The organism is Gordonia paraffinivorans NBRC 108238 (assembly GCF_000344155.1).
GTDB classification, from domain to species: Bacteria; Actinomycetota; Actinomycetes; order Mycobacteriales; family Mycobacteriaceae; genus Gordonia; species Gordonia paraffinivorans.
The window spans coordinates 1-110,467 of record NZ_BAOQ01000022.1 but is presented as its reverse complement, the minus strand read 5'-3'; the positions used below and the strand labels follow the sequence as shown (position 1 = coordinate 110,467).

Sequence of the window (110,467 nt, the reverse complement as noted above, 5' to 3'; positions counted from 1 at the left end):
TCGGCATCGGCGACGAGCGTCCCGGCGGACGGCGGCCGCTCCGCCGGGTCCTTGGCCAGCCCTCGCGCGATCACCTCGTCGACGGCCGCCCCGAGGCGCGGGGGAGGCGCCGTGAGGTGAGCCGTGATGAGGCGTTCGATCGTGGTCGCCGACGCGAACGGGGGCACGCCGGAGAGACACTCGAACAGCACGCAGCCCAGGGCGTAGATGTCGGCGGGTGCCCCGACCGTGCCCGAGCCGAACCGTTCCGGCGCCATGTAGCCGAACGACCCGATCGCGGTGCCGGTGCTGGTGAGACGGGTGTCCGTATCCGCTTGCGCGAGGCCGAAATCCACCAGGTACGCGAAGTCCCGGTCGTCGACGAGGATGTTGTCGGGCTTCACGTCCCGGTGGCAGAGCCCGCTGCGATGGGCGGCGTCGAGGGCGTCGGCGATCTGCCCGACGATCTTCAGGGCACGCTCGGCGGGCAGCGGCCCGGTGTCGGCGAGCAGGGTGCGCAGGTCCCGACCGTCGACCAGTCGCATGTCGATGAACAGCCGGCCGTCGATCTCGCCCCAGTCGTGGATCGGGATGACATGGGGGTCGTTCAGTTGCGCGGCGACCCTCGATTCGCGCAGGAACCGGTCACGGGCGGCGGGATCGCCGGCGATCGCCGGGCTGAGGAGCTTCAGGGCGACGACCCGGCCCTTGCACGTGTCGGTGGCGCGGTAGACCTCGCCCATCCCGCCGCGGCCGATGAGCTCGTCGATCGAGTAGGGGCCGAGGCGCGTGCCGCTGAGGTCGAAATCTGACACGCCCCTCAATCTAGGTCTTCCTCCGGTGATCGGCGGCGCAACCACGCGACGGCGGTCCCGGGTTCATCCGAACGTGTCACGACCCCGCGCCGATGTGTCGCGCGAGCGGTCCCGGCGGGTACGGGTTCCCGCGAGAATGGGTTATCTGACCAATGGTGGCCTGCGTCACACCCGACCTAGTGTCGGCCCATGACCGATTCATTCGCATACCTGACAGCAGTCGAACTCGCACAACGGATCTCGTCGAGGGAGGTGTCTCCGACCGAGGTCGCCGAAGCCGCGGTGGCCCGCGTCGACGCGGTGAACCCGTCGGTCAACGCGATCATCGACTTCGATCGCGAGCAGGTGCTCGCCGACGCGGCCGCGCTCACCGACCAGGTGGCCAAGGGCGAGCCGCTCGGTCCCTTGCACGGGGTGCCGTTCACCATCAAGGACCTCACCGCGGTCAAGGGCAGGCCCCTGACCTTCGGCATGGTGCCGCTCAAGGACAACATCGCCGAGGCCGACGCGGTCGTGGTGACGCGGCTGAAGGCCGCCGGTGGCCTGTTCCTCGGCAAGACGAACACCCCGGAGAGCGGCTACTACGGCAACACCGACAACCACCTGTTCGGCCCGACGCACAACCCGTGGAAGCCCGGGCACAGCGCAGGCGGCTCGAGCGGTGGTGCCGCGGCCGCAGTGGCCGCCGGTCTCGGTCCGCTCGCCGAGGGCAGCGACGGCGCGGGTTCGGTGCGCATTCCCGCCTCGCTCTGCGGTGTGGTCGGGCTGAAGCCGTCGACCGGCCGTATCCCGCAGACGATCCTCGGCGGCCGCTACTACCACTGGGCCTACCACGGGCCGATCACCCGCACCGTCGAGGACAACGCGCTGATGCTGTCGGTGATGGCCGGTCCGGACTCCGCCGATCCGCTGAGCCTGCCCGCCGCCGACACCGACTGGGTGGCCGAGACGCGCAAGGACGTGAAGGGCTGGAAGATCGCGTGGTCGCCGGACCTGGGATTCGCCGAGGTCGATCCCGAGGTGCTCGCGATCTGCAAACAGGCCGTCGAGGTGTTCGAGGAGCTCGGCGCGACGGTGGAGGAGGCGACACCGGCCTGGGGGAACCCCGAGGAGGCGATGTGGAACGGGATCTGGGTCCCGGGCTTCGCCGCCGAGTACGACATGCTCGAGTGGGATCAGTGGAAGGGACAGGTCGACGACGAGCTCGTCGCGCTGTTGCGGGAGGCCGAGCGCCTGACCGGCGTCGACGTCGGACGTGCCGACGCGTTCCGCGGACAGATGTGGGACACCTTCAACCAGTTCATGGGGGAGTACGACCTGCTCATCACCCCGACCCTGGCGGAGGCGACCTTCCCGCTCGGCCAGTTCGCGCCGGAACGGCTGCAGGGTGAATCGCTGCGCTCGCAGTTGCTCGGCTGGCTGCTGACCTACCCCTTCAACATGATGACGACCCCGGCCATCTCCGTGCCGGCCGGCTTCACCTCGGACGGTCGTCCGGTCGGTCTGCAGATCGCAGGTCGCCTGCACGACGACGCGGCGGTGCTGCGCGCCGCGGCGAACCTCGAGCGCGTGCGTCCGTGGGCGCACGAGGTGCCCTCCCTCTGACGGCCACGGGCGGGGTCGGATGTTCCTGATCATCAGGAGGTTTTCCGAGACTTCCGGCCCCGCCCGCCACTAGGATCTGTCCATGGCGACGATGCTTCTGGAAGGGCTGCTCCCGGCCGTGACCGAGGGTGGTCCGGGCGACCGGATCGACGGCCTGACCCGTTTCGTGACCGGTCGTCTCGACGCCGCCGCCGCTGCCGTGACACGGGTCGATCCCGAGACGCAGCGCCACGTGGTGCTCTCGAGTTCCGGCTACGACGACCGGACGCTGGACTACCTGCTCACCGACTTCGTGCGTCGCGATCCCGGCATGGCGGTCGTGCAGTCTCATCCCGAGCGGGTGCTGACCTGGCGCGACGTCGAGTCGTACCGCTCGTCATACACGGTGAGATCTGTTCTGGCTCCTGCCGGTTTCGACGAGGGCTCCTCGGTCGCCCTGGTCGCGGGCACCGGCGAGGTGGTCGGGGCCATCCACGTGAGCGTGCGGCAGAGCGTCTTCCCGGACTGGCTGCGTGCGCTGCTCGCCGAGGTCCGCGGACTGACCGGCGGCCTCGTCGACCAGATCATGGAACAGCAGCGGATCGCGTTGACGCCGCGCGAACTCGACGTCCTCGCGCTGGTGGCCGACGGGATGTCCAACGCCGACATCGCCCAGCGCCTGTTCATCTCGCGGAGCACGGTCAACCGGCACGTCGAGCACATCCTCGACAAGCTCGGCACCTCCAGCCGGGTGAGCGCCGCCGTGCGTGCGACGCAACTCGGTCTCATCTGACCGGGCCGCAGCCGACCCGGCCGGATCCGCGACGTGCCGATCGACGGACGTTCGGAGCGCTAATGTTGTCCCGGTCCGGATCTCGCCGGGCGATGAGATCGCGAGGAGCACGCACATGCCGACAACGATCCTGCCGAAGGCCGAACTCACCGAGGCGCTCGTGGCCGAGTGGGCGACGATCGCCGAGGTCGCGGCCGGACTGGGCGACGAGCAGTGGTCGGCGCCCTCGGTGCTGCCGGGGTGGACCAACGCCGACGTCGTCGCGCACATCATCGGCACCGAGTCGATGCTCGACGGCCGCGACGTGGCGGCGTCGCCGACCATCAGCGCGCTCGAGCACGTGCGCAACCCGATCGGCGAGCTGAACGAGAAGTGGGTCGAGCACTTCCGCCCGAAGTCGAGGTCCGAGGTGCTGGCCGCACTCGACGAGATCGTCGGGGTGCGCACCGTGGCGCTGAACGCGATGTCGCAGAACGACTTCGAGGCCGAGGCGCTCACCCCCGCGGGCCCCGACACATACGGCCGCTTCATGCGCATTCGCGTCTTCGACTGCTGGATGCACGAGATCGACCTGCGCGATGCCACCGACGGCACGCTGCCGACCGATCCCGTCCCGGCCGCGTGGGCGCTCGACGAGATCACCGCGTCGCTGCCGTTCGTCGTCGGCAAGCGCGCCGGCGCGCCGAAGGGCAGCAAGGTCGTCTTCGACATCACCGGGCTGTCGCCGCGCGTGGTGCGGATCGCCGTCGCCGACCGCGCCGGTCTCGTCGAGGAGTTCGACGGCGGTGACGCGTCGGCCGACGTCCGGTTGCGCATCGACGCGGTCAACCTCGCGCGCTGCGCCGGCGGGCGCCGCGACGCCGATCCGTCGGCAGTGGAGGTCGACGGGGATTCGGCACTCGCACAGGCGATCCTGACGCGGATGAACTACGTCATCTAGTCGCTGATCCGGACCTTCTGGATCAGCAGGTTCTGGTTGGGCGGGCCCGATTGCGCGCCCGGGCGCGACGGGGTGAACCCGTTGGCGAGGATCGTGTCGAGCACCGCGAGTCCGGCGGTGTCCATGGTGCCGACGATCGAGTAGCTGAGCGGCAGGATGGTGTCCTTGGCGAGCATGAAGAACGTGGTCGAGCCGGTGGCGCCGCCGTCGTCGGGCAAATCGAGGATGGCGACGGTGCCGCGCGGGTAGACGACCGTGGGGACGCCCTTCTCGGTGCCGGTCGTGCGCAGGTTCGTCGGCAGCTCGTCGGGACTCGTCCAGCCGGGGTTGGTGCCTTCCTGGCCTGCCGACGAGCCGCAGATCAGGTATTTGTCCGACGCGCGGTGGCACTTGCTGCCGTCGTAGAAACCGGACTCGATGAGCGAGACCATCGCGCCGACGTTGCACGGGGCGTCGGCGCGGTCGAGGGTCATGCCGATCGTGCCCTGCGCGGCGATCGGGACCTCCACGTCGACGGTGCCGGTGTTCGGCTGCGCGGACGCGGGAGGCGGCACCTCCACCCCGCCGACCGCGGACCGGGACGGGTACGTGCACTCCACCGTGCCGGCGGGCATCGCCGTCGACGACGGCGCGGGCGGCCGCGGATCGTCGCCGGAGCCCGACAGCGCCACCACGACGCCCGTCACCGCGAGTGCGATCACCACCACGCCGGCGAGCACGGCGAACACGATGTTGCGATGCGTCTTCGTCCCCGCCGGGGTGGGGGCGGAGCCCCACTGTCCCCCCGGACCGGCGTGGGGTCCGGACAGGTGCGGGGGCACCGACGCATAGGGGTCCGCCTGTGCCGGCGCGGGGTACCGGGGTCCGCCGTGCGAGTGGGCGTGCGGTCCCGAGGTGTTCGGCACGGAGGGGTTGCCCTGCGCCGGATCGTGGCGGGGACCCGAGCCGTGGTGCGGCCCGGAGCCGTACGACGGCCCGGAGCCGTACGACGGCCCGGCCTGGGGACCGGACTGCGATCCGCGGGCGGGCGCGCCGGGCGGTGGCGTGACCGACGGCGGCGGGGTGTACGCCGGGGTGGTCGGGGGCAGGGGCCGGGGGCTGGCCACCCGGGTCTCCGGTGACGCAGGCCGCGGCGCCGGGCCCGCGGCCAGAGCGTCCTTGGCGGCCCGGATGAACTCGCGGGCGGAGTCGTACCGCTGTGCCGGGTCTTTCGCCAGTGCCCGTGCGAAGACCGGGTCGAGCGGGCCGCCGGTCTGTGGCGGCGCCTTGGTGAGGTGCGCCGTCATCAGCCCCTGATCGGTCTTGGCCGGGAACGGGGTCTGTCCGTGGATGCACTCGAACAGCACGCAGGCCAGCGCGTAGTCGTCCGACGACGGCCCGGCCGGCTGGTCGCCGAACCGTTCCGGCGCCATGTAGGCGAGCGTGCCGAGCGCGGTGCCGGTCTGGGTCAGGCGACTGTCGGTGGCGCCCTGCGCGATCCCGAAGTCGACGAGGTAGGCGAAGTCGTCGGCGTCGACCAGGACGTTGTCGGGTTTGATGTCGCGGTGCACCAGGCCGTCGCGGTGCGCGGCGTCGAGCGCGGAGGCCACCTGTCCGAGGATGTCGAGGGCACGCTCGGGGGCGAGCGTCCCGGACTCGAGAACCCTGCGCAGGTCGCGGCCGTCGACGAGTCTCATGTCGATGAACAGGACCCCGTCGATCTCGCCCCAGTCGTGGATCGGGATGACGTGGGGATCGGACAGTCGCGCCGCGGTCTTCGACTCGCGTTCGAAGCGCTCGCGGAAGTCCTTGTCGTGCACCAGGTGCGGAGGAAGCAGCTTCAGCGCGACGCGACGCTCCCGGACGGTGTCGTAGGCCTCGTACACCTCGCCCATGCCGCCGCGGCCCAGCAGTCTGTCGATGCGGTACGGGCCCAGCGTGGTGCCCGCTCTCGACGATGGCTCCGTCACGTGATCCTCGTTCCCTGGCAGCAGTCGACTCTGCAGCCCCCGGCGGCCGTCGTGACCACCCTAACGAGTGGAGTGCGGGGTTCGTGCACCGAGCACGCGGCACGCTCGTGCCCGGAGCGGGAGGACCCTAACGTGCGGCGGAGTCGGAGTCGGTGAGTTCGGGACCGCGCGCGAAGTCGCGGGCCTTGGCGCCGGCGAGGACCTGGGCGGGCAGCGGGTCGCTGAGCAGCGTCCGGACCAGGTGCGACGACGGTTCGAGCGGGGCGTCGCTGCCGACGATCACGATGTTGCCGGTGCGGCGCCCCTTGAACATCGCGGCGTCGGCGATGAGCATCAGGTTCTCGAAGACCGACGCCACGGTGGCCGCCTCGGCACGGGCTCCGGCGAGGTCGCGGCCGTCGCCGCAGTTGGCCAGGTACAGGCCTCCCGGCACCAGGACCTCCTTGACCGCGGCCGTGAACTCGCGGGTCGTGAGATGGGCCGGGGTGCGGTCGCCGCTGAACGCGTCGCGCACCACCACCTCCCGGGTGCCGGGTTGCAGCGAGGTGACCACCTCGCGGGCGTCGCCCACCCGGATGCGCAGCCTGGGGGCGCGGGGGAGGTCGAACCACTCCCGGACGAGCCGGGCGAGCTCGGCGTCGATCTCCACCGCGACCTGCCGCGCGTCGGGATACTCGTGGTCGAGGTAGCGGGCGAGCGCGCACGCCGCGCCGCCGAGATGAAGGACGCGGAGCCGGTCGGACCGGTCGTGGCGTTCGGCGATCACCGCGGCCATCTGTCGCAGGTACTCGAAGTCCAGGACCGTCGGGTCGTCGGGGTCGATGTGCGAGCTGTGCGCGCCGTTCACGGTCAGCAACCAGCCGCCGGCGAAGGGGTCGCGCGCGAGTTCGGCGACACCGGTGTCGATGTCGTACCGCCCGGGGGATGGTTCCGCGGATGACCTGGCCACGGGGGTCAAGTGTGGCACGGCCTCCGCACGGCCACGACGCGCGGTCGATACCATCGCGCGGTGCCCCGAGACAGGAAGCGACCACGAGACGCCGGGCGGCGCCGGACCGGGCGCGCGGTGGTTACCGCCATCGGCCTGGCGGCCGGGTATCTCCTCGACGAGGCGTTCGGCGACCCGTCCCGCGGGCATCCGGTGGCCGGCTTCGGCCGGTTCGCGGGTTTCCTCGAGGATCGGATGTACGCGGACTCCCGCGAGGCCGGTGCGCGTCTCGTCGCCGTCGCAGTGGGATCGGTCGTCGTCGGGTCGGCGACCCTGACCCCGCCTGGGTCGGTCGGCCGGGCCGCGGCCACCGCCGCGGCGACGTGGGTCGCGTTGGGCGGGACCTCGCTGTGCCGGGTAGGGGACGAGGTCGCCGACGCACTCGACGCAGGCGACGTCGACGCGGCCCGCGCTCTGGTCCCGAGCCTCTGCGGGCGGGACCCGAACTCACTCGACGAGGACGGGATCGCGCGCGCGGCCCTCGAATCCATCGCCGAGAACACCTCCGACGCCACCGTCGGCCCGCTCTTCTGGGGCGCCGTCGCAGGCGTTCCCGGGGTCCTCGCCTATCGCGCGGTCAACACGCTCGACGCCATGATCGGCTACCGCAACGAGCGCTATCGCGACTTCGGCTGGGCGGCGGCGCGACTCGACGATCTCGCCAACCACCTGCCCGCGCGACTCGCGGGCGCGGTGATCGTCGCGGCGTCGGGCCGGCCGCGCCGGACGCTCGACGCGTGGCGTCGGGACGCCTCGGCGCACCCGAGCCCCAACGCGGGCGTCGTCGAGGCCTCCTTCGCCGGGGCGCTCGGCGTGCAGCTCGGGGGGCGGACCGTCTACCCGCACGGCGTCGAGATGCGTCCGGCGCTGGGGCGGGGGCCTGCGCCGCGCCCGGCCGATCTGCGTGCCGCGGTCGAGTTGTCGCGGCGGGTGCAGCGGACAACGGCGGCGGTGTGCGTCGCCGGGTGCCTGGCGCGGGCCGTTCTCAGCCGCCGTAGCGCCGGTTGAGCTTGTCGCTCGCCGACTCCTCGCTCGTCGGACCCTGCCCGATCTGGCCCACCTGACGGGTGACCGACGCTCCGGCGGCCGCGCGCAGTTCCTCACGCATGCGGCGCTTGCGTTCGGCCCGGGACTCCGGGGCGCCCTTCGTCGGCGTGGGGGTCCGAACGACGGCGGCGGCCGCGTGGGCCTCGTCGGGCGACTCGGCGGCCGCGGTCTGCTCGGTGGTACCGCCGCTGCGGGGTTCCGAGGACTCCGGTGCGGACGCCTCCGCGGCCCGGCGTCGCGCCTTGATCTCCGCCCAGAGGAAGTAGCCCACGCCCAGCGGCGCCATGATGCCGAAAGCGAGCCACTGCAGCCCGTAGGAGAGGTAGGGGCCGCTGTCGAGGTGGGGCAGTTCGATCTCGCCGAGCGCGCCCGGCTGGTCCTTCGACAACTGCAGGTAGAACTCGTCGAGCTTCGTGCCGGTGGCACCGCCGACCAGGCCCGGGTTGATCGACGGGACGGTGAGCACGCCGTCCTGATCGCCTGCGCCGCGGTCATTGCTGACGCTCTCGGCCGCGCGGATGCGTCCGGCGATCGTCACCTCGCCGGCGGGCGGCGGAGGGATGTCGGGCACCGCGCCCTCGGTGGGACGCACGAAGCCCCGGTTCACCAGGACCACGCGATCGGAACCACTCACCGCGAACGGGGTGAGCACCTCGATGGCCGGGCGCTCCTTGACGTTGCGCAGCCGGACCAGGGCCTGCCGGTCCTCCAGGTAGCGACCGGTCACCGAGACCTCACGCCACTCGGTCTCCGGGTCGAAGGCAGACCCCGGGGCGACGTCGTCGATCGGCGCCGTCTCCAGCGAGGTGGCCGTGCGGATCAGGTCGTTGCGGCGCTCGGTGTCGGTGTTCTTGCCGAGCTGCCACGGCGCGAGGAGCGTGAAGCAGGCCACTGCGAACGCCACGACCACGATCCCGAGGGCGATCCACCCAGGTCGGAGGATTGTTCGCAGTACGTGCACGATGCCCAGGTTACCGATCGCGGGTACGGTGGCTGAAATGCGAGACTTCGTCTGCCTGAACTGTGGCCAGCGCCTCTCTTTCGAGAACAGCCTGTGTCTGAACTGCGACAGCGCGCTGGGATTCTGGCTGGAGTCACGCTCCATCCACGTCCTCGACGACCAGGGGCGCGCCGAGGTCGACGGCGTGCTGCTGGAGCGGTGCACCAACAACAAGGTGGCCCAGTGCAATTGGCTGGTGAAGTGGACCGGCCACCCGGAACTGTGCGAATCGTGCCGGCTCACCCGGACCCGTCCCGCCGACGACGACACCGAGGCACTGGCCGCGTTCGGGCAGGCCGAATCGGCCAAGCGGCGACTGGTGCTCGAACTCGACGAACTCGGCCTGCCCATCGAGAGCCGGGAGGACAACCCGCAGACCGGTCTCGCCTTCGACCTGCTCTCGAGCGCGGAGGACAACGTCATCACCGGGCACGCCAACGGCGTGATCACCCTCGACCTCGCCGAGGGTGACGACGTGCATCGGGAGCAGCTGCGCGTCGACCTCGACGAGCCGTACCGCACGGTCCTAGGGCACTTCCGCCACGAGATCGGTCACTACTACCAGCTCGTCCTCATCACCGACGAGCGGCGGCCGGCCTTCGAGGAGCTCTTCGGCAACCCCGACGACGACTACCAGGCCGCGCACGACCGGCACTACAACGAGGGCGCGCCCGCGGGCTGGCGTCAGAACTACGTCTCGTCCTACGCCACGATGCACCCGGCCGAGGACTTCGCCGAGACGTTCGCCCACTACCTGCACATCCGCGACACCCTCGACACCGCGGCGGCGTTCGCCATGGCCCCGTCCGGCACGACCTACGACAGCGTCCCGCCGGGGGACGTGGGCTTCGACCGCATCATCGGCGAGTGGCTGCCGCTGACGTGGGCGCTGAACCAGATCAACCGGTCGATGGGGCACCAGGACCTCTACCCGTTCGTGCTGCCGCAGCCGGTTCTCGACAAGATCCGGTTTGTGCACAACCTGGTCGCACCCATCGACTGACCAGGACCGGTCGAGCCCGCGGCACCCATCGTCCGGGCCGGCGGGTGCCGAGGTCGTGGGAGGCCGGGGCCGTCGGAGGCCGGGTTCAGTCGATGCCGAGCTGCTCGCGGACCCAGGCCAGCAGGCCGGGAACGGCGCTCTCGATCTGCTCGCGCGTGGCGACGAAGTCGTCCACTCCGCCGTAGTAGGGGTCGAGCAGATCCAGCTCGTCCTCGGAGACCGTCGGATCGAAGGACCGCAAGAGGCGCGTGCGGTCGCCGAGTCGCTTGCGGACGAGTTCGCGGACGTGCCCGGAGTCCGCCGCGACGAACAGGTCGGCGTCGAAATGCTCGGGTCCGAGCACCGCGGCCACGTGCGCGTCGGAGTATCCGCCCGCCACCAGTTCTGTTCGCGCCCGGTTGTCGGCGGGTTCGCCGACGTGATACGCGGCGACGCCGCAACTCGTCACGCGCACCTTTCCGCCGAGCCCGGCGTCGTCGAGTGCCGCCCGGAAGATGTTCTGCGCCATCGGCGACCGGCAGATGTTGCCGGTGCACACGAAACACACGTGTAGTTGTTCAGCCACTGCTACCTCAGATCGCCATGCCGACGCGTCGGGTGTGGTCCCGGTCGTGCCTCACACGCCCAGGATGTCGCGCAATTCGGCGGTGGACGCCACCGACCAGGCGGCGTCGCGTTCCTCCCCGTGCAGAGCGTAGCCCCATCCGACCAGGATCGCCGGGATGCCGAAGGCCCCCGCACCGTGCACGTCGTGGCTCCGGTCGCCGATCATCACGACCGGCGAGGTGACGTGACCGGTGTCCGGATCGACCGGGATGCCCAGTTCAGAAACTGCGTGGGCGATCACGTCGGACTTGTGCCGCCGGGTGTTGTCGTCGCTGGCCCCGGCGATGTACTCGAAGTGGCCGGCGAGTCCGAAATGGTCCAGGATGCGGCGCGCCGTGGTCTGGTTCTTCGACGTCGCGACCGCCATGGTCCGGCCGGCGGCCGAGAGATCGGCCAGGACGGCGTCCATCCCGTCGAACACCGAGTTCTCCAGCCAGCCCACCTCGGTGTAGCGCGCGCGGTAGGCGCGCATCGCCTCCTCGGCGACCTCCGGGGCGAGGCCCAGGGCGTCGAGCGTGTCGATCATCGGCGGTCCGACGACGCCGGCGACGACCTCCGGGTCCGGTTCGGGGGCGCCGACCGCGGCGAGCGCATGCCGGAAGCTGTTGGCGATACCGGCGAAGCTGTCGGTGATGGTGCCGTCGAGGTCGAGCAGCAGAACGGTGTCGGGATGGCGGGGATCCGGCGGCGTCAGCACCCGTCCATGGTGCACGTAAGGTCGATGGTCATGACAGTTGGGTGTGGCGCGGAGCCGGCGTTCGGGGCGTCCGACCTGCAGGCCCCGGACCGGCACGGCGATCGGGACGCGATACCCGGTCTGATCGACTTCGCGGTGAACGTCCGCGGCACGCCGCCCGCCTTCGTCCTCGACGCGGTGCGGGCCGGGATCGGGGATCTGTCGCGCTATCCGTCGGTCGCCGACGAACAGCGCGCGATCGAGGCGATCGCGGCCTCCCACGGCCGTCCCGCCGAACACGTGCTGCTGCTGTCCGGCGCCGCGGACGGATTCGAGATGCTGCCCCGCCTCGGGGTCCGGCATGCGGCCCTGATCCAGCCGTCGTTCACCGAACCGGAGATCTCGCTGCGTGCCGCGGGAGTGCCGATCACGCAGGTGACGCTGGCCGCGCCGTGGTCGCTCGGCGCCGGGACGGGCGACGGCGTGCCGGACGACGCCGACCTCGTCGTCCTGGGCAACCCCACCAACCCGACGTCGGTGCTGCATCCGCGCGCGGCGATCGAGGCGCTGCGCCGGCCCGGCCGCCTCATCGTCGTCGACGAGGCGTTCGCCGACCTGACACTCGGCGCCGACGGCCGTCCGGAGCCGGAGTCGCTCGCCTCGTGCGACTGGCCGGACCTGATCGTGATCCGAAGCGTGACAAAGACGTTCGGCCTGGCCGGATTGCGGGCCGGGTATCTGCTCGCCGCACCCGACGTGCTGGGGCGACTGTCGGCGGGACGACGACCCTGGGCGCTGTCGACGCCGGCGCTGGCCGCGCTGACCGCGTGCCTGGGGGAGCAGGGGCACGCATACTGCGCGGCGCAGGCGCAGACGGTCGCCGCCGAGCGGGCGCTGATGCTCGACGAGCTCGCCCGCGTCGGACTGCGCGTGGCGGCGACACCCGCCGCGCCGTTCGTCCTCGTCGAGGTCCCGCGGGCGACGGAGGTCAAGCGGAGGCTCGTCGAACACGGCTTCGCGGTGCGCGGTTGCGCGAACTTCGTGGGACTCGGCGACGGTCACCTACGGTTGGCTGTGCGTCCCGCAGAACAGGTTCGCGCGCTGACCGCAGCGATCGGACAGGTAACGGAGGAGATGGGGAATGGGTCACTCGCTTGAGCTCGTGACCGTCGGCCTGGTGGCCGACGTCGTCGAACGCGCGTATCCGCCGGCGCTCGCCGAGTCCTGGGACGCCGTCGGCCTCGTCTGCGGCGACCGCCAGGAGCGGGTGGAGCGCGTGCTCACCTGCGTCGACGTCACCGATGCGGTGGTCGACGCGGCGATCGCCGGCCGGGCCGACATGATCGTCGCCCATCACCCGCTGCTGATGCGCGGCGTCACCACGGTGGCCGCCGACACCGCCAAGGGACGCATCGTGCACCGATTGATCCGCAACGGCATCGCGCTGCTCTCCGCCCACACCAACGCCGACCGCGCCCGCCCCGGCGTCTCCGACGCGCTCGCCGACCTCCTCGGCGTGATCGACACCGTGCCCATCGAGCCGAAATCGCTTGCGCCGATCGACAAGTGGGTCGTCATGGTGCCGGAGGGCAATGTCGAGCAGGTCAGCGAGGCGATGTTCGCCGCCGGTGCGGGCGAGGTCGGGGACTACCGCGACTGCATGTGGTCGGTGGTGGGCACCGGGCAGTTCGAGCCGCAGGAGAACGCGTCGCCGGCGATCGGCGACATCGGGATGCGCACCCACGTCGACGAGGCGCGGATCGAGATGGTCGCCGACCGGTCCATCCGCGCGAAGGTCCTGCAGGCGCTGCGCCACGCGCACCCCTACGAGGAGCCGGCGTTCGACGTCCTCGAACTCGCCGATCTCGACAGCGACCTCGGGCTGGGCCGCGTCGGCACACTCGCCGAGCCGATGACGCTGCGCGACTTCACCGCGAAGGCCGCGCGGGTGCTGCGCACCCCGTGGGGCGTGCGCGCCGCCGGCGATCCCGACGCGCTCGTCCGCACGGTCGCGGTGTGCGGCGGTGCCGGCGACTCGCTCCTCGGGCGTGTGCGGGGCCTCGGCGTCGACGTCTACCTGACCGGCGATCTGCGCCACCATCCCGTCGACGAGAGCCTGCGCGTGGGCGGTCCCGCCCTCGTCGACGCCGGACACTGGGCGACCGAGTTCCCGTGGTGCGCGCAGGTCGCGCAACTGCTCGCCGACGAGCTCGGCGTGGAGGTCCAGGTCTTCGGCGAACCGACCGATCCGTTCGTCGTCCACAGCCTCGGGTGATGCGGGAGCGCAGCCGAGAAGACAACAAACCCGCCCGCCGGGACGCGGTGACCACCCGCGTACGGTTAGGGGACTTCAGAGACAGGAGGCCGCAATGAAAGTCGACGCCGGTGTGCAGCGACTGCTGCTCGATCTCGCGGACTCCGATGCCGAGATCAACCGACTCGAGCATCGCCGCAAGAACCTTCCCGAGGACGCCGAGATCGCCGAGATCGGCAAGTCGATCGACGCCGCCCGCGACGACCTGGTGCGCGCGGAGATCTCCGCCGAGGACCTCGGGCGCGAGTACCGCCGCATCGAGTCGGAGGTCAAGGGCATGACCGATCGCGAGGCCAAGGACGCCAAGCTCCTCGCCTCGGGCGGTCTGGCCCCCAAGGCCCTGACGGAGCTGCAGCACGAGCTCAACAGCCTCGGACGCCGCAAGGCGCTCCTCGAGGACGAGATGCTGTCGCTCATGGAGCAGCAGGAGGCCGTGGAGGCCGAGCGCAACCGCGCGTCGGCGACCATCGCGCACCTCGAGGAGAAGCTCGCCGCGCTGAACGAGAGCCGCGAGAAGTCCCTCGCGACCATCGACGAGGATCTGGCGCACGTCCGGGAACGTCGCGAGGGCCAGGCCGCCGAGATCGACCCGGACCTACTGGCGATCTACGAGAAGCAGCGCGCCAACGGCCGAATCGGGGCCGGACTCCTGCGCGCTCGTCGCTGTGGCGCGTGCCGGATGGAGCTCGACCGCGGCACCATCGCGCAGATCAGCGCGGCGTTGTCCGACGAGGTCATCCGGTGCGAGGAGTGCGGCGCGATCCTGGTGCGCACCGCCGAATCCGGGATCTGAGCCTTGACCGCGAACAGCGCGGAGAAGGGCAACGCCGACGCGGCGACCCCGAGCGGTAAGGCACCCAGCTGGCAGGGGCAGCGCAGCGCGCCGACGAGGTTCATCCTGCTCCGTCACGGCCAGACCCCGCTCTCGGTGGAGCGGCGCTACTCCGGGCGCGGCAACCCGGAGCTGACCGAGGAAGGTCTGCGCCAGGCGCGTGCGGCGGCGCAGCGGGTGGCCCGCGAGGACGGCATCTCCGCGATCGTCACCTCGCCGCTGAGCCGGGCGCGCGCGACGGCCGAGGAGGTCGCGGCGCTGACCGGCGTCGACGTCGTCGAACACGCCGGGCTCATCGAGAACGACTTCGGCGAGTGGGAGGGCCTGACCTTCACCGAGGCCGCCGAGAGGCATCCCGACGTCCATCGCCGGTGGCTGTCCGACATCACGGTGCCGGCGCCCGGCGGGGAGAGCTTCGCGCAGGTCGCCGAGCGTGTGGCGGAGACGAAAGCGGATCTGCTGCAACGCTATCCGGGGCAGACGGTCGTGCTCGTCTCGCACGTGACCCCGATCAAGCTGATGCTGCGCGAGGCGCTGGGCGTCGGACCGGAACTGCTGTTCCGGCTCCACCTCGATCTCGCCTCGGTCTCCATCGCCGAGTTCTTCCCCGACGGCGGGTCCGTGGTGAGACTCGTCAACGACGCGCAGCACTGGCGCTGAGCCGCGCACGAGCCGCCGGCCGTCTGCCGTATCCTGAGGACGCGAACGAGTCGGCCGGGCGGCCGCGGTGGGCGGAACGGGCGGCACATGCCGTCACGCCGCGCATCGAGGAAAGTCCGGACTCCACAGAGCAGGGTGGTTGCTAACGGCAACCCGGGGTGACCCGCGGGACAGTGCCACAGAGAACAGACCGCCGGCCGCGAGGCCGGTAAGGGTGAAACGGTGCGGTAAGAGCGCACCAGCGGCGCGGGTGACCGCGTCGGCTAGGTAAACCCCACCCGGAGCAAGGCCGAAGCACGCACCTCGCGGTGCGTGTGCGCGGGCGTCACGAGGGCTGCTCGCCCCAGCCCGCGGGTGGGCCGCTCGAGGTACCCGGCGACGGTGTGCCCAGATGGATGGTCGCCGCCCGCGACGACCGAGAGGTCGCGCGGGTACAGGATCCGGCTTACGTGCCGGCTCGTTCGCCTCCGAGCAGTGTTCTGCGGTCGTCATGCGCCACCCGCGCCGGACCGACCCCTGCCTGTGCGGGCGCGCTAGTGTCGGACCCGTGGCCCGTATCCTCTACGCACCCGACATCGACTTCGCCGGCATCCGCGACCAACTCGGGGTGAACGAGGAGTACGGCGCCGACGCGCTGCACGAGGCCCGCACCGCCGTCGACCGCTTCGCCGACGCCCGCGAGGACCACACCGGCGTCCCCTTCGTCACCATCGACCCGCCGACGTCCCGCGACCTCGACCAGGCGGTGCACATCGCGCGCGACGGGGACGGGTTCGTCATCGACTACGCCATCGCCGACGTCGCCGCGCTCGTCATCCCCGACGGTGCGCTCGACCAGGAGAGCCGGCGCCGCGGATCCACGGTCTACTTCCCGGACGGTTCCGTGCCGCTGCACCCGCGCGAACTGTCCGAGGACGCGGGTTCGCTTCTGCCCGAGCAGGTCCGGCCGTGTGTGCTGTGGACGATCCGGGTGGGCGCCGACGGCGCGGTGAGCGATGTTCGGGTGCGACGGTCACGCATCCGGTCGGTCGCACGTCTCGACTACGCCGGGGTCAGCGCCGACGCCGAGGCAGGACGGCTGCACCCGTCGATCGAGGCGCTGCCCGCCTTCGGCGAACTGCGCCGGCAGGTCGCGCTCGACCGCGGGGCCGTCGAACTCGACCTGCCCGATCAGCAGGTGTCGCACGCCGACGGCGGGTGGCACCTGGAGCTGGAGCCACACACCCCGGCGGAGGTGTGGAACTCGCAACTGTCGCTGCTGACCGGGATCTGCGCGGGCACGATCATGGCGGAGGCGGGAATCGGCCTGCTGCGTACGCTGCCCCCGGCCGAACCGGAGCGCGTCGAGGAGCTGCGCGCCGCGGCGGTCGCGCTCGGTGTCGACTGGCCGGACGGGCTTTCCGTCGGCCATTTCCTGGCGGGTCTGCCGAGCGATCGGCCGAGCACTCTCGCGCTCCAGTCGGCCGCCGGCGGCCTCATGCGCGGCGCCAACTACCTCGCGCTCGACGGCACCGACGAGGCTCGCGCCATCCCGCACGACAAGAAGCAGCACGCCGCCATCGCGGGCCTCTACGCGCACGTGACCGCGCCGCTACGCCGCCTCGGGGATCGCTTCGCCACCGAGGTGTGCCTGGCGGTCACGTCGGGACAGGAGGTCCCCGAGTGGGTCCGGCGGGCCCTGCCGACGCTGCCGAAGATCCTGCGGTCGGCCGACTCGCTGAGCGCGACCGCCGAACGCGCGAGTATCGACCTCGCCGAGGCCGTCATCCTCGGCGATCGGGTTGGGCAGCGGTTCGACGCCGTGGTCATGTCGGCCGCGACCGAACGCAAGCCGGCCCAGATCTTCATCGCCGACCCGCCGGTGATCGCGGGGTGTGAGGGCGAGCTGAGGGCCGGCGACCGGTTGCAGGTGGAACTGGCGACCGCCGACGAGGTCACGCGCACGGTGGCGTTCCGGCCGGTGTGACGGGCTTCGACTCGTCGGCCGGCACCGCATCGTTCCCAATGAGGGAGTCTCCTTCCGCTCTGGTCGATCTCATCGGCGGGAAGGACACACCATCGCGGGAATCGCGATGGCGCCTCAGAGCTTCTTCGCGGCTTTTCGGTATTCGGCGACGGCGCGCTGGGCGTCGGCCTCGAGCCGGGCGTCGAGGCGGCCGACGATGAACATGTCCTCGGCGCCGAGTTCGCCGGCGTCGACGATGGACCGGAGATGCGCGCGGTTGATGCGGATGTCGTTGAAATCGCCGAGCGCGGACTGGATCTTCTTGGCGATCTCGCCGATCTCGCGGTAGCGCCTCTTGTTCAGGGGAGCGGCCGCATCGATGCTGTACCGCAACCGCTTGGCGCGCTTGCGGATCGTGTGCAGCTGCTCGCTCCACTCGTCGGAACCCTCGGTCAGGGTGGCCAGCCGCGCCTGGGCCTTCCGGATGTGCCTGCGGCTCCGGGCGATCGCCTTGTCGACGACGTCGGTGGCCGCGAGGTCGGCGTCGGGACCGGGCGGGGGAGAGGCGATGAGGTTGTCCACGGCGTCGAGCAGTGCGAAGTAGCGATCCGATGCCATCGCCTTGTGCGCCTGGCGGATCGCACGGTCATGGGTGCGGGTCTCGGCGCCCGCCAGTGCGGCACGCAGTTCCGGCGATGCGTTCTCGCCGGCGAGCAGCGACTTGTCGAGTTCGAGCTGCACCTCGGAATCCCGTGCCTCGCCGAGGATCCGGGCCAGCAACTTCAGCTCACTGTTGATGTGCTCGGTGCGCTCGGCGTCGAGCACCGTGGGGAAGCCGGACAGCACCGATCGAAGCCGTCGGCACGCCACGCGCATCTGGTGGACGGCGTCCTCGGCGTCCTCGCGGACCAGGGGGTCGTAGGCGATCAGGCTGTTGCGGTGCAGGGCGATGTCGGTGACGACCAACTCGAGTGCGGTGGGACGCTTGGACAGTCGCGGCTCGTGGACCGTCGGCGTCGAACCGATCGCGCGGGCGAGCTTCGACGCGCTCGACGCCGGACGCGCGCCGGCGGCCCGCAAGGTCTTCTCCGCCGCCTTCAGCAGCTTGCCGTTGCCGCCGGAGAGGAGCTCGAACTCCCACTCGGCCCACTGGTGGGAGTGCCCGCCGGGCAGCAGCGACTGGGCGGTGACCAGGTCCTCGGCCAGTTCGGCGAGGGGCTCGTCGTCGACGCCGAGCAGCCGGGTCACGGTGCGCGTCGTCGAGATCACCGCCACCGGCCGGAGGCTGCGGGTGCGGATGTGCGCGAGGACCGGCGTCAGCAGCGGCTCGGGGACGTCGCCGTCGGCGGGCGCCTCGTCGAAGCCCACCGTGAGTTCACGGCGCGCACCGGGAGTGTCGCTGGGGCGCTTGAGATGCCAGCCGGCGTCGGTGCCGCCGGTGCGGCGCCGCAGGGTGATCCGGTTGCCGGCGAGGTCGAGGTTCTCGGTGTCGAAGTACGTGGCGTCGAGCTCGAACGTCTCCGGCTCGGTCGCCGACACCACCCCGGGCAGCGCACGGAGGTCGGGAGCCGTGTGACCGGGATCCACGTCGAACTTGAGCTCCACCTCGACCTGCTCGGATGCGGCCACTGAGTCCTCCTGACACCGACGTTGCTGCAGCTGATGTCGAGTCTAGTGACGCCGTGCCGTCGGCCCGCCCGTTCGGCGGACCGGTCTGTCGGTCAGCGGTCCGCGAAGCGGTCGGTCGCCTCGATGAGGTGGTGGCGGATGCCGGGCTCGAAGGACGCGTGGCCGGCGTCGTCGACGATGTGCAGCCCGGCGCTCGGCCAGGCGCGGTGCAGATCCCAGGCGCTGCGCATCGGGCACACGACGTCGTATCGGCCCTGGACGATCACACCCGGAATGTGGGCGATCCGGTCGATGTCGCGCAGCAGCTGGCCGTCGTCGAGGAAGCCGTGGTTGACGAAGTAGTGGTTCTCGATGCTCGCGAAGGCCAGATCGAAGCGCGCGGCCTCCTCCGGGTCGGACGGCGCCGACTCGTCGGGGCGGGGGAGCAGGTAGCTGGTGGCCTGTTCCCACCCGGTCCAGGCGCGGGCCGCGGCACGGGCCACGTCCTGATCGTCGGAGGTGAGCAGCCGGTGGTAGGCGGCGACGAGGTCGCCGTCGCGCTCGTCGGCCGGGATCGGTGCGAGATATGACTCCCACACGTCCGGGAAGATGTGGGCGGCGCCGCCGTTGTAGTACCAGTCGATCTCGCTGCGCCGCAGCAGGAAGATGCCGCGCAGCACGAGTTCGGTGACGCGATCGGGATGGGCCTGCGCGTACGCGAGGCCCAGCGTCGACCCCCAGGAGCCGCCGAACACCTGCCAGCGGTCGATCCCGAGGTGGGTTCGCAGGCGCTCCATGTCGGTGATGAGGTGTTGCGTGGTGTTGACCGACAGGTCGGCGCCGTCGGCGATGTGCGGACGCGACCTGCCGCAGCCGCGCTGGTCGAACAGCACGATCCGGTACCTCGCGGGATCGAAGAAGCGCCGCTGCAGTCCCGATGTGCCGCCGCCGGGGCCGCCGTGGACGAACACCACGGGCTTGCCCTCGGGATTGCCGGAGGTCTCCCAGTAGATCTGCTGGCCGTCACCCACGTCGAGGTGACCGGACTCGTAGGGCTCGATCTCCGGATAGAAGTCACGCATGGATCGAGCCTAGGCGCTATGCCGAATCCGTAGAAGTCGTGGGCGCATGGCGTCCACGACTTCTACCGATTGCGGATCAGTAGCTGTGCTCGGGTCCGGGGAAGACGCCGCGCCGGACCTCGTCGGCGTACTGCTCGGCCGCCGAACGCAGTTCGCCGCCCACGTCGGCGAAGCGCTTGACGAACTTCGCGGTCTTGCCGTGGGTGAAGCCGGCCATGTCCTGCCAGACGAGGACCTGGGCGTCGGTCTCGTTGCCGGCGCCGATGCCGACGGTCGGGATGGTGAGCTTGCGGGTGATCTGGCCGGCGAGCTCGGCGGGGACCATCTCCATCACGACGCTGAAGGCGCCGGCCTCCTGCACGGCGATGGCGTCGGCGATGAGCTGGTCGGCGCCGTCGCCGCGGCCCTGCACGCGGAAGCCGCCGAGGCCGTTGACGCTCTGCGGGGTGAAGCCGATGTGCGCCATCACCGGGATGCCGGCGGCGGTCAGGGCCGCGATCTGCGGGGCCACCCGCTCGCCGCCCTCGAGCTTGACCGCGTGCGCGCCGGTCTCCTTGAAGATCTTCACGGCGTTCTCGAGCGCGTGCTGCGGGCCGGCCTCGTAGCTGCCGAAGGGCATGTCGGCGACGACGAGGGCGTTCGGGGCGCCGCGCACGACGGCGCGGATGAGCGGGATCATCTCCTCGACGGTCACCGGGATGGTGGTGTCGTAGCCGAGGACCACGTTGGCGGCGGAGTCGCCGACGAGGAGCACGGGGATGCCGGCCTCGTCGAAGATCCGGGCGGTGGAGTAGTCGTAGGCGGTGAGCATCGACCACTTCTCGCCCTCGGCCTTCATCTGGGCCAGGTGGTGGACGCGGGTCTTGCGACGCTTGGGGGCGTCGGCGGAAGTCGTGGTGGCGGCAGCGCCATAGACCGAGTTTTCGGACATCGTCGTCTCTTTTCTGCCTCGAGTCCCGCGTGGCGGGTACCCGGGTTGAACACGGACAATCGTCATTGTGTCACCGGCGGTTTGCCCTGTAACCGGGTGAGTGATATGCGATTGGTCACACCGGCGGCGGTCGTCTTCGCGCACCGGGCGCGGGAGCTTCGACGATCATGCGGCATCATCGCTGTTCGCGGCCTTCCCAGAAGCACTGTTGCGCCGTCTCAAACTCTGGGACACCGTCGGCAAACGTGCAGGACACGGAGTTGGACTCGTGTGTGTAACACAGATTTAACAGCCGACTTCTAATGTCGGCGTCCATGGATCGCCAAAAGGAATTCGTGCTCCGGACCCTCGAAGAGCGCGACATCCGCTTTGTCCGGCTGTGGTTCACCGACGTCCTCGGCTACTTGAAGTCCGTGGCGATCGCCCCCGCCGAGCTCGAAGGTGCCTTCAGCGAGGGCATCGGGTTCGACGGCTCCGCGATCGAGGGCTTCTCCCGCGTCTCCGAGGCCGACACGGTCGCCAAGCCCGATCCGTCGACCTTCCAGATCCTGCCCTGGACCACCTCTGCCGGCCGTCATCACTCGGCCCGCATGTTCTGCGACATCGCGATGCCCGACGGCACGCCGAGCTGGGCCGACTCCCGGCACGTGCTGCGCCGCCAGCTGAACAAGGCGGCCGACCTCGGCTTCAGCTGCTACGTCCACCCGGAGATCGAGTTCTTCCTCCTCAAGAACGCGCCGCTCGACGGCTCGGTCCCGACCCCGGCCGACACCGGCGGATATTTCGACCAGGCCGTCCACGACGCCGCGCCGAACTTCCGCCGCCACGCGATCGACGCGCTGGAGTCGATGGGCATCTCGGTGGAGTTCTCCCACCACGAGGGTGCGCCGGGCCAGCAGGAGATCGACCTGCGCTACGCCGACGCCCTGTCGATGGCCGACAACGTGATGACCTTCCGCTACCTCATCAAGGAGGTGGCCATCAACGAGGGCGTCTGGGCCACGTTCATGCCCAAGCCCTTCAGCGATCACCCGGGCTCGGCGATGCACACGCACATGAGCCTGTTCGAGGGCGACATCAACGCCTTCCACAACCCCGACGACCCGATGCAGCTGTCGGTGACCGGCAAGAAGTTCATCGCCGGCATCCTGCACCACGCGTCGGAGATCAGCGCGGTCACCAACCAGTGGGTGAACAGCTACAAGCGCCTCATCCACGGCGGGGAGGCCCCGACGGCCGCGACCTGGGGGCGCGCCAACCGGTCGGCTCTCGTCCGGCTGCCGCTGTACACGCCGAACAAGGCGTCGTCGCGCCGCATCGAGGTGCGCAGCCCCGACTCGGCGTGCAACCCGTACCTGACCTTCGCCGTCCTGCTGGCCGCGGGCCTCAAGGGCATCCAGGAGGACTACGAGCTCCCCGACGAGGCCGAGGACGACGTCTGGGCGCTCACCCCGGCCGAGCGCCGGGCGATGGGTTACCAGGAGCTGCCCGACAGCCTCGCCGACGCGCTGACCGTGATGGAGAGCTCCGAGCTGGTCGCCGAGGCCCTCGGCGAGCACGTGTTCGACTACTTCCTGCGCAACAAGTGGGCGGAGTGGACCGACTACCGCGGCCGCGTCACGCCGTACGAGCTGCAGAACTACCTGCCGCTGTAGGGGACCGCCATGACGTCGCCGCTCGTTCAGTCGCTATTTTGAGTCTGTGACAACACGATCGGGACGCAGTGCGATCCCCAGCGCAGGCCGGCTGGGACTGCTCGACAAAGGCGCGCCGCAGAGTCTGGCCGAGCTCGGCTGGAACACCCCCGAGTCCGTCGACGTCCTGTGGGCGCTGTCGCGCTCTCCCGATGCCGATCTCGCCCTCCGCACCCTCGTCCGCCTGCGGGCCGAGGTGGGCGAGGAGTGGGCCGAGATCGACTCGGAACTGCGCTCGAACCGCTCGTTCCGCGGCCGTCTCTTCGGTCTGATCGGATCGTCGGACGCACTCGCCGACCACCTCGTCGCCGAGTCCGCGACGTGGCGGCTGCTGCTCGAGGACACCCTGCCCGATCGCGCCGAGGTGGACCGCCTCATGCTCGAGTCGGTCGGCGCCGAACCCGAGCCGGGCGAGGTCGAGAAGGGCAACCGGGTCTACCGGGCGAAGATCTCCGGGCCCAAGGCCGTCGTCGCGATGCGACTGGCGTACCGCAACCTGATCATGCGGCTCGCCGCCCACGACGTGGCCTCCACCGTCGAGGACGAGCCGGTCCTGTACCTGCCCGAGGTGGGCGGTTATCTTGCCGACCTCGCCGACGCAGCGCTCACCGCGGCGCTCGCGGTGGCGTTCCGGGAGGTGTGCGGCGATGACCCGATCCCGGTGCGGATCGCCGTGATCGCGATGGGCAAATGCGGTGCGCGGGAACTGAACTACGTCAGCGACGTCGACGTCATCTTCGTCAGCGACCCGGCCGACGGGACCTCCGCGCGGATCGCGGGGGAGATGATGCGGGTCGGTTCGCTGGCCTTCTTCGAGGTCGACGCGGCGCTGCGTCCCGAGGGCAAGTCCGGGGCGTTGACCCGGACGCTGGAATCGCACGTCGCCTACTACGAGCGGTGGGCCAAGACCTGGGAGTTCCAGGCGCTGCTCAAGGCCCGTGCGATGACCGGCGACATGGAGCTGGCCAACCAGTACATCGACGCGGTCAAGCCCATGGTGTGGAAGGCCGCCGAGCGCCCCGACTTCGTGCCCGAGGTCCAGAAGATGCGCCGGCGCGTCGAATCGCTGGTGCCCGCGTCCGAGCGGGACCGCAACCTCAAACTGGGGGCGGGAAGCCTGCGCGACGTCGAGTTCGCGGTCCAGCTGCTCCAGATGGTCCACGGCCGCGTCGACGAGAGCCTGCGCGTGATGGCCACCGTCGACGCGCTCGCGGCGCTCACCGCCGGCGGGTACGTCGGGCGTGACGACGGCGCCAACCTGTCCGCGTCGTACCAGTTCCTGCGGCTGCTCGAGCATCGCCTGCAGATGCAGAAGATGAAGCGCACGCACCTGCTGCCACCGCTCGACGACACCGAGGCGCTGCGCTGGCTCGCCCGCGCCGCCCACATCCGCCGCGAGGGCGACCTCGATGCGACCGGCGTGCTGCGCGAGCAGATCAAGCACAACACCCTCCGGGTGCGGCGCCTGCACCAGAAGCTCTTCTACCGTCCCCTGCTCGAGGCGGTCACCCGCTTCAAGGCCGACGAGCTGACGCTGAGCGACGAATCGGCCGAACGGCGGCTGGCCGCACTCGGCTATGCGATGCCCGACCGCGCCCTCAGCCACATCCGCGCGCTGTCCAACGCGCCCGGCCGTCGCGGGCAGATCCAGCTGCTCATCCTGCCGCAGCTGCTCGAACATATCGGCGACACACCGGATCCCGACGCGGGCCTGCTCAACTACCGCCGGCTCTGCGAGGCGCTCGAGGACAAGGACTGGTTCCTGCGCCTGCTGCGCGACGACGGCGTCGTGGCCGAACGGCTCATGAGGGTGCTCGGCACCTCGGAGTACATCGCGAACATGCTGATGCGGTCGCCCGAGGTCATCCACCAGTACTCCGACGGTCCGGACGGGCCGAAGCTGTGCGAGGTGCGGCCGGAGGATGTGGCGAAGGGGCTCATCGCCTCGACGGTTCGCCAGGAGGACATGAAACGCGCTGTCGCCGTTGCGCGTTCGCACCGACGGGCAGAACTGGTCCGGATCGCCTCGGCAGACGTGCTGGGCCTGATGGACGTCCGCGAGGTGTGCAAGGCGCTGTCGAGCGTGTGGGCGGCGGTCCTCAACGCGGCACTGACCGTCGCGATCAACATCTCCGAACGCGAGCGTGGCAAGCCGGCCCCGGCCCGCATCGCGGTCATCGGCATGGGACGCCTCGGCGGCGGAGAACTCGGGTACGGGTCGGACGCCGACGTGCTGTTCGTCTGCCAGCCCGACCACGACGTCGACGAGTCCGCGGCGGTCCGATGGGCGCAGGGCATCGCCGAGACGGTCCGCAGTGCCCTGGGAAGCCCCAGCGCCGACCCGCCGCTGGAGGTCGACACCGGCCTGCGGCCCGAGGGGCGCAACGGCCCGGTGGTGCGGACCCTCGCGTCCTACGCCGCGTACTACGCGCAGTGGGCGCAGCCGTGGGAGGTGCAGGCGCTGCTGCGCGCCCACCAGGTTGCCGGCGACGAGGCGCTCGGCATCGACTTCCTGCACATGATCGACCACGTGCGCTATCCGGCCGGCGGCGTCAGCAACGACGCGGTCAGGGAGATCCGGCGCATCAAGGCGCGTGTCGACGCCGAGCGGCTCCCGCGCGGCGCCGATCCCGCGACCCATACCAAGCTGGGTCGCGGTGGCCTCGCCGACATCGAATGGACCGTGCAGCTGCTGCAGCTGCGCTACGCGCACCGGTACCGCAGCCTGCACAACACCTCGACGCTCGAATCACTCGACGCCATCGGCGCAGCGGAGCTGTTGAGCGAGAACGACGTCGCGCTGCTGAAGGACGCGTGGATCACCGTGACCAAGGCGCGTAACGCGCTCGTCCTGGTCCGGGGCAAGCCCGTCGACCAACTGCCCGGCCCGGGCAAGCTGCTGCGCCAGGTCGCCTATGCGGCGGGGTGGCCGCAGGATCAGGCCACGGAGTTCCTGGAGAACTACCTGCGCGTCACCCGGCGCGCAAAAGCCGTGGTGCAGAAGGTCTTCGGGGCCTGACGTGCCCGCAATCGCGAGCGCGTGAACCGTTGGGGGCGGATGAAGAGACTTCTGTGGGTGTCGACGTACATCGTCGGCCTGGCCATGACGGCCGGTGTGCTGCTGGCGATCTGGCTGCACTTCTATCCGTCCCGCGGCAACGTGGCGCTGTATCTCACCAGCGGGGTGCAGTTCGCGTTGATCCCGGCGTTGACCGCGATCGTCATCTTCGCCGGCCTGCGGCGGTGGGTCATGCTCGCGGTCGCGTTCCTGGCGTCTGCGGCGCTGGTCTACACCCAGGTCCCGCTCCTGGTCCCGGCGGATGCGCCCGACGGTGAGCGGTTCCGCGTGGTGTCGGCGAACCTTCTGTTCGGCGGCGCGGACATCGACGCGCTCGAGCAGATCGTCGCCTCCGCCGATGCCGATCTGGTCTCCCTGCAGGAGGTCACTCCACAAGCGCTGCAACGGATTCGGAACGGAACGATCCCTCGGCAACTGCCCCACGAGTTCGCCGAGCCGGCGGCCTATGCCACCGGGACCGCCTTGTTCAGCAAGGAACCGCTGACCGACACGTCGGTGGTTCCGGACACGGCTCTGCGGAATCTGCAGGCGCGCACCGATCTTCCGGGTGCCCCGGGCACGCAGGTCTTCGCGATGCACCCGGCGGCCCCGTTGTGGAGCAACAAGGACCATTGGTTCCACGACATGGGGGTTCTCGCCGGTCATCTCGCGGCGCTGCTGCAGGGGAGGGTGCTGGCGATCGGCGACTTCAACTCGACGTGGAATCATGCGACGTACCGCAAACTGCTCACCAACGGCCTCGCCGACGGCACGGACCTCGCCGGAGCGGGTTATCTGCCCACCTATCCCACCGACAAGCAGATCGGCAACCATCCGCTGGTGGCGATCGACAGGATCATCGTGCGCGGATTTGTGACCACGTCGATGGATACGCATCACCTCCCGGGTTCCGATCATCGGGCCCTGGTGGTATCACTTGTTGCATCATGAGCATTTCCGAGCGTCTCCGCGAAGCCACTGCCGAAGCACACCGCCAGGCCGAACATTCCCCCTTCATCGAGGACCTGATGTCCGGCCGGCTCGATCGCGGCGAATACGAGCGGCTCGCCGCTCAGCTCTACTTCATCTACGAGGCGCTCGAGGAGGTCGGTGACGCGCTCGCCGACGACCCGGTGGCCGGTGCCGTCATCGACGACAAGTTGCGTCGTCTGCCGAGCCTCGGCGCCGATCTCGCCTCGTTCGGCGTCGACCCGTCGACCGTGACGCCGCTGCCCGCCGTCGAGCGGTACGTGGAGGCGATCCAGGCGACGCGTACCGACCCGGCTCGGTATGTGGCGCACCACTACACCCGGTACCTGGGAGACCTCAGCGGCGGCCAGGTCGTCGCCCACCGCATGCGCGAGCACTACGGCGTGTACGATTCCGGCCTGACCTTCTACAGCTTCGAGGGCATCGACAAGCTCAAGCGGTACAAGGACGACTACCGCGCCCGGCTCGACGCATTGCCGCTCGACGCCGACGCCGTGGACCGGCTCGTGGACGAGGCGCTCGCGGCGTTCGCGCACAACCAGGCGGTCTTCGGCGACCTCGACGGTGCTCGCGCGGCCTGAGCCGCGACGAGCCGTCGAGATCCGTACTCCTAGTTGACCTGAAGCTTCGCGGTGCGGTCGAGGATGACCTCTTGTAGGTCGTCGTGACCCTTCACCAGCTCGATGCGCAGGCGATCGTCGTCGAGCCGGCTCGTGGTGCGGACCACGCGGGGAGTGCCGTCGAGGCGGATGCGATCACCCGGCACAAGGTCTTCCACATAAACGTCTCTGGTCATGTGCCCAAATTACGGGTGATCTGTGTGTACCGGCAGGGTAAGAAGTCCATTCTGTGGAACAGATCACAAGGTTTTTACAATCGAGTCCTCGCTGATCTGAGCGAAGAAACACTGGGTCAAAGGCACCGCAAGGTGCAGCCCGGCAGTGGCAGCCACCAACTCGGATGTACGGGCAGGATGCGGACCAGGGACTGTGCCGCCCGCTCACGAAACACACCATCACCACGCTGACTTCTGAGTCGCCGGCAATTTGCTCGACTCAGCTGGCCTGCGTGAGGGTCCGGTAGATGCCGGGCAAGAGTTCGTCGCGAAGCCTCTTCGCGAGGTCGGGATTGTTGAGGATCTGTGTTGACAGGTCTGAGGAGGAATCCATGGTCCCGATGACGGCATCGACGAATGCGATGTCGATGTCCGGGCTGGCGGAGAACTGGGCCAAGCTGTTGTGCTTCGCCTGCTTTTGAAGATCTTCGTTTTCCTGCAGGCGGTCCTTGATGTGGGTGACGACGTTTCGGACCGACGACTCGGGATGATCGCCCGAGAACAAGTCGTTGATGCGGGAGATCACCTCGTCGAGGGAGACCAACTCGGGGTCACGGACGGTCCCTGTGCCTGCCTCTCGCGCAGGTTCGAGCGGTGTGCCCGTTGAGATGACGCCGTTCTGTGTGGCCTGTGCGTGGTGTCCGATGTAGTCGATCGTGACCGCGGACAAGTCGATCGGAGCTTCCGTCTCCCCTCTGTCGAGCTGGGGAATCAGCATCTTGAGGTAGAGGGCGAGCTTTTCCAGCCATGGGTTCTCGTAGTCGAAGAGCTGGGATAGAAACTCGTACTGACGTACATAGGTTCGCGCGTCCTTGCGAAACATCTGCAGCTCGTCGACCTCGACCGAATCGGAAGCCTTCAGAGCGTCGCGCAACCGTGCGCTGAACCTGTCCGCAGCCGGTTGGATCCAGCTGACCAGGGCGTTATGGCCTTCCTTGGCAACGTAGGCTTTGGCGAATCCGTCGACCTCGCTCTCCTCGTAGATCCCGGCAACGGAGAGTTTGCGTTCGGTGTCGTGGACGATATTGGGATCGCTGATGTCGGACAGCGTGGTGGCCTCGTAGTAAGGAGAGAACGCGTCGACGATATCGGTTGCCTCATTGGCGAAGTCCAGGACGAAGGTCTGGTCCTTCAGCGGAGGGAACGTCCGGTTGAGGCGGGACAGGGTCTGCACCGCTTGGACACCAGCGAGGCGTTTGTCGACGTACATCGCCACGAGTTTGGGCTGGTCGAAACCCGTCTGGAACTTGTTGGCCACGATCATGACCTGGTAGTCGTCGGTGGCGAACGCGTCCCGCAGGTCACGGCCCTTGAGCCCGGGGTTCATGTTGGTCTCGCTGAACGGCTCGGTGGTCCCGGTTTCCGGATCGGTGACTTCTCCGGAGAACGCGACCAGGGCGGCAATGTCGGTGTATCCGTGTTCGCTGATGTACTTGTCGAAGGCGAGTTTGTACCGTACGGCTGCCTTGCGAGAGCTGGTGACCACCATGGCCTTTGCTTGGCCGTTGAGCCGCCAGGCGACATTCCGGCGGAAGTGCTCCACGATGATCTGCACCTTCTGGGAGATGTTCGTGGGGTGCAGCTTGACCCAGTTCATCACAGATTTCACCGCGGCGGTCCGATCGACGAGGTCCTCGTCGCCCCCGTCTGAGGTGACGGCCACGGTGCCGTCGTCGGTGTCGCTGGTGGCGTAGGTCTTGCCGCCGTGGGACAGCCGGAAGGCGGTCTTGTACGGGGTGTAGTTGCGCAGCACGTCGAGGATGAAGCCTTCTTCGATCGCCTGCTGCATCGAGTACAGGTGGAACGGCCGTGGAGTGCCGTCGGGGTCGGGCCGTCCGAAGAGTTCGAGCGTGGTGGCCTTGGGGGTGGCGGTGAAGGCGAAGAAGGAAATGTTCTCGGCTTCGGCGCGGGCCTTGGTCTCGGCAGCGAGGAGATCTTCGGCTGAGACCGTGCCGCCCTCGGCGACAACGTCGAGCTCGGCTTGGGACAGGACCTGCTTGAGCTTGTTCGACGCCCCGCCGGTCTGGGAGGAGTGGGCCTCGTCGGCGATGATCGCGAAACTCCGGCCCTTGAGTGAAGCGCGGTCAGAGATGACGTCGAGGGCGAACGGGAAGGTCTGGATGGTGACGATGATGATGTGGGTGCCCGATTCCAGGGCGTCTGCCAACTCAGCGGACTTCGGCCCGGACAGTCCGTCGATGTGGGCCACCACGCCGGTGGTGCGGTTGATCTGGTGGATCGCTTCCTGCAGCTGAGCGTCGAGCACGGTCCGGTCGGTGACCACGATGACGGAAGAGAACACCTTTTCGTCGTTGTCGTCGTACAACGACGCCAGACGCTGGGCGAGCCAGGAGATCGAGTTGGTCTTCCCGGACCCTGCCGAATGCTGGATCAGATACTTGTGTCCCGGGCCTTCGGTGCGTGCGGCATCGACCAGCTTGGTGACGACGTCCCACTGGTGGTAGCGCGGGAACAGGAGAGTCTCTTTGCGGATCGTTCTGCCGCTGTCCGGATCACGCTTCTCGGTGATCTCCAGATGCATGAACCGGTCGAGGATCTCCAGCCAGGTGTCGCGCTGAAGAATTGTCTCCCACAGATAGGAAGTGGGAGACCCGTTCGGAATCGGAGGGTTGCCGGCGTGGTGACCGTTGCCGCGGTTGAACGGCAGGAACACCGTGTCCTTCCCGGCAAGCCGGGTGGTCATGTGTACTTCTTTGTCTGAGACAGCAAAGTGCACCAGGGCGCGGGTGGCGAACCCGAGCAGCGGCTCGCCCTTGGGTAAGCGGTCCTTCTTGTACTGGGCGATCGCGAGCTCGACCGACTGCGTGAAGTCGGTCTTGAGTTCCGCGGTGGCGACGGGGATGCCGTTGACGAAGAAGACCAGATCGATGGCCTTCCTCGGATTCGACTTCGAGTAGTGGACCTGCCGCATCACACGCAGGCGGACAGCCTGGTACTTCGCAGCGGTGGTGGCGTTCAGTCCGGAGTTGGGCTTGAACTGACACATTGCGAAGTTCGCGTTGAAGTCGCTGAAGCCGCGACGGAGGACCGCGAGCGTGCCACCGTCGGCCTTGAGATTCCCCGAGAGCGTCTTGGCAAGTCGCTGCAGGAGCGAGGCTTTCGCCTTCTCCTGCGCTGCGGGCGGCTCCGAAGGCTTGACCCTCTTTTCCCACTCCTTCGGCTGCGTGTGCTGCAACCACCAGAACACGTCCTCAGGAAACAGAGCGAGATCGCGGTCGTACCCGGCATCATTCGGCGAGTACTCCCAACCATTCGCCGCCAGGTGTTCGCAGATCTCGGTCTCGAAGGCAGACTCGTGGTGCTGGGCCATGGCTACGCAGTCTCCCTGACATCGATCTTGCCTGTCACGGCGTTCGTGATCAGGGCAGAGCGGTACTCGTGGAGCGTTTCGCTCAGTTTCTCGGCTTCTGAAACCAAGATTGTGATTCGCGACAAATGGTCACGGGACTTGAGAACTACCGATTCCTGCGTAGTCAGAGGGGGGGTGGGGATTTTAACGTTCTTAACGACCGAGGTGTTCAGCCGTGAGCGGGTGGCCCCGCGTGCAAGAAGTGCGATCTGGCTGCGGGTCGGTGGAGCGGACAAGAACCAGGCCAAGTAGTCGGGCCGCAATCGATCTGCGCGCGTTCGTATTCGGTAACAATCTGCTTTGACAATGGCTGGACCAATGTCTGGAACTACCGCAGCTCGCCCAAGGGGCATCTTTTCGTCACCCAGGCCGGCGACGACAACATCACCCTCGGTTACTTCGTGTGTCGCAAGCGTGCGAGCGTAGTCGAGTGGAATATATGCATGGTCGTTGTCTCTGAATTCGTTAATGCCGATATTTCCCAATCGGACGACTCGTGCGCCTTCAGGGGAGTAGTGAGACGAAGTCAGTGACGAGCCGAAAGGGCCGTCAGCGATCGACTCGATCACTCGTCGAAGCTGCACCGTCGGGAACGACTCGCTCAGCTGCACAACATCTTGCGCCCATAGCCTATCCGACTCCTCGCGCAGGGTTGCGATGAGCTGCTCCTGCTTGCTGATCAGCGCATCGATTTTGGCGGTCTCGCGGTCGAGGAAGTCGGCGATCAGGTTCTGGGTTCCGAAATCCGGAGCGGGCAACCGCACCTCTTTAAGGTCGCCCTGTGTCATGCTCGGGAGTGCAGTATTGGTGGAGAGTTGGCTAAAAGGGATTGTTGTGCAAGCGTAGTATAAGAATCGCGCGCTTACGTTCGGATATGGTTGTACGCAGAACATCGTGTCGACCGTCCAGAATTCTCCGTTCACTAGGATTGGGCGGTCAATCGTCCCTTTCCGTCCGAGAAGCACGGAAGGTCCGGAGTGGAGTGGCTGGCAAGCTCGGGCAAATTCTCCCCCTGATCCGTAGACGGGGTATGCGCCGTTGTCATCTTGCACCCGACTGTGGTCGGAGCCATTCTTGATTCGAGCGAGTCGTCGAAGCTGTCGCGTTGGGTGCATCTAGGCCCCCACCTCTGTCAGCATGGTCTGGATTTCAGTGACGAGCTTTCGGAGATCTCTCTGAATCTCTTCGAGCGGCCGGGGTGGGGTGTAGCGATAGAAGTGCCGAGTGAAGGGTATTTCGTAGCCGATCTTGGTCTTGTCGTGGTCGATCCAGGCGTCTGGAACGTGGGGGAGGACCTCGCGGGCGAAGTATTCTTCGACGTCCTCGGACAGAGGCACGTTCTCGGTGTCGCGGAGCGAGGGGTCGGGTTCGGGCTTGCCCTTGGTGGTGACGATGTCCGCTTCCGGGTCGTGAACGCCGATGGCGGTCCAGATGCCTTTGACCACCGGTGCGCCCACCTTGGCCATGCCGGCAGTCTTGAGGGCGGCCTTCAGCTCGGTGACGAAGGCGTCACGGTTGGTCCATGAGCGGCCCACCATCGAGTTGAGGGCGTCACGAACGGCGTCTTGGTCGTGCTGGGGGAGCTTGGTAATCGCCTTGGCGGCGAGAACGAGGTCAGCAGTGTCCTCGGTGACGTGGAAGCGCAGCTGGAGGGGCCGTTCGACCGTGATGGTGCGATATCCGAAATCAGAGTTGTCGAACACCTTCGACAGGGCCGGCTCGTCTTCACCGTCATCGTTCCGGAACGCGTCGTAGAGCTCGCAGATCGTGTTTATGTCCTCTGGCCGCAATTCCTTCCGTTTGGAACCGAGGGACTTGCGCATCTTGCCGTACATGTCCACGGCGTTGATGAGCTGAACCTTGCCCTTGCGTTCGGCGGTCTTGGCGTTGTCCAGAATCCAGATGTAGGTGGCGATGCCTGTGTTGTAGAACATGTCGGTCGGTAGAGCGATGATCGCGTCCAGCAGGTCGTTCTCGATGATCCACTTGCGGATGTTGGACTCACCCGAGCCGGCGCCACCGGTGAACAGTGGCGAGCCGTTGAGGACGATCGCCAGGCGTGAGCCCTTGTCGCCGGGCTTCTGGACAGGCCGCATCTTCTTGATGAGATGTAGAAGGAACAGGAGAGAGCCGTCGGATACACGGGGCAGTCCGGGGCCGAATCGTCCCGCGAATCCCCGCTGCTGGTGCTCGTCGGTGACCTGCTTCTGCTGTGCCTTCCACTCCACACCGAACGGCGGGTTGGAGAGCAGGAAGTCGAAGTGTTCGCCGGAGAAGCCGTCATCTACGAGGGTGTCGCCCTCGTAGATGTTGTCCACGCGCTGGCCCTTGATGATCATGTCCGACTTGCACATGGCGTACGAGCGAGGGTTGATCTCCTGGCCGTACAGCACCGGTTTGGCGTCGGGGTTCATCTGAACCAGATGGTCGTAGGCGACCGAGAGCATGCCACCGGTGCCGGCTGCGGGGTCGTAAATGGTGCGCACGATGCCGGGGGTGGTGAGCTCGAGGTCTTTGTCGGCGTACAGCAGGTCAACCATCAAGGAGATGACCTCACGTGGGGTGAAGTGGTCACCTGCCTGTGCGTTGTTGGATTCGGCGAACTTCCGGATGAGCTCTTCGAAGATGTAGCCCATATCGTGTCCGGATACCCGATCAGGGTGTAGGTCGACGTTCGCGAAGTCCTTGACAATCAGGAACAAACGATCTTTCTTGTCCAGGTCGGCGATGAGCTCGGGGAGCTTGTAGCCGTCGAAGACGTCGCGCACATTGGGCGAGAACCCCTCGAGGTAGTCGAGGAGATTGTCGGCGAGGTTCGTGGGGTCGGCGGCGAGCTTGCCGAAATCCCAGACGGAAGTGTTGAAGAACGGCAGACCGAACTTGGCGCGCAGGACCACAAACGGGTCGACCCCGCTCTTCAGCAGCTTCTTGTGCTCCGTCAGTACTTTGTCCTTCGTCGGCGCGAGGATTGCGTCCAGGCGTCGCAGGATGGTGAATGGAAGGATCACATCGCCGTACTGATTGGGCTGGTACGGGCCGCGCAGCTTGTTGGCGATCGACCAGATGAAAGCGGCATTGACGGTGGCCATTACTTGGTGAGTCCTTTGGGAGTTGATCGTTACAGTCAAGGTAATGGGGGAGTCTGACATCGGGCACAACCGGTGTGGGCCAGGTACGCGTTGGCGCCTGCCCACACAGGGAGACGTGGATGTTTACCGCTCGGTGGTGTCGAGGAAGACGCTAAAGCGGACAGCGTCCAGCAGGCTGGAAGAGACAGTCTTGCTTGACTCAACGATCGCCTGCGCTGCTTCTCTGACGCGGTCTACGTCATTCAGCGCTGCAACAATGCGTCGCTGGTCGTCGATCGGGACCAGCGGAACCTCGAGCTCCGTGAGTCTGGCCCGCTGGATCGTGGTGCCGGCGAGGAACCGCGTGTTCCAGGAGCCGCCGAGCATTGCGGCCAGGTAGTGCGGGTCTACGACCTCGGGCTTCCGTACTCGAAGATGCTCGACGACCGGCGACAGGACATGGCCACCACTGTCGTCGACCAGTGCACGGATCCCGCTCTGTGTGAGAACCAGGACGTCCGACGGTTTGGTCAACTCGACGCCTTCGGGGACCCGCGCTGGAGTCTGCGGACTGGGAAGAGTTCGGGAGGTGATTGCGTGTGCACCCACCACGACGGCTTTGAGCTCGTCGCCGCCGTCGTGAGGTGCGCGGTTTCGAATGCGCTGGAGAACGCCCTCGCGGATGAGGTCCCCGATTGATAGGGTGCGCGACGGGGCGTCTGGTCTGAACGAGATCCTCCTAGAGGCTTCGTCCAGGGACTCCGTGGCCTTTCGCATTGTTCTGGTGGCATTGGCGAAGTCGCCGCGCACGTCTTCAGGGGTTCGCTCGTAGGTGGCGAGCCAGCGTTGCGGCAGCAGACTTGCCCCGTCACTGATCAGGTTGTCCACGGAGATCCGAACGTGTGGAACGGATTCCAGTGCGGAAACATCAGATAGCCAGCGTGCGACGTGCTTTTCGGGGGCGTCGTCATCCGACGCATCGATAAGCAACACGTCGGAGTGCTTGCCATTAGGCCTACGAAGCACCCACAGTGCCAACGGGATCGAAGTGTGGGGGACCATTCGGGCGGGCAGGCCAACGACGGTTTCGATGCAGCCCTGACGCAGAAGCTCGGTGCGTATCCGTTCTTCTGCTGCACCGCGGAAGAGCGGACTGTGGGGCGTGATGACGAACGCGCGACCCGTGTCCGTCAGGTGTGCAATGGCGTGCTGAAGCCAGGCGGTTTCGCTGGAGTTCTTCGGTGGCGCGCCAAAGACGAACCTAGGGTCAGTTAGGCGTGTATCGATATCGATGGACAGGCCGAACGGTGGCTCGGCGACTACGACGTCAGCTCGAAGATCTGGGTCAGGGTCGCTGCGCAGGACGTCACAATTCTCCAGATAGAGCGGTACCCCGTGCAGCGTGGAGCGAACCTCGGCGATGGCCAGGGCCTGCATATTTATGTCGTGGCCGATGTAGCAGTCGAACGCACCGGTCTCGGCAAGCTCAACCAGTGCCGTAGCGATCCCGCATGCGGGGTCGTACGCTACGCCGCCGGGATGGTTTGAAGCGACGGAGGCGAGGAGGTTGCTCGTGCGGGACCCAATGAACCCTTGCTCGCCGGCCATCCGTCCGGATTCGCGCGCACTTCGTTCGAGGATGAAGTCGACGACCAACGCCAACTCGGATTCGTCGACCGAATCGACCACCTCCCGGAGTTGGCCGATCCGGTTCGGGTCGGCGTGCGGAGCCGATGTCAGGTTCGACAATTGATGAGTCAGCCACGCCGGGGCGTGTTTTCCCATGACTCGCTCGCTGACGAGGGCGATCGCGATGGTGGCCGTCTGCTCTGGTGTGTACCGGCCGCGAAGGGTGTTGAGCGCGGCCCACACCTTGGCTTCGGTCGGCACTTGGTCGACGGCGTAACCCTGGTTGGCGAGCCAGGTCTTCACATCGGGGAGTGCGTACAGAGGCTTGGTCTTGGTGCCGGCGACCTGCTGCGGGAAGTTCTCGTGTCGGCGACGCCAGTTGCTCACTGCTCCGCGGGACACGCCAGCGAGCTCCGCGATATCACTCGCGGAGACGAGGGCCGGTGAATTGGGGGACGGGCTGTTCATGCTGCACCTTCGGTGTTGTTCTTGCTATTGGAAAAGGTCAGGGTGCGCGAGGCGGCCATCTGCAGCTTCTTGGCCAGCGAGCTTCGATGTGCCACGACGGTGACGCTAACTCCGTGAATCCCGAGTGTGGCCACGGCGTCGGCGAAGATTCCATCTCCGGAGGCGAGGACGACCTCGTCGAATCGGTCGGCAATGTTTTCACCACGCAGGACTTCTAGAAGAGCGTGGTCTGCGCCGTCGATCCCGCTTCCCAGGACATGGCGAGCCGACGACCATATCGGCCAGGTGTTGACGGCACCGGCCTTGCTTACTCCGATGATCACCTGCTCTTGATCGCCGAACCCGATGGCGGCGCTGAGCATTCGGTGCGCCCACTCGGCCTCGGCGAGGGTTCGGATCCCCCCTCCCGAGATGCTCTCGATGTCGATCAGTACGAGGCGCCTTCCTTGCGATCGTCTGCGCGCCGCCTCGTGGCGGACTTTGCGGGCACGAACGCGCACGGGCCGGGAAATCTGTGTACTCGTTGCTGTCATGGCTCCGAGTGTATACGCCGTTTAACTACTGCACAAGTGTTTATCGAATAAACGGTCCGGAAGATAGTGGGCCATGGTTCACGGTCTGTGATGTCGGGTGATCTGCGGGTGTAGCTCGTCCGTGTGCGGGACCCAAGGCAACAGAGTCGTCAGGCGATGGATGTTCCTGTCTACAGTTCTTCCGTCGCGCAAATGGTCTTTCCGGTTCGGCCCGGGGGGCGTCCTTCTTCTGTGGGCGTAGTGCTCGATACGAGCGGCCTCCTGGGCGAAGACAAACAAGTCGGCCCGCTCGGCGATCGGAAGAGTGATCGCGGAGCGGGCCGACTCGTTTGCGGTCTGGAGGCTCTGAATCAGATCAGACGCGACTCAGATCAGCAGTCGTAGTACAGAGCGAACTCGTACGGGTGAGGACGGATCTGGACCGGCTCGATCTCGTTCTCGCGCTTGAGAGCGATCCAGGTCTCGATGAGGTCCTCGGTGAAGACGCCGCCGGCGGTGAGGTACTCGTGGTCCTCCTCGAGGCGGTCGATGACCGCGGCCAGCGAGGTCGGGGCCTGCGGGATGCCCTTGGCCTCCTCCGGCGGGAGCTCGTAGAGGTCCTTGTCGACCGGCTCGTGCGGCTCGATCTTGTTCTTGATGCCGTCCAGGCCGGCCATCATCATGGCGGCGAAGGCCAGGTACGGGTTGCCGGAGCTGTCCGGGCAACGGAACTCGATGCGCTTGGCCTTCGGGTTGTTGCCGGTGATCGGGATGCGGACACAGGCCGAGCGGTTGCGCTGGCTGTAGACCAGGTTGATCGGGGCCTCGTAACCCGGGACCAGACGCTTGTAGGAGTTGATCGTCGGGTTGGTGAACGCCAGCAGCGACGGGGCGTGGTGCAGGATGCCGCCGATGTAGTAGCGGGCGATGTCCGACAGGCCTGCGTAGCCGGCCTCGTCGTGGAACAGCGGCTTGCCGTCCTTCCACAGCGACTGGTGGGCGTGCATGCCCGAGCCGTTGTCACCGAAGAGCGGCTTCGGCATGAAGGTGACCGACTTGCCGTTCTGCCACGCGGTGTTCTTGATGATGTACTTGAACAGCTGGACGTCGTCCGCGGCGTGCAGCAGCGTGTTGAACTTGTAGTTGATCTCGGCCTGGCCGCCGGTGCCGACCTCGTGGTGGCCGCGCTCGAGCTCGAAGCCCGCCTGCTGCAGGTTGGTCGACATCTCGTCGCGCAGGTCGACGTAGTGGTCGTACGGCGCGACCGGGAAGTAGCCACCCTTCGGGCGGACCTTGTAGCCCAGGTTCGGGCTGCCGTCCGGATCGGTCGGCGAGGCGGTGTTCCACCAGCCCGACTCCGACTCGATCTCGTAGAAGGTGCCGTTCATCTCCGAGCCGAAGGACACCGAGTCGAAGATGTAGAACTCGGCCTCGGCGCCGAAGAAGCAGGTGTCGGCGATGCCGGTGGAGGCGAGGTAGTCCTCGGCCTTGCGGGCGACGTTGCGCGGGTCGCGGCTGTAGGCCTCGCGGGTGAACGGATCGTGGACGAAGAAGCTGATGTTCATCGTCTTCGCCTTGCGGAAGGGATCGATCCGCGCGGTGGCCGGGTCGGGCAGCAGCATCATGTCCGACTCGTTGATGGACTGGAAGCCCCGCACCGACGAGCCGTCGAACGCGAGGCCGTCCTCGAACACGCTCTCGTCGAAGGCCGAGGCCGGGATCGAGAAGTGCTGCATGACACCGGGCAGGTCGCAGAAACGGATGTCGACGTACTCGACACCTTCCTTCTTGATGCCCTCGAGTAGTTCTTCTTTACTGCTGTACACCGTGCGGTGACTCCTTCGTGATCGGGTGGTCAGTTCGAGCTGACGCGCCACACACATCCGCCGCCGACAGCAGCGGATCTCAGCGGCAACCGTATGGAGGTGAAGTTGCCCATGCGTCAAGTCCGTGTTTCCCCCGTGTTACACACCGGATGTGCTTCACCACACAGTGGTCCGGACGCGGGAAAAGATACTCGGCGAAACCCACCCTAGCCGTGCTGGAAGGCGTGCGCGGGAGGTCTGGAAAGGCCCGTGACTACGATGGACCCAAAGCACGACGCGGTCGTCGCGGGCCCGGGACCCGGGTCGGGTCGCGAGAGGAGTCATGAGCATGGGACGTGTCACCGGTTCCTGGTTGTCGGGGCCGCAGATCGGTCCCGGCGCCGGCGTCGACAACGAGTACCGGGGCCAGGACCTCGGTCTGCCCGCATCCGGCCCCGGATCGCTGGCCACCGGATGGCCGCGGGTCATGGGCCTGCTCGTCGACTGGCTGATCGCGGGCGGCCTCGCCCTGATCTTCGTCGGCGGGAACCTGCTGTCCTCGAGCCTCGCCGGTGCCCAGCTGATCATCTGGTTCGTGATGGGCGTCTTCGCGGTGACCCTCTTCGGGTTCACCCCGGGCCAGTACGTGATGGGCATGCGCGTCGCCCGCGTCGACTACGGGCCGGAGCGCAACACCGCCGAGGCCACCGGCAAGGAACCGCCGGCCGCGGTCGGCGTCGTGCGCGCGTTCTTCCGGCAGTTGCTGATGGTGTTCCTGGTGCCCGCCCTCATCAACGACTACAACGGCCGCGCGATGCACGACCGCGCCACCGGGACGGCGATCGTCCGAACCCGATAGAGGGCGTGTGACGCCCGTCGCCTGTGGATATGGGTGACAGTGCGGACGCCCGCATGTGATTCGATGGGCGCATGCGGGGGATCTCGGGGCTTTTGCGTGCTTTGCGGTCGGTGTTCTGGGGTGGTCGCCGGTCTGGTCGTGACGCTCGCGGTTCCTCGAACCCTGGACGGCGCGGCGGTGGCGGCCGCTCCCGCCGAGGCGACCGAGGACCCGTATCCGGACGTCGTGCCGCTGGCGACGACGCCGACACCGCGGTGGACGGTGTCGATGTCCGACATCGACGTGCCGGCCGACACGCAGGATACCAAGTCACGGCGTCCCGCGGTCCTCGCGGCGAACACCTCGATCGTCGTCGGCGGCCCGCGGCAGGTCACCGAGACCGCCCTGATGGCATTCGACGCCAAGACCGGGAAGAAGAAGTGGCCGAAGGTGTCGGACTTCCGTGCGGAGGAGTGCGTCTTCAGCCGTGACGGGCGACTGGCGTGCATACGTCGTGGCGCCGACCGGGCGACCTCGGAGATCGGTTTCATCGATGCCGGGTCCGGTCAGGTGACCGGAACCCGGACGATCGCCGGAGGGGAGAATCCCACCGGGCCGGCTCTGGTGTCCGCGGGCAAGGGCTTCCTCGTCACGACCAAGCAGTTCGTCCACAAGGACGCGCATTACGCGCTGACGCTGACGTGGTTCAGTTCCGACGGTTCGCGCACCTGGGAGCACAAGCCCCCGCCGGGGTTCGACGACCCGGCGCTGTCCGAGGCCGGGAACGTGGTCGCCGTACGCGACTTCGGACGTCGAGTGCAGGTGTACGCACTCGACAGCGGTGACCTCGTCTACGACTCCACCGAGGACCTGAAGAACACCCCGAGCAGGATCTCGTCGCCCCTCGTCGAGGTCGCGCCCGTGCGGACCGGTTTCGCCGTGAGCATCCGCGGAGACGCGAAGACCGTCACGGTCTACGACAGCAAGGGCACCAGGCGCGGGGTGATCGAGGGCGTGGTGCTCGCTTTCATGCCGCAGGGTTCGGAAGGAGACCTGATCCCGGTCGAGGGCACCGACGACGACCATCAGCGGACGCTCGGGGTGGCGTCCACCGTCACGTTCGAGGTCGTCGCCGCCACGCCGAGCCGAGACAGCGTGATCCGTGAGCAGATCCTCGGGGAACGGTTCCTCGTCGGTCTCCGGTCCGGTCGCGACGAGGACTGGCTGGACTTCGACACGCAGAGCCCCACCCGGACACGGTCCATCGCGGCGGGACCGACCGTGCTCCTGGCATTCGACGGGACACGCGGCTTCTTCGCCGACCGCGCCGGATCGAACTCCGGCGTCCCGTACCTGTTCGCCTGCGACCTGGCATCGGGCCGTCAGGTGTGGGAGATCGGGAACGCCGGCGGGGAGGAACGCGAGTACGAGTTCGTCGGGCCGTACCTGATGCACACGAGATCAGGCGACGCGGGACAGGCGACGATCAGCAGATTGGGTGCGTAGATGGCCGACAGGCGTAAAGGGATTCTGAGCGGGGTCGCAGCGGTCGCCATCGGGGTGATCGCGGTGACGTGTGCGCTCGTGGTGTCGCTGGTGGTGCCGCAGTCGGTGCATGGCTCGGCGACGCTGCCGGGTCAGTACGCGGCGCTCGCCGGTGAACCGGGCGACGACCCGTCCGTCGAACCGCTGCCCGGCCCGCCCGGCCGGAAATGGGAGGTCACCGCCGACTCGGTCTTCGGTTCGGGATCACAGGTCGGCGACTCTGCGCCGGTGCTGTACCTGATCCCGTTCGACGCGAACGACCGGATGATCGTCGCAGCCGGCCTGCCCGGGCTGGGTGATCCCGCGGCGGTCATCGCGCTCGATCCCGCGAGCGGAAAGCCGTTGTGGCCGGGGGCCTCGGAGTTTCGGGCGAACGGCTGCGCGCTGAGCCGGGACGACAAGCTGGCCTGCGTCCAGACGACGGATGACGACGAGAAGGCCACCGAGGTCGCTTTCCTCGACCCCGGGTCGGGCAAGGTGACCGGCACGGCGTCGGCCGAGTTCGGCAACGGCCGGATCGACCGGGCCGGCGACGGCTTCCTGGTCACCACCGCCGTCTATCAGAAGGACGACGAGGGGCGGACGACCAAGACCGAGACCCTCACCCGGTTCGACTCCGCGGGCGGGAAGCGCTGGTCGCAGACCCTCCCCGTCGACTACTCCCATGCCGCGGTCTCGGAGGCGGGCAACGTGGTCGTGGCCGGCGACGACCGGACCGGTGTCCGTGCCATGTCCCTGCCGACCGGTGAGATTCTCTACGATTCCGCCGACGATCCCGCGACGAAACCGAAGGACGAGACCACGTCGAGCGGCGTGCGGCTCGGCGTGGCCGCCACCGGAACCGGATTCGCGGTCAGCGTCACCGACTATCCGCGGCGCACCCTGAGGCTGTTCAACAGCTACGGGGTCCAGACCGCGGAGCTCAAGGACGTCGCGGTCGCCGACATCTGGCCCGTGGCGACCGAGACCGATCTCATCGCGGTCGAGGGCGAGGACAAGTCCGACAACGACATCGTCGGCGCGGTGTCCTCCGGCCAGAAGAAGCTGCTGTGGTCGGCCGACGCCTACCACGGCCACGACATCGAACTGCTCGGCGGCCGGTACGTCGCGATGCAACGGCTCGCCGACCCGCAGGGGTACGAGTGGACGTTCTTCGACGCCACCACGGGGGAGCCCGGCCCGCCGATCCTGATGAGCATCTACCAGCGGTTCGACGCCTTCGACGGCAACCGCCTGATCTTCGAGGGCGACGCCCGTCGCGATGAACCCGGACCGCCCGCGTTCACCGCCTACGACCCGAAGACCGGCCGACCGGTGTGGCGACTCAAGGAGACCCGCAGCGCCGACGAGGTCAACGTGCGCATCGTCGGGCCGTATCTGTTCGTCCTCGACGCGCGTGAGGGACCGAACCCGGTCGCGAAGATGTCCCGGTTCGCCTGATCGCCCTGACCCCGCGTGCTTTACCGGCATGTGGCACGCGTCCCGGACGCGGCTCACGCCGGCAAGGCCACCAGGAATGCGTGAATCCACCGCCGGATCCGGCGGTGGATTCACGAGGCGGGGTGGACGTGCGTCAGCTGCGACGACGCGCGGTGCGCTGCATGCTGCGCATCTTGGCGTTCGCGGGCAGCGGGCCCTTCGGCATACCGGGGCCGGGGGCCTTGCTGCTGAGGGCGGACAGACGGCCCTCGAGGGTATCCATGCGCTTGCGGTCGATGTTGTTGGGCAACTTGTTGAGGTGCCGCTCGAGCTTCGACAGCGGGACCTGGCCCTCCTCGTTGCCGACGACGACCTCGTAGATCGGGGTGTCGCCGACGACGCGCGCGACCTTCTTCTTCTCCTGCGCGAGAAGCTGCTTGGCGCGGTTCGGGTTGCCCTCGGCGACGAGGATCACACCCGGCTTGCCGATGACGCGGTGCACGGCGTCGAGGTGGGTGGTGCCGACGACCGCCTGCTTCACACGCCACTGGCCGCGCATGTTGCCCAGCGCCCAGCCGGCGGCGCCGGGCTGGCCCTCGGCCTTGGAGTAGACGTTCTTCTGCACGCGGCGTCCGAAGATGATGAACGAGCCGAGGGCGCCGAGCACCACGCCGAGCGGGATCAGCAGCCACGGCGAGCCGATCAGGAATCCGAGCACGACGAAGACGGCCACCATCAGCACGAACACACCCGCCATGTAGGGGATGAGCCGCTTGTCTTCCTTGCGCTGCATCTGGAAGGCCTGCCACAACTGTTGGCGGCGTTCCTTGGATGCCGCCTTGCGGGCCTGCTTCTTCGCGGCCTTCTCTTCTTTGCTGACCGACTGCGCCTTTGCCATAGGGGCCAGTTTACGTCCGACGCCGGAACGTCCCGACGTCGCGGTCGGCCGAGGAGAACGGCCGATCAGCGGCCGAGGCGCGTCATGAGGCTCGACGCCTCCTGGGCGGCAGATCCCTCGGACGCGAGATGCGCCAGGGCAGGGGAGATCTCGCGGCCGTGATGGGCCATCGCCTGCGCGTACAGGCGGCCGGCACGGTAGGACGACCGCACCAGCGGGCCGGCCATCACACCGGCGAACCCGACCTCCTGGGCGAACTCGGAGTGATCGACGAACTCCTCCGGCTTCACCCAGCGCTCGACCGGATGGTGGCGCGGCGACGGGCGCAGGTACTGGGTGATCGTCAGGATGTCGCAGCCGGCCTCGTGCAGGTCGACGATCGCCGACTGGACTTCTTCGGGGGTCTCGCCCATGCCGAGGATGAGGTTCGACTTGGTGACCAGCCCGAAATCGCGAGCCGCGCGGATCACGTCGAGCGACCGCTCGTAGCGGAAGGCAGGACGGATGCGCTTGAAGATGCGGGGCACGGTCTCGAGGTTGTGTGCGAGCACCTCGGGGCGGGCCTCGAACACCTCGGCCAGCAGGTCGGGCTTGGCGTGGAAGTCCGGGATGAGGTTCTCCACGCCGGTGCCCGGATTGAGCTCGTGGATGGCGCGGACGGTCTCGGCGTACAGCCAGGCGCCCTCGTCGGGCAGGTCGTCGCGCGCGACGCCGGTGATCGTCGAGTACCGCAGGCCCATCGCGCGGACGCTCTCGGCGACGCGGCGCGGCTCGTCACGGTCGAGTTCGGCGGGCTTGCCGGTGTCGATCTGGCAGAAGTCGCAGCGCCGGGTGCACTGCTCGCCGCCGATCAGGAACGTCGCCTCGCGGTCTTCCCAGCACTCGTAGATATTGGGGCAGCCGGCCTCTTCGCAGACGGTGTGCAGCCCCTCGCGCTTGACGAGTCCCTTGAGTTCGGTGAACTCGGGGCCCATCGTGGCGCGGGTCTTGATCCAGCTGGGCTTGCGCTCGATCGGCGTCTGCGCGTTGCGCACCTCGAGGCGGAGCAGCTTGCGTCCGTCGGGCGCGGTCGGGGTGGTCTTGTTCGGTGCGTGATCCGAGGCCGGGGGTGTGGCGTCGGCGGCACCGGGTCCGGGGGTGAGTGGGGACGCGGTCACCGCACCGATCCTACGCGCGTGGATGCGGGGTCATCCGAGCGCGGGGAGGGGGTCTCCCGCGGCGCGTCGAGCGCCTCTCGCACCGCCGCCTCCACCGGGTCGAGGAACTCCTCGACCGACAGCGGGCGACCGAGTTCGCGGGCCAGGGAGGTGACGCCGGCGTCGGCGATCCCGCACGGCACGATGGCGTCGAACGCCGACATGTCCGGGTCGATGTTGAGGGCGAAACCGTGCAGCGCGACGCCGCGCGCCACGCGGATGCCGATCTGACCGAGCTTGCGCTCGCCGGCGTCGTCGCTGATCCAGACCCCGGAACGTCCCTCGACGCGGCCGGTGGTGACGCCCGCGCCGGCGCAGACGCCGATCAGGGCCTCTTCGAGTCGACGCACGTACTCGACGACGTCGAGCGGCTCGGCGAGCTTGACGATCGGGTAGCCGACGAGCTGGCCTGGACCGTGCCAGGTGATCCGCCCGCCGCGGTCGACGTCGATGACGGGAGCGCCGTTGGTGGGCCGGTCGGAGTCCTCCGTGCGCTTGCCGGCCGTGTAGATCGACGGGTGCTCGAGGAGGAGCAGCAGATCGTGGTCGAGAGTGCCGTCGGCACGTTCGCCGGCGAGTCGGTGCTGCAGGTCGTAGGTGTCGCGGTAGTCCACGGTGCCGAGGCGCCGCACCTCGATCGGCGCGGCGTCGGCCCGGACGGAACGTCTGGTCATGACGAGGGCTTGGTGATGTAGTCGAGAGCCCGGCGGATGTCGGGGTGCTCGAAGGTGAATCCGTGCTCGGTGAGCACACGCGGCTCGACGCGCTGGGAGAACAGGATCATCTCCTCGGCCATCTCCCCGCCGAAGGTGCGCGCCAGGAACTCGGGCACCCGCATCACGGCCGGGCGGTGCACCGCCTTGCCGAGCGCCTTGCAGAACTCGGCGAACGGCAGGGCGCCGGGGGAGGCGAGGTTGACCGGCCCGGAGATGTCGGAGTCGAGCAGGAACTCGATGGCGCGCACCTCGTCGATCAGGCTGATCCACGAGAAGTACTGTGCGCCACTGCCGATCGGTCCGCCCAGGCCGAGCTTGAACAGCGGGAGCAGCTTGGCGAGCATGCCGCCGGAGGTGCTGAGCACCGGAGCGGTGCGCAGGAGGACGACCCGGGTGTCGTCACCGGCGTTGGCGGTGGCCGCCTTCTCCCAGTCGATGACCAGTTCGGCGAGGAAGCCCGCGCCGGGCGCGTCGGTCTCGACCGCTGCGCGGGTGCCGGTGTCGCCGTAGTAGCCGGTGGCACTGGCGCTGACGAAGGTCGGGATGCCGTGCTCGCGGACCGCCTCGGCCAGCACCTCGGTCGGGGTGATGCGCGAGTCGCGCAACTCCTGCTTGAAGCGCCCCGTCCAGCGGCCGTTGCCGACGCCGACGCCGCCGAGGGAGACGACCGCGTCGACGCCGTCGAGGGTCTCGGGCGGCAGCCCGATCGTCTCGGGATCCCAGCTGAACTCGTCGTCGTCGAGGGCTTCGCGGCGGACCAGACGGATGACCGTGTGGCCCGCCGCGCGCAGCGAGTTGACGAGGGCGTTACCGATGAGGCCCTGTGAGCCGGCGACGGCGATGCGCATCAGCGTGTCCCGAGTCCCTCGCTTCTCCTCGTGTGCTTACAGTCCCAGATCCGCGGCGAACGACGCCTCTTCGAGACGCTTGCGCACCGTGGTCAGGAAGCGGCCCGCGTCGGCGCCGTCGATGAGGCGGTGATCGTAGGTCAGCGGCAGGTATGCCATCGACCGGATGGCGATCGACTCCGAGCCGTCCTCGTCGGTGACGACGACCGGACGCTTGACGACCGCGCCGGTGCCGAGCATCGCCGCCTGCGGCGGGACGAGGATCGGGGTGTCGAACAGCGCGCCCTGGCTGCCGATGTTGGTGATCGTGAACGTGCCGCCGGCCAGCTCGTCGGGCTTGAGGCCGTTGTTGCGGGCGCGATCGGCGATGTCGGCGATCGCACGTGCCAGGCCGGCCACCGACAGGTCGTCGGCGTTGTGGATCACCGGCGACAGGAGCCCCTGCGGGGTGTCGACGGCGATGCCCAGGTGCACCTTCTCGTAGTAGGTGATCTCCTTGGCGTCTTCGTCGATCGACGCGTTGACGTTCGGATGGACCTTCAGCGCCTCGACGACGGCCTTGGCGATGAACGGCAGGAAGGTCAGGTTGACGCCCTCGGTCGCCTTGAAGTGCTCCTTCGCCGCCTTGCGCAGGGCGACGATCTTGGTCAGGTCGACCTCGTGGACCTGCGTGAGCTGAGCGGACTGCTGCAGCGACTCGCGGGTCTTCTTGGCGGTGATGAGGCGGATGCGGTTGGCCTTCTGCGTGGTGCCGCGCAGCTCGGCGAGTTCCGGACGGATCTCCGGCGACGCAGAGGCGGCGGCCGGCGCGGAAGACGCTGCCGCAGCGGGCTTCTCGGCCGGGGCGGCGGCGGGTGCCTTGGCGGCCTCGGCGGCGGCCAGCACGTCCTGCTTGCGGATGCGGCCGCCGACGCCGGTGCCCTTGATGGTGTTCAGGTCGATGTTGTGCTCGGCGGCGAGCTTGCGCACCAGCGGGGTGACGTACGGCGTCGACTCGACGGTCGGCGGGTCGGTCTTCGCCGGGGCCTCGGCCTTCGGCTCCGGCTTGGGCTCGGGCTTGGGTTCCGGCTTCGGCTCTTCCTTGGCCGCGGGCTCCGGTTCGGGCTCGGGGGCCTTCTCGGCCGGCGCGGCGGAGGCGTCGCCGATGACGGCCAGCTTGCCGCCCACCTCGACGACGTCGTCCTCCTGGGCCAGGATCTCCAGCAGGGTGCCGGCGACCGGCGACGGGATCTCGGTGTCGACCTTGTCGGTGGAGACCTCGAGGAGCGGCTCGTCGGCGGCGACCTCGTCGCCGACCTGCTTGAGCCAGTTGGTCACGGTGCCCTCGGTGACGGACTCGCCGAGTTCGGGCATGAGCACCTCGGTGCCCTCGGCCGAACCCGAACCGGTGGCCGCGGTGGGCTTCTCGGCGGGGGCCTCTTCCTCGGTGGAGGGCTCGGCGGCGGCCTCTTCGGGCTCGGGCTCGGGGGCGGCCTCGGTGGGGGCGTCGCCGCCGGCGGAGTCGTCGGAGCCGGACGCGGCCTCGTCGGCGTCGCCGATCAGGGCGAGCTCACCACCGACCTCGACGACGTCGTCCTCCTGGGCGATGATCTTCACCAGCACACCGGAGGTGGGGGCCGGGATCTCCGTGTCGACCTTGTCGGTCGACACCTCCAGCAAGGGCTCGTCGGCCTCGACGGTGTCGCCCTCCTCCTTCAGCCACCGGGTGACTGTCCCCTCGGTGACACTTTCACCAAGGGCGGGCATCTGGACGGAGAAGGCCATCGTTGTGAACTCCTGAACTCGACGTGGTGGTCTGTAGGTCTACGGCCCGTCGGTGTGTGCGCCGGGGGCACAGGGTCTTGGGGAGCGGTCGGGGTAACCGCCGAGATGGGTGGCGGGTCAGCCACTCATCCCCGCGGATCACCCTACCCGCACGGCGGTCGTACGACTCGATTCGGCTCGTACTCGGCGGTAACCATTTCTGGGCGATGCGCTGCCGCGCCCATGCGCCGGCGCGGATCGCGCGCGGCGCATCGGCGGGCGGGGTCAGCCGTTGGCGGCGATGTCCTCGAGGACGGCCGCGATCGTCCGGACCGGAACGCCCGTGCCGCCCTTGGGCGTGTACCCCCACGGGCCGCCGGTGTTGAACGCCGGTCCGGCGATGTCGATGTGGGCCCATTCCACGCCGTCGGCGACGAACTCCTTCAGGAAGATGCCCGCGGCGAGCATCCCGCCCCACCGGTGCGGCGTGACGTTCGCCAGGTCGGCGACGCGCGACTTGAGATCGGCGCGCAGCTCGGCCGGCAGCGGCATCGCCCAGGCGTTCTCGCCGACATCCGCCGACCGGGCGGCGACTCGGTCGCGGAACTCCTCGGTGCCCATCACGCCCGGGGTCCGGGTGCCCAACGCCACCATCTGCGCGCCGGTGAGCGTCGCGGTGTCGATCAGGTAGTCGGGCTCGTCCTCGCAGGCGCGGACGATCGCGTCGGCGAGGATCAGGCGGCCCTCGGCGTCGGTGTTGAGGACCTCGACGGTCGTGCCGCCGTACTGGATGAGGACGTCGCCCGGGCGCTGCGCGGTACCCGACGGCATGTTCTCGGCCATCGGCACGGTCGCGGTGACCGACACGTCCAGGTCGAGGCGCGCGGCCAGGATCGTCGCGGCGATGACCGCGGCGGCACCGCCCATGTCCGAGGTCATCTGGTCCATGTTGGCCGCCGGCTTGATGGAGATGCCGCCGGTGTCGAAGGTGATGCCCTTGCCGACGAGGGCGACCTTCTTCGAGCCCTTCTTGGCGTCGTGGGTGAGCCGCACCAAGCGGGGCAGGCGCGACGAGCCCTTGCCGACGCCGACGATGCCGCCGAAGCCCTTCGCCTCGAGCTCCTTGTCGTCGAGGATCTCCACCGACAGCCCGGCCTTCGACGCCAGCGCGCGGGCACGGGCGGCGAACTCCTCCGGGTAGAGGTGGCTCGGCGGGGTGTTGACGAAGTCGCGGGCGATGGCGACCGAGTCGGCGACGGCGACCGCCCGGTCGAGCTCGGCCTTGGCCTCCTTGGACTTCGACTCGACGATCAGCGTGAAGTGTTGCGGCGGGGTCTTCTTCGGCTTCGACGACTCGGAGCGGAACTCGTCGAAGCGGTAGGCGCCGAGGAACAGGCCCTCGACGGTGGCGCCGAGGTCCACCGACGACAGCGTGGTGGCCGCGGACTCGATGCCGTCGAGTTCGCGGGCGACGATGCCGGCGGCCTGGCGAACCTTCTCGGCGTCGTCGAGGTCGTCGGGCGAGCCGAGGCCGACGGCGACGACGAGGTCCACGGGCAGGGACTCGGGTGCGGGGACCTTCAGGACCTCGCCGTGCGACCCGCTCGCGCCCAGGGCGGTCACGGCCGCGGAGATCGCGGCCGCCTGTGCGTCGTCGAGAAGGCCCTCGCCGATGGCCAGGGTGGGTTCGGCGGAGGCGTCGTCCTTCTTCTCGGTCTTCTCGTCGTCGGCCTCCGGCGGCGAGACCAGGCCGATGACGAGCGCGGTGTCGCCCTTGGCGATCGAGGTGGACAGGTCGAATTCTGGGCCGCGTACGCGGTCGACGGTGTCGTTCTTGCTCACCCGGTCAACTCTGCCACAGCAGACGGTGCCCGTACGGGGACTGCGGGAGGCGGTCCGCAGGTCGCGGGCGCGCCCGTTAGCGTAGAGCCCATGAGCGAACTCCTTGCCGGCCCGATCGCAGACCGTCACGCCGCACTCGGTGCGACCTTCGCCGAATTCGGCGGATGGAACATGCCGGTGTCCTACGCGGGCACCGTCGCCGAACACACCGCCGTCCGCGAGGCGGTGGCGATCTTCGACGTCAGCCACCTCGGCAAGGCGCTGGTCTCCGGTCCCGGTGCCGCGGAGTTCGTGAACTCGACCCTCACCAACGACCTGCGCAAGATCGCCCCCGGCAAGGCGCAGTACACCCTGTGCTGCAACGAGAGCGGCGGGGTCGTCGACGACCTGATCGCCTACCTCGTCGGTGACGACGAGGTCTACCTGGTGCCCAACGCGGCCAACACGGCGACGGTCGTGGCGAAGTTGAAAGAGGTTGCGCCCGAAGGTATCTCGGTGGTCGACCAGCATCGCGAGTTCGCGGTGTTCGCGGTGCAGGGGCCGCGCTCGCCCGAGGTCCTCGCCGGACTCGGCCTGCCCGCCGACATCGAGTACATGGCCTTCGCCGACGCCGAGCTGTCCACCGCCGACGGGCCCAAGCCGGTCCGCGTGTGTCGCACCGGCTACACCGGCGAACGCGGCTACGAGGTCCTGCCCCGGTGGGACGACGCCGGCGCCGTCTTCGACACGCTGTACGAGGCGGTCGCCGCCGCGGGCGGCCAGGCGGCCGGTCTCGGTGCCCGCGACACCCTGCGCACCGAGATGGGATACGCGCTGCACGGGCACGAGCTGAGCCCGGAGATCTCGCCGGTGCAGGCGCGGTCGAGCTGGGCCGTCGGTTGGGACAAGCCGTCGTTCTTCGGGCGCGACGCGCTGCTGGCGGAGAAGGAGAACGGGCCGGCCCGTCGCCTGTACGGACTGAAGGCCGTCGGACGCGGCGTGCCGCGTGCCGGCTGCGCGGTCCGGCTGGGCGACACCGTGATCGGGGAGTGCACGTCGGGGACCTTCTCGCCGACGCTGAAGCAGGGCATCGCGCTCGCGCTCCTCGACACCGCGTCGGGTGTGAAGAAGGGCGACGAGGTCGTGATCGACGTGCGCGGGCGGGATCTGCCGTGCGAGGTGGTCATCCCCCCGTTCGTGCCCTCGCACGTGTAGCGAAAGTCCTTGGGCCGTCCGGAATAGGGCCGGAATGCCCCATGGGCGCGTAAACGCGGTTGTACCCGGCGGTACGATGGACCCCATGACCTTGGAGTTCAAGCGTACCGAGCATCCCCATCCGGTTTCGGAGAACCAGCGTGCGGAAATCCTGGCCGCACCCGGCTTCGGCCGTCACTTCACCGACAACATGGTGATGATCGACTACGCCCACGACAAGGGTTGGTACAACGCGCAGGTACGCCCCTACGGGCCGATCGCGCTGGACCCGTCGGCGATGGTGCTCCACTACGGTCAGGAGATCTTCGAGGGCCTCAAGGCCTACCGTCAGCCCGACGGCTCGATCGCCGCGTTCCGCCCCGAGGCCAACGCCGAGCGTCTGCAGCGCAGCGCCGAGCGTCTCGCGATGCCGCCGCTGCCGACCGAGGACTTCATCGCCTCGCTCAAGGCGCTCCTCGAGGCCGACCACGAGTGGGTCCCGCCGTCAGGCGGCGAGGAGTCGCTCTACCTGCGGCCGTTCATGTTCGCCTCGCAGGCCGGCCTCGGCGTCAACGCTCCGTCGACGGAGTACATCTACGCCGTGATCGCCTCGCCGGCCGGTGCGTACTTCTCCGGCGGCATCAAGCCGGTCAGCGTGTGGCTGTCCACCGAGTACGTGCGGGCGGCCCCGGGCGGCACCGGCTTCGCCAAGTGCGGCGGCAACTACGCCGCGGCCTTCCTCGCGCAGCGCCAGGCCACCGAGCAGGGCTGCGACCAGGTGGTCTGGCTCGACGCGATCGAGCGCCGCTACATCGAGGAGATGGGCGGCATGAACCTGTTCTTCGTGTTCGGCTCCGGCGCCGACGCCCGCCTGGTGACCCCCGAGCTGTCGGGGTCGCTGCTGCCGGGCATCACCCGCGACTCGCTGCTGACGCTGGCCACCGACGCCGGCTTCGCGGTCGAGGAGCGCAAGATCAGCACCGACGAGCTGCGCAAGGGCGTCGCGTCCGGTGACATCACCGAGGTCTTCGCGTGTGGCACCGCCGCCGTGATCACCCCGGTCGGCCGCGTCAAGGGCGTCGACGAGGACTACACGATCAACGACGGAAAGACCGGCGAGGTCACGCAGGCGCTGCGCGACACGCTCACCGGCATCCAGCGCGGCACCTTCGCCGACACCCACGGGTGGATGACGGAGCTCTACCGCCCGTAAGGGAACACTCTCGCGTTCTGGCGTCACGGTCTCACGATCGTGACGCCAGAGCCGTTTTCGGGGAAGGTCGCCCGGCCGGAGGTCAGAGCAGCAGGCCGACGACGGCGATCGCGACGCAGAGCTCGATGGTCGCGCCGAGGACGTCACCGGTGACGCCGCCCATGCGCCGGGCGCAGTGGCGGGTGAAGAGCAGGCCGAATCCGGCGACGGCCGCCAGGACGAGCCAGCCCTGCACCAGCGCGGTCACGTCGGCACCGTCGCCGTCCCAGCCCATCGGCAGCGTCGCGACGGCGAACACCGCGAGCCACACCGGGATCGAGGTCTGCTGCGTGCCCGCGGCGAGGGCGCCGAAGCCGTCGGGGTGAGCCGGACCCAGCGCGCGGCGGGCACCGATGACGGCGCCCAGGCGCCCCAGGGCGACAGCGAAAGCGAGCTCGTACCAACGTGATCCGGCGGCGAGACCGGCGATCCCCGTGGCCTGCACCCCGAGCGTGAGGACCAGCGTGGCGACACCGAACGGTCCGACGGTCCCGCTGCGCATCACCTCGGCGACCCGGTCGGGCGGTCCGTAACAACCCAGTCCGTCGGCGGTGTCGGCGAGACCGTCGAGATGCATGCCGCGGGTGAGCAATGCCAGGGCGGCGACGACCAGCACGCCGATCAGCGCGATCGGCAGACCGGTGTGCCCCAGCCCGTAGGCGATCCCGGCCGCAGCCGCCCCGAGGAGCGCGCCGACGACGGGCAGCGCGGCGAGCACCGCCCCGCCCAGTTCGCGGTCGGGGGTCTCCTCACCGCCGGCGCCCACGGGAACGACGGTCATCCAACCGAGCGCCGTCCGGACGGCCCGCACCGGTGAGATCATCGCCGTGCCGTCCGGTGACTCAGGGGATCTCGACGTCGGCGGGGGAGTCGTCGCGACCGGCGACACCGGCCTCGTCGAAGGTCGCCATCGAGGTCATGATGTCCACCGCTGACTGCACGATCGGCAGCGCCAGGACCGCGCCGCTGCCCTCGCCGAGACGCATGGACATCTCCAGGACGGGTTTCAGGTCGAGATGGTCGAGGGCGATCTGATGGGCCGGCTCCACCGACCGGTGGCCGGCGATCCACCAGCGCGTCGCGCCCGGGGCGAGCGCGTCGGCGACCATCGCCGCGGCCGTGATCACCAGACCGTCGAGGATCACCGGCGTCCGGCGCACCGCCGCCTGCGCGAGGAAGCCCGCGACGGCGGTGAGGTCGGCACCGCCGACCGCCGCGAGCAGGGCCAGCGGATCGTGCACCACCTTGCGGGCGCGCCGCATGCCGTCGCGGATCGCCGCCGTCTTGCGCATCCACCCGTGGTCGTCGACACCCGTTCCGCGGCCGACGATCTCGACGGGCTCCCGCCGGGTCAGGGCGCCGACGAGGACCGTCGCCGGGGTGGTGTTGCCGATGCCCATCTCGCCGGCGATCAGCAGGTCGCTGCCCGAGTCGACGAGACGGTCGGCGATGGCGCGCCCGGCGGCCAGCGCCGCACGGGCCTCGGCGATCGTGATCGCGTCGGTCGTGCGCAGGTCCTCGCTGGAGCGGCGGACCTTGTAGGTCGACAGGTGTGGGGCGGTGTCGGCGTCGACCGACATGTCGACGACCGTCACCGAGGCGCCGGCCCGTGCCGCGAGCACGTTGACCGCGGCGCCGCCGTGCTCGATGTTGGCGACCATCTGCGCGGTGACCTCGGGCGGGAAGGCCGAGACGCCGCCGCGGGCGACGCCGTGGTCACCGGCGAAGACCACGACGGCCGGCTTGACGATCGGCGCCGGCGGGCACTGTCCCTGGCACGCGGCGATCCACACGCCGATCTCCTCGAGACGCCCCAGTGAGCCCGGCGGCTTGGTCAGCGAGTTCTGCCGTTCCCGCGCGGTGAACGCGACCGCCTCGTCGGGCGGCGTGACGGCGGGGAAGATCTCCGCGTCCGTGGGGTCGGGGAGGTCGGAGGCGTCGGCGGCGACCGGGGTGGCCGCGACCCGGGTCCTGGCGGCCGGGGGGCCGGCCGTGCCGGGAGCGGGCGTGGCCGCTATCGCGGTCTCGGGGGCGTTCGCCGGGGCTTCCTCGGCCTGGTTGTTCGATGTCTGGTCGTTCGATGTCCGGTCGTTCGGGGCCTGCTCGGCGGCTGTCGGCGGAACCGGCGACGCGTCGAACTCGCCGCGCGGAAGGTCGAGGACGCGCCCGGCGATCACCAGCGACACCCGGTCGCAGGCCTGCGCGACGGCGGCGTTCAGCGTGCCCAGCAGATCCTGGAAGAGTCGTCCGGCCGGGGTCGACGACACCAGCGACAGGCCGACCTCGGAACTGATGACCACGGTGTCGGCGTTCATGCCGCGCAACGCATCACACAGGTCGGCGATCTCGGGGTCGAGGTCGACGTCACCGGACTCCCACCCGCCGAGCGCATCGACCCGCGCGGTCAGCCAGCTGCCGAGGTCGTCGACGATCACCGGGATGTCGGGGGCGGCGCGGAGCTCGCCGGCGAGGTCGGTGGTCTCGATCGTGATGTGACGATCGTCGCGGCGCTCCCGGTGGGCGGCGATCCGGGCCAGCCACTCGGCGTCGGTCGACGTCCGCGACCCGGTCGCCAGATAGCGGACCTGCCGGTGCGAGCCCAACAGCGACTCGCCGTACGCCGATTTACCCGACCGCACACCACCGAGAACGAGCGTGCGCACAGCGCGACCGGTCATGGATCAGACTTCGTCGCCGTGCGAGACCATCGGCCGCGGGGCCCGCATCTTCCGCAGCTGCATGGCGCGGGTGAACGAGTACCAGCCGAGCTTGAAACCACCGTCTGCGGTGTCCGGGAAGCGTTCGGCCACACGACGATTCACGATCCGGCCGAGGATGATGCCGTCGATCGCCATCAGGACGACGAAGGCCAGGAGCAGCAGGTTGGTGATCGCCGCGAGCTGGGGCACCAGGAACATCAGCACGATCAGCACGATGGCGAACGGCATGAACAGGCCCGCGAAGTTGCGCCGGGAATCGACGATGTCGCGGGCGTAGCGGCGCACGGGACCCTTGTCGCGGGGCATGAGGAAGGCCTCGTCGCCCTCCATCATCCGCTCGCGCTGCTCGAGGCGCTTGGCACGACGCTCGGCGGCCAGCGCCTTCTTCTCCTCCTTGGAGAGGGTCGACTTGAGTTCCTTGCGGCGCGCGCGGGCCTCGGCGCGGGTCGTCGGCGGCGGCGGCACCGGACCGCGGCGACGGTTCTCCGCCTCGCGGCGCTTGGGCGTCGGGCGTCCCTTGCCGGGGGTGTACTTGCTGCCCTTCTTGGTCGTGGAGGTCTCCTCGGCCGACGTGTCGGTCGATTCGTTCTCCTTCGCAAGGGACACCGAGCCGTCGCCGGATTCCGCCGGCGACTCGTCCTTCTTCCATGGCAGCTTCACGACTACGAGACTAGGGGATGCCGATCGCGGTCGAATCGCGTGGTCGTCGCTTTCCGGGGGACGGTCGGCGGACCGATCGCTCACCCTGCCGGGTGCCGGTGGCGCTCCTATACTTCGAGGTCTGAACCGGGGTCGGCGGCGCTTGCCCACCGCGCCCCTCGATCGGCGAGGAGGCCGGGGTGCATGTCCTGATCGCGCCGGATTCCTTCGGCGACACCATGTCCGCGGTGGCGGCCGCGCAGGCGATCGCCCGTGGCTGGGGATCGGCACGACCGTCGGACGTCCTGGTGACCGCGCCGCAGTCCGACGGCGGGCCGGGCTTCGTCGACGTGCTGGCATCGAGGTTCGGCACCGTCGTCACCGAGGACGTGCACGGTCCGCTCGGCGCCGGGGTCACCGCTCGCTGGCTCCACGACGCGGATTCGGCGACCGCCTACGTCGAGTGCGCCCAGGCCTGCGGACTCCACCAGCTCGGCGGCCGGCCCACCCCGCGCACCGCGGTCTCGGCGACCACCCACGGGGTGGGGGAGCTCGTGCGGGCCGCGGTGGCGGCGGGCGCCCGACGCCTCGTGGTGGGCCTCGGCGGCAGCGCGACCACCGACGGCGGTGCCGGCCTCGTGGACGCACTCGGGGGGCCGGAGGCGGCGGCGCGGCTCGTGCGCGACGTCGAGATCGTCGTCGCGTCGGATGTGGAGAACCCGCTGCTGGGCCCGCTCGGCGCCGCGGCGGTGTTCGGTCCGCAGAAGGGTGCCGACCCGGACACCGTCGAACTCCTGGAGAGGCGATTGGCCGAGTGGGCGTCGGTGCTGAGCGGGATCGCGGGCCGCGACATCACCGGCGATGCCGGTGCCGGTGCCGCGGGAGGCCTCGGCGCCGCACTCATCGCCCTCGGCGGGACGCGGGTGTCGGGCGCGACCGTCGTCGCCGAGGCGACCGGGCTGGAGGCCGAGGTCGCGGCGTCGGACCTGGTCGTCACCGGAGAGGGGAAATTCGACTCCCAGACCCTGCGGGGCAAGGTGGTCTCGGCGCTGCACTCGCTGGCGAAGACCGTCGGGGCGGGCGGCGCGGGGGCGACGACCCTGGTGCTGGCCGGGCAGGTGACCCTCACGCCGGAGGAGATCGCCGCGGCAGGCATCGCCGGGGCCCACGCGATCGTCGACGTCGCCGGCTCTGTGGAGGTCGCGATGAAGGATGCGGAGAACCAGCTCGGAAGGCTCGCGGCCGGGGTGGCGGCGTCGATGGGGGACTGACCGGCGCCACGGCGGTCCCGGTTCCTGAGCCGGGAGCGCCGGGACCAGCGGCCCGACGTCGGCAAACCCTGGAGCGAATGGGCGGGAATACCGCGTCGAGGGGTACGGTTGTAGTCACGGGCACAACCGGTCGACCTCCCGGCGAACGGTGCGTGTCTCCTCGCTTCGGGCACCACGCCGAGGCGCTGGGACGAGCCCATCCCGGGACCACACCACAACAGGAGCATCTATGACCGTGCAGAACGAAACGGGTACTGCCACCGGCGTCATCCTCACCGACGCAGCCGCCGCCAAGGCGAAGGCACTGCTCGATCAGGAGGGTCGCGACGACCTGGCACTGCGTATCGCCGTGCAGCCCGGTGGATGTGCCGGCCTGCGCTACCAGCTGTTCTTCGACGACCGCACCCTCGACGGTGACCTCACCGCCGACTTCGGCGGCGTCACGCTGGCCGTCGACCGCATGAGCGCCCCGTACGTGCAGGGCGCGACGATCGACTTCGTCGACACCATCGAGAAGCAGGGTTTCACCATCGACAACCCGAACGCGACGGGCAGCTGCGCCTGCGGCGACTCGTTCAACTGAGTTTCTCCCTCACGACGGCCTCGCGCCGTCGACCGTCAACCGGCCGCGTCCCACCTCGGGACGCGGCCGGTGTCGTCTGGCGGGACCGGTTGGGTAGCGTGGACAGCTGTCCGTCCCACCACCTGAAGGGCTGAGAGCGCCAGTGGCAATCGTTGTATGCGGGTCCATCGCAACCGACCATCTGATGAAGTTCCCCGGGAAGTTCTCCGAGCAGTTCCTCGGGGACCAGCTCGAACACATCTCCCTGAGCTTCCTGGTGGAGGATCTCGTCGTCCGCCGCGGCGGCGTCGGCGGCAACATCTGCTACGCCCTCGGCCAGCTCGGCGGCAAGCCGGTCCTCGTCGGCGCCGTCGGCGCGGACTTCGCCGAATACCGTCAGTGGCTCGAGTCCAACGGCGTCGACTGCCGCGGCGTCCGAGTGTCGGAGACCCAGCACACCGCCCGCTTCATGTGCACCACCGACACGACGATGGCCCAGCTCGCCTCGTTCTACCCGGGTGCGATGAGCGAGAGCCGCGACATCCGGCTCGCCGACGTCATCGCCGAGACCGGCGACCCCGACCTCGTGCTCATCGGCGCCGACGACCCCGACGCGATGATCGGGCACACGCAGGCCTGCCGTGCCGCGGGCATCCCGTTCGCGGCCGACCCCAGCCAGCAGCTCGCCCGTCTCGACGGCGAGCAGGCCCGTGCGCTCATCGAGGGCGCGACCTACCTGTTCACCAACGAATACGAGTGGGGCCTGCTCCGCCAGAAGACCGGGTTGTCCGAGGCCCAGGTCGCCGAACTGGTCGGCACCCGCATCACCACCCTGGGCAAGGACGGCGTCGAGATCGTCGACCGCGAGGGCACCCGGATTCACGTCGGCGTCGTGCCGGAGAAGGAGAAGGTCGACCCGACCGGCGTCGGCGACGGCTTCCGCGCCGGCTTCCTGTCGGCTTTGACGAAGGGACTGTCCTACGAGCGCGCCGCGCAGGTCGGTTCGATGGTCGCGGTGCTGGTTCTCGAGACCGTGTCGACGCAGGACTGGTCGTGGGACCTCGACGAGGCGCTGTCCCGCATCGAGGGCGCCTACGGCGTCGAGGCCGCGGCGGAGATCAAGGCCGCGTTCTGATCCGAACCCACCGAACGGGTGGCATGTGCCCCGGCGTCCGACCGGGGCCCGTGCCACCCGTTTTCCGTCGTCCGCCGGGTGCGACGCCGGTGACCGGCCTGACATTGCCGGGTGGAGCGGCGATGTGCCAACGTGGAGCCAGAGTCCGCCCACCTGGACTCCCGGACGAGGGGTGCCGTACCCGGAACGCGACAAGACGGCCCGAGGAGGTTGTCGTGTCCTGGCTGGTCCTGGTGATCTCCGGTGTTCTCGAAGCGGTGTGGGCCACCGCGCTCGGCAGGTCCGAGGGCTTCACCAAGCTCGTGCCGACGGCGATCTTCTTCGTGGCGCTGGCCGCGAGCATGGGTGGCCTGGCCTACGCGATGCGGGAACTGCCGGTCGGCACCGCATACGCCGTCTGGGTCGGGATCGGTGCGACCCTCACCGTCGTCTACGCCGCGATGACGGGCGAACAGACCCTGTCCGTCGTCAAGGTCCTGTGTCTGGTGATGATCGTCGGCGGGGTGATCGGGCTGAAGCTCGCCCACTGAGTCGCACGAGACGAAACCGCCCCCGGATTCGGTCCTCGGGAGGCCCGCGAACGACGCATCGGCGTCGGCAGGCCTGTGGAGGGCGTCTTCCGGGGGGGTCTCGGCGTGAGGCCGGGCGCTACAGCCGAACCGGGTAGGTGTGGTCGACGATCTGCGGCACGATCGTCCCCTCGACGAAGATGCCGTGCCACAGCATGAAGATCAGGACGGTCCACAGGCGGCGGCTGTTGTCGACCTCGCCCTCGCGGTGCTCCTCGAGCATCTTGATGACCGCGGCCTTGTCGAAGATGTGGTCGGTCTGGCTCTTGGTGATGACGTCGTGCGCCCAGTCGTACATCTCGGTGCCGGCCAGCCAATGCCTGATCGGCACCGGGAAGCCGAGCTTCTTGCGATGCAGCACGTGCGCCGGGACGATCTGCTCGAGCGCCTTGCGCAGCGCGTACTTGGTGGTGCCGTGCGCGATCTTCTCGTCGTGGGGGAGGCGCTCGGCGACCGCGAACACCTCCGGGTCCAGGAACGGCACACGCAACTCGAGGGAGTTGGCCATCGTGATCTTGTCGGCCTTGACCAGGATGTCGCCGCGCAGCCAGGTGAACAGGTCGAGGTGCTGCATGCGCGCCACCGGATCCCAGCCCTCGCTCATCCGGTAGATCGGGGCGGTGACGTCGGTGTGGGTCCACTCCGGCCGGTAGTCGCGCAGGACGGCGCGCAGCCGTGCGTCGTCGAAGCTGCGGGCGTTGCCGTAGTAGCGCTCCTCCAGGGTCAGCGATCCGCGATGCAGCAGGCTCTTTCCGCGGGTGCCCTCCGGGATTCGATCGGAGACCTTGCCGGCCAGGCGGCGCAGGGAGCGGGGGAGACGGTCGAAGGCCGCGAGCGACAGCGGCTCCTTGTAGATGGTGTAGCCGCCGAACAACTCGTCGGCGCCCTCGCCGGACAGCACCACCTTGACGTGCTTGCGGGCCTCGGCCGCGACGAAGTAGAGGGGGACCAGGGCCGGGTCGGCGACGGGGTCGTCGAGGTACCAGACGATCGCCGGCAGGGCCTCGATGAACTCCGACGGGCTGACGACCTTGACGACGTGGCGCGCGCCGATCGCCTCGGCCGACTCCGCCGCGACGTCGATCTCCGAGTACCCCTCGCGCTCGAAGCCGGTGGTGAACGTGATCAGGTCCGGGTTGTGCCGGATCGCCAGGGCGGCGATGGCCGTCGAGTCGATGCCGCCCGACAGGAACGAACCGACGGTCACGTCGGCGCGCATGTGCTTGGCCACCGAGTCGGCCAGCACGTCGGCGATCTCGTCGTACCGCTTCTGCCGCGTCGCGTCGGTGAACGGCTTCACGCCGAACTGCGGGGTGAAGTAGCGCCGCACCGACAGCGGGCTGCCGGGGGTCGCCGTCGCGTGGCACCCGGACTCGAGCCGGCGGATCGACGTGTGGACGGTCTCCGGCTCGGGGACGTACTGCAGCACCGTGTAGTGCTCGATGGCGCGCGGATCGAGCTCCTTGCCGAGCCCGACGCGCTCGATCAGCTCGAGCAGGCTCTTCTTCTCACTGCCGAAGACGAGCCCGCCCGGGCCGGTGGCGACGAACAGCGGCTTGATGCCGAACGGATCGCGCGCCAGGAACAGCGATCGGTTCTCGGTGTCCCAGATGGCGAAGGCGAACATGCCGCGCAACCGCCGGACCGCGTCCGGGCCCCAGTGGTGGAAGGCCGCGACGATGGCCTCGCCGTCGCCCTCGGTGCGGAAGGTCGCGCCCTCGTCGCGGGCGAGTTCCTCGCGGATCTCCAGGTAGTTGTAGATCTCGCCGTTGAAGACCAGGGCGTATCGCTCGGGATTCTCCGGCGGGCCCCACCGCAGGGGCTGGTGGGAGTGCTCGATGTCGATGATCGACAGCCGGTTGAACCCGAAGACGATGTCCTCGTCGTGCCAGGTGCCCGGTTCGTCCGGGCCGCGATGCCGCATGCAGTGCGAGGCCGTCGCCACCGCGTCGACGACCTCGGCGGCCGTCCGGTCGGATGTCAGAAGGCCGAGCAGACCACACACGTTGGCTAGTCCCCAATCTTTTCGCAGGCGAATCGAGTGCCCGGCTCGTCGCCGGGTCGCGTCCGAGTATGCCTGAGCGACCAGCGGGATTCCGATCTGGCGTGCCCTGACACGACCGGATCAAGACCCAATCACGAAAGCTTCCGCCGGTTGGTCTACGCTGCGTAGTACTAGGTGCAAGACTTGGTCGTATGTGTGCGGCCGGTACTTGCCCTGTGCAGGTCATGTGGCATGCACTCACCACGGCGCGAGGGCGCCGGTGAGCGAGCAGGAAGGCGTGAAATTGGCACACGGTGGACGGCCCCGAGCGCGGCGTGTCTCATCTGCGTCGCGGGCGATGAAGCGACTGGGAGTGGTCGCCGCTCTCGGACTCGGCGCTCTGCTGATGTCGGGATGCGACGCCAGTGAGGCGATGCGTTTCGGTTGGCCGGAGGGCATCACGCCCCAGGGCAAGGAGATGGTCGACCTCTGGACCTGGTCGGTCATCGCCGCACTGTTGATGGGCATTCTGGTCTGGGCCCTGATCTTCTGGACCATCACTTTCCATCGGGCGAATGACGCCAAGAAGGGCGTGTTCCCGCGTCAGACCGCGTACAACGTCCCGCTGGAGCTCACCTACACGGCGATCCCGTTCGTGATCATCGCGGTGCTGTTCTACTTCACCGTGATCGTCCAGAACGACGTCGAGGCGAAGAACGACGACTCCAAGGTCGTCGTCGACGTCACCGCATTCCAGTGGAACTGGAAGTTCGGCTACAACAAGGTCATCTTCGACGACGGCACCACCTACAACGGCTTCGAGGCCGACGGCAACCCGTTCCAGCTGCAGGCGCAGCGCGACGGCGAGGTCGAGGCCGAGCCCGAGGTCGAGGGTGAGCACGGCGGCGAGCTGCCCGGTCCCGCCGGCGGTCGCGACGATGACGTCCGCGACTACCTGAAGTTCAACAAGATCGAGACCGTCGGCACCTCGACCGAGATCCCGGTTCTGGTCCTGCCGACCGGCAAGCGCATCGAGTTCGACCTCGCGTCGGGCGACGTGATCCACTCGTTCTGGGTCCCGGAGTTCCTGTACAAGCGCGACGTCCTGCCGTTCCCCAAGGAGAACGCCAGCGACCCGATCTTCCAGATCAGCTCGATCGATCGCACCGGCGCCTTCGTGGGCCGCTGCGCCGAGATGTGCGGCACCTACCACTCGATGATGAACTTCGAGATCCGCGCGGTGTCGCCCGAGGACTTCGAGTCCTACATCCGCTTCCGCCAGGCCAACCCGAAGGCCACCAACGCCGAGGCGCTGCAGGCCATCTGCCAGGTCCCGGGTTCGGTCGTGACGGCTCCGTTCGACACCCGCCGCAAGAGCGACGGCTCGGCGACCGCCACCGGCAACCCGAATGACACGACCCTCCCCAACTGCACCAAGAAGGAGAGCTGACGATGAAGATCGAGGCCCGCATCTTTGAGATGCTCACCGCCTTCTTCGCGCTGGCCGGCGTCGCCTACACCATCTTCACGGTGTTCACCTCCAAGGGCATCGAGTGGGTCGGCGTCGTGGGTCTGTTCTTCGCGGGCGGCCTGACCCTCATCGCCGGCACGTTCTTCCGCTTCGTGTCGCGTCGCGTGGAGATCCGCCCCGAGGACTACGAGGATGCCGAGATCGAGGACGGCGCAGGCGAGCTGGGCTTCTTCAGCCCGCACTCCTGGTGGCCGATCCTGATCGCGCTCGGCGCGGCGATGTTCGCCGTCGGCTTCGCGAGCGCCAACTTCTGGCTCGCGATCTTCGCGGTGGTCGTGATCATGGGCACCGCGGCCGGACTCGTCTTCGAGTACCACGTCGGTCCCGAGAAGCACTGACACACTCTCAGAGCATCAGCGAAAGACGCCCCCACCGTCTCGGTGGGGGCGTCTTTCGTATGCGGGGCCATGGGGGTGGTGTCCGAAACCTCGGGGAGCTGCCCTCCCGGGGCCGAAGAGAGCCTCAGAGGACCTGCGCGGGCCGACAGACGACCAGCTTGCGATAGTCCACGCGTAATCGGGCCTCGGTGAGCGTCTGCTCGACCTCGCCGTCGTGCGACAGCGCGATCGGGCCGTCCACGCTCCGGAAGGCGAACTCGGGGACCTGCATCTCGTGATAGAGCCGCGAGCGCTGCAGCTGCCCGGCGGCCAGCGCGGCGAACAGCCGGACCGTCGACCGATTCCCGCCGGCTTCGAGGTAGCGGACGTCGAGTAGACCGTCGTCGAGTCGGAGACGCCGCGTCGGCACGAATCCGGTCGGCTGGTAGACCGAGTTCCCGAGAAGGAACAGCGAGACCTCGCTCACCCGCCCGTCCACCTCTATCCGGACGCTCGGGTCCTTTCGGAGCACGCGGAAGACCGCGGTGGCGGTCGCCAGGGGACGGCTGATCCGATGACGCAACCGTTCGCGGACCCGGACGAAGTGCGGGTGAGCGCCCGCGCCGGCCGTGTTGAGGATGAGTCGAGAATCGTTGAGCCACACGACGTCGACGCGTGAGCCCGAACCCGAGGCCACCGCCGCGACGGTGTCGGACACCGTCGCACATCCGATGTCGCGCGCGAAGTGGTTGAACGTGCCGGCGGGGAACACCGCGAGCGGAATCCCGGCGCCGATCGCCTCGGCCGCAGCGGAGGCCACGGTGCCGTCGCCGCCGGCGACCCCGAGCACCTCGGCCCTCGACGCCGCGTCGGCCATGACCGCGGGCACGTCGTCGGCGTCCCCGAGCTCGACGATCTCGGCGGCGGGGAGCGCCGCGCGGATCTCGGCCAGGACGCGGCGTCCCTCGCCGTCCGCGGACGCCGGATTCACCACGACGACGAGACCCCGTCCGTCCGGGCGCGCGCCGGTGTCGACGATCCACGGATCGGCAAGCGACAGCGAGGGTTCGGTGATGGGCGGGACGATCCGAGCGCCGATCGTGGCGATCGTGGCACCGATGCCCAGGCCGATGACGACGTCGCCTGGGTAGTGTGCGCCCGTCGCGATGCGGGACAGGCCGACGAGCCCCGCCAGAGCAGACAGGAGTAGCCCGGCGGGCGGGCTCTCGATGGCGACGCCGACCGCGAAAGCCGCTGCGCTGGCGGAGTGTCCGGACGGCAGGGAGTTGGACGTCGGTTGCCGGCGCCCTCGGCGGGGGAGCGGGATCAGCCCCGGAGAAGGCCGCGCACGGCGTCGGATCCGCTTGGCGCCCTGATTGGTCACCAGGCTCGTCACCGCCAGCGACGCCATCCCTCGAGCCGCACCGCGTTGCAGGGACGGTCGACCGGACATCGCGAGGCCGGCGGCGATCGCCATCCAGAGCTTCGAGTGATCGGCGGCCCGGGACAGCACCGGCATGGTCGTGTCGAGCAGCGGGCTGGGCGAGCGGGCGATGCTCTCGTAGATCTCGGCGTCGAGGGCACCGAGGCCCCTGACCATCTGGGAGAGCCCGCGTGCCGGGAGCCGAAACGACGCCGTGTTGCCTGGACCGCGCATGGCGTCCACGGTGCCACAAACGGACGAGGGCGGCGGGCAGACGGTGGGGTAGGGGAGGGGGTGCTCCTCACCGCTGACAACGAACGGGACAGAAAAGAGAACGGGCCGCCGGCACCAGAGGTGCGCGACGGCCCGTTCTCGTGGGTCTCGCTGTCAGTCGAGCGGGTTGCCACCCTTCGCCTGCAGCTCGCGGAGCGCCTTCCGCTCTTCGGCCTCGAGCTCGTGCTCGAATTCGACGTTACGGATCTGTTCGTCCGCAGGGTCGGCGACCATGAGCGAACCCGTGCCCGGGGCGCCGGCGGAGCCGAGCTTGTTCATGCGCTTCGGCAGGGCAGCACCCTCGTAGGGGAGCGGGATCGGGTGTCCGTGGTCGTCGACCGGGCCGAGCGGCTGGTGGACCTCGATGTAGGCACCCTGCGGCAGGCGCTTGATGATGCCGGTCTCGATGCCGTGGGCCAGGACCTCGCGGTCGCTGCGCTGGAGTGCGATCGCCCAGCGGTAGGCGATGAAGTACACCAGCGGCGGCAGCACGATCAGGCCGATGCGGCCGATCCACGTGGTCGCGTTCAGCGAGATGTCGAACTTCAGCGCGATGACGTCGTTCATACAGCTCAGCGTGAGCAGGATGTAGAACGCGAAGGCCATCGCGCCGATCGCCGTACGGACCGGGGTGTCACGCGGACGCTGCAGCAGGTTGTGGTGAGCGTCGTCGCCGGTCAGCTTCTTCTCGATCCACGGGTAGGCGAACATCAGGACGAACATGATCGTGATGATCAGGACGACCCAGTTCGACATCGGGACCGTGTAGTTGCCCAGGTAGAGCTCCCACGCCGGGAACATACGGATCAGACCGTCGGTCCACATCATGTAGATGTCGGGCTGCGAACCCGCCGAGACCTGTGCCGGGTTGTACGGGCCGATGTTCCAGACCGGGTTGATCTGGAAGACGCCGGCCATGATGGCGAGCACACCGGTGACGAACGCGAACATCGCGCCGCCCTTGGCCGCGAAGACCGGCATGATCCGAACGCCGACGACGTTCTTCTCGGTGCGGCCGGGGCCGGGGAACTGGGTGTGCTTCTGGTACCAGACCAGCGCCAGGTGGGCGCCGATCAGGGCCAGGATGATGCCCGGGAACAGCAGGATGTGCAGGACGTACAGGCGCGGGATGATGATGTCGCCGGGGAAGTCGCCGCCGAACAGCGCCCAGTGGATCCAGGTACCGACGACCGGGATGCCGAGGACGATGCCGGACATCGCGGCGCGGACGCCGGTACCCGACAGCAGGTCGTCGGGGAGCGAGTACCCGAAGAAGCCCTCGAACATCGCCAGGATCAGCAGCAGGCAGCCGATGATCCAGTTCGCCTCACGCGGGCGGCGGAACGCACCGGTGAAGAAGATGCGCGCCATGTGGATGATGATCGACGCCGCGAACAGCAGGGCCGCCCAGTGGTGGATCTGGCGGACGAACAGACCGCCGCGCACCTCGAAGGACAGGTCCAGCGTGGTCTCGTAGGCGCGGGTCATCATGACGCCGTTGAGCGGCTGGTAGGCGCCGTCGTAGACCACATGGGTCATCGACGGGTCGAAAAACAGGGTGAGGTAGACACCCGAGATCAGCAGGATGATGAAGCTGTAGAGCGCGACCTCACCGAGCATGAACGACCAGTGGGTGGGGAACACCTTGTTGATCTGGCGTCGCATGCCCGCGGCGAGGTGATACCGCGAGTCAACTTCCTCGGCCTGTGTGCCGAGACGGTCGGCGATGGTCATGACTTACGCTCCCAGAATGCCGGTCCGACGGGCTCGATGAAGTCGCCTGCAGCAACGAGGTAGCCCTCGTTGTTCACCGTGATCGGCAGCTGTGCCAGGGCGCGGGCGGCGGGGCCGAAGATCGGCTTGCCGTACTCGATCGCACTGAACTGCGACTGGTGGCAGGGACACAGGATGATGTTGGTCCGCTGTTCGTACAGCGAGGCCGGGCACCCGAGGTGGCTGCAGACCTTCGTGTAGGCGAAGTAGTCGCCGTAGTTGAAGCTCTCCTGGCCCTTGCGCTTGACGGCGCGGGCCGCATCCTCCGGGCGGAGGCGGATGAGCATGACGGGGTTGCGGACCTCGTGCAGACTCTCCATCAGCTTGTGGCGGGAGTGCTCGGTCTCTCCGAAGCCGTCCGAGCGACGCCACGGGAAGACGGTCTCCATGCCGCCGGCGTCGAGGTCCTCCGGGCGGACCAAGGCGACCTGGTACGGGTTGCCGGTGTCACGACGCAGGTAGACGGTCTCGTTCGGGTCTTCCGGCGAGTTGTAGATCGGCGACCAGCCGGAGTGCCACAGCGGGGCGTCGCCGCGCTTGGCCCACGGGTTCTTGATGAAGCCGCCGATGCCGGCGATGAGGCCGGTGAGGGCGAGAGCGCCCAGACCGAAGCCGGCGGTGCCGAGGAGCATCTTGCGACGGCCGAGGGTCGAGGTGGTCCCCGTGTCCTGCAGCAGCGCGACGATGGTCTTCTTGTCGACCTCGGCCGAGCCGCCGTCGTGGCGGTCCTGCACCGAGATCTCGGCGGGGATCAGCTTCTTGGTGATCAGGATCAGCGCGATGCCGATCGAGAGCACCGAGAGACCGAAGGTCACGCCCAGAAGGGGAGTGTTGACCGTGTACCACCAGTAGTCCGGGTCGTCCGGAAGGGCGAATTCCCAGTGGTTGAAGAGGAAGATGCCCAGGCACGCGAGAGCCGAGACGCCGGCGAGGGCGAACCAGAAGGCGATCTGGCGCTCGGCGCGCTTCTCTGCCTTGGTTCCCTCGACGGGGTACCGCTTGGCCCGGTGAATGATCTCGACACCGTCGAGATTGGTACCGAGCTTGACGAGCTCCTCGGTGCTCATCTGCTCCAGCTCGTCCCTCGACGGGACGTCCTTGCCACTGCCGCTCATGCTCGAGATCCAATCCACATGGCGCCTGCGACGATGGCGACGACGCCGACGAACCACATCACCATGCCCTCGCTGACGGGACCGAAGCCACCGAGGCCGAAACCGCCGCTGGGGTTTGCCTCGGTCACGTACTTGACGTAGGCGATGATGTCTTTCTTCTCATCCGGATTGAGCTGACGGTTCGAGAACTTCGGCATGTTCTGCGGACCGGTCAGCATCGCGGTGTAGATCTGCGCCTCGTCGACGCCGTCGAGGTTCGGTGCGAACTTGCCCGACGACAGGGCGCCGCCACGACCGGTGAAGTTGTGGCAGGACGCGCAGTTGAGGCGGAACAGCTCACTACCGCGGGCGATGCTGTCGCCACGCAGCGAACCCTCGGCGATCTCACCGTTGGCGTCACGCGGGGCACGGGGGCCACCGCCCTCGGCCTGGATGAAGGCGCCGAGCTGGTCGATCTGCTCGGTGGTGAACTTGGCGGGCTTGCGCTGCGCCTGTGCCTCACCACGGGCGGCCGGCATACGGCCGGTCGAGACCTGGAAGTACACGGCTGCGTCGCCGACGCCGAGCAGGGCGGGACCACGATCGGGCACACCCTGGAGGTTCGCGCCGTGGCAGGTGATGCACGAGGTCTCGTAGAGCTTGCGACCATCGTCGATCATGGCGGCGTTGCTCTCGTCGGCCACCGCGACCTGGGGGTCGGGGGTCAGAACCGAGGCGAGCACGCCGGCCATGACCAGACCGGCCAGGAGCAAGATGGTGCCGCTTGCACGTCGACGGAGCTTGCGTCGGGCCTTGGCGCGGCGGGCGTCGGTGCCGCTATCCGACGGTCGCGGTGGAGATGAACTCATCTGTGACTCTCTACTAAGCGGGACGGACTGATTCTTCTAGAGCTGGTTGCGCTGTGCGTTCGACAGGCGAGGTGCGCTCTGCTGCGGGCGTGGCCGCGAGGTGCGCGGGGTTGCCGGCGTCATCGGATGAAGTAGATCGTGACGAACAGTCCGATCCAGACGATGTCGACGAAGTGCCAGTAGTAGGAGACAACGATTGCGGCGGTTGCCTGCGCCGGGGTGAACTTCGAGAGCTTGGTGCGGATGAGCAGGTAGATGAATGCCACGAGACCGCCGATGACGTGCAGGCCGTGGAAGCCGGTCGCCATGTAGAAGACGGAACCGTACGCGCTCGAGCTGAGGGTCGTGCCCTCGTGCACCAGGGCGAAGTACTCGAAGATCTGGCCACCCACGAAGAAGGCACCCATCACGAACGTGATGATGTACCAGCGTCGGAGGCCGAAGACGTCACCCCTCTCGGCGGCGAACACGCCCATCTGGCAGGTGACCGACGACAGGATCAGGACCGTCGTCACCGGGATGGCGAGGGCCAGATTCAAGTGCGTCGGGGGCATCGGCCAGCCGACTGCGGAGTTGGCCCGGGCGACGAAGTACATCGCGAAGAGGCCAGCGAAGAACATGAGCTCACTGGACAGCCACACGATCGTGCCGACGCTGACCATGTTGGGACGGTTCAGCGAATGGACGCGCGAGGTGATGGCTGTTCCTGAGGTACCTACGGCGCTTGTCACAAGTGAAGTATGACGGTTCGTAGTAAGCGGTGACCACCCGGGTCGGAAATTGGGGGCTTATTTCTCTCTCCCCGCAGGTCGGGGGCCTGTCGGATGGGTTCCCGGCGTGTCTCGACGGCCGGTTCGCGGGCTCGGGGCCGGTGGCTACCGTGGGGGTCATGTCGAGTTCGGATGTCTCCGGTCCACGGGATCTCAACGGGCGGGTGGTCCGTCAGGGGCGCCTGGCCCGCCTGACGGCGAGGTTACGGGGCGGTTCGTCGTCGAAGCCGCTGGAACTGGCGGACGAGGTGGTCGTCGTCGCCGAATCCGACGACGACGCGGTCGCCAGTTCCACCGCGCTCGAGGGGTCGGACTGGCGGGCCGACGACGAGGTGATCCTCCGGCACGACCTCGAGCTGCCCTCGAACCGGGTGCAGGAGGCCGCGGAACTGGCGTCGCTCGACGGCTACGTGCGGATCCACGACGACAGGTGGGGGCCGCTGCCGGACGCGGCTGTCGCCGGACACGAGATGCTCGTGCTGGCGCGGGTGCAGACGCTCGACGCCCTGCATCTGTCCCAGGAGCGCTCCCGGATGGCCAGCCTCGGGTCCCGCCACGGCGGCATCGCGCGGCGGTGGGCCGTCCTTCAGCGTCCCGCGGGCTGATCGGGCATTAGGCTCAATGCCTGTGAACACCGCACAGCCCGCCTTCACCTGGCCGCAGATCCTCGGCAAGATCACCGACCGCATCGACCTGACCGCCGAGGAGGCGGGCTGGGCGATGAACGAGATCATGACCGACAGCGCGACCGGCGCCCAGATCGCCGCATTCGGCGTCGGGGTCAAGATGAAGGGCGCCGCGCCGACCGAGCTGGTGGGCCTCGCGCAGACGATGCTGGAACATGCGACGCTGGTCGACGTGTCGCGGCCCGCCGTGGACGTGGTCGGGACCGGCGGCGACCGTTCCCACACGGTCAACATCTCGACGATGACCTCGATCGTCATCGCCGCCGCCGGCATCCCGGTGGTCAAGCACGGCAATCGCGCCGCGTCGTCGAAGAGCGGCGGGGCCGACGTCCTCGAGGCGCTCGGCGTGGACATCTCGCTGCCGGCGCAGGGCGTGGCGCGCTGTGTCGAGGAACTCGGCATCGGATTCTGCTTCGCCCCGGTCTTCCATCCGGCGTTCCGGTTCACCGGCCCGCCGCGCAAGGAGATCGGCATCCCGACCGTGTTCAACGTGCTCGGCCCGCTGACCAACCCGGCGCGCCCGCGCAGCGGCCTGATCGGGTGCGCCTTCACCGACCTCGCGCCGGTGCTGGCCCAGGCCTTCGCCGACCGCGGCAACACGGCCCTGATCGTCCGGGGCGACGACGGCCTCGACGAGCTGACCACGACGTCGACCTCGACGGTGTGGCAGGTCGTCGGCGGTGAGGTCAACCAGCTGACCGTCGACCCGGCCGATCTCGGTATCGCACGCGTCGAACTGTCGGCCCTGCAGGGCGGCGACGCGGCCGCGAACGCCGTGATCGCGCGTGAATTGTTCGCCGGCACAACCGGTCCCGTGCGTGATGCGGTGCTGCTCAACGCGGCCGGCGCGATCGTCGCCTTCGAACAGACGGCTCCGATGACCTCGGCGGAGCTGGCCGCCGCGCTCGACGCGGCCCGCGGCCGCGCCGCCGAGGCCGTCGACTCCGGGGCGGCGGCGGAACTGCTCGACCGCTGGTCGATGCTGTCGACGCGCATTGCCGCGGAGCTGCGCGACTGACCGACCACGCAGACGCGCGCCTGATCGCCGCGTAGGCGACGGGATCAGGCGTTGCGCCGGCGAGAACTGTTGTGCGAGATCAGTTCTCGCCGATGGAGAAGCCGCCCTCGACGTCCGAGCTGGAGTAGCTGCGGAACGCGATGTGGGTGGCGCTCTTCACCACGCCCGGGAGCCGGTTGATCTTGCCGGTCACGACCGTGGCGATCTGCTCGTGATCGCGGACCCGGACCTTCGCGATGAGGTCGACGTCGCCCGCGCACGAGTACACCTCTTCGACGCCCGGGATGTCGGCGACGGCCTGCGCGGTCTCCGGGATCTGATGGATGTCGGCCTGGATGAGGACGATGGCAGTGATCATGGCGCAAGCCTAGTGGCCGGCCGCGCGCCGCTCGGGGAGTGCGGCGCGGTCCGTGGCGTCCGGTGCGGGGCCGAGCGCGCCTCGCGGGCCGCCTGCGACCACGTGCGGCGGCGCTCGGCGCATCCGGCGGGCAACGCGATCGGGTCCGTGGAGGACACGATGCGCGCCCCCGGCTCGGTGATCCAGCGATAGATCAGGGCCACCTCCTCGGCCGGCGCGCCCCGTAGCGGCCCCGGGGCCGGGATGACCGTCTCCGCCGACGCGACGAGGGCGTCGACGACCGGCATGGGGGACACCCCGCGCCGCGCCCGCCCGGCGGCCGCAAGGCGTCCGTGGCGGACCACGGCGAAGTGCCAGCCGCGCTCGTCGTCGGGGCGGGCGACGACGATCTCGGCGACCGCGCAGAGAGCGGCCAGACGCTGGCACCGGGCGAGGGCGTCGATCGTCAGGGCGAGCCGATCGCGGAGCCGGGCGGCGGTCTCGAACATCTGGGCCTCGGCGAGGTCGGTCAGTCTCTCGGTGAGGCGGTCGAGCAGATCGTCGGCCTCGCCGCGCATCAGCCGCCGTGCGGCGGTGACGCGGGGCAGGTAGTCGAGAACGGTCTGCGGCCGCGCGGCGGCCGCATGACAGCCGCCGGGGCGCCGGACGCCGTCCTCGGTGGAGCACCAGTGGTGGCTCGACGCACCGAGGCGTGTGGTGCACGTTCGCAGTCCGGCGGCCGCGGCGATCACGTCGGCCACGGTCGCGGCGTCGTTGCGGTTGGCGATCGGGCCGATGGACTCGTCGGTGGGGGTGCGCCCGACCTTCAGGCGCGGGAAGCGCTCCTCGGTCAGGGTGACCCACCAGCCCTTGTGGGGCTGCGTCGACCTCCGGTTGTAGGCCGGGGCGTGCGCGGCGAGGAGCCGCAGCTCGCGCACGGCGGCCTCGAGCGCGTGGGAGCACTCGACGACGTCCACGCGCCTGGCCAGCAGGACCATCTCCGCGATGCGGCGCCGCGGATCGCTGCCGTTGAAATAGGAGAGGACGCGACGACGCAGGTCCACCGCGGTGCCGACATAGAGGACCTCGTCGGCGGGGCCGCGGAAGAGATAGACGCCCGGTCGCGAGGGCACGTGGTCGGCGAGATGCCGCTTGGCGCGGAGTCGGGGGTCGGTGCGGGGGAGATAGGAGGTGAGGTCCCCGACCGTCGAGATGCCCTGGTTGCCGACGCGCTCGAGGAGCTTGTGGAAGACCTCTACGGTGGCGCGGGCGTCGTCGAGCGCCCGGTGGGTGGGGCGGACCGAGACCCGGAACAACTCGGCGAGGTGGCCGAGCCTCACCGTGGGCGCCTCGTCGCGCGAGAGGATGCGCCGCGCCATCGTCACCGTGCACAGGCTGAGGTTGAACGGCCAGTCCAGGTGCAGGCGGAGCGCGTTCTGACGCAGGAATCCCATGTCGAAGCGTGCGTTGTGGGCGACGAGGATCGCGCCGCGGGCGAATTCGAGGAAGGCCGGCAGCACCGACTCGATGCGCGGCGCGTCGGTGACCATCGCGGTAGTGATGCCGGTGAGGGTGACGATCTGCGGCGGGATGGGGCGCCCCGGGTCGACGAGAGTGGCGAACTCGCCGATGACCTCTCCGCCGCGGATCTTGACCGCGCCGATCTCGGTGATCCGGTCGTTGGCCGGGTCGGAGCCGGTGGTCTCGAGGTCGACGACGACGAGTGTGGTGTCGAACAGGGCGCGGTCGCTGAACTCGCCGGCGGATGCGTCGGGACCGGCGGCCCCGTCGGCAGCCTCCAGATCGGCGAAGGTGAGTTGCCCGGACGGGGATGCTTCTCCTCCTGTACGCGTCACGCGGCGAACACTAGTTCGACCCACCGACAGGCTGGGGTCCCAGTTCGGTGTTACGCGTGTGACTGGTGAGTCGAACACTGTGCGAATGGTTTTGTCGGTGGCGGGTCCTAGTCTCCTCGGCGAGGTGAGAGCACGCCGTGTCGTCTGCGGCGAACGCCGCCGCCGACCCGCCCGAGACGGGCCCGGATGGGCCCGGACGGCCAGATGAGATGGAGATCACACGATGCATGTCGACTGCGCCACCTGCCCGGCCCGTCCCGTCGCCTGTGACGGATGCATGATGACGGTCCTGTTCGGCCCTCCGAGCTGGGACGATGTCCCGGTGCGAGGTGGAGCTACGGTAACGGCTGCACCCCTCGACGACGATGCCGAGCTGGACCTCGCGATCGGCGTCTTCGAGAATGCTGCATTGATCACACCTGCCGCTGCACGATCTGCAAGAGGGGCCAAAGTCCCACGTCAGAGGGCTTTCCGGGTCATCTCTTCGGCGGATTTGCGGGCAGGCTGAAAACACGGCGTCCCGCGCCCGTCGGTCGCCTAGTGGACAGGGCGCCCACGATTTCGTAACCTTTCCGAGACCTTTGCGGAGCGTCCCGCTTCAACAGAAGTGGTCCGCACAAGTCGCCGCCTAATCGCCCTCGCGGGCGAACCGGGGAACCACTTACTTCGGGGCAGGGTGGTCAGCGTTTGCCCACAGGCATGACCTGCTGACACCAGTTCCGAATCGGGGTGAATCGCGTCGACGCGTATGCGTGTCCTCTCGGGGACACGCCTGTGCCGAAAACGCGTAGGGCCACTCTTCCGGCCCGAACCCGACAGCTAACTCGGTCGGCGGTCGAGGGAGAATTTGAAGGAGAACTCGCTTCGTGGCCAAACATCGTTTGGAAACCCCCAATCGCGGGAGCAAGGCCGCCAAGAAGGCGGTGATCGCCGGATCGATCACGCTCGGTTCGCTCGCCGCCGCCGGCGCCGGACCCGCTCTCGCCGCACCGGTGCACACCCCGCTCGGCACCTTCGAGATGCCGGCCCTGCCCGGTGACGAGAAGGCCCCGAAGGCCAAGCCGGTTGCCAAGGCGCCTGCGGCCACGGTCGAGATCCCGAACCTCGGGCAGTTCACCATCCCGGGCGTCGACCAGAACCAGATCCCGCAGCAGTTCCGTCCCAACGGTGGCGGAATCAAGAACTTCGGCCGGCCGCAGCTGAGCGTCGGCGAGAAGGCCGTCAAGGCCGCCGAGAGCAAGATCGGCTCCCCGTACTCCTACGGCGCGGCCGGCCCGAACGCCTTCGACTGCTCGGGCCTCGTCTACTGGTCCTACAAGCAGGCCGGCAAGACCATCCCGCGCGACAGCTACGGTCAGCTCGGCGGCGGTCGTCCGGTCTCCCTCGCCGAGGCCAAGCCCGGCGACGTGATGATCTTCAACGGTGGCGGCCACGCCGGCATCTACGTCGGCAACGGCATGTTCGTGCACTCCTCCACCTACGGCGTCCCGGTCAAGCGCGACGCAGTCAAGGAGTGGCAGCTCACGGGCATCCGCCGCTACTGACATCAACTGAACAACGAGCACGGACTGGGCGGATCGCGAGCTGGTGGCGGTCCGCCCGATCCGGTCCTCGGGGCCGAAACGACGCCGGAGGGGTTCGGGGGAGAACCATGATGGTGGTCCTGGGGAAACGAGCGGTAGAGGAGTGAGAAGGATCGTGCATTCCGGGGAGGGGCGAGTGAGCGCATCACGTCCACGCACACGATCGGGTCCGCTGACGCTCGTCGCATGCCTGTTGGCGGCCCTCGTCGCCGTCATCCCGCTCGTCGCCGGTGGTACCGGCCGCGTCGCCGCGGCGCCCGGACAGTCGTCGGATCAGCTGCTCGAGCGCTACAAGAAGCTCGGCGACGAGGCCGAGAAGACCACCGAGGCGATGCACAACGCCAAGATCGAGTACGACAAGCAGCGCGACATCGTCGCCACGGCCAAGAAGGCCGCGGCCGACGCGCAGGCGAAACTCGATCACAGCCGTGCGCAGCTGAAGGATCGTCAGGACCGCGTCGACGCCATCGTGCGTGCCAGCTACCAGGGTGCGCGGGTGAGCGGACTCTATGCCGTGATGGTCAGTGACTCCCCGCAGGCCCTCCTCGACCAGATGTCGGGCCTGGACATGATCGCCCGCCAGGCCTCGGCCGACCTCACCGCGGTCAAGAAGATGCGCGCGCAGACCGAGTCCGCCAAGAAGGACGCCGAGGCGAAGGCCCTCACGGCCTCTGAGGCCGTCTCCCGCGCCGAGCGTGTGCGTGGGGAGTTGCAGGCCAAGCAGGCCGATCTGCAGATGCAGGCCATCAAGATCCGGGCCATGTACCAGGCGATGACCGGCAAGCAGCTCGCTGCGCTCCGCGGTCAGAGCTTCGACTTCGACCCGCGACTGGTCCCCAAGGGCACGGCCCCGGCGCTCATCGCGGTCAACGCCGCCCTGACGCGTCTCGGCGACCCCTACGTGTGGGGCGCCACCGGTCCGCATGCGTTCGACTGTTCGGGTCTGATGGTCTGGGCCTACAAGCAGGCCGGCAAGACGATCCCGCGGTCGAGCCAGGCCCAGATGGCCGGCGGGACCCCGGTGTCGCGCGAGGACATGAAGCCCGGCGATCTGGTCATCTACTACCCGGACGCCCACCACGTCGGCATGTACATCGGCGAGGGCTACGTCATCCACGCCTCGACCTTCGGCGTACCGGTCAAGATCGAGCCGGTCGACGAGGCCGGCCCGTTCAACTCCGCCCGACGGTTCTAGAATCCTCTGGTGCTCTCACCCCGTGGGCGGTCGGGCCCGATGCTCGCGCCCCCGGTCCTGCTGCTGACCGGAGTTCTCGTCGTCACCGGTGCGCTCGCCGGATGCTCCGACGCCACGGATTCCGGTTCGGCGGCCTCGTCCTCGGCGGTCGCGTCGTCGACGACGACCGCGAACATCTACGAGCAGCAGCGCGCCGAGGGCGTGACGCGCCTGCTCGACGCGCTCACCGAGTCGATCACCTCCGGTGACGAGCGCGAGGTCGGCCGGCTCCTCGACGCCGCGGCCACGACGGACTTCCGCGACCGGTTCGAGACCGCGGCCGCCAACCTCCGCGCCAGCGGTCCCTCGTCGGGCGGGGGAGCAGGCGCGGCGGACTCCGGCCCGCTGCGGTTCGCCCGATTCCGGTATCAACTGGCTCCCACCGAGGAGGCCGAGACGCTGGTTCCCGCGGCGATCCAGGATCGACTCGTCGCCGCCGGCAGCTCGGATGCCTGGGTCGCCCCGGTGGAGCTGCGATACGCGCTGGGAGGGCAACGGGCCCCGGGTGTCGACGAGCCCGAGGTGGTCGTGGCGACCCAGTTCGTGGTGGCACGCTACGGCGACGAGTGGAAGCTCGTGGGCGACTCCGCACTCCTGGACGCCGATCCCACTCCGGTCCAGTTGTGGGAGCTGCCCGGACTCGCCGCCTCCGACGCGCCCACCGCGGGAGGAACGTCGGTGATCGCCTCGTATCCCGAGACCTCGACGACGGTTCGGTCGCTGCGCCGCCAGCTACCCGGGGCCGTCGACGCGGTCACCGCGTTCTGGGGCCCGGACTGGCAACGACGCGCCGTCCTGGTCACCACCGCCGAGGCGGGGCAGTTCGAGGCCCTCGTGGCCCGGTCCCGAGGCGTGACCGGAACCGCCGCGGCGGCAACGATATTCAGCCGGGTCGACTTCCCGCAGCGAATCGCGACCGGCCAGCGGGTCGTCTTCACGCCGGCTGCCAACGACCTTGCCGAGCCGACGCTCGCGGTCGTGCTGCGCCATGAACTCACCCATGTCGCGGCACGGACGCAGACGGCGTTCGACGCGCCCCTGTGGATCACCGAGGGCGTCGCCGAGTACGTGGGGCGCAAGGGCACCTATCGTCGTCTCGCCGACGCCGCTCCCGACCTCGCGGCGGCGGTGCGTGCCGGTGCGACACCGGACGGGCTCCCCGACGACGCGATGTTCGCGACGAACGGGCCGTCCTCACAGATCGCCTATCAGAGCGCGTGGTCGGTGGCGGCATATGTCGCCGACCGCTACGGCGAGGCCCGGCTGAAGAAGCTCTATCTGGGCGTCGCGGAGAGCGCACAGCCCGAGCGCCGGGATGCCGCGATCCGCTCGGCCCTGGGCGTCGATCGCACGCAGCTCGTCGCCGACTGGCGTCGCTGGCTCGACGGGCAGGTCGGATGATGCCCCGAACACTGTTGATCACCAACGACTTCCCGCCGCGCCCCGGCGGAATCCAGTCGTATCTGGAGAATCTGGTCGACCTGCTGCCGCCGGAGGACGTCGTCGTCTACGCGCCGCGCTGGCGGGGTCGCTCGCACGTCGAGTACGACGCCCGGGCGCCCTACACGGTGTACCGGCATCCCACGACCCTGATGCTGCCCACGCCGTTCGTCGCCCGCCGGGCGGCGCAGATCATCCGGGACGAGGAGATCTCGACGGTCTGGTTCGGGGCGGCGGCACCGCTGGCGGTGTTGGCGCCGCTGATGCGGCGCGCCGGCGCACAGCGCGTCCTGGCGAGCACCCACGGGCACGAGGTGGGATGGTCGATGCTGCCGGGCGCCCGTCAGGTGCTCCGGTTCATCGGCCGCCACACCGACGTGATCACCTTCGTCAGCAAGTACACGCGCGGGCGGTTCGCATCGGCGTTCGGCGCCGACGCGTCGCTCGAGTACCTGCCGCCAGGGGTCGACGTCGACCGCTTCCGGCCCGATCCGATAGTCCGGCAGGAGTTCCGAGACCGTCTCGGGCTGGGGGAGCGGCCGACGATCCTGTGCCTGTCACGCCTCGTGCCGCGCAAGGGACAGGACGTCCTCATCCGCGCGCTGCCGATGATCCGCCGCACGATGCCGGACGCGGTGCTCGTCGTCGTCGGCGGCGGCCCGTACGCGGAGAAGCTGCACGCGATCGCCGCGGAGACCGGGGTGACCGATCACGTGATCTTCACCGGATCGGTGCCCTCAGAGGAACTCCCGGCGTATCACACCATCGCCGACGTCTTCGTGATGCCGTCGCGCACCCGCGGCGGCGGGCTGGACGTCGAGGGACTCGGGATCGTCTACCTGGAGGCCTCGGCGACCGGGGTGCCGGTGGTCGCGGGGCTCTCGGGCGGCGCGCCGGAGACGGTGATCGAGGGCGTCACCGGGACCACGGTCGACGGCCGGGACGTGGACGCGGTCGCCCTGGCCGTGCTGTCGATCCTCGGTGACCGGGGTGCGGCGGCCGAGATGGGCGCCGCGGGACGACGTTTCGTCGTCGAGAACTGGCAGTGGAGCCAAATGGCGGCCCGGTTGCGGCAGCTGCTCTAGGCCCTCGCCCGTCAGCCGTCCGCCGCAGACCGGGCGGCTCATCACGTCACTTGGAGTAGATCGCCTCGATGTCGCCGTGGCGCTTCTCGACGACCACGTTGCGCTTGACCTTGAGCGTAGGGGTCATCTCGCCGCTCTCTTCGGTGAAGTCCGACGGCAGGATGCGGAACTTCTTGATCGCCTCGGCCGCCGAGACGGTCTTGTTGGCCTCGTCGACGGCGTGCTGGACAGCGGCGACGAGGTCCCCGTCGGAGATGAGATCGGCGACGGAGGCGGCGGCGGGCTTGCCGTGGCGCTCCTTCCACGCCGGGAAGGCCTCCGGGTCGATCGTGATGAGCGCGGCCACGAACGGCTTGGCGTCGCCGACGACCATGGCCTGCGAGACCAGCGGGTGTGCGCGGATGACGTCCTCGAGACCGGCGGGCGAGACGTTCTTGCCGCCCGCGGTCACGATGAGTTCCTTCTTGCGGCCGGTGATTGAGATGAAGCCCTCGGAGTCGACGGTGCCGAGGTCGCCGGTGTGGAACCAGCCGTCGACGATCGCAGAGGCCGTGGCCTCCGGGTTCTGCCAGTACTCCTGGAACACCACGGGTCCGCGCAGCAGCAGCTCGCCGTCTTCGCCGACGCGGACCGAGTTGCCCGACAACGGCTTTCCGACGGTGCCGATCTTCCACGCGGACGGGGTGTTGACGCTGAACGCGGCGGTGGTCTCGGTCAGGCCGTAGCCCTCGAAGACCGGGATGCCCACACCGGAGAAGAAGTGGCCGAGGCGAGCGCCGAGCGGGCCGCCGCCGGAGATCGCCATGCCGCACTCACCGCCGAGGGCGGCGCGCAGCTTCTTGTAGACGAGTGCGTCGAACACGGCGTGCCGGAGCTTGAGAACCAGTCCGATGCTGCCCTTCTCGCGGGCCTCGGAGTAGGCGACGGCGGTCTCGGCCGCGGCGTCGAAGATCTTGCCCTTGACCGGGCTCTCGTCGTAGGCCTTCTGCTGGGCCGAGTTGTACACCTTCTCGAACACGCGCGGCACCGAGAGGATGAGCGAGGGCTTGAAGACCGCGAACTCGTCGACGAGGGTCTTGATGTCGCTGGTGTGGCCGACCTCGGCGCCGGCCTCGATGGCGACCAGGGTGATGGCGCGGGCGAGGACGTGGGCCAGCGGCAGGAACATCAGCAGACGCTTGTGATCGCGCCGGCGGAGCTCGTCGAGGAGGTCGCCGGCGAGGACCGCCTTCATCTCGGCGAGCATGTTCGAGTGGGTGAGGATGCAGCCCTTGGGGCGTCCCGTGGTGCCCGAGGTGTAGATGAGCGTGGCGGGAGTGCTCGAGCGCAGGGTCGCGCGCCGCTCGGTGACCTCGGCGTCGGCGATGTCGGCTCCGGCCGCGGTGAGCTCTTCGATCGCGCCCGGACCGCCGTCGGTGCGGTCGATCTGGAAGACCTTGACCGGCTGGGTGAGGGAGTCGATCGACTCGAAGGCGGCGCGATGGGCGTTGTCCTCGAGGACGATCGCGACGGCTCCGGAATCGCGCATGATCCATTCGATCTGGCTGGCCGAGGACGAGTCGTAGATCGGCACGGTGATGGCGCCCGCCGACCAGATGGCGAAATCGACCAGGTTCCACTCGAGGCGGGTGCGCGACAGCAGCGCGACGCGGTCACCGGGCTGGACACCGGAGGCGATCAGGCCCTTGGCGATGGCGGTGATGCGGGCGGCGGCATCGGCGGCGGTGATCGGCGCCCAGTCGTTGCCCTGCTTGTGCCGGAACACGATGTGCTGGGGCGTCCGCTGCGCCAGCCCGAAGATGATGTTCGTGCAGTTCTCGTCGTCGGCGATCGAGAACTTCGCCGGCACGCTGTACTCGCTCATCGTGGTTACCCTCCAGTAGATGCCAATGAGGCGATGGTATCCCTGCAACCGAACGCTGTTGTCGGGGCCACCGACTTCGGGTGCACTACCCTGCGCCGTCGGGAGTATGTGAAGCTAGTGGGCGTGACGAGCATCCAGGTGGCCGACGAGGTCTTCGTCGCCGCGGCACCGGCCCTGAGCACTGCCGTGATCGGCAATCCTGCCAACTGGCGTCGGTGGTGGCCCGACCTGCGACTGACGGTGACCGAAGACCGTGGGGAGCAAGGGGTCCGGTGGCGCGTCGACGGGCCGGTGGCCGGAACGATGGAGATCTGGAACGAGGCCGTCCTCGACGGTTTCGTACTCCACTATTTCCTGCACGGTGAGCCGACGGGACCGTTGCCGGGCGAGCGCGGAGACGACCCGCAGGCCCGTTTCGAGGCGCTGGCCGAGGAGAACAAGCGCCGGCGCGTCGCGGGCAAGGACATGTCGTTCGAGGTGAAACGACGCCTCGAGGAGGGCCGCCACGTCGGCGGGCCCGCCATCCCGGCACCGGCGGAGGTCGGGTGATGGCCGACCACACCGAACGCGACATCGTCATCGGGGCCGACGCCGCCGACATCATGGCCGTGATCGCCGATTTCGAGCACTACCCGGAGTGGGTGACCGCGGCGCGCGAGGTGCAGGTGCTGCGCACCGACGACGCGGGTCGCGCGCTCGAGGTCCGGTTCGAGCTCGACGCCGGCGTGCTGCAGGACACCTATGTGCTTGCCTACGAGTGGGATCCGGACGGCACCTCGGTCTCGTGGCGACTCGTCTCCAGCGACCTGCAGAAGGACCAGCGGGGCCGCTACATCCTCACCCAGCAGGTCCCGGGATCGACGAAGGTCACCTATCAGCTCATGGTCGACCTCCAGGTCCCGATCATCGGTCAGCTGAAACGCCGTGCGGAGAAGGCGATCACCGACGCCGCGCTGCACGACCTGAAGAAGAGGGTCGAAGGCTGATCGATCTCACACCCATCGATGTGGTGCTCGGTCCCGGAGGCTCCGGCGTCTCCGCTGTCGCCGCTGCGGCGGCGTCCCAGCGACCGGGCGCCTCACGGGATTCTCGTCGCGTCGTCAGCCGGCCGGAGCAGCACACGCTCCTCGTCACCGTCGACCGGTGGTCGCCGGTGTGCGAGTGGGCGCGGGTCTACCGCCGGCCGGGTGAGCCGCTGGCGGTGTCCAAGTACCTGCACCTGCTGACGCTGGACCGCCTCGACCTCGTCGAAAAGACCTGGTCGGCATTCGTCGACGTCCTCGAGCACACGGCCGGACGCAGCAAGCACGTCCTGCCCGGGGTGTCGACGCTGGCGGGCATCGACGCCGCCGAGCTGACCTCCCTGCCCGGGATCGACGACTTCCTGCTGCTGCGCCGGATCCGCGACGAGGCGACGAGCGGCCGGTGGCACCGCATCGTCGTCGACGCCTCCGGCTGCGGCGACGTGTTGCAGTTCCTGCGGGGCGGGTCGGTGCTGGGTCAGGCGCTCAACCGGTTCTGGCCCCGGCACCGCCGCCTGGCGGCCGCAGCCGAGCGGCCGGTCATGGCGCAGCTGACCGCGGCCGTCGACGCCCTCGACCGCGACTGCGCCGACGTCGCCGAACTGTTCACCGATCCGCATGCGGTCGCGATGCATCTGGTCCTCGGCGCCGAGGACCGGTCCCGCCGGCTGGCCGAGCACTATCTCGCGGGCGCCGACGTCATGGGACTCCCGCTCGCGTCGATACTCGTCAACCGCGGGGTGGGGGCCGAGGACGCCGACGGCGTCGTCGCGCACGTCGGGTCGCTGCTCGGCGCCGGCGACGCGCAGGTGCGGGTCGGTACGGTCGAGCGGTCCGCCGAGGCGATCGACCGCATGGCGCGCGTGCGCAAGCTCGGGGTCCGGCTACCCGGGCCGCACGGCGTTCCGCGGGGCTCCGCCGCCTCGAGGGTCGACGTGCTCGGCGGCGAGGGGGCCCGGCCGGGCACGCCGGCATACCGGTTGTCCTGGCCCCAGCGGCTGCCCGACCCGGACTCGCTGGCGCTGGGCCGCAGCGGTGACGACCTGCTGGTGACGGTGTCGGGGTTCCGGCACCCGGTGCGGCTGCCGTCGGTGCTGCGGCGCTGCACGGTGACCGACGCGGCCTGGGAGCAGGGCCGGTTGTCGGTGGGCTTCGTGCCCGATCCCGCGGTGTGGCCCCAACGGCAGCCGTAGGGGGCGATCATCCGGCACCGCCGGTGGCCGTGGGGGCGGTGGCCTCCGGTACGTTCGAAGACCGCGCGAAGAGTACCCGCGCGGTACGGTGCCTGGGACGCCAGTGCAAGCGGAGGGGAGAGACGCGAATGGCCACGGACGACGGGACGTCATCCGGCGGCGGAGCCGGTCGCGACGAGAACGGTGGACACGCCGACCCGGTCCGGGACCTGCTGCTCGGACTGGCCAACCAGATCGACGCGCTGGCCGCTCTCTTCGCCGGTGGGGGCCATCACGGTGCCGCGTCCGACGACGGCACGGCCGCCGGCTCGCCGCTCGCGGGTTATGCCGCCGCCTTCTCCGCCGACGGTCCGGTCGGGCACGCCCTGGCCGGTGCGTCCGGGGAGATCACCTCGCTGCTCACCGAGATCGGCGACCTGATCTCGCGTCTGCTGGCGGCGGTCATCGCGGTGCTGGAGGCGATCGCGGAGGCCTTGCGTTCCTCGCCGGCCACGACGACGCCGCCGCGGCACTACGAGCCGATCGCGGTGCGCGTCTCCGCGCCCGGGGCGCGGCCGGGCGGGAGCGATGCGCGCGGACAGACGACGAGTACCGGACCCGACCAGGAGCAGTGATGGGTGAGCTGACGATCGGCATCGACATCGGCGGCACGAGCGTGCGCGCCTCGGTGGTCGACGACCGCGGGACGATGCTCGACACGCTGCGCGCGCAGACCCCGTCGACGGTGGAGGCGCTCGAGCACTGCCTGGACCGGCTCGTCGGCGAGCTGGTCTCGCGCTGGGACGCCAAGGCGGTCGGCCTCGCCATCGCGGGGTTCCTGACCACCGACCGCAGCATCGTGCGATTCGCCCCGCACCTGCCGTGGCGTGAGGCCCCCGTCGCCGAGGACATGACGCGTCGCCTGGGCATCCCGGTCTACGCCGAGCACGACGCCAACGCCGCCGCGGTCGCGGAGGTGCGTTACGGCGCTGCGGCGCGCGGACACAACACCGTGGTCCTCGCGATCGGCACCGGTATCGGCGCGGGCCTGGTCATCGACGGCGAGATCTACCGCGGAAGTTTCGGCGTCGCACCGGAACTCGGGCACCTGACGATCGTCCCCGACGGTCGCGCCTGCGCGTGCGGCAAGCGCGGGTGCTGGGAACGGTATTGCAGCGGTACGGCTTTGGTCGACACCGTGGTGGAGCTGCTGGCCGACGGCGACTGGGGGCGCAGCCAGCTGGCCGCCGACGTCGCCGCCGATCCCGGTTCTCTCACCGGCCGGCGGGTGGCCGGTGCCGCGGCCGACGGCGACGCCGTGGCGCTCGCGGCCTTCGGGAGATTCGCGACCTCGCTCGGTCAGGGTCTGGCGATGATCGCCGACATCTTCGACCCCGACCTGATCGTGCTCGCCGGAGGGGTGGGCGCCGCGTCGGGCCTGTTCCTCGACGAGGCGCGGGAGCACTACGCCCGGCAGGTCACCGGCGCCGGCCACCGGCAGCTCGCCCGCATCCGCGGCACGCAGCTCGGGGAGACCGCCGGCGTGGTCGGGGCGGCAGAGGTTGCGCGCCAAGCATTTCGGGCCGCGCAGAACGAAAACGCGGAGCAAGCCGGAGGCAGTCGGGTCGCCCGCGGCTAGAAACCGGATCCCCTGCGCGGGGCCCGACGCGGGTATGGTTCTGATGTCGGGGCCACGCGTGCGGCGGTGGCCCCTTCGGATGGGTCCGCGGTCGGCGATGACGGCGGGAAAGTGCGCGGCGAGGAGAGTCTCATGTGGTACTGGGCGTTCAAGTACATCTTCCTGGGGCCGTTCCTCCGGTTGCTGGGACGCCCGACGATCGAGGGCCAGGAGAACATCCCCGCCGACGGCCCGGCGATCCTGGCGAGCAATCACCTGGCGGTGATGGACAGCTTCTTCCTGCCGCTGATGGTCAACCGTCGCATCTACTTCCTCGCCAAGAGCGAGTACTTCACCGGCACCGGCCTCAAGGGCGCCTTCCAGCGCTGGTTCTTCACCGCCGTCGGCCAGATCCCCATCGACCGGTCCGGCGCAGCGGCCGCCGAGGGCGCGTTCATCGCCGCCCGGCGTCAGCTGCGCAAGGGCAAGCTGATGGGCATGTACCCGGAGGGCACCCGCTCGCCCGACGGTCGTCTCTACAAGGGCAAGACCGGCCTCGCACGCCTCGCCATGGACACCGGCGTCCCGGTCATCCCGGTCGCGATGGTCGGCACCGACAAGTTCAACCCGCCCGGCACCATCCTGCCGCGGCCGTGCAAGGTGACCGTGCGGATCGGCAAGCCCCTCGACTTCTCGCGCTACGAGGGCATGCAGGGCAACCGCTACATCGAGCGCGCCGTCACCGACGAGATCATGTACGAGCTGATGCAGCTGTCGGGCCAGCAGTACGTCGACGTCTACGCGGCGACGCTGAAAAACGCCAAGCCCGAGGTCACCCCGCCGGCGGCCGACGCCGCCTGAGCATCACGCCCTGCCGGGGTGAGACCCGGCCCGGGCGCCCGCACCGGGCTGAGCGTCGCACCGGGCTGAGCGTCGAATCGGGCTGAGCACCGCACCCGGCTGAGCGTCGCACCGGGCTGGGCACGGCACCCGGCTGAGCGTCGAATCGGGCTGCGTCGTTCCCGTCGAGGACCGGACCCGGCCGGCACCTGCCCGGCCGGCACGGACCCGGCCGGCACCTGATCAACCGGCGTCGCGGACCCGCGTCTCCTCGAGTGCGCGGCACAGATCCGGAATCCAGCCGCGGTCGGCCGGCACGACGTCCTCGGCGTCGAGCGCACGCAGTTCCGCGGCGGTGAACCAGCGCATCTCGAGGTGTTCCAGCGCGGCCGGGGTCCCCGACCGCAGCCGGGCCCGGTAGGCGTGCAGCGTCAGGCCGTTCGGCAGGGCCACCGGCGTCCCGATCCCGTCGCCGGCCTCGACCTCGGCGCCGAGCTCCTCGCGGATCTCCCGGACCAGCGCCTGCGCGTGGGTCTCGCCCGCCTCGACCCGGCCGCCGGGCAACTCCCATTTGCCCGCGAGAGCGGCCGGATGGGCGCGCTGTGCCAGCAGCACGCGATCACGGTCGATGACGGCCGCGGCGACCACGTCCCTCGGCCGGCCGTCGGACTCCGGGTTGGCGGCGGCCTCGGGGTTGGCGGCGGACTCCGGGTTGGCAGCGGCCTCGGGGTCGTCGGCGGGGCCGGCGTCGCGGTGCGCACGGGTGGCGATGAGCCAGCCCATCGTGACGAAGGTGGCGATCGGCCAGGCCGCGCCGAAGACCGCCACGACCGCGTCGGCGGGCTGCGGTCCGTACTCGTCGAGCACGCGCAGCACCCACGGGACGCCGAGTCCGGCGATCACCACCCACATCGCGAACACGGCCCGGGCACCCGGGCGGCGGGCGCCGGCGCCGTGCACCAGCCAGATGCCGAGCGGGACGACCCACACCCAGTGGTGCGCCCAGGAGATGGGGGAGACGAGCAGCCCGAGGAACTGGACCACGAGCAGGATGCCGAGCAGGTCGGACACCGCACGCCAGGCGAAGAACGCGACGACCGCCGCGACGAGGACCCCGACGAACCAGATCCACCCGTTGCCGACGTCGAAACCGACGAGGCGCGACAGCGTCCCGCGCAGGCTCTGGTTCATCACCTCCTCGACGGGTCCGATCCGGTCCGCGTCGCCCAGCAGGGTCCCGTAGTAGGTGCGTGTCACCTCGGGGAACAGCAGCAGGCAGCCGAGGACGGTGCCGACGAAGGAGACGGCCGCCCACAGCGCGCCCCAGGGGCGACGGGCGGCGAGGTACCAGAGGCCGGAGACCGCCGGGGTCAGCTTGATCCCGGCCATCAAACCGATGAGCACGCCTCCGGCGATGATCCCGCGATCGCCCGGCGAGCCGTTGGTGCGGCGGGCCCAGTAGATGGCCAGCAGGGTGCCGAGCATCAGGAAGATGTTGATCTGCCCGTAGTCGAGCGTCACCCGGACCGGCTCGCACCAGATCGCCGGCGCGGTCCACAGCGCGGCCAGGTAGTGGACGCCGGTGCTCCTGCCGGTCAGGCGCAGGGCCAGCACCACACACGCGTACAGGGAGGCGAAGGTCGCCAGCTGCCAGCCGACCGCCACGATGTCCCAGGGGATGAGCGAGAGGGGATAGAGGACCACCGCCGCGAACGGCGGGTAGGTGAAGGGGAGCGCGAAGTCGGTCTCGCCGGCGTAGGTGAACAAATAGAGCGACCCGTCGGCGAGGCCCGCCGAGCCATCGCGGTAAACATGCAGGTCGACGAAGTTCCTGCCGTTGACGGTCAGCGTGTCCCACACGAGCCGCGCGATGATCGACGCCGCCAGGAAAGCGGTCGCCAGCACAGACCTGGAGCGCACGGATTACCAGGGTAGCCAGCATGAGGTGCGGATGCCCAAATGTGCGTCGGACCCGCGCGGCGCCCGCCCGCGGATGCGGCCTCGCGGGCCGACGCCGTGAATACTGTCCCCATGCGGTTCTTCTACGACTCCGAGTTCATCGAGGACGGAAACACCATCGAGCTGGTCTCGATCGGAGTCGTCGGTGAGGACGGTCGCGAGTTCTATGCGGTGTCCACCGAGTTCGACCCCGGCCGGGCCGGGGACTGGGTGCGCGCGAACGTCCTGCCGAAACTGCCGTCGCCGTCCTCGCCGGTGTGGAAGGACCGTCGTCGCATCCGCGACGACCTCCTCGACTTCCTCACCGCCGACGGCACCGACATCGAGCTCTGGGCGTGGGTCGGCGCCTACGACCACGTCGTGCTCTGCCAGCTGTGGGGCCCGATGACCGCACTGCCGCGGGCGATCCCGCGGTTCACCCGGGAGCTGCGACAGCACTGGGAGGCGGCCGGACGTCCGCCGCTGCCGCCCGCGCCGTCGGATGCCCACGACGCGCTCAGCGACGCCCGCCACAACCTGCGACGCTGGGAGGCGATCGAGAAGGCGAGTGCGGCCCGCGGGAACTGACCCTGCCGGGTGTCCGGGCCGCGACGCTCCATTAGTCTGGAACGGTGGTGAACTGGACCGTAGACGTTCCGATCGACGAACTCCCCGAACTGCCCCCGCTGCCGGGCGGCCTGCAGGAGCGGTTCGACGCCGCGCTGAGCCGACCGGCGCTGCAGCAGCCGAGCTGGGATCCCGACGAGGCCCGCAGGATGCGCACGGTCCTCGAGTCGGTTCCCCCGATCTGCATGCCGGCCGAGGTCGAGTCGCTGCGCGATCAGCTCGCCGCCGTCGCCGAGGGGCGCGCGTTCCTGCTGCAGGGCGGTGACTGCGCGGAGACCTTCGCCGACAACACCGAGCCCCACATCAAGGCCAACATCCGCACGCTGCTGCAGATGGCCGTCGTCCTGACCTACGGCGCGAGCCTGCCGGTGGTCAAGGTCGCCCGCATCGCCGGCCAGTACGCCAAGCCGCGGTCGTCGGACACCGACGCCCTGGGCCTGCCGTCCTACCGCGGTGACATGGTCAACGGTTTCCCGGCCGACGAGGCCGTGCGCCGCCACGACCCGTCACGCCTGGTGCGCGCCTACGCCAACGCCGCCGCCGCGATGAACCTGGTCCGCGCGCTCACCCAGGCCGAGGCCGACCTGCACCGCGTCCACGACTGGAACCGCGAGTTCGTGCGGACCTCGCCGGCCGGCGCCCGCTACGAGGCGCTCGCCGCCGAGATCGACCGCGGCCTGCGCTTCATGGACGCCTGCGGCGTGACCGACTCGAGCCTGAAGTCGGCGGCGATCTACGCCTCCCACGAGGCCCTCGTCCTCGACTACGAGCGCGCGATGCTGCGCCTGGCGGACAGCCCGCGTGGTGCCGAGGGCGCCGAGAAGGTCCTCTACGACCTGTCGGCCCACTTCCTGTGGATCGGGGAGCGGACGCGCCAGCTCGACGGCGCGCACATCGCCTTCGCCGAGCTCATCAACAACCCGATCGGTGTGAAGATCGGCCCGTCCACCACTCCCGAGCAGGCCGTCGAGTACGTCGAGCGGCTCGACCCGCACAACCAGCCGGGCCGTCTCACCCTCGTGGCCCGCATGGGCAACAACAAGGTGCGCGAGGTGCTCCCGGCGATCGTCAGCGCCGTCGAGGCGACCGGACACAAGGTCATCTGGCAGTGCGACCCGATGCACGGCAACACCCACGAGGCGTCGACCGGTTACAAGACCCGTCACTTCGACCGCATCGTCGACGAGGTGCAGGGCTTCTTCGAGGTCCATCGCGCGCTCGGCAGCCATCCGGGCGGTGTCCACGTAGAGCTCACCGGCGAGGACGTCACCGAGTGCCTCGGCGGCGCGCAGGAGATCTCCGACGCCGATCTCGCGGGACGTTATGAGACCACCTGCGACCCGCGCCTGAACACCCAGCAGTCGCTGGAGCTGGCATTCCTCGTCGCGGAGATGCTCCGCGGCTAGTCATTGCGAGGCGGTCGGACGGTCGCCGGGCGTGGTCAGAACACCGCGAGATAGGTGGCGCCCACGTAGAACCCGGCGGCGCCGAGGCCTGCGACCACCAGCAGCACGAACAGGATCCACAGCACCGAACCCAGGCGGCTGCCGCCGATGAACTCGGGTTCGAGGTCGGTGCGGTCGTCGAGCTCGGCGGACCGGCGCGGCGCGGGCCGCCCGGGTCGGGGCGGTGCCGGCGACGGATCGCCGACCGCCGCGACCGGACGGGGTGACTCCACGGGGGCCGGGGCATCCGCTGCGGAGTTCCCCGGTTCGTAGGGTCCCGGACGCGACTGGACCCGGGTGCCGTGACCGGCCGGCGCGGCCGCGCGGTAGCGCGCACGGATCTCCCGCTCCCGCGAACGGCGCGGGGCCGGGACCGTGTACGGCGGCAGGTGGAGTTCGTCGGCCACCGCGAGCAGCGCCGCCTGCATCTCGAAGCCGTCCGCGTACCGGTCGTCGGGGTTCCGCTCGGTGGCGCGCAGCACGATTTCGTCGAACTCGGCCGGGACGCCCGCGATCACGTCGCCGGGCGCGGGCACGTCGTAGGACAGTCGCTGGTAGGCCAGGGCGAGCGGCGAATCGCCGTGGAAAGGCGTTCTGCCCGTGAGGAGCTCGAACATCATCACGCCCATCGAGTAGACGTCGCTGCGGGCGTCGGCATGGGTGGACTCGACCTGCTCGGGGGAGAGGTAGGCGGCGGTGCCCAGGATGACGCTGGCCGAGGTCACGCCCGCCTCGGCGACCGCCCGCACCAGTCCGAAGTCGGCGACCTTCACCTCGCCGGCGTCCGAGATGAGCACGTTCTCGGGTTTGACGTCCCGGTGGACGAGTCCGGCGGCGTGCGCCGTGCCGAGACCGCCGAGGACCGGATCGGCGACCGCCACGACGGCGTGCGGCGGCATCGGGCCCCGCTCGCGGAGCAGCTCGCGGAGGCTGCCGCCGTCGACGAGTTCCATGACCAGGAACGCGATCCCGCCGTCGATGCCCTGGTCGTAGACCGCGACCAGCCCGGGATGCTTGAGTCCGGCGACCGCCCGGGCCTCGAACTCGAAGCGGCGCAGGAACTGTGGGTCGGCGGAATACCGCGGGTCCATGACCTTGACCGCGACGTCGCGTCCCAGCCGCAGGTCGACACCGAGATAGACCGCCGACATGCCGCCCCGCGCGATGGGTGCGTCGATGCGGTACCGGTCCTCGAGGACGGTGCCGAGCATCGTGTCGACGGGGGAGTTCACGACGCTGAATCTACCTGCACGCCCGCGCGGTCGGGGTCACCGGAGCCGGTGATCTCGACCGTTGTCGGCCGATCGTGCGGATCGACCGACACCGGGTGCCGGTGCTGCGGTTTCACCGGCCCCGCGCAGCCGCTACGCTGCATCACGTGGGTTCCCTACCGTTGTCCCCGGACACTCTGCCCCCTGATGTCGAGACACTCTCGGTCGAGGATGTCGCCAAGCGTCTCGGCGTGTCGTCGAACCGTGTCCGCACCCTGATCCGCGACCATCACCTGCTCGCCGTCTCCCGCGGCGGTCAACCGGCCGTCCCGGCGGTGTTCTTCGACGACCTCGGAGTGGTCAAGCACTTCTACGGTCTCGTCGAGGTGCTGCTCGACGGCGGCTACACGCGCGACGAGGCGCTGGCGTGGCTGTTCACCGTGCAGGAGGATCTCGGCCTCCACCCGGCCGCCGCGCTGCACACGCACTCCGCGCGCGAGGTCATCCGACGGGCGCAGGCTCAGGCCTTCTGACCGGTGGCCCCGGCCGGGGTTCCCGCGGCGTCCTCGGCGCCCCACGCCCAGCGGCCGAACCGGCCGAGCCGCAACGGATCCGGCCGCACGAGTGACCAGGCCGCGAGTCCGGCGAGCGCGAACGCCAGCACGAGTTCGAACGGCTTGTAGAAGACGATCGCGTCGTCCGGCTGGAAGACGATCAGCAGGAACGTCGACGCCCCGACCACCGTCGCGTACGTCCAGCGGGGCAGCGTGAACGCCACCGCGACCACGAGCACCCACGTGTAATACCAGGGGAGCGTGGACGGTTCGAGCACCAGGACGGCGAGCATCGCCCACGCGATGCCCGCGACCGCGGTCCGCTCGTCGTGACGCTTGCGCCACCACAGTGCGACGAGGACCAGCGCCAGCACCGCCGAGCCGATGGCGCGCGTGATCTCCAGCACCGGTTGCAGATTCAGCGCGACGAAGGGCGCCGCGACGAGGGTCACGACGTGCGCGACGAGGGTCGGGATCGTGAACCAGTTGATGATGACGTCGGCCCATCCGAGTCCGGTCAGCCAGCCGACGCCCAGCCCGACGACCAGCGTCCAGAAGCCGAACACGGCCAGCGAGATCGCCACGATCGCGGCGAAGACCCCGACGACGTCGCGCGGGGTCACCGGACGCCGGGACCGGATGTGCGACAGCCAGATCCACAGCACGAACGGCACCGCTACCCCGGCGGTGATCTTGATCGAGACCGCCATCGCGAGAACCGCCGTGCCCCAGGCGTGGCGCCCGGCGACGACCAGGGCGAGGCCGGTGGCGAGCACGCCCATCATGAGCATCTCGACGTGCGGGCCGGCGACGATGTGGATGAGCACCATCGGGTTGAAGAGGGCCAGCCACAGCCCGGTCTGCGGGGACGCGCCGAAATGAGCCGCCAGGCGCGGGATCGCCCAGAGCGACAGGAAGAGTCCGGGCAGCAGGACCAGCCGGATGGCCAGGACGCCGAGCACGACGTGGTCGCCGGTGACGTCGGTGACCACCCGGAACAGGCCCATCGTGAACGGTCCGTAGGGGGCCGTGGTGGTGGCCCAGACCGTGGCCATGGAGTCGACGAGGGGCCCCGGGTTGTGCGCGGGCCCGTCGGCGTAGGGGTCGAAGCCCGCGCCGAACACCGCGCCCTGCGCGAGGTAGGCGTAGACGTCGCGGCTGTAGACCGGCGCGGCGACCAGCAGCGGTGCCGCCCAGGCCAACAGCCAACGCTGCAGCGTCCGGGTGCCCGGCGCGGGCGGTGCGTCGTCCCCGCCGTCCGGTCGTCGAGCCGCACGGAGGAGTCCGCGCCCCAGCCGGACCCACGCGAACACCATGCAGAAGACCCCGGCCCAGAAGAGGACGCCGGAGACGTTCTTGCCGTGGCCGTAGGTGATCCAGCTGATCCCCAGGTCGGTCAGGACGGTCCAGTTGCGGGGCGGGTCGCCGACGCCGAAACTGCCCAGGCACACCAGGACCGAACCCAGTGCGCCGATCAGGAGATCGCGGCGGATGGTCATGCCTCGCGATGCGCGGTCCGGTGCGCCACCGCGGTGAGTTCGGCCCGGATCTCGTCGCCGATGTCCGCGGAGTCCAGTGCGGCGAGTGCGTTGCCCAGCAGGTCGTCGATGGCGGTCTCGATCTCGGCGACCGCTCCAACGTCGACGAGAATTCCGCGGGCCGAGGCCAGTTCGGCGTCGTCGAGCGGGCGTCCGATCAGCTCGCGCAGACGCTGTCCCAGTGCCGGGTCGGTGTCGTCGGCGCGCCGCAGCGCGGTCCCCAGCAGGGCGGTGCGCTTGCCGGACACGAGGTCGTCGCCGGACGGTTTGCCGGTGCGGGCGGGATCGCCGAAGACGCCGAGCAGGTCGTCGCGCAGCTGGAACGCGATGCCGAGGTCGTGGCCGATCCGGCGCAGCGTCGCCACCAGGGGCTCCGACGCACCGGCCAGGCGGGCGCCGAGTTCGAGCGGGCGGGCCACCGTGTAGGCGGCGGTCTTGAACTCCATCACCCGGTATGCCGCCGCGGCCGACTCGTCGCCGCTGGCCTCGTTGACGATGTCGAGGAACTGCCCGCCGAGCACCTCGGTGCGCATCGACGCCCACGTGGCCCCGACCGCCGGGGGCAGTGCGCGATACCGCCGGTCGGCGCCCTCGGCCGATTCCGTCGGTGCCCCCGGCCGGTGGTCGTGCACGAGGTCGTCGGCCCAGGCGAGCGCGAGGTCGCCGGCGAGGATCGCGGCCGCCACGCCGTGCTCGGCGGCGTCACCGGCCCACTCGGCCTCCACGTGGCGCGACTGGAAGACGCGGTGCAGCGTCGGGTTCCCCCGGCGGGTGTCGGAGTGGTCGATGATGTCGTCGTGGATGAGGGCGCAGGCCTGGACCAGTTCGAGTGCCGCACCGACGCGCAGGGCGTCGGAGGCGTCGCGGCCCACCGTGGGGTCGTCGAGACCGGAACCGTCGGCCGCAGATTCGTCGGGCCGCGCGGATTCGGTCATCCCGCAACGCCAGCCCGCGAAGGCGAACACCGGACGGATGCGCTTGCCGCCCTGCAACACGAACTCGCGGACGAGGCCGGCCGCGGCGCCCACCACGGGGGCGATCTCGGTGGCCGCGGGCACCGCGGTGTCGAAGAACGTGCGCAGTTCGGCCTCGACGGCCGCCGGGACCGCATCGAGCGAGGCCGGCATGGGGATGGCGGAGGTCACCCTGCCAGGCTATGCGAATCGCTCTCTACACTGGGCGGGTGACCCCAACCGCTCCGGCACCTTCGATCGTCGAACGCCTGTCCGCTCCGCACCGTGGACCGGTGCCGTTCTCCGTCGAGTTCATGCCCCCGCGCGACGCCGACGGCGAGGCCCGGTTGTGGCGCGCGGTGCGCATCTTCGAGCGGTTGTCCCCGGCCTTCGTGTCGATGACCTACGGCGCGGGCGGGTCCACGCGCGACCGGACGGTGCGCATCACCGGCGAGCTCGCCGCCCAGACCACCCTGCTGCCCGTCGCGCACCTGACCGCGGTCAACCACAGCGTCGACGAGCTGCGCGCGCTGGTCGGCGCCTACGCCGATCAGGGCATCACGAACCTCCTCGCCCTGCGCGGCGACCCGCCCGGTGATCCGCTGGGCGAGTGGGTCAAGCACCCCGACGGCGTCGAGTACGCCGTCGAACTCGTCCGGCTCATCAAGGACCTCGGCGACTTCCACGTCGGCGTCGCCTCCTTCCCCGAGGGACACCACCGCGCGATCGATCTCGAGCACGACACCGCCAACCTGGTGAACAAGCTGCGTGCCGGTGCCGAGTACTCGATCACCCAGATCTTCTTCGACGTCGAGGACTACCTGCGCCTGCGCGACCGGGTGAGCAAGGCCGACCCCGAGCAGGGCGCCAAGCCGATCATCCCGGGCATCATGCCGGTGACCTCCCTCGCGAGCATCAAGCGCATGGCCTACCTGTCGGGCTCGGTGATCCCGCCGGCGGTGGAGGAGCGATTCGCGAAGGCCGCCGGCGACGGGCCCGAGGAGAACCGCGAGGCGGTCCGCGCCGTCGGCATCGACTTCGCGACCGAAACCGCCGAGCGGCTCATCGCCGAGGGCGCGCCGTGCCTGCACTTCTGCAGCCTCAACTTCGCGAAGGCGACCACCGAGGTGCTCGGCCGGCTCGGCGTCGACGTCGACGCGGCGCTCCACGTCCCAGCCTGACGTGCGCTGCCGGGCGGGCCCGCGGGGCCTGCGATCCCGGGTTGCCGGTTCGGCGCCGGTCAGGCGTCCTTGCCGGAGGCCTCGCCCGACGAGCTGTTGCCCGATGATCCCTTGCCCGCGGTGGCCGGGGAAGTCGGGTCGGCCGCGGCCGACAGTCCTTCGGCGGACAGCGAGGTCGGCGTGGTGTTCTTCGTCGGACGTCCCGGGCGCGGGCCCTTGTAGCGCATCCGGTAGGCCATCCGCGCGATGACGGCGACCACCAGCAGGCAGACGATCGCGAGGAACCACGACCAGCTGCTCACCGCCGCGGTCGCCGGATCGGGGTAGGTGGCGTCGGCGCTGAGGTCCGACGGTTCGCCCGGCTTCGGTGTCCAGGTGACGGTCGACTCGCCGACCTGCTCGCCGTTGGTGGCCGTGACCGGCCCGCCGAAGGTCACCGTGAGCTGCACGTGGTCGCGATTGGGCACGAGCTCGGAGAGGTCGGTGTCGCCGCGGAACCGGACCACCTCGCCGCTGCGCTTGGCGGTGAGGTCCATCGTCAACGAGGTCTCGCCGTAGGCGTCGGCGACGATGTCGCCGAGCTGACCGAATTGGCCGGCGGTGAGATCGGTGAAACTCGCGCGGGTGCCGACCCGGGTGACCTTCTCCTCGTTCTTCTCGTCCCCGCTCTTGTCGTCCCCGTTCTCGTCGTCCGGGCTCTCCTTGTATTCCGTCACCGAGACCTGGCCGAGCATCGATTCCGGGATGTCGAGCTGGGGCGCTCCCCGCGGGTTGTCCGGGGAGGTCGCGACGATGACGTTGCCGGAGTAGCGGTCGCCGACGGTCGTCGACCGCTCGAGGCAGCCGGCCGTCAGCGGCGACAGCAGCAACGCCGCGAGGAGGACCGCCAGCGGTGTCAGGCGGCGACGGGACCGGTGGCCGCGAGCGGCATCGAGGGTCGGTGAATCCGTATCGGGAGTCGACGATCGCACGCTGCTCATCGTGCCAGACGCTCAGCCGAAGAGCCGTCTGCGCCGCAAGACGGCGTGGGCGGCGATGTATCCGCTGGCGCCGGTGACGCCGCCGCCGGGGTGCGTCGACGCCCCGGCCAGGAACAACCCGTCCGCGCCGGGCACGCGGTGACCGGCGAGATCGGGCGTGGGCCGCCACATGAACATCTGGTCGATCGACATCTCCACGTGCATGATGTTGCCGCCGATCATGCCCAACTCTTCCTCCAGGTCGGCCGGCGTCTGGACGAACCTGTGGTCGATCGACTCCGCGAAACCGGGTGCGTGCCGGTCGACCTCGGCGCACACGGCCTCGGCCGCGGCGGCACCGGCGTCCGCCCAGTCGCCTGCGGCGAGCCGGTACGGATGCCACTGCGCCCACAGGTTGATCGCGTGCCGGCCCTCGGGGGCGAGGCCCGGGTCGATCGCCGAGAAGCTCATCGCGACCACCGCCGGTCGCGGCGGCAGCTCACCGACCGCCGCCGCGGAATGCGCGCGCACGAGGTGCGACCGGTCGGTGACGAGGAGTCCGAGGGCGGAATGCACTCCGTGCGCGGGCAGGTCGTCGGGCAGGCCCTGGTACTCGGGCAGCGCGGTGGTGCCCAGACGCACGGCCATCCCGATCCCGGTGCCGACGACGATGTCGCGTCGCCAGCGCTCGATGGTCGCCGGGTCGAATCCGCCCGCCGCGAGCAGGTCCAGCGTCGTCAGGACGTGGCACGCGCTGATCACCGTCGGCGTGCAGCGGCGATCACCGGACGCGGTCTCGACCCGCCAGTGGTCGCCGCATCGCGTGATCGACACGGCGGGGTCGCCGCACGAGATCTGTCCGCCGTCGGCGCCGATCCGGCTCACGAGCGCGTCGGTCAGGGCCCCGCTGCCGCCGACCGCGCGTCCCGGGGGAATCCGGTGCATGAGTGCGGCGAAACCGATCATCGGCGCGGTGCCCGGCGCGCTCATCGGCGGGCCGGACTGCGCGCCGAACCAGGCGAGGCCGGCCTTGAGGTGCTCGGAGTCGAACCAGCGGTCGAGCAGCGCGTCGCCGGGGGCCATGAGCTCGGCGGTCAGGTTGAGCATCTCGCCCCCGCGGCGGCCGATCACGCCGGTGCGGGCCGACGACGCGGTGGACCCGAGGCCGAGGAAGGAGCGGCCGAAACGCCCCATCGTCGCCGGCTGGTAGAACGCGTCCATCACCGCCGCGGCCCGCGGGGTCCAGGTCGCGACGAACTCCCGGTAGGCGGCGGCATCCCTTGCGCCGCACGAACGTTCGATCGAAGCGCAGGTGGCGTCGAGGTCGGTGCGGAAGACGATCGCAGGGGCCGAGTCCGTGGCCGGGACGAATGCCCACGGGTCGCAGTCGATGTACCGCAGCCCGTGGGCGGCGAGGTCGAGGTCGTCGAGGACGGGGGAGTGCCGGATCATCAGGTGCGCCGACGAGCCGCGGTCGATGCGGTGTCCCGGAAAGCGCTCGACGGTGGACACCGCGCCGCCGGGGATGGCGTCGCGCTCGAGCACCTCGACGTCGCGCCCGGCCTGCGCGAGATAGGCCGCGGCGATGAGACCGTTGTGGCCGCCGCCGACGATCACCGCATCGCGCCGGAGGCCGTGCGGTGTGGCCGACGGGGTGCGCGGCGCGGTCATCCCGCCTCGCCGGCCTGCGGGCGGAACTCGAGGGGCAGCGGGCGGCCGAGGAAGGCGAACGGGCGCGGGTCGCCGGTGAAGGTGAAGTTGCGCAGGACGTCCTGGAAACCCATGCGTCGGTACAACGACCAGGCCCGGTTGCGCTCGGCCGGGATCTCCGGGGTCGACAGCAGGACGTGGCGTTCCGGACGGTCGGCGAGCAGGTTGACCAGCAGCCATTGTCCGATGCCGTGCCCCTGGGCGGTGGGGTGGACGTGGAGCTCGGTGAGCTCGAAGTAGTCGCGCGCGATGGCCTCGATGTCCTCGGGGGAGCGGCCGGTCTGGCGCAGTCCGAGTCGCAGCTGCTGGTTCCACCACTGGCCGGTGGCGCCGGTGTAGCCGTAGGCGATGCCGACGAGGACGTCGCCCGGGCCCCGGCCGACGGGCGGGGCGACCCGGCGCCGCGCGGTGGGCATGGCCTGCGCCTCGTCCGGTGGGATGGTCGCGATCGCCCCGATCGCGCGCCAGCCGGGCCGGGCGATGTGCTCGCGCCACAGGGCGGCTCGATGGATCTCGGTCCCGCGGGGGTATCCCATCGCGGTCACGTACACGTCGAGCGCCGGCTCGAGCCAGATGTGCGAGTCCTGACCGCTCAGGGTCACCAGCCGGATGGTCACGGCCGGGCCGTCCGTCGATCGGCGCCCGTCGTCCACACCCGGTGGGTCGCGGTGTTCTGGACCATGCTGGTGGGACTGTCCTCTCGGTGCCGGCTCCGCCCGTGCCCGAACCCGCCGGTCGCGGAATTCGGGCCGTGGGCCCTGGTGTTGAACCAGTTGCGTTCGATCCACGTGCGTGTGCCGATCGGCCGATCGGCGCCCGCACGAAGGTGACGGTCCACGTCTTGAAGAGGTGCCCGTCGCTAGCTATATTGAACGTGTCGAACGGGTGTTCGATGAATGTGCCTCCGCAAGCTGTTCGCGTTCATCCGACGACTCGGGCGGTCCGGTGGCGGACGAGGGAAGCGTCTGCCGCCGGACACGCCTCGCCGCCGCACGTGTGTGCACTCCGCCGAGTGAGCGGGCCGAGCGATGTCAGACCCTTCCGGCAGGCTTCGGTACGACACAGCCCCGGCGGCACGGAACGCCGGGTGTTGCCGGCCCGGTGCACGAGAGGGGTGCACGGCAGAGAGGAGGACGCCATGCCCAGCAGGACCACCACCCGCCGGTCCGCATCGGGGTCGCGCCGCGGGGTTCCCGTCGACCCGGTCATGGTCGGTCGTGCCCGGGATCTCCTCCAGCGCGCGCATCTGCTCCTCGACAACGCCGACGGTGTCACCGACGACGCCGAGCGTTTCCGGCAGCTCTATCTGGTCGCGCTGCGTGCCGCAGGTGCGGCGCTCGCGATCGGCGAGCCGCCGACCACGACGCGGCGCAGGACCTCCAACGCGTGGACGCGCATCGGGGTCGTCGTGCCCGAGCTGGCCGGTCCCGCCGCGCGCTTCGCATCGCTGTCGTCTGTACGGATGAAGATCGAGTCGGGGATCATCCGGACTCTCGATCCAGAGAGCGTCGCCGGCATGCGGTTGCTCGTCGTCGACTTCCTTCGCAAGGTCGAGACCCTCGTCATCGCCTACGAACAAGGCAAATTCGGGACGGACGAGGTCCATATCGGGCAGACCGCGTGAGGTGCGGCACGTTTCCTGTGTGCTCGGCATGAAACCGTGATCGGTTCGTCCCGTACAAGACCCGGTTATGGTGGTCGCGGCCGATTTCACCTCGTATCATGGGTGTATATATGGCGCAGACGCCCTACCGGTCGCGGTTGACCGACGTCGGCGTCGCGGATCAGGGAGAAGGAGGGTCGGTGCCACTTTCGGAGCACGAGCAACGCATGCTCGAACAGATCGAGAGCGCTCTGTACGCGGAAGACCCCAAGTTTGCGTCCAGCGTCAAGAGCCGTCGGCTCGGCAGGTCGAGTGGCCGTCGCCGCCTGCAGGCCGTGGCGATCTTCGCCGTCGGCCTGGTACTGCTCGTCGGCGGTCTCATCGTCAAGATCGACATCGGGGGTTTCCCGATCGTCAGCCTCCTGGGCTTCCTGGTGATGTTCGGCGCCGGACTCTTCGCCCTGTGGGGTGACGATTCCGACGACGCGACGGTGACCCCCATCGGTCGCGGCGCCCGCAAGCCTGCCGGTGGCCGCGGAGGCAAGCGCAAGCTGTCCGAACGGATGGAGGAGCGCTTCAACCGCCGCTTCGAACAGGAGTGAGGCCCCACCGCGCCCCCTGAGGGCGTCGGTGGCCTCGATACGACTCAGAGACAGAGCCGCGTCCCATCTCGGGACGCGGCTCTTTGCGTGCATGTCGGACCCGGTGCCGCGGCTGCCGGCCCGCCGGTATGCGGCCGCCCGCCACGCGTTCCCCACTGCTCCCCACCGGGAGTCCCCACTTCCCCCCACCTGGGCTCCCCACTTCGCCCCACTCCGGGACAAATGCATGTCGCAGACGCCTCTCACGTCACATGAGGCTCGGGTGTAACCGCGGTTCGACGTGGTCCGATCGTCGGGACACGCAGATCGACCCAAAATTTCACCCTTCTGAACTGGGGATTTACTGCCGGTGGGAGATCGAGTGGGCACCTGGGGTGGAAAGTGGGGGAAAGTGGGGTACTGTGACAGCACTGGGTGAAGCGATCCGGAGCGTGAATCCCAGGGGGCAGGAGGTGTCGACATGTCGTCTGTGCGATTTGTCGGCGAATACCGGCCCAAGTTGGACGACAAGGGGCGACTCACGTTGCCTGCGCGGTTCCGCGACGATCTGGCGGGAGGATTGGTGGTCACGAAAGGCCAGGATCACAGCCTGTCGGTGTATCGGACCGAGGAGTTCGACGCGATCGCGGCGAGGATCGTCGAGGCGTCACGCAGCAACCCCGATCTGCGTGCGTTCCAGCGGACGTTCTTCGCCGGTTCGGAAGAACAGCGGCCGGACGGTCAGGGCAGGATCGTCCTGTCCGCCGCCCATCGGACCTACGCGGGACTGTCCAAGGAATGCGTGGTGTTCGGCGCCTACGACCACGTCGAGATCTGGGATTCGGCCGCATGGGACGAGTACCAGGCCCGGCACGAGGAGGACTTCTCGGCAGCCAACTCGGCCGCGTTGAACGCGGTCCTGTAGCCGAGGGGCCGCAGAAGAGGACCACGGCTTCGGGTGGCACGAGGCCCCGGTCCGGCACGACCCTGGCGTACTTCCCCAACGCCAGGTGCGTGATCGGACCGGGACCCCGCTCCATCCGGAACCCCGGACCCGCACTCTGCGACCCTGCCCGAGACGTCACCTCGGTGACACAGATGGAAGAGCCGACACGAACCTGCCGAACGATCAGGCCGAAACGCCGATGGGGGCCCTCGAGTGGATGACACTGGTGACGACACACGCCGGTCCGGCGAGTTCGGCCACATCCCGGTCATGGGGCGCCGGATCGTCGAACTGCTCACCCCGGCACTGGAATCGGACGAGACCCGCGTCTTCCTCGACGCCACTCTCGGAGCCGGCGGGCACAGCGAACTCATCCTGAACGCCTTCCCGAACGTGCGGGTCATCGGCATCGACCGGGACTCCTCGGCACTCGACATCGCGCGGCGTCGGCTCGAGCCGCACTCGAACCGGCTCTCGCTGCACCAGGCGACCTTCCACGAGATCGACGACGTCCTCGCCGAGGCGGGGGAGACGTCGATCGACGCCGCCCTGTTCGACCTCGGGGTCTCTTCGATGCAGCTCGACCAGGCCGGCCGCGGCTTCGCCTACTCCGTCGACGCCCCGCTGGACATGCGGATGAATCCCGACGACCCGCTGACCGCCGCGGACATCCTCAACACCTACTCGCACGGCGAACTGGCCCGGGTCCTCTCCGAGTACGGGGAAGAGCGCTTCGCGGGCAAGATCGCCTCGGCCGTCATCCGGGAGCGGGAGAAGGAACCCTTCACCACCAGCGCACGCCTGGTGGAGCTGCTGTACGCCACCATCCCGGCGGCCACCCGCCGCACCGGAGGGCATCCGGCCAAGCGGACCTTCCAGGCCCTGCGCATCGAGGTGAACCACGAACTCGACGTTCTCCGGGAGGCGCTTCCGGCCGCGCTCGATGCCCTCGTCGTCGGCGGACGGGTGGTGGTCATGAGCTATCAGTCGCTCGAGGACCGGATCGTCAAGCGGGAGTTCGTCGCCCGTACGACGTCGAAGTCGCCGCCCGGGCTTCCGGTCGAACTGCCCGGCATGGCGGCCGAATTCCGTCTCGTGACGCGCGGTGCCGAGCGTCCGGACGAGGAGGAACTGACCAGCAATCCGCGATCCGCCCCGGTGCGGGTCCGGGCGATCGAACGAGTCGAGAAGAAGGGCTGAGCATGACTGTCGCGCAAGAGGCCCCGACGCGCTCGGGCTCACGACGTTCGGAGCCCCGGCGGTCGGACGCCCGCGGTCGGGGCGACGCGGGACGCGGATCACGACGCGGCGCCGCGGCCGGTGACACCCGGCTGTCGCGGCGCGCCCGGATGGAATCCGAGCGGGCCACCCGGTCCAAGGCCGCGCAACGTGCCCTCGATCGCAGGCGCAAGCGCATGGCGACGACACCCGCAACCCGCGGGGGATTGTCGCTGGCCGGGGTGTCGTTCCGGGAACGGTTGCAGCACACGCCTTTCGTCGTCCCGGTGATCGCGCTGCTCGTCCTCGGGCTCGGCCTGAGCCTGTGGCTGTCGACGAAGGCGGCGCAGGACTCCTACCGTCTCGGGATCGAGCGGGCGGAGAACCAGGCCCTGATCGACCAGCGGGACGCCCTCAAGCGCGATTACGAGTCAGGCAACTCGGCGCCCGAGTTGTCCCGGGAGGCAACACGTCTCGGCATGATCCCGGCGCAGAACCCGGCCCGGATGATCGTCGACGATCCCCGTCGGCCGCGGATCGTCGGCAAGCCGGCGCCGGCCTCCGGCAAGCCGATGGTGGACCTGAACCCGCAGCCCACCCCGGACCCGACCGAGAAGATCGACCCGAAGCAGGTGGACGACTCGATCGGTCTGGGCGGAAGCGCTGCGGCCGCCCCGGCGAACCCGCCCGCCCCGGCGCCCTCCGGACAGCCGGCGCCGCCGTCGCCCTCCGGACAGCCGGCGCCGCCGTCGCCCTCCGGACAGCCGGCGCCACCGGTGAATACGCTCCCGCCGACCCCGGGGGCAGGCCAGGCACCTCCGAGCCCGGACCCGCGGTCGCCGGCGCAGCAGTCCCCGGCGCCGCGACCGACGACGCCCGTACCGGCCCCGAACGTGGTGCCCCGCACCTGAGGTGGCGGATGCGCACGGACGAATCGCGAACCACCGAAGCCAAATCCCTGATACGACCCTGAAGCGGTGAAGAATTGACCAGCATGACACGTGCGACCTTCGAGCGAGTCGGCCAGGGGCCGTCCCGCCCGGGACGTCGCCCGGGCCGCGGTTCCGGCGGGAGCGCCGGACGATCCGGATCCGGCGGCAAGCCGCCACGTTTCGGCGGAGGCGGCCCCCGCAACGGCGGGGGTTTCTCCTCGTTCGGCTTCCGGACCCGCGTGTTCGGCGTCGTTGTGCTGCTCATCGTGCTCGCGGTTGCGACCAAGATGATCGTCGTCCACACCATCCAGTCGGGCTCGATCTCGGCCGAGGCCGCCCAGCAGCGCGAGTACACCCAGGTGCTCACCGCCAAGCGCGGTTCGATCCTCGACCGCAACGGCCGTCCGCTCGCCTACACCGACGAGGCGCGGGCGCTGACCTTCCTGCCCAAGGCGGTGCGCAAGTCGATCGCCGACGAGCACGAGAAGAACCCGGAACTGCCCGACGTCGACACCCGGCTGAAGGAGATCGCGCGTGGCGTCTCGGAGATGCTCGGCGGGTCGATCGAGGAGAAGGACCTCCTCGAGAAGATCACCGGCGACGAGACCTTCGTGTACCTCGCACGGTCGGTGAGTCCCGATGTGGCGTCGCGGATCACCGAGAAGTACCCGGAGGTGGGCGCCGACCCGCAGAGCATCCGGCTCTACCCGGGCGGCTCGCTGGCCGCGAACGTCGTCGGCGACGTCAACTACGACGGCAACGGGCTGATCGGACTCGAGGCGTCGCTCGACGCGATCCTGTCCGGAACCGACGGGTCCCGCACCTACGACCGGGGTTCCGACGGCGCCATCATCCCCGGCAGCATGCGCAACGTGCACCCGGCGATCAACGGCGCCACGGTCCGGCTGACCCTCGACTCCGACACCCAGTGGTTCGTCCAGAGCGAGGTCATGAAGGCCAAGCAGCTCTCCGGCGCCAAGTCCGCCTCGGCGGTGGTCCTCGACGCGAAGACCGGCGAGGTCCTCGCGATGGCCAACGACGGCACCTTCAACGCCTCGCTGCCGCTGTCGGAGCAGCCGAAGGCCGAGCTCGGCAACCCGTCGGTCACCTCGCCGTTCGAGCCCGGCTCGGTCAACAAGATCGTCACCGCGGCCGCCGCGATCGAATACGGCCTGACCACCCCGGACACCGTGCACAAGGTCCCCGGCAGCATCCAGATGTCCGGGGTCACCGTCCGTGACGCGTGGGCGCACGGCGTCGAGCCGTACACGACCACCGGCATCTTCGGCAAGTCCTCCAATGTCGGCACCCTGATGCTGGCCAAGAGGGTCGGCGAGGAGCGCTTCGCCGAGATGCTGTCCAGGTTCGGGCTGGGGCAGCGGACCGGCGTCGGCCTGCCCGCCGAGAGCGCCGGCGAGGTCCCCGCGCTGAGCCAGTGGTCGGGCGGCTCGTTCGCGAACCTGCCCATCGGGCAGGGCCTCTCGATGACGCTGCTGCAGATGACCGCGATGTACCAGGCCATCGCCAACGACGGTCTGCGCATCCCGCCGCGCATCCTCATCTCCGAGGAGCGCGACGGGCAGGAGCCCGAGGAGCGCGCGCGTCCCGAGCCGATCCGGGTGGTGAGTCCCCAGACGGCACGCGTCGTCCGCGACATGTTCCGCTCGGTCGTGCAGGACGACCCGATGGGCGAGCAGATGGGCACCGGCGCCAAGGCCGCGGTGAGCGGCTACCAGATCTCGGGCAAGACCGGCACCGCGCAGCAGGTCGACCCCTCGTGCGGTTGCTACTCGAACTCGCGCTACAACATCACGTTCGCCGGTATCGCGCCGGCGGACAACCCGCGCTACGTCATCGGCATCATGCTCGACAACCCGCGGCGCAGCTCCGACGGCTCCGGGGGACAGTCGGCGGGCCCGTTGTTCTCGACCATCGCCTCGTGGATGCTGCAGCGCTCTCAGGTGCCGTTGTCGCCGCCGGCCCCGCGCCTGACCCTGACCGCGCGTTGAGGCCCGTCGTCCGACGCCGGGTCGCCGGGATCGGGTCGGTGGGGGTCGGGCCCTAAGGCCCACCGCGTCCCGGCACGGGTTCGACGGGTCGGTATCGTGAGTGGGATTCTGCGCTCCGCACGCAGTACCCGACCGGCAACGGCCGGGACCGTTTCCGCCCGCCCGGCCGTTGCCGGTGACACCGACCAGAACACCCGACCAGGACGAGGAGGCGAGATACGCATGGCGTCTCGTGGCTCTGCCGGTAAGGGGACCGGTGGCAAGAAGAAGGGCGCCAAGGTCCCCGGCCGCCCGCGCGAGGTCGCGCCCACCGCGGTGACCGTGCTGTCGACGGCGACCGGCGCCCGCCTCGACCTCGTCGGCGGCGCCGACCGGGACACCGTCGTCCGCGGCGTCACACTTCGCGCCCAGGACGTCCGGCCCGGCGACCTCTTCGCCGCGCTACCCGGGGCGTCGACCCACGGTGCGCGATTCGCCGACCAGGCCGTCGCGGCCGGGGCGACCGCCATCCTCACGGATTCCGCGGGCCGCGCGGAACTCGCGCGCGTGCTGCCGCCGGAGACCGCGGTCGCGGTCCTCATCCATTCCAACCCGCGGTCGGTGCTGGGCAGCGTCTCCGCCCGCGTGTACGGCAACCCCTCGCAGCGGCTGAAGCTCATCGGCATCACCGGAACCTCCGGCAAGACCACCACGTCGTACCTCGTCGAGGCCGCCCTGTTGGCCGCGGGTCACTCGGTGGGTCTGATCGGCACCGTCGAGACCCGCGTCAACGGGGTCGCGCAGCCGAGCTCGCTCACCACCCCCGAGGCGCCCACCCTGCAGGCCCTGCTGGCGTCGATGCTCGAGGACGGCGTGGACGTCGTCGTCATGGAGGTGTCCAGTCACGCCCTGTCGCTGGGGCGCGTCGACGGGGCCCACTTCGCGATCGGCGCCTTCACCAACCTGTCGCAGGACCATCTCGACTTCCATCACTCGATGCGCGCGTACTTCGACGCGAAGGCGCAGCTGTTCGCGCCGGCGTCGCCGGTGCACGCGGTGCGGTCGGTGATCTGCGTCGACGACGACTGGGGCCGGCGCATGGCCGAGATCGCCCGCCGGCCCGGCGAGGCGCCGCACATGCAGCCGGTCACCGTGTCGACCGGGCCGACCCCGGCCCACTGGCGGGCGGGGGAGTCGGTTCCCGCCCCGGATGGCACCACGCACACGCCGATCGTCGAGCCCGAGGGTCGCCACGAGCTCGTGATCCCGTTGCCGGGCCGCTACAACGTGGCCAACGGCCTGCTCGCCGTCGCGGTGGCGCACGCCGCCGGGGTGCCGGTGAGCACGGCTCTCGAAGCGGTCGCGAAGGTGAGCGTGCCCGGACGCCTCCAGCGCGTCGACCTGGGACAGCCGTTCCTCGCGCTCGTCGACTACGCCCACAAGCCCGGTGCCGTCGAAGCGGTCCTGACCACCTTGCGCGGACAGCTCGGGGGGACGGAGTCGTCGGCCGGCCGGCTCGCCGTCGTGCTCGGCGCCGGCGGCGACCGTGACGCGGGCAAACGGCCGCTGATGGGTGCGGCCGCCGCGCGCGGCGCCGAGCTGGTCGTGGTCACCGACGACAACCCGAGGTCGGAGGACCCGGCCGCGATCCGAGCTGAGGTCCTGGCCGGCGCCCGCGGGGTCGACGAGGCAGATCGCCCGCCCGGTGCGGAACCCGTGCGCGAGGTCGGCGACCGGGCCGCGGCGATCGCCGAGGCCATCGCCTGGGCCCGGCCGGGAGACATCGTGCTGGTCGCGGGCAAGGGACATGAGACAGGGCAGGAGATCAACGGCGTGAAGCATCCGTTCGACGACCGGGAGGTCGTCGCTCAGGCGCTCGAATCGGTCATCGGGGACGCCTCGGCGTCGACCCCGGCGGCGGAGGGCGATCGATGAGCGACGCGTTCGTCACGGTCATCCGCCCGGATGCGCCCGTGTCGGTCGACGACGCGCGAATCCTGCTGCGCCGCCTCGTCGAACGCGCGGCCGCCGAGCGCGCCGTACCCGGCGAGGGGCCGCGCACCTGGGCGGTCATCGCGGAGGTGGCGACGCCGGAGGGGATCGAGGAGAATCAGCGGGTCGTCGAGCACGACCTGCTCGGTCGTCAGGCGGTCCGCCTCGCCGTGGACAAGACCCTGTGCATCGGAGACTCACGCTGTGTCCACGCCCTCCACCAGGGCGCGGTCATGGAGGGGTCGTGGGGCGACGAGGCCCGGATCGTCGACTCGGTCGAGGCCGCCGCGGCGCTGCCGGCCGCCGAGCCGGACTGGCGCCCCGCCGCCGGCGACGTGATCCTGCTGGCCGCCGCCACCGCCGACCTGCGGTCGGTGATCGAGGCATGGGGCGAGACCTGCGGGTGGCGGATCCGGTTCGAGGATCCGGAATCCGAGGACGCAGACGCATGACGGCGCGCACGCCGGCGCGGCCGGACAACAGCACAGGAGTCGGAGAGACAGGCGTGGTCGGGAACAGACGAGTCAACACGGGGGCAGCACGGTGACCCAGATCCTCCTCGCGGGTGCGATCGCGATCGCGGTGTCGATCCTGCTGACCCCCGTCCTCATCAAGGTGTTCTCCCGCCAGGGATTCGGTCAGGAGATCCGGGTCGAGGGCCCCAAGAGCCATCAGACCAAGCGCGGCACGCCGTCGATGGGCGGCGTCGCGATCCTCACCGCGCTGTGGGCGGGCTACTTCGGCTCCCATCTCGTCGGCGTCTTCACCGACCCGGGCAACGGACCCACCGCCTCGGGCCTGCTGGTGCTCGGTCTCGCCACGGCGCTGGGCCTCGTCGGCTTCCTCGACGACATGATCAAGATCCGCAAGCACCGCAACCTCGGCCTGAACAAGACCGCGAAGTCGGTGGGGCAGTTCATCGCCGCCATCCTCTTCGGCGTGCTGGTGCTGCAGTTCCGCAACGACTACGGACTCGCGCCCGCGAGCACCAACCTGAGCTACGTCCGCGACATCGACGCGATCGGCCTCGGCGCGGTGGTCTTCGTGATCTTCTGCTGGCTGGTCGTGGCCGCCTGGTCGAACGCGGTGAACTTCACCGACGGGCTCGACGGCCTGGCCGCCGGCTCGATGGCGATGGTCCTCGGCTCGTACGTCCTGGTGACGTTCTTCCAGTTCGTGAACGCCTGCGCCGGCGGCGCCAAGCCGCCGAGCGAGATCCCGACCGGCTGCTACCAGGTCCGCGACCCGCTCGACCTCGCGATCATCGCGGTGGCCGGCGGCGGCGCCTGCCTCGGCTTCCTGTGGTGGAATGCCGCACCGGCCAAGATCTTCATGGGCGACACCGGTTCGCTCGCCCTCGGCGGCCTCCTGGCGGGTCTGTCCATCACCACCCGCACCGAGCTGCTCGCGGTCGTCATCGGCGCCCTGTTCGTCGCCGAGATCATGTCGGTGGTCATCCAGATCGCGTTCTTCCGCACCACCGGACGCCGCGTCTTCCGGATGGCGCCGTTCCACCACCATTTCGAACTCGGGGGCTGGGCGGAGACCACGGTCATCATCAGATTCTGGTTGCTGACCGCCATCGCCTGCGCGCTCGGCCTGTCGCTGTTCTACGGCGAGTTCCTCACCTCCAATGGCTGACGGCTCGATGGATGACCTCGGCCGGACCGGCGACGACCCGTTGGGCCTGACCGGCCGGACCGTGGTGGTCGCCGGTGCGGGAACCGCGGGCCTGTCCGCGGCGCGGTATCTGCTGACCCGCGACGTCCGCCTGGTGCTGGCCGACGACCGGTTCGCCGCGGCCGACGCCGATGCCGACGCCCGCCGGGCCGCCGTGGACGCCGTCGCCGGGGCGGCCGAGCTGGTCGAGCAGGGCGCGCGGGCGGTGTCCGTCGGCGATCTCCTGGCCGACGACGGCTGGGCGTCGGACACCGCGGTCGTCATCGTCTCGCCCGGGTTCGCGCCGACCCACCCCCTCGTCGTCCGCGCCGAGGAAGAGGGAGTCCCGGTCTGGGGCGAGGTCGAGCTGGCGTGGCGAGTCGACGCGGCCGGGCTGCTCGGCGAACCCCGCACCTGGCTGGTGGTGACCGGGACCAACGGCAAGACCACGACCACCTCGATGCTCGCCGAGATCGTCGAGCGGTCGGGCCGATCCGGCGCGGCCTGCGGCAACATCGGCCTGCCGGTCCTCGACGCGATGCGGGCGACCCCGCGCGTCGACGTCCTGTGCGCCGAGCTGTCGTCGTTCCAGCTGCACTGGGCCCCGTCGGTGCGGCCGGCCGCCGGAGTCGTGCTCAACATCGCCGACGACCACCTCGACTGGCACGGGGGCTTCGAGGCGTACGCGGAGGCGAAGACCGGCGCGCTCCGCGGGGACATCGGCGTGGTCGGCCTCGACGACGCCGTCGCCTCGACCCTGTCCACCGCAGGACGCCGTGTCGGGTTCACGCTCGAGCCGCCGGAGGACGGTCAGCTCGGCGTCGAGGACGGCCGGCTCGTCGACCGCGCGTTCGGCGCCGGCGAGCTGGTCGAGGCCGACGCCATCCGGCCGGCGGGCCCCTCGGGGGTGGCCGACGCCCTGGCCGCGTCGGCCCTCGCCCTCGCGATCGGGGTGTCCCGCGACGCCGTCGGGTCGGCCCTGCGCGACTTCCGTCCCGGTGCCCACCGCGGCGAGGTGGTCGCCGAGCGCGACGGGATCGTCTTCGTCGACGACTCCAAGGCCACCAACCCGCATGCCGCGCAGGCCGCGGTGTCCGCGTTCGGCCGGGTGGTGCTGATCGCGGGCGGTCTCCTCAAAGGGGCGTCGATGGACGACATGCTGACCGCGGTCGGCGACCGGCTCGCCGGAGTGGTCGCCATCGGCCGCGATCGTGACCTGGTCGTCGAATCAATTGCACGACACGCCCCAGAAGTCCCAACAGTCACAGTATTCACAGGGGACGATGGCACTGTGAACGTGCATCGCCCGGGACATGCCGATCCCGTCCCCTTCTCGATCGATTCGTCGGGTGTGGACACCGCCGTCGCCGTGATGGAGCGGGCGGTCTCCGAGGCCTGGGAGCTCGCGGTCGCGAGCGACCCGGCGCCCGACGCGGTGCTCCTCGCACCCGCCGCGGCGTCGCTGGACATGTTCGCCGGATACTCCCGGCGCGGCGACGCCTTCGCCGATGCGGCCCGACGCATCGCCGGCACCAGCGCCCGGCGGTGAGCCGGATGCGCACCGACGACGCGGTCGACGCCACCGCGTCGGATGACGCCGTCCCGACCGGTCCCGACGAGCACGAATCCGAGAACGGATCTGCGATGAAGGACGAGAACGACACCACTGCGAAGCGGTCCCGGCGAACGCGGGACGCGGAGTCGAAGGACGCTGCGGCTCCGGCCTCGACGGCCGCCGCGCGCGGCTCGGACGCCGCCGCGATCACCGCGTCGATCCCGGCGATGGTCGTCGACGCGGTGCGCAACCTGCTCGCGCGTCCGCTCGCGTCGTACCAGCTCGTCCTGACCCTGGCCTTCCTGCTCACCGCGTTCGGCCTCGTGATGGTTCTCTCGGCGTCCTCGGTGGAGGGCTACTCGCAGGACGGTTCGGCCTACGGGCTGTTCACCACCCAGGTCATCTTCGCCGGTCTCGGCCTGATCGTCTTCTACATGATGCTGCGGCTGCGGGTGAGCCTGATGCGCCGCTTCGCAGCTCCCGCGATGGTGGTGACGATCGTGCTCCTCGCGTTGGTCCTCGTGCCCGGCATCGGCACGTTGAGCCAGGGCGCCCGGCGCTGGTTCGTCATCTCCGGCATCTCGGTGCAGCCCTCGGAGCTGGTGAAGGTCGCCCTGTGCGTCTGGGGCGCCCACCTGCTGGCGTCGCGCCGCCGCGACAACGCCTCGCTGAAGGAACTGCTGATCCCGCTCGTGCCGGTCGCGCTGCTGATCTGCGTGCTGATCATCCTCGAGCCCAACCTCTCCACGACGATCACGATCGCGATCATCGTCGGCGCGCTGCTGTGGTTCGCGGGCCTGCCGATCAAGGTGTTCGCCGCCTTCGCGGCCACCGGCGTCGCGCTCGCGGTGACCCTCGCGCTCGTCGAGGGCTACCGCTCGCAGCGCGTGATGAGCTTCCTCGGCAACGTCGACGACCCGCAGGGTGCGGGCTACCAGGCGCGGCAGGCCACCTACGCGCTCGCCAACGGCGGCGTCTTCGGCGTGGGACTCGGCCAGTCCAGCGCCAAGTGGAACTATCTGCCGAACGCCCACAACGACTTCATCTTCGCGATCATCGGCGAGGAGCTCGGCCTCATCGGCGGCTTGTTGGTGGTGTTCCTGTTCGTCCTGCTCGGCTACGTGGGGTTCCGGATCGCGCACCGGTCCACCGATCCGTTCCTGCGCCTGATGACCTCGACCATCACCGTCCTGATCCTCGCCCAGGCGTTCATCAACATCGGTTACGTGATCGGGCTGCTGCCGGTGACCGGCATCCAGCTCCCGCTGATCTCCGCCGGCGGCACGTCGACGCTGACCGTCCTGGCGATGCTGGGCCTGCTCGCCAACGCCGCGCGGCACGAACCCGAGGCGGTCGCGGCGCTCACGGCCGCCCCGCCGAGCCGTGTGGCGCGGTGGCTGCGGCTGCCGGCCCCGGTCGCCTACCGGCAGTCGCGGGTCGAGATGGCTCGCGAGCGGCTCGACCGTCGCCGGAAGGCGGCCGGGCAGGCGAGGGGCACCTCGTTCCGACGCGAGCCCGGACCCTCGCGTGGACGCGGGGCC

At 69.5% G+C, this 110,467-nt stretch carries 93 protein-coding genes, 1 other RNA gene and 2 riboswitches; of the genes, 53 read left to right on the top strand and 41 right to left on the bottom strand.

What is annotated here, in order from left to right:
- On the bottom strand, window positions 1–794 hold a 794-nt coding region (locus GP2_RS11635), incomplete at its 3' end, for a serine/threonine-protein kinase (protein WP_040526841.1).
- Between the two features lie 189 nt (window positions 795–983).
- On the opposite strand from GP2_RS11635, the gene GP2_RS11630 reads away from it, so the two are divergent.
- The 3 genes from GP2_RS11630 to GP2_RS11620 all read left to right on the top strand — a co-directional run bounded on the left by GP2_RS11630 (window position 984) and on the right by GP2_RS11620 (window position 4,111).
- Window positions 984–2,399 carry an amidase gene (locus GP2_RS11630; RefSeq protein ID WP_006900710.1) on the top strand — a complete coding sequence of 472 codons (1,416 nt, stop codon included), beginning with the start codon at window positions 984–986 and terminating at the stop codon, window positions 2,397–2,399.
- Window positions 2,400–2,481: 82 nt separating this feature from the next.
- Window positions 2,482–3,171 (top strand): helix-turn-helix transcriptional regulator, encoded by a 690-nt coding sequence (locus GP2_RS11625; protein ID WP_006900709.1) that lies wholly within the window; start codon window positions 2,482–2,484, stop codon window positions 3,169–3,171.
- 115 nt (window positions 3,172–3,286) lie between these two features.
- Window positions 3,287–4,111 carry a maleylpyruvate isomerase family mycothiol-dependent enzyme gene (locus GP2_RS11620; RefSeq protein ID WP_006900708.1) on the top strand — a complete coding sequence of 275 codons (825 nt, stop codon included), beginning with the start codon at window positions 3,287–3,289 and terminating at the stop codon, window positions 4,109–4,111.
- Here the strand turns inward: GP2_RS11620 and GP2_RS11615 are convergent.
- Window positions 4,108–6,060, bottom strand: a complete 1,953-nt coding sequence (locus tag GP2_RS11615; RefSeq protein ID WP_006900707.1) for a protein kinase domain-containing protein — start codon at window positions 6,058–6,060, stop codon at window positions 4,108–4,110. The two genes, GP2_RS11620 and GP2_RS11615, sit on opposite strands and share 4 nt — an antisense overlap.
- Before the next feature lie 127 nt (window positions 6,061–6,187).
- Window positions 6,188–7,009, bottom strand: coding sequence for a spermidine synthase (locus tag GP2_RS11610; protein ID WP_040526840.1), 822 nt, complete (start codon window positions 7,007–7,009; stop codon window positions 6,188–6,190).
- Between the two features lie 117 nt (window positions 7,010–7,126).
- Here GP2_RS11610 and GP2_RS11605 point away from each other — a divergent pair, with 117 nt between their 5' ends.
- Window positions 7,127–8,056 (top strand): cobalamin biosynthesis protein, encoded by a 930-nt coding sequence (locus GP2_RS11605; protein WP_006900705.1) that lies wholly within the window; start codon window positions 7,127–7,129, stop codon window positions 8,054–8,056.
- On the opposite strand, the gene GP2_RS11600 is transcribed toward GP2_RS11605, so the two are convergent.
- On the bottom strand, window positions 8,034–9,056 hold the full coding sequence (locus tag GP2_RS11600; protein ID WP_174320721.1) for an SURF1 family cytochrome oxidase biogenesis protein: 1,023 nt from the start codon (window positions 9,054–9,056) through the stop codon (window positions 8,034–8,036). The two genes, GP2_RS11605 and GP2_RS11600, sit on opposite strands and share 23 nt — an antisense overlap.
- Window positions 9,057–9,093: 37 nt before the next feature.
- Between GP2_RS11600 and GP2_RS11595 the strand changes: the two genes are divergently transcribed.
- Window positions 9,094–10,098, top strand: a complete 1,005-nt coding sequence (locus tag GP2_RS11595; RefSeq protein ID WP_006900703.1) for a zinc-binding metallopeptidase family protein — start codon at window positions 9,094–9,096, stop codon at window positions 10,096–10,098.
- Between the two features lie 85 nt (window positions 10,099–10,183).
- Here the strand turns inward: GP2_RS11595 and GP2_RS11590 are convergent, their stop codons facing one another.
- A complete protein-coding gene (locus GP2_RS11590; protein WP_006900702.1) occupies window positions 10,184–10,663 on the bottom strand; it encodes a low molecular weight protein-tyrosine-phosphatase in 480 nt (159 codons plus the stop codon).
- 51 nt (window positions 10,664–10,714) lie between these two features.
- Window positions 10,715–11,401 carry an HAD hydrolase-like protein gene (locus GP2_RS11585; protein ID WP_006900701.1) on the bottom strand — a complete coding sequence of 229 codons (687 nt, stop codon included), beginning with the start codon at window positions 11,399–11,401 and terminating at the stop codon, window positions 10,715–10,717.
- Window positions 11,402–11,431: 30 nt separating this feature from the next.
- On the opposite strand from GP2_RS11585, the gene cobC reads away from it, so the two are divergent.
- From cobC to GP2_RS11560, 6 genes are all read left to right on the top strand, one after another.
- Window positions 11,432–12,538 carry an Rv2231c family histidinol phosphate aminotransferase CobC gene (cobC, locus tag GP2_RS11580; RefSeq protein ID WP_006900700.1) on the top strand — a complete coding sequence of 369 codons (1,107 nt, stop codon included), beginning with the start codon at window positions 11,432–11,434 and terminating at the stop codon, window positions 12,536–12,538.
- On the top strand, window positions 12,522–13,655 hold the full coding sequence (locus GP2_RS11575) for a Nif3-like dinuclear metal center hexameric protein (protein ID WP_006900699.1): 1,134 nt from the start codon (window positions 12,522–12,524) through the stop codon (window positions 13,653–13,655). The genes cobC and GP2_RS11575 overlap by 17 nt, the downstream gene beginning before the upstream one ends.
- Window positions 13,656–13,749: 94 nt before the next feature.
- The gene (locus tag GP2_RS11570; RefSeq protein WP_006900698.1) at window positions 13,750–14,487 is read left to right on the top strand and encodes a zinc ribbon domain-containing protein; all 738 of its coding nucleotides are present in this window, start codon (window positions 13,750–13,752) and stop codon (window positions 14,485–14,487) included.
- A gap of 3 nt (window positions 14,488–14,490) precedes the next feature.
- Complete coding sequence (locus GP2_RS11565; protein WP_006900697.1) at window positions 14,491–15,186, top strand: histidine phosphatase family protein; 696 nt, start codon at window positions 14,491–14,493, stop codon at window positions 15,184–15,186.
- Between the two features lie 46 nt (window positions 15,187–15,232).
- Window positions 15,233–15,650: RNase P RNA component class A (rnpB, locus tag GP2_RS20940), an RNA gene on the top strand.
- Window positions 15,651–15,733: 83 nt separating this feature from the next.
- A complete protein-coding gene (locus GP2_RS11560; protein ID WP_006900696.1) occupies window positions 15,734–17,152 on the top strand; it encodes an RNB domain-containing ribonuclease in 1,419 nt (472 codons plus the stop codon).
- A 114-nt stretch (window positions 17,153–17,266) separates the two neighbouring features.
- Here the strand turns inward: GP2_RS11560 and GP2_RS11555 are convergent, their stop codons facing one another.
- The 3 genes from GP2_RS11555 to panB form a co-directional block, all read right to left on the bottom strand.
- Window positions 17,267–18,760: a CYTH and CHAD domain-containing protein gene (locus tag GP2_RS11555; RefSeq protein ID WP_006900695.1), complete on the bottom strand. Its 1,494-nt coding sequence runs from the start codon at window positions 18,758–18,760 to the stop codon at window positions 17,267–17,269.
- A gap of 92 nt (window positions 18,761–18,852) precedes the next feature.
- Window positions 18,853–19,821: a prolyl aminopeptidase gene (pip, locus tag GP2_RS11550; RefSeq protein ID WP_006900694.1), complete on the bottom strand. Its 969-nt coding sequence runs from the start codon at window positions 19,819–19,821 to the stop codon at window positions 18,853–18,855.
- Window positions 19,822–19,897: 76 nt separating this feature from the next.
- Complete coding sequence (gene panB / locus GP2_RS11545; protein ID WP_006900693.1) at window positions 19,898–20,752, bottom strand: 3-methyl-2-oxobutanoate hydroxymethyltransferase; 855 nt, start codon at window positions 20,750–20,752, stop codon at window positions 19,898–19,900.
- 314 nt (window positions 20,753–21,066) lie between these two features.
- Between panB and glnA (GP2_RS11540) the strand changes: the two genes are divergently transcribed.
- Genes glnA (GP2_RS11540) through GP2_RS11525 form a run of 4 tightly spaced genes read left to right on the top strand, consistent with a single transcriptional unit; the run spans window position 21,067 to window position 27,075 of the window.
- The gene (gene glnA / locus GP2_RS11540) at window positions 21,067–22,407 is read left to right on the top strand and encodes a type I glutamate--ammonia ligase (RefSeq protein WP_040526837.1); all 1,341 of its coding nucleotides are present in this window, start codon (window positions 21,067–21,069) and stop codon (window positions 22,405–22,407) included.
- A 46-nt stretch (window positions 22,408–22,453) separates the two neighbouring features.
- Window positions 22,454–25,465 (top strand): bifunctional [glutamine synthetase] adenylyltransferase/[glutamine synthetase]-adenylyl-L-tyrosine phosphorylase, encoded by a 3,012-nt coding sequence (locus GP2_RS11535; RefSeq protein WP_006900691.1) that lies wholly within the window; start codon window positions 22,454–22,456, stop codon window positions 25,463–25,465.
- A 39-nt stretch (window positions 25,466–25,504) separates the two neighbouring features.
- Window positions 25,505–26,455, top strand: coding sequence for an endonuclease/exonuclease/phosphatase family protein (locus GP2_RS11530; RefSeq protein ID WP_040526836.1), 951 nt, complete (start codon window positions 25,505–25,507; stop codon window positions 26,453–26,455).
- Window positions 26,452–27,075, top strand: coding sequence for a biliverdin-producing heme oxygenase (locus tag GP2_RS11525; RefSeq protein ID WP_006900689.1), 624 nt, complete (start codon window positions 26,452–26,454; stop codon window positions 27,073–27,075). Before GP2_RS11530 ends, GP2_RS11525 begins: the two co-directional genes overlap by 4 nt.
- A 29-nt stretch (window positions 27,076–27,104) precedes the next feature.
- Here GP2_RS11525 and GP2_RS11520 read toward each other — a convergent pair whose 3' ends face one another.
- The 7 genes from GP2_RS11520 to glnA (GP2_RS11490) all read right to left on the bottom strand — a co-directional run bounded on the left by GP2_RS11520 (window position 27,105) and on the right by glnA (GP2_RS11490) (window position 38,202).
- Window positions 27,105–27,290: a hypothetical protein gene (locus GP2_RS11520; RefSeq protein WP_006900688.1), complete on the bottom strand. Its 186-nt coding sequence runs from the start codon at window positions 27,288–27,290 to the stop codon at window positions 27,105–27,107.
- Between the two features lie 259 nt (window positions 27,291–27,549).
- Window positions 27,550–30,660 (bottom strand): type I restriction endonuclease subunit R, encoded by a 3,111-nt coding sequence (locus GP2_RS11515; RefSeq protein ID WP_006900687.1) that lies wholly within the window; start codon window positions 30,658–30,660, stop codon window positions 27,550–27,552.
- A 2-nt stretch (window positions 30,661–30,662) separates the two neighbouring features.
- Window positions 30,663–31,814: a restriction endonuclease subunit S gene (locus GP2_RS11510; protein ID WP_006900686.1), complete on the bottom strand. Its 1,152-nt coding sequence runs from the start codon at window positions 31,812–31,814 to the stop codon at window positions 30,663–30,665.
- Window positions 31,815–33,788: a type I restriction-modification system subunit M gene (locus tag GP2_RS11505; RefSeq protein WP_006900685.1), complete on the bottom strand. Its 1,974-nt coding sequence runs from the start codon at window positions 33,786–33,788 to the stop codon at window positions 31,815–31,817.
- Between the two features lie 123 nt (window positions 33,789–33,911).
- Entirely contained in the window at window positions 33,912–35,864 is a 1,953-nt protein-coding gene (locus GP2_RS11500; RefSeq protein WP_006900684.1) for an N-6 DNA methylase, read from the bottom strand.
- Entirely contained in the window at window positions 35,861–36,397 is a 537-nt protein-coding gene (locus GP2_RS11495) for an NYN domain-containing protein (protein WP_006900683.1), read from the bottom strand. The genes GP2_RS11500 and GP2_RS11495 overlap by 4 nt, the downstream gene beginning before the upstream one ends.
- Window positions 36,398–36,768: 371 nt before the next feature.
- Window positions 36,769–38,202, bottom strand: coding sequence for a type I glutamate--ammonia ligase (gene glnA / locus GP2_RS11490; RefSeq protein ID WP_006900682.1), 1,434 nt, complete (start codon window positions 38,200–38,202; stop codon window positions 36,769–36,771).
- Window positions 38,203–38,530: 328 nt separating this feature from the next.
- Between glnA (GP2_RS11490) and GP2_RS11485 the strand changes: the two genes are divergently transcribed.
- The 3 genes from GP2_RS11485 to GP2_RS11475 all read left to right on the top strand — a co-directional run bounded on the left by GP2_RS11485 (window position 38,531) and on the right by GP2_RS11475 (window position 42,004).
- On the top strand, window positions 38,531–39,040 hold the full coding sequence (locus GP2_RS11485) for an RDD family protein (protein ID WP_006900681.1): 510 nt from the start codon (window positions 38,531–38,533) through the stop codon (window positions 39,038–39,040).
- Between the two features lie 120 nt (window positions 39,041–39,160).
- Window positions 39,161–40,525: a 9-bladed beta-propeller domain-containing protein gene (locus GP2_RS11480; protein ID WP_006900680.1), complete on the top strand. Its 1,365-nt coding sequence runs from the start codon at window positions 39,161–39,163 to the stop codon at window positions 40,523–40,525.
- The gene (locus GP2_RS11475) at window positions 40,526–42,004 is read left to right on the top strand and encodes a 9-bladed beta-propeller domain-containing protein (protein WP_006900679.1); all 1,479 of its coding nucleotides are present in this window, start codon (window positions 40,526–40,528) and stop codon (window positions 42,002–42,004) included. It begins immediately after the preceding gene.
- 133 nt (window positions 42,005–42,137) lie between these two features.
- Here GP2_RS11475 and GP2_RS11470 read toward each other — a convergent pair whose 3' ends face one another.
- The 6 genes from GP2_RS11470 to GP2_RS11445 all read right to left on the bottom strand — a co-directional run bounded on the left by GP2_RS11470 (window position 42,138) and on the right by GP2_RS11445 (window position 49,226).
- Window positions 42,138–42,881: a DUF4191 domain-containing protein gene (locus GP2_RS11470; RefSeq protein ID WP_006900678.1), complete on the bottom strand. Its 744-nt coding sequence runs from the start codon at window positions 42,879–42,881 to the stop codon at window positions 42,138–42,140.
- A 65-nt stretch (window positions 42,882–42,946) separates the two neighbouring features.
- The gene (gene lipA, locus GP2_RS11465; RefSeq protein WP_006900677.1) at window positions 42,947–44,038 is read right to left on the bottom strand and encodes a lipoyl synthase; all 1,092 of its coding nucleotides are present in this window, start codon (window positions 44,036–44,038) and stop codon (window positions 42,947–42,949) included.
- The gene (gene lipB / locus GP2_RS11460; protein WP_006900676.1) at window positions 44,035–44,751 is read right to left on the bottom strand and encodes a lipoyl(octanoyl) transferase LipB; all 717 of its coding nucleotides are present in this window, start codon (window positions 44,749–44,751) and stop codon (window positions 44,035–44,037) included. Before lipB ends, lipA begins: the two co-directional genes overlap by 4 nt.
- Window positions 44,748–45,641, bottom strand: coding sequence for a TIGR01777 family oxidoreductase (locus GP2_RS11455; protein WP_006900675.1), 894 nt, complete (start codon window positions 45,639–45,641; stop codon window positions 44,748–44,750). The genes lipB and GP2_RS11455 overlap by 4 nt, the downstream gene beginning before the upstream one ends.
- 36 nt (window positions 45,642–45,677) lie before the next feature.
- The gene (gene sucB / locus GP2_RS11450; protein ID WP_006900674.1) at window positions 45,678–47,405 is read right to left on the bottom strand and encodes a 2-oxoglutarate dehydrogenase, E2 component, dihydrolipoamide succinyltransferase; all 1,728 of its coding nucleotides are present in this window, start codon (window positions 47,403–47,405) and stop codon (window positions 45,678–45,680) included.
- 264 nt (window positions 47,406–47,669) lie between these two features.
- Complete coding sequence (locus GP2_RS11445) at window positions 47,670–49,226, bottom strand: leucyl aminopeptidase (protein ID WP_006900673.1); 1,557 nt, start codon at window positions 49,224–49,226, stop codon at window positions 47,670–47,672.
- Between the two features lie 90 nt (window positions 49,227–49,316).
- Between GP2_RS11445 and gcvT the strand changes: the two genes are divergently transcribed.
- Both gcvT and GP2_RS11435 read left to right on the top strand, forming a co-directional pair.
- Complete coding sequence (gene gcvT, locus GP2_RS11440) at window positions 49,317–50,420, top strand: glycine cleavage system aminomethyltransferase GcvT (protein WP_006900672.1); 1,104 nt, start codon at window positions 49,317–49,319, stop codon at window positions 50,418–50,420.
- An 85-nt stretch (window positions 50,421–50,505) separates the two neighbouring features.
- Window positions 50,506–51,612 (top strand): branched-chain amino acid aminotransferase, encoded by a 1,107-nt coding sequence (locus tag GP2_RS11435; protein WP_040526832.1) that lies wholly within the window; start codon window positions 50,506–50,508, stop codon window positions 51,610–51,612.
- Window positions 51,613–51,694: 82 nt separating this feature from the next.
- Here GP2_RS11435 and GP2_RS11430 read toward each other — a convergent pair whose 3' ends face one another.
- Genes GP2_RS11430 through GP2_RS11420 form a run of 3 tightly spaced genes read right to left on the bottom strand, consistent with a single transcriptional unit; the run spans window position 51,695 to window position 55,031 of the window.
- Entirely contained in the window at window positions 51,695–52,474 is a 780-nt protein-coding gene (locus GP2_RS11430) for an adenosylcobinamide-GDP ribazoletransferase (RefSeq protein WP_006900670.1), read from the bottom strand.
- A gap of 19 nt (window positions 52,475–52,493) precedes the next feature.
- Window positions 52,494–54,329, bottom strand: a complete 1,836-nt coding sequence (gene cobT / locus GP2_RS11425) for a nicotinate-nucleotide--dimethylbenzimidazole phosphoribosyltransferase (protein WP_006900669.1) — start codon at window positions 54,327–54,329, stop codon at window positions 52,494–52,496.
- Between the two features lie 3 nt (window positions 54,330–54,332).
- Window positions 54,333–55,031: a DUF3043 domain-containing protein gene (locus GP2_RS11420; protein WP_040526831.1), complete on the bottom strand. Its 699-nt coding sequence runs from the start codon at window positions 55,029–55,031 to the stop codon at window positions 54,333–54,335.
- A gap of 179 nt (window positions 55,032–55,210) precedes the next feature.
- Between GP2_RS11420 and GP2_RS11415 the strand changes: the two genes are divergently transcribed.
- From GP2_RS11415 to GP2_RS11400, 4 genes are all read left to right on the top strand, one after another.
- Window positions 55,211–56,281 carry a glycerate kinase family protein gene (locus tag GP2_RS11415; protein ID WP_006900667.1) on the top strand — a complete coding sequence of 357 codons (1,071 nt, stop codon included), beginning with the start codon at window positions 55,211–55,213 and terminating at the stop codon, window positions 56,279–56,281.
- A 229-nt stretch (window positions 56,282–56,510) separates the two neighbouring features.
- Entirely contained in the window at window positions 56,511–56,864 is a 354-nt protein-coding gene (locus GP2_RS11410) for a HesB/IscA family protein (protein WP_006900666.1), read from the top strand.
- Between the two features lie 142 nt (window positions 56,865–57,006).
- Window positions 57,007–57,978, top strand: coding sequence for a carbohydrate kinase family protein (locus GP2_RS11405; RefSeq protein WP_217997244.1), 972 nt, complete (start codon window positions 57,007–57,009; stop codon window positions 57,976–57,978).
- Window positions 57,979–58,116: 138 nt separating this feature from the next.
- Window positions 58,117–58,184, top strand: a riboswitch (guanidine-III (ykkC-III) riboswitch).
- A gap of 9 nt (window positions 58,185–58,193) precedes the next feature.
- Complete coding sequence (locus tag GP2_RS11400; RefSeq protein WP_006900664.1) at window positions 58,194–58,508, top strand: DMT family transporter; 315 nt, start codon at window positions 58,194–58,196, stop codon at window positions 58,506–58,508.
- Between the two features lie 118 nt (window positions 58,509–58,626).
- Here GP2_RS11400 and asnB read toward each other — a convergent pair whose 3' ends face one another.
- Window positions 58,627–60,552, bottom strand: coding sequence for an asparagine synthase (glutamine-hydrolyzing) (asnB, locus tag GP2_RS11395; RefSeq protein WP_006900663.1), 1,926 nt, complete (start codon window positions 60,550–60,552; stop codon window positions 58,627–58,629).
- A gap of 337 nt (window positions 60,553–60,889) precedes the next feature.
- Here asnB and ctaC point away from each other — a divergent pair, with 337 nt between their 5' ends.
- Together ctaC and GP2_RS11385 are read left to right on the top strand one after the other, a co-directional pair.
- Window positions 60,890–61,981 carry an aa3-type cytochrome oxidase subunit II gene (gene ctaC / locus GP2_RS11390; RefSeq protein WP_040526830.1) on the top strand — a complete coding sequence of 364 codons (1,092 nt, stop codon included), beginning with the start codon at window positions 60,890–60,892 and terminating at the stop codon, window positions 61,979–61,981.
- A gap of 2 nt (window positions 61,982–61,983) precedes the next feature.
- The gene (locus tag GP2_RS11385; protein ID WP_006900661.1) at window positions 61,984–62,400 is read left to right on the top strand and encodes a cytochrome c oxidase subunit 4; all 417 of its coding nucleotides are present in this window, start codon (window positions 61,984–61,986) and stop codon (window positions 62,398–62,400) included.
- A 124-nt stretch (window positions 62,401–62,524) separates the two neighbouring features.
- Here the strand turns inward: GP2_RS11385 and GP2_RS11380 are convergent, their stop codons facing one another.
- From GP2_RS11380 to ctaE, 5 genes are all read right to left on the bottom strand, one after another.
- The gene (locus GP2_RS11380; protein WP_083900234.1) at window positions 62,525–64,036 is read right to left on the bottom strand and encodes a bifunctional phosphatase PAP2/diacylglycerol kinase family protein; all 1,512 of its coding nucleotides are present in this window, start codon (window positions 64,034–64,036) and stop codon (window positions 62,525–62,527) included.
- 153 nt (window positions 64,037–64,189) lie between these two features.
- Window positions 64,190–65,809: a cytochrome bc1 complex cytochrome b subunit gene (gene qcrB, locus GP2_RS11375; RefSeq protein ID WP_006900659.1), complete on the bottom strand. Its 1,620-nt coding sequence runs from the start codon at window positions 65,807–65,809 to the stop codon at window positions 64,190–64,192.
- A complete protein-coding gene (qcrA, locus tag GP2_RS11370; protein WP_006900658.1) occupies window positions 65,806–66,963 on the bottom strand; it encodes a cytochrome bc1 complex Rieske iron-sulfur subunit in 1,158 nt (385 codons plus the stop codon). The genes qcrB and qcrA overlap by 4 nt, the downstream gene beginning before the upstream one ends.
- Window positions 66,960–67,811, bottom strand: coding sequence for a cytochrome bc1 complex diheme cytochrome c subunit (gene qcrC / locus GP2_RS11365; protein WP_006900657.1), 852 nt, complete (start codon window positions 67,809–67,811; stop codon window positions 66,960–66,962). Before qcrC ends, qcrA begins: the two co-directional genes overlap by 4 nt.
- A gap of 119 nt (window positions 67,812–67,930) precedes the next feature.
- Complete coding sequence (gene ctaE, locus GP2_RS11360; protein ID WP_174320720.1) at window positions 67,931–68,542, bottom strand: aa3-type cytochrome oxidase subunit III; 612 nt, start codon at window positions 68,540–68,542, stop codon at window positions 67,931–67,933.
- A 158-nt stretch (window positions 68,543–68,700) separates the two neighbouring features.
- Here ctaE and GP2_RS11355 point away from each other — a divergent pair, with 158 nt between their 5' ends.
- Both GP2_RS11355 and trpD read left to right on the top strand, forming a co-directional pair.
- Window positions 68,701–69,186: a hypothetical protein gene (locus GP2_RS11355; RefSeq protein ID WP_040526847.1), complete on the top strand. Its 486-nt coding sequence runs from the start codon at window positions 68,701–68,703 to the stop codon at window positions 69,184–69,186.
- A gap of 22 nt (window positions 69,187–69,208) precedes the next feature.
- Window positions 69,209–70,285: an anthranilate phosphoribosyltransferase gene (trpD, locus tag GP2_RS11350; RefSeq protein WP_006900654.1), complete on the top strand. Its 1,077-nt coding sequence runs from the start codon at window positions 69,209–69,211 to the stop codon at window positions 70,283–70,285.
- A gap of 79 nt (window positions 70,286–70,364) precedes the next feature.
- Here the strand turns inward: trpD and GP2_RS11345 are convergent, their stop codons facing one another.
- A complete protein-coding gene (locus GP2_RS11345) occupies window positions 70,365–70,643 on the bottom strand; it encodes an Lrp/AsnC family transcriptional regulator (protein WP_006900653.1) in 279 nt (92 codons plus the stop codon).
- Entirely contained in the window at window positions 70,640–72,478 is a 1,839-nt protein-coding gene (locus GP2_RS11340; RefSeq protein WP_006900652.1) for a DEDD exonuclease domain-containing protein, read from the bottom strand. Before GP2_RS11340 ends, GP2_RS11345 begins: the two co-directional genes overlap by 4 nt.
- 615 nt (window positions 72,479–73,093) lie before the next feature.
- A riboswitch (cyclic di-AMP (ydaO/yuaA leader) is annotated at window positions 73,094–73,327 on the top strand.
- Window positions 73,328–73,344: 17 nt separating this feature from the next.
- Between GP2_RS11340 and GP2_RS11335 the strand changes: the two genes are divergently transcribed.
- From GP2_RS11335 to GP2_RS11320, 4 genes are all read left to right on the top strand, one after another.
- Window positions 73,345–74,022, top strand: a complete 678-nt coding sequence (locus GP2_RS11335; protein ID WP_006900651.1) for a C40 family peptidase — start codon at window positions 73,345–73,347, stop codon at window positions 74,020–74,022.
- Window positions 74,023–74,176: 154 nt separating this feature from the next.
- On the top strand, window positions 74,177–75,256 hold the full coding sequence (locus GP2_RS11330; protein ID WP_006900650.1) for a C40 family peptidase: 1,080 nt from the start codon (window positions 74,177–74,179) through the stop codon (window positions 75,254–75,256).
- A gap of 9 nt (window positions 75,257–75,265) precedes the next feature.
- A complete protein-coding gene (locus GP2_RS11325; protein WP_006900649.1) occupies window positions 75,266–76,696 on the top strand; it encodes a gluzincin family metallopeptidase in 1,431 nt (476 codons plus the stop codon).
- Window positions 76,696–77,820, top strand: a complete 1,125-nt coding sequence (locus tag GP2_RS11320; protein ID WP_083900233.1) for a glycosyltransferase family 4 protein — start codon at window positions 76,696–76,698, stop codon at window positions 77,818–77,820. The genes GP2_RS11325 and GP2_RS11320 overlap by 1 nt, the downstream gene beginning before the upstream one ends.
- Before the next feature lie 46 nt (window positions 77,821–77,866).
- Here GP2_RS11320 and GP2_RS11315 read toward each other — a convergent pair whose 3' ends face one another.
- Window positions 77,867–79,684: an AMP-dependent synthetase/ligase gene (locus GP2_RS11315; RefSeq protein WP_006900647.1), complete on the bottom strand. Its 1,818-nt coding sequence runs from the start codon at window positions 79,682–79,684 to the stop codon at window positions 77,867–77,869.
- Window positions 79,685–79,792: 108 nt separating this feature from the next.
- Here GP2_RS11315 and GP2_RS11310 point away from each other — a divergent pair, with 108 nt between their 5' ends.
- The 6 genes from GP2_RS11310 to GP2_RS11285 all read left to right on the top strand — a co-directional run bounded on the left by GP2_RS11310 (window position 79,793) and on the right by GP2_RS11285 (window position 84,357).
- The gene (locus GP2_RS11310; protein ID WP_006900646.1) at window positions 79,793–80,233 is read left to right on the top strand and encodes a hypothetical protein; all 441 of its coding nucleotides are present in this window, start codon (window positions 79,793–79,795) and stop codon (window positions 80,231–80,233) included.
- Window positions 80,233–80,670 (top strand): SRPBCC family protein, encoded by a 438-nt coding sequence (locus GP2_RS11305; protein WP_006900645.1) that lies wholly within the window; start codon window positions 80,233–80,235, stop codon window positions 80,668–80,670. Before GP2_RS11310 ends, GP2_RS11305 begins: the two co-directional genes overlap by 1 nt.
- Before the next feature lie 20 nt (window positions 80,671–80,690).
- A complete protein-coding gene (locus GP2_RS11300) occupies window positions 80,691–81,899 on the top strand; it encodes an ArsA family ATPase (RefSeq protein WP_040526825.1) in 1,209 nt (402 codons plus the stop codon).
- A 128-nt stretch (window positions 81,900–82,027) separates the two neighbouring features.
- Entirely contained in the window at window positions 82,028–82,513 is a 486-nt protein-coding gene (locus GP2_RS11295; protein ID WP_006900643.1) for a hypothetical protein, read from the top strand.
- Window positions 82,513–83,517 (top strand): ROK family protein, encoded by a 1,005-nt coding sequence (locus GP2_RS11290; protein WP_006900642.1) that lies wholly within the window; start codon window positions 82,513–82,515, stop codon window positions 83,515–83,517. The genes GP2_RS11295 and GP2_RS11290 overlap by 1 nt, the downstream gene beginning before the upstream one ends.
- Window positions 83,518–83,649: 132 nt before the next feature.
- On the top strand, window positions 83,650–84,357 hold the full coding sequence (locus GP2_RS11285) for a lysophospholipid acyltransferase family protein (protein WP_006900641.1): 708 nt from the start codon (window positions 83,650–83,652) through the stop codon (window positions 84,355–84,357).
- A gap of 222 nt (window positions 84,358–84,579) precedes the next feature.
- On the opposite strand, the gene GP2_RS11280 is transcribed toward GP2_RS11285, so the two are convergent.
- On the bottom strand, window positions 84,580–86,241 hold the full coding sequence (locus tag GP2_RS11280) for a mannosyltransferase (RefSeq protein WP_040526823.1): 1,662 nt from the start codon (window positions 86,239–86,241) through the stop codon (window positions 84,580–84,582).
- 126 nt (window positions 86,242–86,367) lie between these two features.
- Here GP2_RS11280 and GP2_RS11275 point away from each other — a divergent pair, with 126 nt between their 5' ends.
- Together GP2_RS11275 and GP2_RS11270 are read left to right on the top strand one after the other, a co-directional pair.
- On the top strand, window positions 86,368–86,862 hold the full coding sequence (locus GP2_RS11275; protein ID WP_040526822.1) for a polyadenylate-specific 3'-exoribonuclease AS: 495 nt from the start codon (window positions 86,368–86,370) through the stop codon (window positions 86,860–86,862).
- A gap of 44 nt (window positions 86,863–86,906) precedes the next feature.
- On the top strand, window positions 86,907–88,307 hold the full coding sequence (locus GP2_RS11270) for a class II 3-deoxy-7-phosphoheptulonate synthase (RefSeq protein ID WP_006900638.1): 1,401 nt from the start codon (window positions 86,907–86,909) through the stop codon (window positions 88,305–88,307).
- A 35-nt stretch (window positions 88,308–88,342) separates the two neighbouring features.
- On the opposite strand, the gene GP2_RS11265 is transcribed toward GP2_RS11270, so the two are convergent.
- Window positions 88,343–89,578 (bottom strand): protein kinase domain-containing protein, encoded by a 1,236-nt coding sequence (locus GP2_RS11265; RefSeq protein ID WP_006900637.1) that lies wholly within the window; start codon window positions 89,576–89,578, stop codon window positions 88,343–88,345.
- A 146-nt stretch (window positions 89,579–89,724) separates the two neighbouring features.
- Between GP2_RS11265 and GP2_RS11260 the strand changes: the two genes are divergently transcribed.
- Entirely contained in the window at window positions 89,725–90,090 is a 366-nt protein-coding gene (locus GP2_RS11260; protein WP_006900636.1) for an Rv2175c family DNA-binding protein, read from the top strand.
- Here the strand turns inward: GP2_RS11260 and GP2_RS11255 are convergent.
- On the bottom strand, window positions 90,078–91,610 hold the full coding sequence (locus tag GP2_RS11255; protein WP_006900635.1) for an alpha-(1->6)-mannopyranosyltransferase A: 1,533 nt from the start codon (window positions 91,608–91,610) through the stop codon (window positions 90,078–90,080). The two genes, GP2_RS11260 and GP2_RS11255, sit on opposite strands and share 13 nt — an antisense overlap.
- Complete coding sequence (locus GP2_RS11250) at window positions 91,607–92,794, bottom strand: polyprenyl synthetase family protein (protein WP_006900634.1); 1,188 nt, start codon at window positions 92,792–92,794, stop codon at window positions 91,607–91,609. Before GP2_RS11250 ends, GP2_RS11255 begins: the two co-directional genes overlap by 4 nt.
- A gap of 11 nt (window positions 92,795–92,805) precedes the next feature.
- Here GP2_RS11250 and GP2_RS11245 point away from each other — a divergent pair, with 11 nt between their 5' ends.
- A complete protein-coding gene (locus tag GP2_RS11245; RefSeq protein WP_006900633.1) occupies window positions 92,806–93,783 on the top strand; it encodes a methylenetetrahydrofolate reductase in 978 nt (325 codons plus the stop codon).
- A gap of 59 nt (window positions 93,784–93,842) precedes the next feature.
- On the opposite strand, the gene GP2_RS11240 is transcribed toward GP2_RS11245, so the two are convergent.
- The 3 genes from GP2_RS11240 to GP2_RS11230 are packed head-to-tail and all read right to left on the bottom strand — an operon-like array spanning window position 93,843 to window position 97,069.
- Window positions 93,843–94,763 (bottom strand): LppM family (lipo)protein, encoded by a 921-nt coding sequence (locus GP2_RS11240; RefSeq protein ID WP_006900632.1) that lies wholly within the window; start codon window positions 94,761–94,763, stop codon window positions 93,843–93,845.
- 12 nt (window positions 94,764–94,775) lie between these two features.
- Window positions 94,776–96,413, bottom strand: a complete 1,638-nt coding sequence (locus GP2_RS11235) for a phytoene desaturase family protein (RefSeq protein ID WP_006900631.1) — start codon at window positions 96,411–96,413, stop codon at window positions 94,776–94,778.
- Window positions 96,410–97,069: a GNAT family N-acetyltransferase gene (locus tag GP2_RS11230; protein ID WP_006900630.1), complete on the bottom strand. Its 660-nt coding sequence runs from the start codon at window positions 97,067–97,069 to the stop codon at window positions 96,410–96,412. The genes GP2_RS11235 and GP2_RS11230 overlap by 4 nt, the downstream gene beginning before the upstream one ends.
- A gap of 521 nt (window positions 97,070–97,590) precedes the next feature.
- Here GP2_RS11230 and GP2_RS11220 point away from each other — a divergent pair.
- From GP2_RS11220 to ftsW, 11 genes are all read left to right on the top strand, one after another.
- Window positions 97,591–98,076, top strand: coding sequence for an SAV_6107 family HEPN domain-containing protein (locus GP2_RS11220; RefSeq protein WP_006900629.1), 486 nt, complete (start codon window positions 97,591–97,593; stop codon window positions 98,074–98,076).
- A gap of 179 nt (window positions 98,077–98,255) precedes the next feature.
- Window positions 98,256–98,657 carry an SCO2097 family morphological protein gene (locus GP2_RS11215; RefSeq protein ID WP_006900628.1) on the top strand — a complete coding sequence of 134 codons (402 nt, stop codon included), beginning with the start codon at window positions 98,256–98,258 and terminating at the stop codon, window positions 98,655–98,657.
- A 460-nt stretch (window positions 98,658–99,117) separates the two neighbouring features.
- Window positions 99,118–99,561, top strand: a complete 444-nt coding sequence (mraZ, locus tag GP2_RS11210; RefSeq protein ID WP_006900627.1) for a division/cell wall cluster transcriptional repressor MraZ — start codon at window positions 99,118–99,120, stop codon at window positions 99,559–99,561.
- Window positions 99,562–99,795: 234 nt separating this feature from the next.
- Window positions 99,796–100,782 carry a 16S rRNA (cytosine(1402)-N(4))-methyltransferase RsmH gene (gene rsmH, locus GP2_RS11205; RefSeq protein ID WP_006900626.1) on the top strand — a complete coding sequence of 329 codons (987 nt, stop codon included), beginning with the start codon at window positions 99,796–99,798 and terminating at the stop codon, window positions 100,780–100,782.
- 2 nt (window positions 100,783–100,784) lie between these two features.
- The gene (ftsL, locus tag GP2_RS11200) at window positions 100,785–101,711 is read left to right on the top strand and encodes a cell division protein FtsL (RefSeq protein ID WP_006900625.1); all 927 of its coding nucleotides are present in this window, start codon (window positions 100,785–100,787) and stop codon (window positions 101,709–101,711) included.
- Window positions 101,712–101,794: 83 nt separating this feature from the next.
- Complete coding sequence (locus GP2_RS11195; protein WP_006900624.1) at window positions 101,795–103,741, top strand: peptidoglycan D,D-transpeptidase FtsI family protein; 1,947 nt, start codon at window positions 101,795–101,797, stop codon at window positions 103,739–103,741.
- Window positions 103,742–103,963: 222 nt separating this feature from the next.
- Window positions 103,964–105,655 carry a UDP-N-acetylmuramoyl-L-alanyl-D-glutamate--2,6-diaminopimelate ligase gene (locus GP2_RS11190; protein ID WP_006900623.1) on the top strand — a complete coding sequence of 564 codons (1,692 nt, stop codon included), beginning with the start codon at window positions 103,964–103,966 and terminating at the stop codon, window positions 105,653–105,655.
- Window positions 105,652–106,164, top strand: a complete 513-nt coding sequence (locus GP2_RS11185) for a hypothetical protein (protein WP_006900622.1) — start codon at window positions 105,652–105,654, stop codon at window positions 106,162–106,164. The genes GP2_RS11190 and GP2_RS11185 overlap by 4 nt, the downstream gene beginning before the upstream one ends.
- 91 nt (window positions 106,165–106,255) lie before the next feature.
- Window positions 106,256–107,353 (top strand): phospho-N-acetylmuramoyl-pentapeptide-transferase, encoded by a 1,098-nt coding sequence (mraY, locus tag GP2_RS11180; RefSeq protein WP_006900621.1) that lies wholly within the window; start codon window positions 106,256–106,258, stop codon window positions 107,351–107,353.
- A complete protein-coding gene (murD, locus tag GP2_RS11175) occupies window positions 107,346–108,920 on the top strand; it encodes a UDP-N-acetylmuramoyl-L-alanine--D-glutamate ligase (protein ID WP_006900620.1) in 1,575 nt (524 codons plus the stop codon). Before mraY ends, murD begins: the two co-directional genes overlap by 8 nt.
- Window positions 108,921–108,925: 5 nt before the next feature.
- Window positions 108,926–110,467 (top strand): putative lipid II flippase FtsW (ftsW, locus tag GP2_RS11170; RefSeq protein ID WP_006900619.1); only part of this gene is annotated, 1,542 nt, incomplete at its 3' end.

Excerpts from the sequence above, each read along its gene's own strand:
- glnA (WP_040526837.1), top strand. The coding sequence starts at position 21,067 with ATGGATCGCCAAAAGGAATTCGTGCTCCGGACCCTCGAAGAGCGCGAC.
- GP2_RS11625 (WP_006900709.1), top strand. The coding sequence starts at position 2,482 with ATGGCGACGATGCTTCTGGAAGGGCTGCTCCCGGCCGTGACCGAGGGT.
- mraZ (WP_006900627.1), top strand. The coding sequence starts at position 99,118 with ATGTCGTCTGTGCGATTTGTCGGCGAATACCGGCCCAAGTTGGACGAC.
- GP2_RS11500 (WP_006900684.1), bottom strand. The coding sequence starts at position 35,864 with ATGAACAGCCCGTCCCCCAATTCACCGGCCCTCGTCTCCGCGAGTGAT.
- GP2_RS11380 (WP_083900234.1), bottom strand. The coding sequence starts at position 64,036 with ATGCGCGGTCCAGGCAACACGGCGTCGTTTCGGCTCCCGGCACGCGGG.
- qcrA (WP_006900658.1), bottom strand. The coding sequence starts at position 66,963 with ATGAGCGGCAGTGGCAAGGACGTCCCGTCGAGGGACGAGCTGGAGCAG.
- GP2_RS11630 (WP_006900710.1), top strand. The coding sequence starts at position 984 with ATGACCGATTCATTCGCATACCTGACAGCAGTCGAACTCGCACAACGG.
- GP2_RS11255 (WP_006900635.1), bottom strand. The coding sequence starts at position 91,610 with ATGACCATCCGCCGCGATCTCCTGATCGGCGCACTGGGTTCGGTCCTG.
- ctaC (WP_040526830.1), top strand. The coding sequence starts at position 60,890 with ATGAAGCGACTGGGAGTGGTCGCCGCTCTCGGACTCGGCGCTCTGCTG.
- GP2_RS11220 (WP_006900629.1), top strand. The coding sequence starts at position 97,591 with ATGCCCAGCAGGACCACCACCCGCCGGTCCGCATCGGGGTCGCGCCGC.
- GP2_RS11455 (WP_006900675.1), bottom strand. The coding sequence starts at position 45,641 with ATGCGCATCGCCGTCGCCGGCTCACAGGGCCTCATCGGTAACGCCCTC.
- GP2_RS11345 (WP_006900653.1), bottom strand. The coding sequence starts at position 70,643 with ATGATCACTGCCATCGTCCTCATCCAGGCCGACATCCATCAGATCCCG.
- pip (WP_006900694.1), bottom strand. The coding sequence starts at position 19,821 with ATGCGTGACTTCTATCCGGAGATCGAGCCCTACGAGTCCGGTCACCTC.
- GP2_RS11240 (WP_006900632.1), bottom strand. The coding sequence starts at position 94,763 with ATGAGCAGCGTGCGATCGTCGACTCCCGATACGGATTCACCGACCCTC.
- panB (WP_006900693.1), bottom strand. The coding sequence starts at position 20,752 with ATGTCCGAAAACTCGGTCTATGGCGCTGCCGCCACCACGACTTCCGCC.
- GP2_RS11515 (WP_006900687.1), bottom strand. The coding sequence starts at position 30,660 with ATGGCCCAGCACCACGAGTCTGCCTTCGAGACCGAGATCTGCGAACAC.
- GP2_RS11430 (WP_006900670.1), bottom strand. The coding sequence starts at position 52,474 with ATGATCTCACCGGTGCGGGCCGTCCGGACGGCGCTCGGTTGGATGACC.
- GP2_RS11520 (WP_006900688.1), bottom strand. The coding sequence starts at position 27,290 with ATGACCAGAGACGTTTATGTGGAAGACCTTGTGCCGGGTGATCGCATC.
- GP2_RS11620 (WP_006900708.1), top strand. The coding sequence starts at position 3,287 with ATGCCGACAACGATCCTGCCGAAGGCCGAACTCACCGAGGCGCTCGTG.
- GP2_RS11305 (WP_006900645.1), top strand. The coding sequence starts at position 80,233 with ATGGCCGACCACACCGAACGCGACATCGTCATCGGGGCCGACGCCGCC.
- murD (WP_006900620.1), top strand. The coding sequence starts at position 107,346 with ATGGCTGACGGCTCGATGGATGACCTCGGCCGGACCGGCGACGACCCG.
- GP2_RS11245 (WP_006900633.1), top strand. The coding sequence starts at position 92,806 with ATGCGAATCGCTCTCTACACTGGGCGGGTGACCCCAACCGCTCCGGCA.
- GP2_RS11195 (WP_006900624.1), top strand. The coding sequence starts at position 101,795 with ATGACACGTGCGACCTTCGAGCGAGTCGGCCAGGGGCCGTCCCGCCCG.
- cobT (WP_006900669.1), bottom strand. The coding sequence starts at position 54,329 with ATGACCGGTCGCGCTGTGCGCACGCTCGTTCTCGGTGGTGTGCGGTCG.
- GP2_RS11570 (WP_006900698.1), top strand. The coding sequence starts at position 13,750 with ATGAAAGTCGACGCCGGTGTGCAGCGACTGCTGCTCGATCTCGCGGAC.
- GP2_RS11510 (WP_006900686.1), bottom strand. The coding sequence starts at position 31,814 with ATGCACCCAACGCGACAGCTTCGACGACTCGCTCGAATCAAGAATGGC.
- GP2_RS11575 (WP_006900699.1), top strand. The coding sequence starts at position 12,522 with ATGGGTCACTCGCTTGAGCTCGTGACCGTCGGCCTGGTGGCCGACGTC.
- GP2_RS11235 (WP_006900631.1), bottom strand. The coding sequence starts at position 96,413 with ATGACCGCGCCGCGCACCCCGTCGGCCACACCGCACGGCCTCCGGCGC.
- GP2_RS11190 (WP_006900623.1), top strand. The coding sequence starts at position 103,964 with ATGGCGTCTCGTGGCTCTGCCGGTAAGGGGACCGGTGGCAAGAAGAAG.
- cobC (WP_006900700.1), top strand. The coding sequence starts at position 11,432 with ATGACAGTTGGGTGTGGCGCGGAGCCGGCGTTCGGGGCGTCCGACCTG.
- gcvT (WP_006900672.1), top strand. The coding sequence starts at position 49,317 with ATGAGCGAACTCCTTGCCGGCCCGATCGCAGACCGTCACGCCGCACTC.
- GP2_RS11295 (WP_006900643.1), top strand. The coding sequence starts at position 82,028 with ATGGCCACGGACGACGGGACGTCATCCGGCGGCGGAGCCGGTCGCGAC.
- GP2_RS11275 (WP_040526822.1), top strand. The coding sequence starts at position 86,368 with ATGCGGTTCTTCTACGACTCCGAGTTCATCGAGGACGGAAACACCATC.
- GP2_RS11435 (WP_040526832.1), top strand. The coding sequence starts at position 50,506 with ATGACCTTGGAGTTCAAGCGTACCGAGCATCCCCATCCGGTTTCGGAG.
- lipB (WP_006900676.1), bottom strand. The coding sequence starts at position 44,751 with ATGACCAGACGTTCCGTCCGGGCCGACGCCGCGCCGATCGAGGTGCGG.
- GP2_RS11185 (WP_006900622.1), top strand. The coding sequence starts at position 105,652 with ATGAGCGACGCGTTCGTCACGGTCATCCGCCCGGATGCGCCCGTGTCG.
- GP2_RS11485 (WP_006900681.1), top strand. The coding sequence starts at position 38,531 with ATGGGACGTGTCACCGGTTCCTGGTTGTCGGGGCCGCAGATCGGTCCC.
- GP2_RS11290 (WP_006900642.1), top strand. The coding sequence starts at position 82,513 with ATGGGTGAGCTGACGATCGGCATCGACATCGGCGGCACGAGCGTGCGC.
- GP2_RS11315 (WP_006900647.1), bottom strand. The coding sequence starts at position 79,684 with ATGAGCGAGTACAGCGTGCCGGCGAAGTTCTCGATCGCCGACGACGAG.
- GP2_RS11285 (WP_006900641.1), top strand. The coding sequence starts at position 83,650 with ATGTGGTACTGGGCGTTCAAGTACATCTTCCTGGGGCCGTTCCTCCGG.
- GP2_RS11410 (WP_006900666.1), top strand. The coding sequence starts at position 56,511 with ATGACCGTGCAGAACGAAACGGGTACTGCCACCGGCGTCATCCTCACC.
- GP2_RS11525 (WP_006900689.1), top strand. The coding sequence starts at position 26,452 with ATGAGCATTTCCGAGCGTCTCCGCGAAGCCACTGCCGAAGCACACCGC.
- qcrC (WP_006900657.1), bottom strand. The coding sequence starts at position 67,811 with ATGAGTTCATCTCCACCGCGACCGTCGGATAGCGGCACCGACGCCCGC.
- GP2_RS11470 (WP_006900678.1), bottom strand. The coding sequence starts at position 42,881 with ATGGCAAAGGCGCAGTCGGTCAGCAAAGAAGAGAAGGCCGCGAAGAAG.
- qcrB (WP_006900659.1), bottom strand. The coding sequence starts at position 65,809 with ATGACCATCGCCGACCGTCTCGGCACACAGGCCGAGGAAGTTGACTCG.
- GP2_RS11595 (WP_006900703.1), top strand. The coding sequence starts at position 9,094 with ATGCGAGACTTCGTCTGCCTGAACTGTGGCCAGCGCCTCTCTTTCGAG.
- GP2_RS11320 (WP_083900233.1), top strand. The coding sequence starts at position 76,696 with ATGCCCCGAACACTGTTGATCACCAACGACTTCCCGCCGCGCCCCGGC.
- GP2_RS11385 (WP_006900661.1), top strand. The coding sequence starts at position 61,984 with ATGAAGATCGAGGCCCGCATCTTTGAGATGCTCACCGCCTTCTTCGCG.
- GP2_RS11355 (WP_040526847.1), top strand. The coding sequence starts at position 68,701 with ATGTCGAGTTCGGATGTCTCCGGTCCACGGGATCTCAACGGGCGGGTG.
- ftsL (WP_006900625.1), top strand. The coding sequence starts at position 100,785 with ATGACTGTCGCGCAAGAGGCCCCGACGCGCTCGGGCTCACGACGTTCG.
- GP2_RS11475 (WP_006900679.1), top strand. The coding sequence starts at position 40,526 with ATGGCCGACAGGCGTAAAGGGATTCTGAGCGGGGTCGCAGCGGTCGCC.
- GP2_RS11495 (WP_006900683.1), bottom strand. The coding sequence starts at position 36,397 with ATGACAGCAACGAGTACACAGATTTCCCGGCCCGTGCGCGTTCGTGCC.
- GP2_RS11505 (WP_006900685.1), bottom strand. The coding sequence starts at position 33,788 with ATGGCCACCGTCAATGCCGCTTTCATCTGGTCGATCGCCAACAAGCTG.
- GP2_RS11530 (WP_040526836.1), top strand. The coding sequence starts at position 25,505 with ATGAAGAGACTTCTGTGGGTGTCGACGTACATCGTCGGCCTGGCCATG.
- sucB (WP_006900674.1), bottom strand. The coding sequence starts at position 47,405 with ATGGCCTTCTCCGTCCAGATGCCCGCCCTTGGTGAAAGTGTCACCGAG.